At 64.4% G+C, this 115,343-nt stretch carries 112 protein-coding genes (1 of these 112 running past the window's edge); 53 read left to right on the top strand and 59 right to left on the bottom strand.

Features of this window, described 5'->3' with window-relative positions; genetic code table 11:
* The 5 genes in view from VN934_05305 to VN934_05285 are tightly spaced (at most 59 nt apart) and all read right to left on the bottom strand, a layout consistent with a single transcriptional unit that may run on beyond the window.
* Positions 1-1,483: the beginning of a TonB-dependent receptor gene (locus VN934_05305; GenBank protein HXM18210.1), read on the bottom strand. 2,033 nt of this gene lie to the left of the window's left edge; 1,483 of the gene's 3,516 nt are visible here — the first part of the coding sequence; the start codon lies at positions 1,481-1,483; its stop codon lies off the left edge, out of view.
* A 59-nt stretch (positions 1,484-1,542) separates the two neighbouring features.
* Positions 1,543-2,895 (bottom strand): bifunctional UDP-N-acetylglucosamine diphosphorylase/glucosamine-1-phosphate N-acetyltransferase GlmU, encoded by a 1,353-nt coding sequence (gene glmU / locus VN934_05300; GenBank protein HXM18209.1) that lies wholly within the window; start codon positions 2,893-2,895, stop codon positions 1,543-1,545.
* A complete protein-coding gene (gene gltX / locus VN934_05295; protein ID HXM18208.1) occupies positions 2,892-4,334 on the bottom strand; it encodes a glutamate--tRNA ligase in 1,443 nt (480 codons plus the stop codon). The genes glmU and gltX overlap by 4 nt, the downstream gene beginning before the upstream one ends.
* 17 nt (positions 4,335-4,351) lie before the next feature.
* A complete protein-coding gene (locus VN934_05290; protein HXM18207.1) occupies positions 4,352-4,762 on the bottom strand; it encodes a cobalamin B12-binding domain-containing protein in 411 nt (136 codons plus the stop codon).
* On the bottom strand, positions 4,763-6,457 hold the full coding sequence (locus VN934_05285) for a methylmalonyl-CoA mutase family protein (protein ID HXM18206.1): 1,695 nt from the start codon (positions 6,455-6,457) through the stop codon (positions 4,763-4,765). It lies immediately after the preceding gene.
* A gap of 315 nt (positions 6,458-6,772) precedes the next feature.
* Between VN934_05285 and infC the strand changes: the two genes are divergently transcribed.
* From infC to VN934_05250, 7 genes are all read left to right on the top strand, one after another.
* On the top strand, positions 6,773-7,378 hold the full coding sequence (gene infC, locus VN934_05280; GenBank protein ID HXM18205.1) for a translation initiation factor IF-3: 606 nt from the start codon (positions 6,773-6,775) through the stop codon (positions 7,376-7,378).
* Positions 7,371-7,574 carry a 50S ribosomal protein L35 gene (gene rpmI / locus VN934_05275; protein ID HXM18204.1) on the top strand — a complete coding sequence of 68 codons (204 nt, stop codon included), beginning with the start codon at positions 7,371-7,373 and terminating at the stop codon, positions 7,572-7,574. Before infC ends, rpmI begins: the two co-directional genes overlap by 8 nt.
* Before the next feature lie 62 nt (positions 7,575-7,636).
* Positions 7,637-8,008, top strand: a complete 372-nt coding sequence (rplT, locus tag VN934_05270; GenBank protein ID HXM18203.1) for a 50S ribosomal protein L20 — start codon at positions 7,637-7,639, stop codon at positions 8,006-8,008.
* 4 nt (positions 8,009-8,012) lie between these two features.
* A complete protein-coding gene (locus VN934_05265; protein ID HXM18202.1) occupies positions 8,013-8,834 on the top strand; it encodes an RNA methyltransferase in 822 nt (273 codons plus the stop codon).
* A gap of 287 nt (positions 8,835-9,121) precedes the next feature.
* On the top strand, positions 9,122-10,144 hold the full coding sequence (gene pheS, locus VN934_05260) for a phenylalanine--tRNA ligase subunit alpha (GenBank protein ID HXM18201.1): 1,023 nt from the start codon (positions 9,122-9,124) through the stop codon (positions 10,142-10,144).
* Positions 10,145-12,616, top strand: a complete 2,472-nt coding sequence (gene pheT / locus VN934_05255) for a phenylalanine--tRNA ligase subunit beta (GenBank protein HXM18200.1) — start codon at positions 10,145-10,147, stop codon at positions 12,614-12,616.
* Positions 12,613-13,143 carry a CvpA family protein gene (locus VN934_05250; protein ID HXM18199.1) on the top strand — a complete coding sequence of 177 codons (531 nt, stop codon included), beginning with the start codon at positions 12,613-12,615 and terminating at the stop codon, positions 13,141-13,143. The genes pheT and VN934_05250 overlap by 4 nt, the downstream gene beginning before the upstream one ends.
* Before the next feature lie 49 nt (positions 13,144-13,192).
* On the opposite strand, the gene VN934_05245 is transcribed toward VN934_05250, so the two are convergent.
* Entirely contained in the window at positions 13,193-14,503 is a 1,311-nt protein-coding gene (locus VN934_05245) for a hypothetical protein (GenBank protein HXM18198.1), read from the bottom strand.
* Positions 14,504-14,538: 35 nt separating this feature from the next.
* The gene (locus VN934_05240; GenBank protein HXM18197.1) at positions 14,539-15,699 is read right to left on the bottom strand and encodes an alanine--glyoxylate aminotransferase family protein; all 1,161 of its coding nucleotides are present in this window, start codon (positions 15,697-15,699) and stop codon (positions 14,539-14,541) included.
* A gap of 107 nt (positions 15,700-15,806) precedes the next feature.
* Here VN934_05240 and selD point away from each other — a divergent pair, with 107 nt between their 5' ends.
* The 10 genes from selD to VN934_05190 all read left to right on the top strand — a co-directional run bounded on the left by selD (position 15,807) and on the right by VN934_05190 (position 30,235).
* Positions 15,807-16,853, top strand: a complete 1,047-nt coding sequence (gene selD, locus VN934_05235; GenBank protein ID HXM18196.1) for a selenide, water dikinase SelD — start codon at positions 15,807-15,809, stop codon at positions 16,851-16,853.
* Positions 16,854-16,872: 19 nt separating this feature from the next.
* Entirely contained in the window at positions 16,873-19,008 is a 2,136-nt protein-coding gene (locus tag VN934_05230; GenBank protein ID HXM18195.1) for a prolyl oligopeptidase family serine peptidase, read from the top strand.
* An 87-nt stretch (positions 19,009-19,095) separates the two neighbouring features.
* Positions 19,096-21,126: a transketolase gene (gene tkt, locus VN934_05225; GenBank protein HXM18194.1), complete on the top strand. Its 2,031-nt coding sequence runs from the start codon at positions 19,096-19,098 to the stop codon at positions 21,124-21,126.
* A 22-nt stretch (positions 21,127-21,148) separates the two neighbouring features.
* Positions 21,149-23,965, top strand: a complete 2,817-nt coding sequence (locus VN934_05220) for a bifunctional transaldolase/phosoglucose isomerase (GenBank protein HXM18193.1) — start codon at positions 21,149-21,151, stop codon at positions 23,963-23,965.
* Positions 23,966-23,996: 31 nt separating this feature from the next.
* The gene (gene gnd / locus VN934_05215) at positions 23,997-24,920 is read left to right on the top strand and encodes a decarboxylating 6-phosphogluconate dehydrogenase (GenBank protein ID HXM18192.1); all 924 of its coding nucleotides are present in this window, start codon (positions 23,997-23,999) and stop codon (positions 24,918-24,920) included.
* Between the two features lie 8 nt (positions 24,921-24,928).
* Positions 24,929-26,068 (top strand): hypothetical protein, encoded by a 1,140-nt coding sequence (locus VN934_05210; GenBank protein HXM18191.1) that lies wholly within the window; start codon positions 24,929-24,931, stop codon positions 26,066-26,068.
* Positions 26,069-27,625 carry a glucose-6-phosphate dehydrogenase gene (gene zwf, locus VN934_05205; GenBank protein HXM18190.1) on the top strand — a complete coding sequence of 519 codons (1,557 nt, stop codon included), beginning with the start codon at positions 26,069-26,071 and terminating at the stop codon, positions 27,623-27,625. It begins immediately after the preceding gene.
* Complete coding sequence (locus VN934_05200) at positions 27,610-28,650, top strand: glucose-6-phosphate dehydrogenase assembly protein OpcA (GenBank protein HXM18189.1); 1,041 nt, start codon at positions 27,610-27,612, stop codon at positions 28,648-28,650. Before zwf ends, VN934_05200 begins: the two co-directional genes overlap by 16 nt.
* 2 nt (positions 28,651-28,652) lie before the next feature.
* Entirely contained in the window at positions 28,653-29,381 is a 729-nt protein-coding gene (pgl, locus tag VN934_05195) for a 6-phosphogluconolactonase (protein ID HXM18188.1), read from the top strand.
* Complete coding sequence (locus tag VN934_05190) at positions 29,378-30,235, top strand: SAM-dependent methyltransferase (GenBank protein HXM18187.1); 858 nt, start codon at positions 29,378-29,380, stop codon at positions 30,233-30,235. Before pgl ends, VN934_05190 begins: the two co-directional genes overlap by 4 nt.
* Here the strand turns inward: VN934_05190 and VN934_05185 are convergent.
* From VN934_05185 to VN934_05170, 4 genes are read right to left on the bottom strand one after another with little or no spacing between them, the layout of a single operon-like run.
* A complete protein-coding gene (locus tag VN934_05185; protein ID HXM18186.1) occupies positions 30,232-30,705 on the bottom strand; it encodes a hypothetical protein in 474 nt (157 codons plus the stop codon). The two genes, VN934_05190 and VN934_05185, sit on opposite strands and share 4 nt — an antisense overlap.
* Entirely contained in the window at positions 30,689-31,219 is a 531-nt protein-coding gene (locus tag VN934_05180) for a GNAT family N-acetyltransferase (GenBank protein HXM18185.1), read from the bottom strand. Before VN934_05180 ends, VN934_05185 begins: the two co-directional genes overlap by 17 nt.
* Positions 31,220-31,222: 3 nt before the next feature.
* Positions 31,223-33,655 carry an endopeptidase La gene (lon, locus tag VN934_05175; GenBank protein HXM18184.1) on the bottom strand — a complete coding sequence of 811 codons (2,433 nt, stop codon included), beginning with the start codon at positions 33,653-33,655 and terminating at the stop codon, positions 31,223-31,225.
* Complete coding sequence (locus VN934_05170) at positions 33,655-34,095, bottom strand: Hsp20/alpha crystallin family protein (GenBank protein ID HXM18183.1); 441 nt, start codon at positions 34,093-34,095, stop codon at positions 33,655-33,657. Before VN934_05170 ends, lon begins: the two co-directional genes overlap by 1 nt.
* 152 nt (positions 34,096-34,247) lie before the next feature.
* Between VN934_05170 and VN934_05165 the strand changes: the two genes are divergently transcribed.
* From VN934_05165 to VN934_05155, 3 genes are read left to right on the top strand one after another with little or no spacing between them, the layout of a single operon-like run.
* Positions 34,248-35,888, top strand: a complete 1,641-nt coding sequence (locus VN934_05165; GenBank protein HXM18182.1) for a hypothetical protein — start codon at positions 34,248-34,250, stop codon at positions 35,886-35,888.
* Between the two features lie 3 nt (positions 35,889-35,891).
* A complete protein-coding gene (locus VN934_05160; GenBank protein HXM18181.1) occupies positions 35,892-36,467 on the top strand; it encodes a DUF4126 domain-containing protein in 576 nt (191 codons plus the stop codon).
* Positions 36,468-36,477: 10 nt separating this feature from the next.
* Complete coding sequence (locus tag VN934_05155; GenBank protein ID HXM18180.1) at positions 36,478-36,918, top strand: MaoC family dehydratase; 441 nt, start codon at positions 36,478-36,480, stop codon at positions 36,916-36,918.
* Positions 36,919-36,926: 8 nt separating this feature from the next.
* Here the strand turns inward: VN934_05155 and VN934_05150 are convergent, their stop codons facing one another.
* The 11 genes from VN934_05150 to VN934_05100 all read right to left on the bottom strand — a co-directional run bounded on the left by VN934_05150 (position 36,927) and on the right by VN934_05100 (position 46,724).
* Entirely contained in the window at positions 36,927-37,406 is a 480-nt protein-coding gene (locus VN934_05150; protein HXM18179.1) for a GNAT family N-acetyltransferase, read from the bottom strand.
* A complete protein-coding gene (locus tag VN934_05145) occupies positions 37,403-38,326 on the bottom strand; it encodes an NUDIX hydrolase (GenBank protein ID HXM18178.1) in 924 nt (307 codons plus the stop codon). The genes VN934_05150 and VN934_05145 overlap by 4 nt, the downstream gene beginning before the upstream one ends.
* Positions 38,317-39,795, bottom strand: coding sequence for a CYTH and CHAD domain-containing protein (locus VN934_05140; protein ID HXM18177.1), 1,479 nt, complete (start codon positions 39,793-39,795; stop codon positions 38,317-38,319). Before VN934_05140 ends, VN934_05145 begins: the two co-directional genes overlap by 10 nt.
* The gene (gene ppk1 / locus VN934_05135) at positions 39,788-41,842 is read right to left on the bottom strand and encodes a polyphosphate kinase 1 (GenBank protein ID HXM18176.1); all 2,055 of its coding nucleotides are present in this window, start codon (positions 41,840-41,842) and stop codon (positions 39,788-39,790) included. The genes VN934_05140 and ppk1 overlap by 8 nt, the downstream gene beginning before the upstream one ends.
* A gap of 150 nt (positions 41,843-41,992) precedes the next feature.
* Positions 41,993-42,754 carry a hypothetical protein gene (locus VN934_05130; protein HXM18175.1) on the bottom strand — a complete coding sequence of 254 codons (762 nt, stop codon included), beginning with the start codon at positions 42,752-42,754 and terminating at the stop codon, positions 41,993-41,995.
* Between the two features lie 3 nt (positions 42,755-42,757).
* Positions 42,758-43,516 (bottom strand): hypothetical protein, encoded by a 759-nt coding sequence (locus VN934_05125; protein HXM18174.1) that lies wholly within the window; start codon positions 43,514-43,516, stop codon positions 42,758-42,760.
* The gene (locus VN934_05120) at positions 43,517-44,308 is read right to left on the bottom strand and encodes a hypothetical protein (GenBank protein HXM18173.1); all 792 of its coding nucleotides are present in this window, start codon (positions 44,306-44,308) and stop codon (positions 43,517-43,519) included.
* Between the two features lie 4 nt (positions 44,309-44,312).
* Positions 44,313-44,471 carry a hypothetical protein gene (locus VN934_05115; GenBank protein HXM18172.1) on the bottom strand — a complete coding sequence of 53 codons (159 nt, stop codon included), beginning with the start codon at positions 44,469-44,471 and terminating at the stop codon, positions 44,313-44,315.
* 2 nt (positions 44,472-44,473) lie between these two features.
* On the bottom strand, positions 44,474-45,391 hold the full coding sequence (locus tag VN934_05110; GenBank protein ID HXM18171.1) for an ABC transporter ATP-binding protein: 918 nt from the start codon (positions 45,389-45,391) through the stop codon (positions 44,474-44,476).
* The gene (locus tag VN934_05105; protein ID HXM18170.1) at positions 45,388-45,813 is read right to left on the bottom strand and encodes a GntR family transcriptional regulator; all 426 of its coding nucleotides are present in this window, start codon (positions 45,811-45,813) and stop codon (positions 45,388-45,390) included. Before VN934_05105 ends, VN934_05110 begins: the two co-directional genes overlap by 4 nt.
* Before the next feature lie 239 nt (positions 45,814-46,052).
* Complete coding sequence (locus tag VN934_05100; GenBank protein HXM18169.1) at positions 46,053-46,724, bottom strand: hypothetical protein; 672 nt, start codon at positions 46,722-46,724, stop codon at positions 46,053-46,055.
* Between the two features lie 100 nt (positions 46,725-46,824).
* On the opposite strand from VN934_05100, the gene VN934_05095 reads away from it, so the two are divergent.
* Together VN934_05095 and VN934_05090 are read left to right on the top strand one after the other, a co-directional pair.
* Positions 46,825-47,634: a creatininase family protein gene (locus tag VN934_05095; GenBank protein HXM18168.1), complete on the top strand. Its 810-nt coding sequence runs from the start codon at positions 46,825-46,827 to the stop codon at positions 47,632-47,634.
* Complete coding sequence (locus VN934_05090; protein HXM18167.1) at positions 47,634-49,268, top strand: peptide ABC transporter substrate-binding protein; 1,635 nt, start codon at positions 47,634-47,636, stop codon at positions 49,266-49,268. The genes VN934_05095 and VN934_05090 overlap by 1 nt, the downstream gene beginning before the upstream one ends.
* A 24-nt stretch (positions 49,269-49,292) precedes the next feature.
* Here the strand turns inward: VN934_05090 and VN934_05085 are convergent, their stop codons facing one another.
* The gene (locus tag VN934_05085; protein HXM18166.1) at positions 49,293-49,709 is read right to left on the bottom strand and encodes a hypothetical protein; all 417 of its coding nucleotides are present in this window, start codon (positions 49,707-49,709) and stop codon (positions 49,293-49,295) included.
* Positions 49,710-49,718: 9 nt separating this feature from the next.
* On the opposite strand from VN934_05085, the gene VN934_05080 reads away from it, so the two are divergent.
* Both VN934_05080 and VN934_05075 read left to right on the top strand, forming a co-directional pair.
* The gene (locus VN934_05080; protein HXM18165.1) at positions 49,719-50,645 is read left to right on the top strand and encodes an aldo/keto reductase; all 927 of its coding nucleotides are present in this window, start codon (positions 49,719-49,721) and stop codon (positions 50,643-50,645) included.
* A 110-nt stretch (positions 50,646-50,755) separates the two neighbouring features.
* A complete protein-coding gene (locus VN934_05075) occupies positions 50,756-51,997 on the top strand; it encodes a hypothetical protein (protein HXM18164.1) in 1,242 nt (413 codons plus the stop codon).
* A 114-nt stretch (positions 51,998-52,111) separates the two neighbouring features.
* Here VN934_05075 and groL read toward each other — a convergent pair whose 3' ends face one another.
* Both groL and groES read right to left on the bottom strand, forming a co-directional pair.
* On the bottom strand, positions 52,112-53,761 hold the full coding sequence (groL, locus tag VN934_05070) for a chaperonin GroEL (GenBank protein HXM18163.1): 1,650 nt from the start codon (positions 53,759-53,761) through the stop codon (positions 52,112-52,114).
* Between the two features lie 18 nt (positions 53,762-53,779).
* Positions 53,780-54,091, bottom strand: a complete 312-nt coding sequence (groES, locus tag VN934_05065) for a co-chaperone GroES (GenBank protein HXM18162.1) — start codon at positions 54,089-54,091, stop codon at positions 53,780-53,782.
* A 253-nt stretch (positions 54,092-54,344) separates the two neighbouring features.
* Between groES and alr the strand changes: the two genes are divergently transcribed.
* The 5 genes from alr to VN934_05040 are packed head-to-tail and all read left to right on the top strand — an operon-like array spanning position 54,345 to position 59,023.
* Entirely contained in the window at positions 54,345-55,451 is a 1,107-nt protein-coding gene (gene alr, locus VN934_05060) for an alanine racemase (protein HXM18161.1), read from the top strand.
* A 5-nt stretch (positions 55,452-55,456) separates the two neighbouring features.
* On the top strand, positions 55,457-56,617 hold the full coding sequence (locus VN934_05055; protein ID HXM18160.1) for a sodium:proton antiporter: 1,161 nt from the start codon (positions 55,457-55,459) through the stop codon (positions 56,615-56,617).
* 32 nt (positions 56,618-56,649) lie between these two features.
* On the top strand, positions 56,650-56,970 hold the full coding sequence (locus tag VN934_05050) for a metalloregulator ArsR/SmtB family transcription factor (GenBank protein HXM18159.1): 321 nt from the start codon (positions 56,650-56,652) through the stop codon (positions 56,968-56,970).
* Positions 56,967-57,401: an SRPBCC family protein gene (locus tag VN934_05045; GenBank protein ID HXM18158.1), complete on the top strand. Its 435-nt coding sequence runs from the start codon at positions 56,967-56,969 to the stop codon at positions 57,399-57,401. The genes VN934_05050 and VN934_05045 overlap by 4 nt, the downstream gene beginning before the upstream one ends.
* 59 nt (positions 57,402-57,460) lie before the next feature.
* Positions 57,461-59,023: a copper amine oxidase N-terminal domain-containing protein gene (locus VN934_05040; protein ID HXM18157.1), complete on the top strand. Its 1,563-nt coding sequence runs from the start codon at positions 57,461-57,463 to the stop codon at positions 59,021-59,023.
* Positions 59,024-59,066: 43 nt separating this feature from the next.
* Here VN934_05040 and VN934_05035 read toward each other — a convergent pair whose 3' ends face one another.
* The 17 genes from VN934_05035 to mraZ all read right to left on the bottom strand — a co-directional run bounded on the left by VN934_05035 (position 59,067) and on the right by mraZ (position 76,362).
* Positions 59,067-59,573: a hypothetical protein gene (locus tag VN934_05035; GenBank protein ID HXM18156.1), complete on the bottom strand. Its 507-nt coding sequence runs from the start codon at positions 59,571-59,573 to the stop codon at positions 59,067-59,069.
* Between the two features lie 79 nt (positions 59,574-59,652).
* Complete coding sequence (locus VN934_05030; protein ID HXM18155.1) at positions 59,653-60,396, bottom strand: zinc-ribbon domain-containing transport protein; 744 nt, start codon at positions 60,394-60,396, stop codon at positions 59,653-59,655.
* A gap of 12 nt (positions 60,397-60,408) precedes the next feature.
* Entirely contained in the window at positions 60,409-61,119 is a 711-nt protein-coding gene (locus tag VN934_05025) for an HAD-IA family hydrolase (GenBank protein ID HXM18154.1), read from the bottom strand.
* A complete protein-coding gene (locus VN934_05020; protein HXM18153.1) occupies positions 61,116-62,060 on the bottom strand; it encodes a D-alanine--D-alanine ligase in 945 nt (314 codons plus the stop codon). Before VN934_05020 ends, VN934_05025 begins: the two co-directional genes overlap by 4 nt.
* On the bottom strand, positions 62,057-63,085 hold the full coding sequence (murB, locus tag VN934_05015; protein ID HXM18152.1) for a UDP-N-acetylmuramate dehydrogenase: 1,029 nt from the start codon (positions 63,083-63,085) through the stop codon (positions 62,057-62,059). Before murB ends, VN934_05020 begins: the two co-directional genes overlap by 4 nt.
* On the bottom strand, positions 62,991-64,409 hold the full coding sequence (gene murC, locus VN934_05010) for a UDP-N-acetylmuramate--L-alanine ligase (protein HXM18151.1): 1,419 nt from the start codon (positions 64,407-64,409) through the stop codon (positions 62,991-62,993). Before murC ends, murB begins: the two co-directional genes overlap by 95 nt.
* A gap of 54 nt (positions 64,410-64,463) precedes the next feature.
* Positions 64,464-65,642 carry a UDP-N-acetylglucosamine--N-acetylmuramyl-(pentapeptide) pyrophosphoryl-undecaprenol N-acetylglucosamine transferase gene (locus VN934_05005; protein ID HXM18150.1) on the bottom strand — a complete coding sequence of 393 codons (1,179 nt, stop codon included), beginning with the start codon at positions 65,640-65,642 and terminating at the stop codon, positions 64,464-64,466.
* On the bottom strand, positions 65,554-66,774 hold the full coding sequence (ftsW, locus tag VN934_05000) for a putative lipid II flippase FtsW (protein ID HXM18149.1): 1,221 nt from the start codon (positions 66,772-66,774) through the stop codon (positions 65,554-65,556). Before ftsW ends, VN934_05005 begins: the two co-directional genes overlap by 89 nt.
* Positions 66,771-68,189, bottom strand: coding sequence for a UDP-N-acetylmuramoyl-L-alanine--D-glutamate ligase (murD, locus tag VN934_04995; protein ID HXM18148.1), 1,419 nt, complete (start codon positions 68,187-68,189; stop codon positions 66,771-66,773). Before murD ends, ftsW begins: the two co-directional genes overlap by 4 nt.
* Complete coding sequence (mraY, locus tag VN934_04990) at positions 68,190-69,164, bottom strand: phospho-N-acetylmuramoyl-pentapeptide-transferase (protein HXM18147.1); 975 nt, start codon at positions 69,162-69,164, stop codon at positions 68,190-68,192. It lies immediately after the preceding gene.
* Positions 69,158-69,886 carry a coenzyme F420-0:L-glutamate ligase gene (locus VN934_04985; GenBank protein ID HXM18146.1) on the bottom strand — a complete coding sequence of 243 codons (729 nt, stop codon included), beginning with the start codon at positions 69,884-69,886 and terminating at the stop codon, positions 69,158-69,160. Before VN934_04985 ends, mraY begins: the two co-directional genes overlap by 7 nt.
* Positions 69,883-71,271, bottom strand: coding sequence for a UDP-N-acetylmuramoyl-tripeptide--D-alanyl-D-alanine ligase (gene murF, locus VN934_04980; GenBank protein HXM18145.1), 1,389 nt, complete (start codon positions 71,269-71,271; stop codon positions 69,883-69,885). Before murF ends, VN934_04985 begins: the two co-directional genes overlap by 4 nt.
* Positions 71,268-72,749 (bottom strand): UDP-N-acetylmuramoyl-L-alanyl-D-glutamate--2,6-diaminopimelate ligase, encoded by a 1,482-nt coding sequence (locus VN934_04975; protein ID HXM18144.1) that lies wholly within the window; start codon positions 72,747-72,749, stop codon positions 71,268-71,270. The genes murF and VN934_04975 overlap by 4 nt, the downstream gene beginning before the upstream one ends.
* An 8-nt stretch (positions 72,750-72,757) precedes the next feature.
* A complete protein-coding gene (locus VN934_04970) occupies positions 72,758-74,557 on the bottom strand; it encodes a penicillin-binding protein 2 (protein HXM18143.1) in 1,800 nt (599 codons plus the stop codon).
* A 31-nt stretch (positions 74,558-74,588) separates the two neighbouring features.
* A complete protein-coding gene (locus tag VN934_04965; protein HXM18142.1) occupies positions 74,589-75,023 on the bottom strand; it encodes a hypothetical protein in 435 nt (144 codons plus the stop codon).
* Between the two features lie 3 nt (positions 75,024-75,026).
* Positions 75,027-75,917, bottom strand: a complete 891-nt coding sequence (gene rsmH, locus VN934_04960; GenBank protein ID HXM18141.1) for a 16S rRNA (cytosine(1402)-N(4))-methyltransferase RsmH — start codon at positions 75,915-75,917, stop codon at positions 75,027-75,029.
* A gap of 4 nt (positions 75,918-75,921) precedes the next feature.
* The gene (gene mraZ, locus VN934_04955; protein HXM18140.1) at positions 75,922-76,362 is read right to left on the bottom strand and encodes a division/cell wall cluster transcriptional repressor MraZ; all 441 of its coding nucleotides are present in this window, start codon (positions 76,360-76,362) and stop codon (positions 75,922-75,924) included.
* A 217-nt stretch (positions 76,363-76,579) separates the two neighbouring features.
* Here mraZ and VN934_04950 point away from each other — a divergent pair, with 217 nt between their 5' ends.
* Positions 76,580-77,623, top strand: a complete 1,044-nt coding sequence (locus tag VN934_04950; GenBank protein HXM18139.1) for a hypothetical protein — start codon at positions 76,580-76,582, stop codon at positions 77,621-77,623.
* A gap of 70 nt (positions 77,624-77,693) precedes the next feature.
* Here the strand turns inward: VN934_04950 and VN934_04945 are convergent, their stop codons facing one another.
* A complete protein-coding gene (locus tag VN934_04945) occupies positions 77,694-79,337 on the bottom strand; it encodes a redoxin domain-containing protein (protein HXM18138.1) in 1,644 nt (547 codons plus the stop codon).
* Between the two features lie 152 nt (positions 79,338-79,489).
* On the opposite strand from VN934_04945, the gene VN934_04940 reads away from it, so the two are divergent.
* The 4 genes from VN934_04940 (at position 79,490) to VN934_04925 (ending at position 84,080) form a co-directional block, all read left to right on the top strand.
* Positions 79,490-79,780 (top strand): zinc-ribbon domain containing protein, encoded by a 291-nt coding sequence (locus VN934_04940; protein HXM18137.1) that lies wholly within the window; start codon positions 79,490-79,492, stop codon positions 79,778-79,780.
* 139 nt (positions 79,781-79,919) lie between these two features.
* Positions 79,920-80,435: a lytic transglycosylase domain-containing protein gene (locus VN934_04935; protein HXM18136.1), complete on the top strand. Its 516-nt coding sequence runs from the start codon at positions 79,920-79,922 to the stop codon at positions 80,433-80,435.
* 53 nt (positions 80,436-80,488) lie between these two features.
* Positions 80,489-81,649 carry an LptF/LptG family permease gene (locus VN934_04930; GenBank protein HXM18135.1) on the top strand — a complete coding sequence of 387 codons (1,161 nt, stop codon included), beginning with the start codon at positions 80,489-80,491 and terminating at the stop codon, positions 81,647-81,649.
* A 10-nt stretch (positions 81,650-81,659) separates the two neighbouring features.
* Entirely contained in the window at positions 81,660-84,080 is a 2,421-nt protein-coding gene (locus tag VN934_04925) for an OstA-like protein (GenBank protein HXM18134.1), read from the top strand.
* Between the two features lie 11 nt (positions 84,081-84,091).
* Here VN934_04925 and VN934_04920 read toward each other — a convergent pair whose 3' ends face one another.
* Complete coding sequence (locus tag VN934_04920; GenBank protein ID HXM18133.1) at positions 84,092-84,865, bottom strand: hypothetical protein; 774 nt, start codon at positions 84,863-84,865, stop codon at positions 84,092-84,094.
* Here VN934_04920 and lnt point away from each other — a divergent pair.
* Together lnt and lptC are read left to right on the top strand one after the other, a co-directional pair.
* Positions 84,847-86,379 (top strand): apolipoprotein N-acyltransferase, encoded by a 1,533-nt coding sequence (lnt, locus tag VN934_04915; protein HXM18132.1) that lies wholly within the window; start codon positions 84,847-84,849, stop codon positions 86,377-86,379. The genes VN934_04920 and lnt overlap by 19 nt on opposite strands.
* A gap of 6 nt (positions 86,380-86,385) precedes the next feature.
* The gene (gene lptC / locus VN934_04910; GenBank protein ID HXM18131.1) at positions 86,386-86,976 is read left to right on the top strand and encodes an LPS export ABC transporter periplasmic protein LptC; all 591 of its coding nucleotides are present in this window, start codon (positions 86,386-86,388) and stop codon (positions 86,974-86,976) included.
* A 5-nt stretch (positions 86,977-86,981) separates the two neighbouring features.
* Here the strand turns inward: lptC and VN934_04905 are convergent, their stop codons facing one another.
* Entirely contained in the window at positions 86,982-87,242 is a 261-nt protein-coding gene (locus VN934_04905; GenBank protein HXM18130.1) for a hypothetical protein, read from the bottom strand.
* A 221-nt stretch (positions 87,243-87,463) separates the two neighbouring features.
* On the opposite strand from VN934_04905, the gene VN934_04900 reads away from it, so the two are divergent.
* From VN934_04900 to VN934_04885, 4 genes are all read left to right on the top strand, one after another.
* A complete protein-coding gene (locus tag VN934_04900; GenBank protein ID HXM18129.1) occupies positions 87,464-89,044 on the top strand; it encodes a D-aminoacylase in 1,581 nt (526 codons plus the stop codon).
* Positions 89,045-89,111: 67 nt separating this feature from the next.
* The gene (locus tag VN934_04895) at positions 89,112-89,684 is read left to right on the top strand and encodes a hypothetical protein (protein HXM18128.1); all 573 of its coding nucleotides are present in this window, start codon (positions 89,112-89,114) and stop codon (positions 89,682-89,684) included.
* Positions 89,681-90,466 carry a polysaccharide deacetylase family protein gene (locus VN934_04890; protein HXM18127.1) on the top strand — a complete coding sequence of 262 codons (786 nt, stop codon included), beginning with the start codon at positions 89,681-89,683 and terminating at the stop codon, positions 90,464-90,466. Before VN934_04895 ends, VN934_04890 begins: the two co-directional genes overlap by 4 nt.
* A gap of 10 nt (positions 90,467-90,476) precedes the next feature.
* Positions 90,477-91,316 carry a hypothetical protein gene (locus VN934_04885; protein ID HXM18126.1) on the top strand — a complete coding sequence of 280 codons (840 nt, stop codon included), beginning with the start codon at positions 90,477-90,479 and terminating at the stop codon, positions 91,314-91,316.
* A gap of 114 nt (positions 91,317-91,430) precedes the next feature.
* Here VN934_04885 and coaE read toward each other — a convergent pair whose 3' ends face one another.
* The 6 genes from coaE to VN934_04855 are packed head-to-tail and all read right to left on the bottom strand — an operon-like array spanning position 91,431 to position 98,503.
* Positions 91,431-92,027: a dephospho-CoA kinase gene (gene coaE / locus VN934_04880; protein ID HXM18125.1), complete on the bottom strand. Its 597-nt coding sequence runs from the start codon at positions 92,025-92,027 to the stop codon at positions 91,431-91,433.
* Positions 92,028-92,071: 44 nt separating this feature from the next.
* Positions 92,072-93,244, bottom strand: a complete 1,173-nt coding sequence (locus VN934_04875) for a S1 RNA-binding domain-containing protein (GenBank protein HXM18124.1) — start codon at positions 93,242-93,244, stop codon at positions 92,072-92,074.
* 52 nt (positions 93,245-93,296) lie between these two features.
* Complete coding sequence (gene mutM, locus VN934_04870) at positions 93,297-94,097, bottom strand: bifunctional DNA-formamidopyrimidine glycosylase/DNA-(apurinic or apyrimidinic site) lyase (GenBank protein ID HXM18123.1); 801 nt, start codon at positions 94,095-94,097, stop codon at positions 93,297-93,299.
* A 10-nt stretch (positions 94,098-94,107) separates the two neighbouring features.
* Positions 94,108-96,837 (bottom strand): DNA polymerase I, encoded by a 2,730-nt coding sequence (polA, locus tag VN934_04865; protein HXM18122.1) that lies wholly within the window; start codon positions 96,835-96,837, stop codon positions 94,108-94,110.
* A 22-nt stretch (positions 96,838-96,859) separates the two neighbouring features.
* Complete coding sequence (locus VN934_04860; GenBank protein HXM18121.1) at positions 96,860-97,288, bottom strand: hypothetical protein; 429 nt, start codon at positions 97,286-97,288, stop codon at positions 96,860-96,862.
* A 30-nt stretch (positions 97,289-97,318) separates the two neighbouring features.
* On the bottom strand, positions 97,319-98,503 hold the full coding sequence (locus VN934_04855) for an NAD(P)/FAD-dependent oxidoreductase (GenBank protein ID HXM18120.1): 1,185 nt from the start codon (positions 98,501-98,503) through the stop codon (positions 97,319-97,321).
* A gap of 181 nt (positions 98,504-98,684) precedes the next feature.
* Here VN934_04855 and VN934_04850 point away from each other — a divergent pair, with 181 nt between their 5' ends.
* Positions 98,685-99,071, top strand: a complete 387-nt coding sequence (locus VN934_04850; protein HXM18119.1) for a hypothetical protein — start codon at positions 98,685-98,687, stop codon at positions 99,069-99,071.
* A gap of 1 nt (position 99,072) precedes the next feature.
* Here the strand turns inward: VN934_04850 and VN934_04845 are convergent, their stop codons facing one another.
* The gene (locus VN934_04845) at positions 99,073-100,257 is read right to left on the bottom strand and encodes an MFS transporter (protein ID HXM18118.1); all 1,185 of its coding nucleotides are present in this window, start codon (positions 100,255-100,257) and stop codon (positions 99,073-99,075) included.
* A 49-nt stretch (positions 100,258-100,306) separates the two neighbouring features.
* Here VN934_04845 and VN934_04840 point away from each other — a divergent pair, with 49 nt between their 5' ends.
* Positions 100,307-101,038 (top strand): CPBP family intramembrane glutamic endopeptidase, encoded by a 732-nt coding sequence (locus VN934_04840; protein HXM18117.1) that lies wholly within the window; start codon positions 100,307-100,309, stop codon positions 101,036-101,038.
* On the opposite strand, the gene VN934_04835 is transcribed toward VN934_04840, so the two are convergent.
* Positions 100,965-101,762: a M14 family metallocarboxypeptidase gene (locus tag VN934_04835; GenBank protein HXM18116.1), complete on the bottom strand. Its 798-nt coding sequence runs from the start codon at positions 101,760-101,762 to the stop codon at positions 100,965-100,967. The two genes, VN934_04840 and VN934_04835, sit on opposite strands and share 74 nt — an antisense overlap.
* A 57-nt stretch (positions 101,763-101,819) precedes the next feature.
* Between VN934_04835 and VN934_04830 the strand changes: the two genes are divergently transcribed.
* Positions 101,820-102,062: a 4Fe-4S dicluster domain-containing protein gene (locus VN934_04830; protein HXM18115.1), complete on the top strand. Its 243-nt coding sequence runs from the start codon at positions 101,820-101,822 to the stop codon at positions 102,060-102,062.
* 70 nt (positions 102,063-102,132) lie between these two features.
* On the opposite strand, the gene VN934_04825 is transcribed toward VN934_04830, so the two are convergent.
* Both VN934_04825 and VN934_04820 read right to left on the bottom strand, forming a co-directional pair.
* The gene (locus VN934_04825; GenBank protein ID HXM18114.1) at positions 102,133-103,833 is read right to left on the bottom strand and encodes a cation acetate symporter; all 1,701 of its coding nucleotides are present in this window, start codon (positions 103,831-103,833) and stop codon (positions 102,133-102,135) included.
* Positions 103,830-104,186, bottom strand: a complete 357-nt coding sequence (locus tag VN934_04820) for a DUF485 domain-containing protein (protein HXM18113.1) — start codon at positions 104,184-104,186, stop codon at positions 103,830-103,832. Before VN934_04820 ends, VN934_04825 begins: the two co-directional genes overlap by 4 nt.
* A 210-nt stretch (positions 104,187-104,396) precedes the next feature.
* On the opposite strand from VN934_04820, the gene VN934_04815 reads away from it, so the two are divergent.
* The 9 genes from VN934_04815 to VN934_04775 all read left to right on the top strand — a co-directional run bounded on the left by VN934_04815 (position 104,397) and on the right by VN934_04775 (position 111,395).
* Positions 104,397-106,316: a bifunctional diguanylate cyclase/phosphodiesterase gene (locus VN934_04815; protein ID HXM18112.1), complete on the top strand. Its 1,920-nt coding sequence runs from the start codon at positions 104,397-104,399 to the stop codon at positions 106,314-106,316.
* Positions 106,317-106,360: 44 nt separating this feature from the next.
* Positions 106,361-106,786 (top strand): PilZ domain-containing protein, encoded by a 426-nt coding sequence (locus tag VN934_04810; GenBank protein ID HXM18111.1) that lies wholly within the window; start codon positions 106,361-106,363, stop codon positions 106,784-106,786.
* Positions 106,787-106,813: 27 nt separating this feature from the next.
* Positions 106,814-107,413, top strand: coding sequence for a phosphoribosyltransferase family protein (locus tag VN934_04805; GenBank protein ID HXM18110.1), 600 nt, complete (start codon positions 106,814-106,816; stop codon positions 107,411-107,413).
* Positions 107,410-108,060 (top strand): ABC transporter permease subunit, encoded by a 651-nt coding sequence (locus VN934_04800; GenBank protein ID HXM18109.1) that lies wholly within the window; start codon positions 107,410-107,412, stop codon positions 108,058-108,060. The genes VN934_04805 and VN934_04800 overlap by 4 nt, the downstream gene beginning before the upstream one ends.
* Positions 108,057-108,977, top strand: coding sequence for a glycine betaine ABC transporter substrate-binding protein (locus tag VN934_04795; protein ID HXM18108.1), 921 nt, complete (start codon positions 108,057-108,059; stop codon positions 108,975-108,977). The genes VN934_04800 and VN934_04795 overlap by 4 nt, the downstream gene beginning before the upstream one ends.
* Entirely contained in the window at positions 108,978-109,946 is a 969-nt protein-coding gene (locus tag VN934_04790; GenBank protein ID HXM18107.1) for an ABC transporter ATP-binding protein, read from the top strand.
* 1 nt (position 109,947) lies between these two features.
* Entirely contained in the window at positions 109,948-110,574 is a 627-nt protein-coding gene (locus tag VN934_04785; protein HXM18106.1) for an ABC transporter permease subunit, read from the top strand.
* A 96-nt stretch (positions 110,575-110,670) separates the two neighbouring features.
* Entirely contained in the window at positions 110,671-110,967 is a 297-nt protein-coding gene (locus VN934_04780) for a metalloregulator ArsR/SmtB family transcription factor (protein ID HXM18105.1), read from the top strand.
* Positions 110,964-111,395, top strand: a complete 432-nt coding sequence (locus tag VN934_04775) for an ArsI/CadI family heavy metal resistance metalloenzyme (protein HXM18104.1) — start codon at positions 110,964-110,966, stop codon at positions 111,393-111,395. Before VN934_04780 ends, VN934_04775 begins: the two co-directional genes overlap by 4 nt.
* Here VN934_04775 and egtD read toward each other — a convergent pair whose 3' ends face one another.
* Positions 111,396-112,328: an L-histidine N(alpha)-methyltransferase gene (gene egtD / locus VN934_04770; GenBank protein HXM18103.1), complete on the bottom strand. Its 933-nt coding sequence runs from the start codon at positions 112,326-112,328 to the stop codon at positions 111,396-111,398.
* 55 nt (positions 112,329-112,383) lie between these two features.
* The gene (locus VN934_04765; protein ID HXM18102.1) at positions 112,384-112,872 is read right to left on the bottom strand and encodes a nuclear transport factor 2 family protein; all 489 of its coding nucleotides are present in this window, start codon (positions 112,870-112,872) and stop codon (positions 112,384-112,386) included.
* Positions 112,873-112,952: 80 nt separating this feature from the next.
* Here VN934_04765 and VN934_04760 point away from each other — a divergent pair, with 80 nt between their 5' ends.
* Entirely contained in the window at positions 112,953-113,489 is a 537-nt protein-coding gene (locus tag VN934_04760) for an O-acetyl-ADP-ribose deacetylase (protein ID HXM18101.1), read from the top strand.
* Here VN934_04760 and VN934_04755 read toward each other — a convergent pair.
* Together VN934_04755 and VN934_04750 are read right to left on the bottom strand one after the other, a co-directional pair.
* Positions 113,407-114,285, bottom strand: a complete 879-nt coding sequence (locus tag VN934_04755) for a 2Fe-2S iron-sulfur cluster-binding protein (GenBank protein HXM18100.1) — start codon at positions 114,283-114,285, stop codon at positions 113,407-113,409. The genes VN934_04760 and VN934_04755 overlap by 83 nt on opposite strands.
* Positions 114,282-115,343, bottom strand: a 1,062-nt coding sequence (locus VN934_04750; GenBank protein ID HXM18099.1) for an NADH-ubiquinone oxidoreductase-F iron-sulfur binding region domain-containing protein, incomplete at its 5' end; no start/stop codon positions are given. The genes VN934_04755 and VN934_04750, both read right to left, overlap by 4 nt.

Raw genomic sequence — 115,343 nt, 5'->3', positions numbered from 1 at the left:
AGATGTACCAGCCCGAGTAGATGCCGAATCCGAAGATGCGGAAGTAAGCGTTGTTCGATATGTTATGCTGCCAGCCCAACTTGTAGATGTTGACGTCGTTGACGTTGCTGTCGCGGATCTCGAGCGGGAGCGACGTGCACTCCGGGTAGCACGAAGCCGACGCCGACGGAACGCCGTGCTGGCTGCTCGGGAACGCGTAGTAGGTCACGCCGGCGGCGCTGAACGGCGCGAACAGCTGGCCGGTGTACACAAAGCCGTCTTGCCAGGGGATCGGACTGCCGCCGTTCGTCGCGTACACAGCCGTCGGTCCGCCCAAGTCGTTGATCGAGCTGTTGTACGTGCCGCTCAGCAAGGCTCCCAGAACCAGCAACTGCAAATCGTCGGACTGGGAGCCGTTGCCGTGCCCGAGTCTCCAATGAAAGTTGGCGATCGTTTCGCGATCCTGCGTCTGCGCAAAGCCATACGATTGGCCGGGCGCGGCGCTCCATGTCGCTCCCCCGCTGCCATCCCAGATCCCCGAATTAGTGCCGCAGCAGTTCAGAGGATAGAAGTAACCTGCGGCACCCGCGCCATTGGTCTGGTTGATATAGCGGTAGCCGGTGCTGGTCGCCAGCGTCGCCACGTAATAGCTGAGCTTGTTGCTGGGCGTCGCTCCGCTGATCTCGATCGTGCCCTTGTTGTACAACGAGGGCCAACCGATGCCCAAGGTCACCGCGTTGGAACCCGGGTATGAACCGCGCTTGACGATCTGGTTCACGTAGCCCGAAATGCTCGAGGCATCGGACGTGGCAAGCGTGCCGCCCGTGTAGACCTGCAGCTCTTGTTGGCCGAGGTTGGACAGAAACGTCATGGGGGCGTTGTCATACGACCGGTTGACCGGAATGCCGTCGAACTCCCAACCGATCTGATCTTGGTCGCCGCCCCGGATGTAGGCCGTCTGATACCAGCCTTGCTGGGCCTGCGGCAAGTTGACGCCCGGCACCGAGACCATCGCGGCGTAGGCTTGGTTCAGGTTGCCCGGGCCGCCGAGCGGCGTCGCCGCCAGCGCTGCGGAGGAGTTGATGGAATAGACGTCGCTCGTCGTGCCGGGTTTGACGAGATCGCTGGTCGCGCGGACGACGACTGTTCCGATCGTGGTGAGCGCCTTGACCAGCGCGACCGAAATGCTTTGGGTTTGGTCGGCGAGCACCGTGACGCCGCTTTGCGTGGCCGTGGTGTAGCCCGGTTTCTCCACGCTGAGGACGTATGTGTCTGGCGCGAGCGAGACGAACACGTAGTTTCCGGTCGCGTTGGTCTGCGCGGTCCCCGACTGTGACGCGGAAACCGCGCTCACCTTCGCGTCCGCTATCGGCGCGCTGCTGGCGCTGTCGTAGATCCTGCCGCTGATCGAGCCGGTCGTGCCGGCGAGCGCCGGCCCAAACGCAAACGCGAGCAGGCCGCTCGCGAAAACCAATGCCGAAAGACTGCGACGGATGCCTTGCATTGAGGAGTCCCCCTGTCAGCTCGAGCGGCGATACGCTGGCGACGTATTCTTAAGACGTCTTAAGGGACCTTTTGGTCTTTTTTCGGCAGTGGTTTGGCCGGGTTGCCTGCGACCCGTTCGCCCGCGGGCACATCGCGGTTGACGACCGAGCCCGCGCCGGTCATCGCGCCCTCGCCGACCTCCACGGGCGCCACCAGCGAAGAATTCGATCCGATAAATGCACCGGACCCGATTTTGGTCTTGTGTTTGCGCCGGCCGTCGTAGTTGCAGGTGATCGTGCCGGCGCCGACGTTGACGCCTTCTCCCAGTTCCGCATCGCCGAGATACGTGAGATGGCCGGCTTTGGTGCCGCGCCCCATCTTCGTGTTCTTGAGTTCGACGAAATTGCCGATGTGCGCGCCCGCTTCCACCGCCGAGCCGCCGCGCAGGTGCGCGAAGGGTCCCACCGTCACACCGGCGCCGACCGTGCTCTCGCGAACGACGGAGTTGAGGACCTCGGCGCCATCGCCGATCTCGGAATTCACGATGGTCGTGCCCGGCCCCAGCACTGCGCCGCGCCCAACGCGCGTCGAACCGCGCAGGTACGTTTGCGGGAATATGGTGGTGTCGGGCTGGATGGCGACGTCGACATCGATATAGGTCGAGGCGGGGTCCACGATGGTGACGCCGGCGAGCATGTGCTCTCTAAGGATGCGCCCTTGCATCGCCTTGCGGGCAGCGGCTAGCTCGACGCGCGTGTTCACGCCCATGACGTCGAGCCTCGAGCCGCAAGCGATGGTGACGATCGTATCTCCGGCCGCGGCTGCCACGCCGATGCAGTCAGTCAGGTACAGTTCTCCCTGCACGTTGTTCGCCCGAAGCGACTTCAGATACGCGCGCAACCGTTTGGGTGCGAAGCAGTAGACGCCGGCGTTGACTTCATCGATGGCTCGGATTTCGGGAGAGGCGTCGGCGACCTCCACGATGCGCGCGACCTTCCCGCCCTGGCGCACGACGCGGCCGAAGTCAGAACGCGGCGAAACGCGGGCCGTGGCGAATGCGACGGCGGCGTCCTTTTTGTCGCGCGCTTGGATCACGGACCGTAGAAGGGCCGCCGGCAGCAGCGGCATGTCGGCGCTCACGATCAGCACCGGCGCTTCGCCTGTGACGGCTTTCATCGCGAGCTGCACCGCGTGACCGGTGCCGTTTTGCGGTTCTTGCACGACCGTGCGCACGCCCAACACTTCGACGGCTTCGGACAGCTCCGGACCCACGACAGCGATGATGTCGCGGGCACCCGCCGCTTGCGTGACAGCGAGCGCGTGCTCGAACATCGTCCGTCCGCACACGTCATGCAGCACCTTCGGCCGCGCGCTCTTCATGCGCGTTCCTTTGCCCGCAGCGAGGATCACGGCGATCGGGCGCGCGCTCACTGCTCTGCTCCCACCGCTTGGGCGCGACTCGCCAGGCGCGCGATGAGCGCCTCAACGCGCGCGAGGACGACGTCGCGGCCGAGGATGCGGCAGACGTCGAAGATGCCCGGACTTACCGGTTGACCGGTCACCGCCACGCGCAGCGGGTGGATGTAGACAGCGGCTTTGACGCCGTGCCGCTCGGCAAGCGAACGGATAGCATGCTCGACTGCGGCAGCGCTGAATTCCGGCGCATCCGCCAACGCTTCGCGCGCCTCGCGCAGTCGCTCGAGCGTTTCCGGCGCGGCGCAGTGCTTGGCCAGCGCCTCCGCGCTCGGTTCGATCGCCCCCGACGTGAAGAAATACGCGCCCTGTTCGATGATCTCGCCGATGGTCCGCGCGCGCTCTTGCAGCAACGCCGTCACCTGCTCGACGTGCGGCTTGTCGATCCGGTCCGGCGCCGGCGTGCGCGACTCCAGCATCCGCTGCACGCGCGCTGCGAGATCCGCAGGGGCCAGCGCCTTCATATACTCCTTGTTCATCCACGCCAGTTTGTCGCGATCGAAAATAGCGGGATGCTTGACCACGCCGTCAAGCGAGAACTCCGCGATCATCTCATGCCGCGTGAGGATCTCGCGATTGCCGCCTGGCGACCAGCCCAGCAGCGCCATGAAGTTCACGAGCGCCTCGGGGAGGTAGCCCGCCTCTTCGTATTCGTTGACGAACGTGGCGCCGTCGCGCTTGCTGAGTTTGCGGCGCTCCTCGTTCAGGATGATCGGGACGTGCGCGAACTGCGGCGGCGTCCAGCCGAAGGCTTCGTACATCAGGAGCTGCTTGGGCGTGTTGGCCAGGTGCTCGTCGCCGCGGATGACGTGGCTGATCTGCATGGCGTGATCGTCCACGACCGCCGCGAAGTTGTAGAGCGCGCCGCCGTCGTTCTTCACGATGACGAAATCGCCGATGCTTTCGGCCGGGAAGGTGACGTCGCCGCGGATCAGATCGCGGACGAGGACTTCGCGCTTTGGATCCACGCGCATGCGGAGCGCAGGCGACACGCCCGCGGATCGTTTGGCGGCGACTTCCGATGCGGTCAAGGCGGAACAGCGACACTCCGCCGCATTGGCATCGCAGAAACATTCGTAGGCGGCGCCTTTTGCCAACAATTCTCGCGCGGCAAGGCGGTGCTCGTCTGCGCGCTCGCGCTGACGATAGGGACCATACGGCCCGCCGACATCAGGGCCTTCGTCCCAATCGAGATTGAGCCAGCGAAGCGCGCGGAAGATCGCCTCGTAGAAGTCGTCGGAATAGCGCGCGGAGTCCGTGTCCTCTACGCGCAGCACGAACACGCCGCCGGTATGACGCGCCAGCAGCCAATTGAACAGAGCCGTGCGCGCGCCGCCGACGTGCAGATAACCGGTAGGACTGGGTGCGAAACGTACCCGGACGGGTTGCACCCCCACAGTGGATCGCTTTCCCGTTACGATGCGGCGACGCGCTTGCCGCATTCGCGGCGCACGAAGTCGACGATTTGCGCGATGGGCGTGCCTGGCGTGAACACCGCCGCAACGCCGGCATCCAAGAGCGGTTTGATGTCCTCGGCTGGAATCGTGCCGCCCCCGAAGAGCACGATGTCGTCAGCCTTGTTCTCTCTGAGCAGTTCCTTGATGCGCGGAAACAGCGTGAGATGCGCGCCGGAAAGAATCGACAGGCCGACGCCGTCAACGTCCTCCTGGATGGCCGCTTCGACGACCTGCTCCGGCGTCTGGTGCAATCCGGTGTAGATCACCTCAAAGCCGGCGTCGCGCAGCGCGCGAGCGATGACCTTCGCGCCGCGATCGTGCCCGTCGAGTCCGGCTTTGGCGACGAGAATGCGGATCGGTCGCGCCATTTAGATGAACGCCGGCTCCCGGTAACGGCCGAAGACGGGCTCGAGCGCCGCAGAGATCTCGCCGAGCGTGGCTTTGCTCTTGACGCAGTGCAGATAATGGGGCATGAGGTTCTCATCCGTCTCGGCTGCGCGCTTGAACGCTGCGAGCGCCGACTCGACCTTCGATCCGTCGCGCGCTGCACGGTACGCCTTGACGCGTTCGCATTGCTCGACTTCTATGGCGCGATCGATCTTCAAAAGCGAGATCGGGTACTCTTCCTCGGTCACGAACTCGTTCACGCCGACCACGATGCGCTCGCCGTTCTCGACCTCGCGCTGGTAGCGGTACGATGCGTCGGCGATCTCGCGCTGGAAGAAGCCGTTGTGTATGGCCGGGATGACGCCGCCTTGCGCGTCGATGCGGCGGAAATAATCCTCCGCAGCCGCCTCAATCTCGTTCGTCAGGCGTTCGACGAAATACGACCCGCCGAGCGGATCGATGACGTTGCCGGCGCCCGTTTCGTAGGCGATGACCTGCTGCGTGCGCAGCGCGAGCTGCACGTTCTTCTCCGTGGGCAACGCGAGCACTTCATCCAACGAATTCGTGTGCAGCGATTGCGTCCCGCCGAGCACCGCGGCAAGCGCTTGGAAAGCCGTGCGCATGATATTGTTCTCGGGCTGCTGCGCGGTGGCTGAGCAACCCGCCGTCTGCGTGTGAAAACGCATCATCCACGAACGCGGGTTCTTGGCGCCGAATCGCTCGCGCATGTGGCGCGCCCAAATGCGGCGCGCGGCGCGGAACTTGGCGATCTCTTCGAAGAAGTCGGAATGGGAGTTGAAGAAAAAGGAAAGGCGCGGGGCAAAGTCGTCGATGTCGAGACCGGCTTTGATGCCCGCCTCGACGTACGCGAAGCCGTCGGCGAGCGTGAAGGCGAGCTCCTGCGCGGCGGTCGAGCCCGCTTCGCGGATGTGATAGCCGGAGATCGAAATCGTGTTCCATTTCGGCACGTTCTTGGCGCAGTAGCCGATCATGTCGGTGATGATGCGCATCGAGGGCTCGGGCGGATAGATCCACTCCTTCTGCGCGATGTATTCCTTGAGCATATCGGCTTGCATGGTGCCGCCGAGTTTCTCTTGCGGCACGCCTTGGGCTTCCGCGGTCGCGATGTACATGGCCAGCGCCACCGGCGCGGTGCAGTTGATCGTCATCGAGGTCGTGATCTTGCCGAGGTCGATGCCCTCGAAGAGGTCTTGCATGTCTTGCAGCGTCGCGATGGCCACGCCGCACTTGCCCACTTCGCCGAGCGCCCGCGGATGATCGGAATCGTAGCCCATGAGCGCGGGCATGTCGAACGCGACCGAAAGTCCGGTCTGCCCTTGTGCGAGCAAGAACTTGTAGCGTTCGTTGGTCTGCTTGGCGGTGCCGAACCCGGCGAATTGGCGCATCGTCCACAAGCGCCCGCGATACATCGTTGAATGGATGCCGCGGGTGTAGGGATACTGCGCCGGGTATGACAGATCGCGCTCGTAGTCGATGCCCGCGAGGTCTTCGGGCAGATACATGGGCTTGAGCGGATGGTCGGAGATAGTCCGGTCGGTGGCGCCCGGCAGTTTGGCGGCGTTATCGAACTCGGCTTGCCAGCCCGCCTTGCCCACGGCGGCCTTCGCCGGCCCGTTCTTAGCCCTCTTGCCCTCGCCGTTGATCAGTTTAGCCACAGTCAGTCCTCTCTGACTTATCGTTTCGCCCTGCGGGCTTGGCACGCCTTCGGTCGGGTTTCGGGCGCGACAAGGATAGACCGTCCTTGACCGCGCGAAGGAACGCCTGATATAATCCGGGGGCACTAGCGACTACCCTTCGCACCGAACGGCGCCATGCGGCTGCCAGTCCGGTCGCAAGACGAAGGCTCTAAAAGACCGACCGAATCCGTTCGCAATTTGTCTTTGAGGGTAGCCCTGCATCAGCGGGCTTTTTTTGTTGGCGTCGCCCGCACGTCATGAGGAGGCCGGACACGACTACCGCGATTTCGTACCATTAGCAAAGCGCTACGCGTCAATGAGCAGATCCGCATTCCCCAAGTCCGCGTGATCGCGGACGACGGCACCCAACTCGGAATCATGGCGACCTTCGAAGCGCTGCGGCTCGCCCGCGAGCGCGGGGTCGACCTGATCGAAGTCTCGCCGACGGCCTCACCACCCGTTTGCAGGCTCGACGACTACGGCAGACTCCGGTACGAGCAGGACAAAAAAGATCGCGAGACGCGCAGGAAAGCGCACAAGATGGAACTGCGGGAAGTCAAGCTCCGTCCGAAGATCGAGGAGCACGACTACGCGACCAAATTCCACACCTGCGAGCGCTTGCTCCACGACGGCGACAAAGTGAAAGTGACGATCATGTTCCGAGGTCGAGAGATCTCGTACGCGCAGCAAGGACGTAAATTGCTGGATCAGATGGCGCAAGATACCGCGCCGATCGCGATCGTGGAGCGCGAACCGCGGCTGGAAGGCCGCAACATGTTCATGATCTTGTCGCCGAAACCCGAGGTGGTCGCGGCTCACGGCGCGGCCAAAGCGGCGAACATCGCTGCAGAAGCGGCGAAACACCATGCAACGAAGCCGATCGAGGTCAAAAATGCCTAAACTGAAAACGCATCGAGGAACCGCCAAGCGCGTGAAGGTCACGGGCACGGGTAAGTTCATGCGCGAGCGCCAGTTCTCCGGATGCAGCCACATCCTCACGAAGAAGTCGCCCAAGCGCATCCGCAAGTTCCGCAAACAGGTGGTGGCCGACAAGACCGACGTGCGCAAGCTGCGACTGAAACTTCCGTACGCGTAGGATTCCGGGGCTAAAGCCCCGGCACTACAAGATTATGTTGTCGTAGGTAAGGAAACAAAATTATGGGACGCGTGAAACGCGGTATGATGTCGCTCAACAAGCGACGCAAAGTGTTGAAAGCCGTCAAAGGCTTTCGGGGCGCCCGCGGCCGGAACTACAAGGCAGCCAACGAAGCGCTGCTGCATTCGCTCACGTACGCGTTTCGGGATCGCCGGCGACGCAAGCGCGATTTCCGTTCGCTGTGGATCGCGCGCATCAACGCCGCAGCGCGCCAAGAGGGGATCACCTACAGCCGCCTGATGAGCGCGCTGAAGAAAGAGGGTCTGTCCATCAATCGCAAAGTGCTGGCCGAACTCGCGCTCAACGACCAGCCGGCGTTTGCGCGTTTGCTGGAGGTCGCCAAGAAACACGCGCCGGCGCCGGTCGGGGCGTAAAACCGTGGCGAACGGATCGGTGGGTTTTCACAGCCCGCAGATCCGAGCTGCCCGACTGCTGCATCAAAAGAAGCACCGCACGCTAAAGCGGTGCTTTCTGATTGAAGGGCCGACGCTGATCGAGGCCGCCCTCGAGGCGGGTGCGCATCTCGAAGCGGTCTTCGTCGTGCCGGAGCGCCACCCAGCCGTCGATGCTGCAGCCTCCCGAGCGCGCGAGACAGGTGTGCCGGTGCACCCGGTCGAGCCGCGCAGCATCGACGCGTTAGCGCAGACGAAGACGCCGCAGGGCATCGTGGCCGTGGCGCGCTTCTTCGATCGGCCGCTGTCGGCGCTCGCCGAGCTGCTGCCCGAGAAGGGACCGGTGCTCGTGTTAGCGCTCCACGACCTCGACGACCCCGGCAACGCCGGCACGATGGTGCGCAGCGCGGAAGCCTTTGGTGCAGCGGCGGCGTGTTTCGGGCCGCACTCGGTCGAACCGTATAACGATAAGGTGGTCCGCGCCGCCATGGGGTCACTCTTCCGCCTCCCGATATTCCGGTACGAGCGCTGGGAAGAGATGCTGAGGGCGTCGGCCCAGAGCGGGCTTTGCCTCGTGGCAGCCCAAGCCGGTGCCCCGGACGTGCGTTCAATAACCCCAGGACCGCGCATCGCGCTGGTGGTCGGCAACGAACGAAGGGGACTTGAAGGCATACCTCCGGACGACATCGCCCAGCGGGTCGGCATACCGCAGTCGCCCCAGGTCGAATCCCTCAACGCAGCGATCGCGGGGTCGATTTTGCTCTATGAATTGGCTCGTTCGAGCGGCCTTCTGAAGGCCAAAAAATGAGAACAAATAACGACGAAAAGTCAAGCCCCCTCCCCGCCTTGTTCTCATCACACCCGTGTGCTATACTCAGGTTCGAACTAACGGAGTAATACAAGGAGGTCAGGCATCCCAGATGCTTTCTCCCGCGTTATTTTGGAAGCTTTTCATGGCGACCGGCTCCGTAAAAGCCTACATCGTGTACAGACTGATGGCGCCATCAGGATCAGCGAACTAGATAGCTCAAGGTAGGTTTTGAGTAGCCCGGGTGGCCGCAAGCGTTTGCGGCCATCTTGCATTTAGGAGCGGCGTTGAGCGACCAACTCCAGCAGCTCGAAAACGAGGTCATCGCGCGCGCGGCGGCCGTGACAAGCCTGGACGATCTCGAGGCGTTGCGCACCGAGGTGTTAGGCCGCAAGGGCGGCAGGCTCTCGCTGGTCATGGCGGGCCTGGCCAAGATGCCGCCCGCCGAGCGCGCGGCCTTCGGGCGTCTTGCAAACGATGCCAAGTCGCGCATCGAGAGCGCGCTCGCCGACGCGCGCTCTCGTCTCGAGAACGCGGCGGTCGAGGGAAGCTTAGCTCGCACCTACGATGTGACCCTCACCGCGGGCCCGCCGCGCACCGGCAGCGTGCACATCTTGCGCCGGACCCTAGACGACGTCGTCGCGTTTTTTCGCTCGCGCGGCTTTGCGATCGTCACCGGGCCCGAGGTCGAGACCGAATACTACAATTTCGAAGCGTTGAACATCCCCGCCGACCACCCGGCGCGCGAGGGCCTCGACACATTCTATCTCGACCCCGGCACGCTGCTGCGGGCACACACGTCACCGGTGCAGATGCGCACGATGGAGGCGTACCCGCCGCCGATAGCGATCCTCGCTCCCGGCAAGTGCTATCGGCGGGATTCGCTCGACGCGCGCCACTCGTTTCAGTTCCATCAGATCGAGGGGCTCCAGGTCGATCGCGGCATCACGTTCGGCCACCTCAAAGGCTTCGTCAGCGATTTGTGCCGGCATCTCTACGGCGAGAATCGGCGCACGCGCTTTCGGCCGTCATATTTCCCGTTCACCGAGCCCTCCGCGGAGGTCGATGTCTCGTGCGGAGTGTGCGACGGAAACGGCTGTCGCACGTGCGGCGGGTCGGGTTGGCTCGAGATGGGCGGCAGCGGCATGGTGCACCCCAACGTGCTGCGCATGGCGAAATACGATCCCGAGATCTTCACCGGCTGGGCCTTCGGCCTCGGCGTCGAACGCATCGCTATGGTGCGGCATGGCATCGACGACATCCGTCTGTTCGTGGAAAATGACCCCGCCTTCTTGGAGCAGTTCGCGTAGGTGCGCGCGCCGATCTCGTGGCTGAAAGATTTCGTCGCCGCTGACGTGCCGGCGCAGACCATCGCCGAGGTGCTCACGGCGCGGGGACTGACCGTCGATGATATCGTCCCCCAACCCACCCCGCAGCACATCGTCGTGGGCCGCATCGAGAAACTCGAGCGGCATCCGAACGCCGACCGCTTGCTCGTGGGAAGCGTCGACGTCGGGCGCGAGAAATTGCAGATCGTCACCGGCGCCGCGAACGTCGCAGCCGGGAATAAGGTGCCGATCGCGCTGGTCGGCGCTTCCGTCTTCGAGCACGGCTCGAGCGACGCCGCGGCCGGGCACGGGCGCATAAAAACGATCCTCAAAAGCGCCCTGCGCGGCGTCGAGTCCAACGGCATGATGTGCTCGGCGACGGAGCTGGCTTTGCCCGGCGAATTCGACGACGGCATCTTGATCATGGAGGACAGCGCTCCGGTCGGCGAAGATTTTTGGCGCGTGGCGCGATTCGGCGATGCGCTGCTGGACGTCGACGTGCCCGCAAATCGGCCTGACTGCCTGTCGATCATAGGGCTGGCGCGCGAGCTGGCCGCAGGGCTCAAAGTCGCATGGCGCGAGCCGGATTACCCGCCAGGCATAGGCGAGGCGCCATCTCCGCTCGGCGTCGAGATCGCGGATCCGAGCGTGTGCCGGCGTTTGCTCGGCCAGACGTTCACCGGTCTTCGCGGCGGGCGGTCGCCGATGTGGATGACGCTGCGCCTTCACGCTGCCGGCGTGCGTTCGCTGAACTACCTCGTCGACGTCTCCAATTTCGTGCAGATCGAGACCGCTCAACCGCTGCATTTCTACGACGCGAAGCTCGTGCGCGGCAAGGGCATCGTCGCGCGCGCGGCGCGTGCCGGCGAGAAGGTCGTCACATTGGACGGCGTCGAGCGCGAGCTGCTCGAAGGCACGCCCGTCATCGCCGACGGCGAGGGCGTCGTCGGGGTCGCCGGCATTTTCGGCGGTGTGCGCTCGGCCGTGACCGAGAAGACCACCGATCTGTTCCTCGAATCGCCGAATTTCGTCGGCGCTCGCATCCGCAGGGCGTCGCTGGCGCTCGGCTTGCGCACCGAGGGCGCAGCGCGGCATGAAAAAAATCTGCCGCTCGAGCTGCCGGAATTGGGGCGCCGCGCTGCCGCGCGCCTGCTGATGCAAGCCGGCGGACGGCCTTCCGCCGTCGTGGATGTCGGCGAAAAACCGGGCGCGCCCCGCACGATCAGCGCCCGGCCCGCGCGCGTCAACGCCCTGCTCGGAAGCGACTACACCGCGCAGCAGATGAGCGCGGCCATCGCGCCCATCGGATTGCGGAGCTCGGGTGGTGCTTCGCTGAAAGTGGAAATCCCCTGGTGGCGCATCGACCTCGCCGACGAGACCGACGTCGTCGAAGAGGTCGCGCGCGCGCTCGGCTATGACGGCATCAAGGAGCGCCCCTCCGTCGCCTCTCCGCAGACGATCGACGAGAGCCTCTTCGATCAGGAGAGCGCGTTGGCGCAGACGCTTGCCACGCTCGGCTATCACGAAGTCGTCACGCTGGCGCTGCAGGGGACTCGCGTCATCGCCGATTGGGAACGCTCGGGTTTGCCGTTCTGGCCCAAGCTGGTCGGCATCACCAATCCGCTTTCAGACGAGCAGCGCTTTGTGAGGCCCAGCCTTTTGCCCGGGGTGTTGACGATCGCGGCGCGCTGGTGGAAAAAGACGCCTGCACCGTTGCGCCTCTTCGAAACCGGCCACATCTTCCGCCCGCTCGATTCAGAAAAAGCCAAATGTAGTGCCGGGGCTTTAGCCCCGGGTACGGCCCCGGACGGCGCCTATTCGGAAAACGGCGTGTTTGAATGGCCCTCGCTGTGCGGCGTGGCAGCCTTCGCGGAGCTCGAGGCGGATGCTGCGATCGACCGGCACCTGCTCGCGGTCAAGGGCGAAGTCGAATCGGTCATCACAACGCTCGCGGGGACGCCCGGCGAGACAACGCAGCATCCGCGCTTCTATTTCCATCCCGGCGCTGCCGGCAACGTCACGCTCGAGGGGAAGGTCGTCGCCAAATTCGGGCGGCTTCACCCGCGCCTGGCGCGTGCCTACGAACTGCCCGAGGCATCGTACGCGTTCGTGCTCTACCTCGAGAACCTGCCGAAGACGCGACCGGTGCTGCCGCTCAAAGCGCTTCCGCGTTTTCCGGGGACCAAACGCGACCTTGCGGTGGTGGTCGCGGAAAACGTGAGCGCGGCCGACCTCATGCAAGCCGCGCGCGGCGCGGGCGTCGCGACGTTCGAGAGCGTCAGTTCTTTTGATGAGTACCGCGGCCCGCAGATCGGCGCCGGCAAGAAGAGCGTGGCCCTGACCGTGAGCTTGCGCAAGGCGGATGGAACCATCACCGATGCCGAGGCAGACGCAGGTCTCCGCGTCATCATCGAAGCGCTTCGCGAGAAGTTCGGAGCCCATTTGCGCGAGTGAGTTGGCCGGATGTCTTCGTCGCGCTCACGCTCGCCGTCACGTTTTGGGGCGGGTTCCGCTCGGGATTCGTCCGCGAGGCGAGCGTCTTGGCCGCGATCGCCCTTGGGTGGCTCGTGGCGGGAGCGCTTTCGGGCGTCGTGGCGGCGGTGTTCCCGTTTTGGCGAAGCCTGTCGGACGCCGCCATGCACCTCATCGCGTTTTGGCTGATCTTCTTGATCGTCTTCGCGGCCGTGCGCGCGCTGGGCTACATGCTCGAGCGCATCCCGCTTCCGCCCATCCTCGTGTTCTTCAGCCGTATCGGCGGAGGACTCGTCGGCTGCGCCAAGGCCCTGTTCGTGCTGTGGCTGATCCTCTTCATCGCGCTCTTCTTTCCTATAGATAAGGATGTGCACGCCGCGCTGCGAGCTTCGCCCAGCGCGAGAGCGATCGACAGCCTGAACCAGCCGGCGAACGCCTTCATCGAGCAGTCCACCCCGTCGCTCGTCCGTCCGATCGCGACCTTCGTGCTGAAGCACCACCGGATATAAAAAAAAGACCGGGGCTACAAGCCCCGGCCCTACATAACCCGTGCTACGATTAGTGTATGGGGATCCGCGGCCCGGCCGGGACTGAGAGCGGATGCCGAGCTACGGAGAACGTGGGGCTATACGTGATGGTGGTCAGCGGCGTCGAGTCGGTGGCTAGGATCTGGCTTGTGAACGTGATATTCACGGTCGTTCCCGACACGAACCCGATCGGTGGCCGAAACGTCAGAATACTTCCGCCGGCATCGAAGAGCTGGCTGTTACCGCTGAACTGAGCCATCGTCTGCGTCGGGCCTTGCTGGACACCGCTCACAAACGTCGTCACGAAAATCGTGCTCAAGTTGCCGAAATTGAACGTCGCCGCGCCTTGCACGGGCTTGGTGAACGTGCACGTGAAGTTCGGCGGATTGCTGGTGTCGTGCACGCACCCTACGGCGAATGAGCCCGCGGTCGAGGTCGGCGCGGGCGAGCAGCCGACGCCGCACGCTATCGTCGGCGCCTTGCTGTGATTGGATAGACCGAGAATCGCGGCCGCCGCCCCGAGGATCACGCCTACGACCGTGAACCCGCCGTTGCCGCCGCCGCTGCCAGGGACCGGTCCGGCCGCCGCACCGGCGGCATCCTGAGACACCGGGTCTTGGCTGATCAGCCTGTCGCCGATCGCCGGCTTGTAGCCGCCGCTCGTGTTGGAGATCACAACGATCGCGTCTTGATCGCTGATCTTTGAGATCTCGGCTTCTGCAGTTTTTTGGCCGTTGCGAACGACGTTGAAGCGTTGTCCGAGATGGAATCCCTCGATCAGCCCGAGATCGGCGTGCAAGCCGCCTTCCATAGACCAAATCGTGCCGACGCCGCTGCGCGGCGCCTCAAGGGTCGCGACGTCGGATGAGAACTTCGAAACCAACGAGCGGTAGTCGTTGGGGGTGAAGCTTTGCGTGAAGAACTGCGAGCGCATGGCCTGCACCGGGTGTACGCGATACAGCTGCAATCGGTACGAGATCTGACCGCTTTGATATTTGACGAGGTCGCCGATGATGACTTGGCCGGCTTGCGCGCCGGATGCGGCGCCGAGCGCGGAAAGCATGATGTCGCCGGTGAGCGCAGGCTTGACGGCCAGCGGACCGCCGCCGCGCATCTCGAAGCGGCCGCTTGAGGCCGCGCCGTCGTACAGCGCTTGGCTGAGGTTGTGTAGCACGTCCGCCGGCGCGTTCGCCGAATTCTCCAGCGTTGATACCGCCAGCGCTTGCGACGAGTCGCCGCGCGCGGGCATCGATTGCGGAAGCGCCACCATGCCAACGCAGGCAAGGGCGACGACTATGGCGAGACAGCGCGAAAGCGTCGAAAGACGAACGAATCGATTCACTGCGATTGAACCCCCAAGTTTTTCGTCCGAGGCGCCTACGCTCGCGCGGCAGCGCTTTCGATCAGGACCTCGGTTGCCGCGTTGATCCCGGCACCCGGCGAAACCCGGAGACCGAAGTCGCGCAAGACCATTTCGAGCGCGCCCAGCGCGGCGATGATGTCTCTTGGCCCGATGGCGCCCATGTTGCCAATGCGGATGACCTTGCCTTCCAGCTTGATCTGCCCGCCGCCGACGACCACTCCATACCGCTCGCGCAGCGCCTGCTGCAAAGCCTTGTGGTCGATGCCGGGTCCCGCGCTCACCGCCGTCACCGTATTCGAATAGGATCCGGGACGAGCGAAGAGCGAGAGTCCGAGCGCCGTGCAACCCGCTCGAATCGCCTGAGCGAAGAGAGCGTGGCGGGCAAAGGCGGCGTGCCGCCCTTCCTTGGTATAGTTATCGGACGCACGTTCGAGAGCCAATAGGACGTTGAAGGGGGGTGTCCAGGAGGTCTGCCCCTTGGCCAGGGCGGCCCGAGCATGCCTCAAATCGAAGTAAAAATGCGGCATGGCGGCGGTTTCGGCGGCATGCCAACCGCGCTCCGAAAGCGCGATCATCGCCGCTCCGGGGAGGCCGCCGAGAGCTTTTTGCGAGGCCGCGACCAGCGCGTCGATATGCCATTCGTCCATGCGCACGTCCAGCGCCCCGACGCTGCTCACCGCGTCCACGACGAGCAGGGCAGGATGATCGCCGCGCGCGCGCGCCAGCGCCTCGAGATCGCACGCCGCGCCGGTCGATGTCTCGTTATGCGTGACGAGAACGCCTTTGATCCGGCCTTCTCGGTCTCGCGAAAGCCGCTCGCGCAGCCGCTCGGGGTCGACGCCCGCGCCCCACTCCGTGTCGATCACCTCGACGTTCGCGCCGAAGGTCCGTGCGATCTTCAGCGCGCGGTCGCCGAACGCGCCCATCGGCATCGCCAGGATCGAGTCGCCGGGAGAAAAGAGGTTGACGATCGCCGCCTCGAGCCCGCCCGTGCCCGAGGAGCCGAGCAACAGCACCGGTTGCTTGGTCTGGAAGACGTCTTGGAGCTGCTCGTTGAGCTTGGCGTACAGTTTCGCGGCCGACGGGCCGCGATGGTTTTGCATCGGACGGGCGGCCGCCGCCATGACGTCGGGTGCGACAGTGACCGGACCGGGTATGAGCAGCAGTTCCTCCATCGTCGCTCCATTCGCCGCATTTTCGCGCGGTCCTTATACGAAGGGCGCGCTCAGCAACAGACTGAACTCGAAAGGTTGCGAGGCAGCGGAAGGAGGTGATGGTAAGGATGACGCGGAGCGACATCACGCGCTTGACGCACATGGTCTCCTGCGCCGGTTGAGCGTCCAAGGTTGACGCGAGCGTGCTCGCGCAAGTCCTGGGCGGACTCCCCCGCATAACCGATCCGAACGTGCTGGTCGGCAACGCATCGGCTGACGATGCCGGCGTGTATCGCTTGAGCTCCGACATCGCGCTTGTCTTGAGCGTTGACTTCTTCACGCCGATCGTGGACGATCCACGCACGTTCGGGCGCATCGCCGCAGCGAATTCGCTCTCCGACATCTACGCCATGGGCGCGCGCCCCGTGAGCGCGCTGGCCATCGCCGCGTTTCCTGAGGAAGGCCTGCCGCTGTCGGTCTTATCCGATATACTGGCCGGCGGGGTGGAGAAGGCGCGCGAGGCCGGCATCGACGTCATCGGCGGACACACGGTCAAAGATCCGGAGCCGAAATACGGATTGTCCGTGACGGGCATCGTGCATCCGGACCGCATCATCCGCAACTCGACGGCGCGGGCCGGCGATCTCCTCATCCTGACTAAGCCGCTGGGCACCGGGATCTTGACGACCGCGCGACGTCGCGATCTGATCGCCGACGAGGATCTCGCCGCTGCGGTGGCTTCGATGGAGACGCTCAATAGCGCCGCGTCGGAAGCGATGGCGCGGGGCCGCGTCCACGCGGCGACCGATATCAGCGGGTTCGGGCTCATCGGGCACTTGACTGAAATGACGCATGCCGGCAATGTCGGGGCGAAGATCGACGCTGCGGCCGTACCGCTTTTCGACGACGTCATCCAACTCGCGGCACGTGGCTGCGCTCCCGGCGGCACCGTAACGAACTTGGATCAGGCGCTTGCAGCAGGCGTTTTGTTCGCGGACAGCGTCTCGCCCGAGTTGAGCCTCGCGCTTTGCGATGCCCAAACGTCCGGCGGTCTCCTCATCTCGCTCGCCGAGGATTCGGCGGACCGTCTCTTGGAAGACCTTGCCAAACGCGGCGTTGCGGCTGCCGCCGTGATCGGCAGCATCACGCAACGATCCGGAATCGCGATTCGCTGAAAAAAATAGGAGAGTGCCCGTGATCCGCCAGATCCTGACGACTTTCTTGATGCTCGCCTGTCTCGCTATGCTCGGCGCCCAGCCGACGCCGGCGGCGGGCACCAAGCTCACCTATCCACCCGCAGCGCGCGGCGCCGTGACCGACACTTATTTCGGCACGGTGGTCGCCGACCCGTATCGCTGGATGGAAGACGTCGACTCGCCCCAGACCACCGCCTGGGTGAAGGCCGAAGGCGACCTCACACGCGCATACCTCGACGCCATTCCGCAGCGCCCGCAGATCCGCGATGCGTATCGCGCGCTGCGCAACTACGAGCGCTTGAGCGCGCCCTTCCACGAAGGCAAGCACTGGTTCTACTTCCGCAACAGCGGGCTGCAGAACCAAGACGTCTTATACATCCGAGATTCCGAAACGGGGCCGGCGCGCGTCTTCCTGGACCCGAACACGCTGGCGTCGGACGGCACGGTCGCGCTTTCGGGCCAGTCGTTCACGCGCGACGGGCGCTACATGGCGTACGCGACACAATCATCGGGTTCCGATTGGCAGACCTGGCACGTGCGCGATGTGCCGACCGGCCGCGATCTTCCCGACACGCTGCTGTGGACCAAATTCTCCGGCGCGGCGTGGGAGGGCGACAAAGGTTTTTACTATTCCGGTTACGACAAGCCGACGAGCGCCAACACCACGCTCGCGGCGCTCGGCGTCGAGAAGGTCTGGTTTCATCGCCTGAGCACGCCGCAATCGGCCGATCGGCTCGCATACGCGTCCACGGCGCATCCCGACGAGTTCGTCGGGGTGCAGCTGACGGAAGACGAACGGTACGTCTTCTTCTACCGCTCGAAGGGCAACGGCAACAGCCTCGCTTGGAAGCATCCGGGCGAATCCGATTCCGCGTTTCGAGAGGTTTACGCGCTCAACCCGGATGTGCAGTACAATCCGGTCGGCGACGACGGGACTCGCATCTACGTCCAAACCAACCTGAACGCGCCGCGCTTCCGCTTGACCTGGTTCGACGTCAAAGATCCCAAGCACGCGCTGCACGACATCGTTCCGCAGTCGGCCGACACCCTCCAGAACGTCTCACTGATCGGCAACACTTTCTATTTGGAATACCTTCATGACGCGCACTCCGTCGTGCACGTCGTCGATATCGCGGGCCGCTCGCACGGTGAGATCGCGTTGCCCGGCATCGGCAGCGGCGGATTGCCGGAGGCCAAGCGGAAAGACCGCATCGCTTATTACGGGTTCGCTTCGTTCACGTACCCGACGACGATCTATCGCTACGACACCGTGACCGGACAAAGCAAGGTGGCGCTCCGCCCGGCGGTCGCCTTTGACGGCTCGCGGTTCGTCACCGAATTGCTCTTCGCGACGTCGAAGGACGGCACAAAGGTCCCCGTGTTCGTCACGCATGCCAAGAACATGCCGCTCGACGGCTCGACGCCTACGATTCTTTACGGCTACGGCGGGTTCGACATCTCGCAGACGCCTTTTTTCTCGACGGGCTTTGCGCTGTGGATGAAGATGGGCGGCGCGTTGGCGCTGGCGGTGCTGCGAGGCGGCGGCGAGTACGGCGAGGCGTGGCACGATGCGGGCCGCCTCAATAACAAGCAGCACGTCTTCGACGACTTCATCGCGTCCGCGCAAATGCTGATCGACAAGAAGATCACCTCGACGCCCAAACTGGCGATCAACGGCGGCTCGAATGGCGGCCTGTTGGTCGGCGCGGTGCTCGTCCAGCGCCCGGATCTGTTCGGCGCGGCGATCCCCGAAGTCGGCGTGCTCGACATGCTGCGCTATCAGAAATGGACGGTCGGCAAGGCGTGGGTCCCCGAGTACGGCTCGAGCGAGGCGTCGGCGGACCAGTTCCGCTGGCTGTACGCATACTCGCCGGATCACAACGTGAAAGACGGAGTCCGCTATCCGCCCACGCTCGTGATGACTTCCGATCACGACGACCGCGTCTACCCCGCGCATTCGTTCAAGTTCGCAGCGCTGCTGCAGCATGCGCAGGCCGGCGACGCGCCCGTCTTGCTGCGCGTGGAGACGAAGGCCGGACACGGCGCAGGCCGCCCGACCGACAAGATCATCGAGGACGTGGCGGACCGCTACGCGTTTCTGGTGAAAAACCTGGGCTTCACACCCCAACTCTAGGACATGCGCCCGGGCGCGCCCAAGGGAGCGGCGAAACGCTGAACCACGGGCGATTTCGGATACGTATCGTTCGTAGAGAGAATGACATTGAAGCCGACCGCCACGCTCGATCGCAAGGCCCTCGACCAGCTTTGCATCAACACCATCCGAACGCTCGCCATGGATTCGGTGCAGAAGGCCAATTCCGGCCATCCGGGCACTGCGATGGCGCTCGCGCCGCTCGCATATGTCTTGTGGACGAAGCACCTGCGCTACAATCCGAAAAATCCGGCTTGGGTCAATCGCGACCGCTTCATCCTCTCCGCCGGGCACGCGTGCATCCTTCAATACGCCATGTTGTTCCTGACCGGCTACGACCTAAGCCTCGACGACCTCAAACAGTTCAGGCAGTGGGGCTCGAAGACGCCGGGACATCCGGAATATGGCCACACCCCGGGCGTGGAGGCCACGACCGGGCCGCTGGGTCAGGGGTGCGGCAACGCCGTGGGCTTCGCGATCGCAGAACGCGCTCTCGCGACGCGCTTCAACCGGCCTGAGCTCGACGTCGTGGAGCATCGGACGTACGTCATCTGCAGCGACGGCGATATGATGGAAGGCGTGGCCTCCGAAGCGTCGTCGCTCGCGGGTCACCTCAAGCTCGGCAAGCTAATCTTCATCTACGACGATAACCACATCACCATCGAAGGCAACACGTCGCTCGCCTTCGACACCGAAGACGTGTGCCGGCGGTACGACGCCTACGGTTGGCACACACAGTCGCTCGAAGACGCCAACGATCTCGAGGCCATCGATCGAGCGCTTGAAGCCGCGAAGGCGGATCCACGGCCCTCGTTCTTCCGCATCCGCTCGCACATCGGCTACGGCGCGCCACACAAGCAAGACACCGCCGAAGCGCATGGAGAGCCGCTCGGCGAGGACGAGAGCAAGTTGACGAAGCGCTTCTACGGCTGGCCCGAAGACGCGCATTTCCTCGTGCCCGACGAGGTGCTGTCGGAGATGCGCACGGCGATCGACCGCGGTGCGGCGTTCGAAAAGGAATGGAACGACTTGTGGGCCCGCTACGCCGGTGCGAACGCCGATCTGGCCGGCCAGTTCCAGCGCGAGCAAAAGGGGGCGCTGCCGGCCGGTTGGGCTGACGCGCTACCGAGCTTCGCGCCGAAAGACGGCGCAATGGCCACGCGTGATGCCTCGAGCAAAGCTCTGACGGCGCTGGTCAAGGCGGTTCCGTTCCTGCTCGGCGGTTCAGCCGATCTCGCCGTCTCGAACAAGACCAACATCAGCGCGGGCGATTTCGAAGCCGGCAACTATACCGGCCGGCAATTCCACTTCGGCATCCGCGAGCACGCTATGGGCGCCGTGCTCAACGGCATGACGCTGCACGGAGGGCTGCGCGCGTTCGGCGCCACGTTCCTCATCTTCAGCGATTACATGCGACCGCCGATCCGTTTGGCATGTCTCATGAAGATCGACCCGTTGTACGTCTGGACGCATGACAGCATCGGCTTGGGCGAGGATGGGCCGACCCACCAATCGATCGAGCAGTTGGCGAGCCTGCGCGCCATGCCGAACATGACCGTCATGCGGCCGGCTGATGCGAACGAAACATCGATATGCTATAGGATGGCGTTGCAGCACACTGACGGGCCGGTCGGCTTTGCGCTCACGCGCCAAAAGCTTCCCATCTTTGATCCGGAGGCCGTGCGCGGCGCCGAACGCGGCGGCTACGTGCTGGCGTGCGAACAAGGCGGAGCGCCGCAAGCCATTCTCATCGGAACCGGTTCCGAAGTGCACGTCTGCCTCAAGGCGCGCGACATCTTGCAGGCTGCTGGCGTCGCGACGCGCGTTGTGAGCCTGCCGTGTTGGGAGATCTTCGAGCGTCAGCCGCAATCGTATCGCGACGAAGTGCTGCCGCCAAGCGTGAAGGCGCGCGTGGCCGTAGAGGCGGCGGTGCCGTTCGGTTGGGAGCACTACGTCGGCCAACACGGACGCGTTGTCGGCATGACGCGCTTTGGCGCGTCGGCGCCCGCTGACGTGCTCTTCCAAAAGTTTGGTTTCACCGGCGAACACGTGGCTGACGTGGCGCGCGAGTTGCTCCGAAATGTAGTGCCGGGGCTTTAGCCCCGGAAAAGGATAAATCGAGATGGCGAATCCGCTCGCGCGGCTCATCGATTTCGGCCAGAGCTTCTGGCTGGACAATATCCGGCGGGGTTTCACCCGCTCGGGCGAACTCAAGCGGCTGATCGAAGAGGACGGCCTGCGCGGCGTCACCTCGAATCCGACGATCTTCGAAAAGGCCGTTGCCGAGAGCAGCGATTACGACCCCGCGATCAAAGAGCTGGTCAGCGCGGGCAAATCGGCGCAGGAGATGTTCGACGTGCTCACCACGGACGACATCCGCGAGGCCTGTGACGCTTTCCGCGAACTGTACGACGCCAGCAAAGGCGGCGACGGTTTCGTGTCGCTCGAGCTGCCGCCGTATCTCGCCAAGACGATCGAGGGCTCGATCAGCGAGGCGCTCCGGCTTTGGAAGATCGTCGACCGGCCCAACGTGATGATCAAGGTCCCGGCGACCGACGAAGGCATGCCGGTCATCCGCCGGCTCATCGCCGAGGGTCTCAACGTCAACATCACGCTGATGTTCGGCGAGGGCTATTACGAGCGGGTCATCGACGCCTACATGTCAGGCCTTGAAGACCGCCGCCACAAAGATCTTCCGCTGCACCAGATCGCCTCGGTGGCGTCGTGTTTCGTCAGTCGGGTCGATACCGAGGCCGATCGGCGCATCGAGGCGCTTGCGACGGCCGATCCTTCTAAGAAGTCACGCCTCGAGGCGCTCCTGGGCAAGACGGCCATCGCCAACTCGAAACGCTTGTATCAATTGTACCAGCGCTCGATCGCAAGCGACCGCTGGACGGCGTTGGCAAAGGCCGGTGCGACGCGCCAGCGCCCGCTGTGGGCCAGCACGTCCACCAAGAACCCGAAGTACAAGGACACGTACTACGTCGAGGCGCTCATCGGCCCGGACACGGTGGATACGATGCCGCCGGCGACCATCGATGCGTTTCGAGATCACGGCATCGTCACGCCGACCCTCGAGCAGGGCATGGACGCCGCGAACGCCGTCATCGCGGAACTTGAGTCGCTCGGCATCTCGCTCAAGGAGATCACGGACAAACTGCTCGCCGATGGCATCGCCTCGTTTGAAAAATCGTATAAAGAGCTGCTCGACGTCCTCTCAAAAAAAGCAGATGTGTTCCAGTGCGCGGCGATCGATCGGCATTCGATCGACGGCATCGACAAGGCGGCGCAGGCCGCCAGCCTTGCGCAACTCGACGCGCAGCGCTTCGTCGCGCGGGTCTGGCAACACGATCCCGATCTGTGGAAGAAGGGCGATGCGGAGCACGCCGCGATCATCCGCGACCGGCTCGGCTGGCTCTCCTCGCCCGACATGATGCACCATCGCACCGAGGAAATCGACGCGTTCGTCGAGGCCATCCGAAAAGATGGGTTGACGCACGTCGTCGTCATGGGCATGGGCGGCTCGAGCCTCTGCCCGATCGTGCTGCGCGAGACGTTCGGCACGCGCAGCGGCTACCCTGAAATACTGGTGCTCGACAGCACCGTGCCCGCCGCGATCGCCGAGGTCGAATCGAAGATCGACATCCGCAAGACCATGTTCATCGAGTCGAGCAAGTCGGGCGGCACGCTCGAGAGCCGATCGTTCTCCGAGTATTTTTTCGTCAAGGCGACGGCCGCCCTTGGCAGCGCCGCCGCCGCAGCCGGCCGCTTCGCGTGCATCACCGACCCTGGGACGTCGCTCGAAAAGTTGGCGCGGGATCGCGGCTTCCGCAAGATCTTCCTCAACCCCGAGGACATCGGCGGCCGTTACTCAGCGCTCTCGTTCTTCGGCCTTGTGCCTGCGGCGTGTGGCGGGGTCGACATCGGCGCGCTGCTCGAACGCGCGCGTCGCATGGCGCAGGCGTGCGCCGCGGGCGTGCCGGCGGCCGAACATCCTGGGGTTACGCTGGGCGCAGCGCTCGCCGATTTGGCCACAAAAAAAGGCCGCGACAAGGTGACCATCCTCGCCTCGCCCGGCATCTCGACGTTTGGTCTTTGGCTCGAGCAGCTCATCGCCGAGAGTTTGGGCAAGGAGGGCCGCGGCCTCATACCGGTATCGCAAGAGCCACTGGGGGATCCGGCGGCATACGGCGGCGACCGGGTGTTCGTCCACATGCGGCTCGGCGATGACGCTACGTTCGACGAACGGCTTGGCAGGCTCGCCCGCGCCGGACACCCGGTCGTGCGCATCAGTCTTCGCGACAAATTCGATCTCGGCGAGGAGTTCTTCCGCTGGGAGTTCGCGACGGCGACGGTGGGAGCGCTGATCGGCGTCGACGCTTTCGACCAGCCCAATGTCCAGGAGAGCAAAGACAACACCAGCCGCATTCTCGCGCAGGCAAAAGGCGGCGCGCTGCCGCAAGCGCCGGCGTCGCCGCCGCAGGATGGCGCCGCGCTGGCGGCGTTTCTGCGGGCGGCGAAGCCGGGCGATTACCTCGCGCTCATGGCCTTCGTGCAACAAACACCGCGCCGAGACGAGACCTTGCAGCGCGCCCGCGCCGCGCTGCGCGACGCCACACGCGCCGCGACAACGCTTGGTTACGGCCCGCGCTTCCTGCACTCGACCGGCCAGCTGCACAAGGGCGGGCCGAATACCGGTCTGTTCATCCAGCTCGTCGGCCGCGACGGCCCCGTGCTCCCGATCCCAGGCCAGGCGTTTGATTTCGGCACCCTCGTCGCGGCGCAATCGCTGGGAGATTTTCAGTCTTTGCAAGCGCACGGGCGACGCGTCATGCGGATCGATTTGGGCGACGCGGTGGACAAAGGCCTCGAAGCCTTGCTGGCGGCAGTCGATGCGTACTCCAACGGCGCCAGACTAAAGTCTGGCATGCCGCATTAACCTTAGCACTCGAAGAAGATAAGGCGATTTCATGCAGCTAGGAATGATCGGTCTCGGGCGCATGGGCGCGAACATGGTGCAACGTCTGCTCGAAGGCGGTCACACCGTCGCCGCGTTTGACCGCAATCCGGATGCCGTGAAAGAATCCGCGGCGCGAGGCGCCGTCGGCTGCGCTTCGCTCGGCGATCTGGTAAAGGCGTTGAAGCCGCCGCGCGCCGCGTGGGTGATGGTCCCATCCGGACCGCCGACGAATGACACGATCGCGCAGCTCGCCACGCTGCTCGAAAAGGGCGATGTCGTCATCGACGGCGGCAACTCGTACTGGAAGGACGGACAGCAGCAAGCTTTAGACCTTGCCGCCCGCGGCATCGATTTCATCGACGCCGGCGTTTCCGGCGGCATCTGGGGTTTGAAGGTCGGCTACTGCCTGATGGTGGGCGGCGATGCAGCCGTGTGCAAGCGCCTCGAACCGATCTTCTTGACGTTGGCGCCCAAAGACGGATACTTGCGCGTGGGCCCCGTCGGCGCCGGCCATTTCGTCAAGATGGTGCACAACGGCATCGAGTACGGGATGATGGAGGCGTACGGCGAAGGCTTCGAGATCATGCGCGCATCCGAGTTCGGCGACAAGCTTGACATGCGCGGCATCAGCCACTTGTGGAACCAAGGCAGCGTCATCCGCTCTTGGCTGCTCGAACTCGCCGAGCTCGCATTCGCCGGCGACCGCGATCTCGCGCAGATACGCGGTTATGTGGACGACACCGGCGAAGGCCGCTGGACCGTCAAAGACGCGATCGATTTCTCGGTGCCCGCTCCCGTGCTGACGCTTTCACTGCTCATGCGCTTTCGCTCGCGTCAAGACGATTCGTACGCCGCTAAGGTGGTCGCTGCGCTGCGCAACGAGTTCGGCGGCCATGCGCTCCATCCGGAGCCCGTCGATCATTCGCGAGCGTAGTTATTCGGATGGCTGAGTCAAGCGCCGATGTTTCGCCGCTGGTTATCGAGAGAGAATCTCCGAGATTCAATGTCCTTGTCGTTTTGGCGTTCGTGGCATGCGCTGGCTTTCTCCTTGCGTCGGCGTACTGGCTGTCCACAGCCAGTGATTGGAGCGCAATTGGTTTGGGCGTCCTGGCTGGTTTTCTCGCTTATTGGATAGTCGCCGTCCCTGTACACGAGCTGGGCCACGCTATGGTCGGCTGGTTGGTGCGATTTCGCCTTCTAGTCTTTCTGTTTGGACCGTTCTGCATATTTAAAGATGAGGGCGGATATCGGGTCATTACTCGAATGCCGCCCCTCGCGTCATTCCATGGTCTGACGTTTGCGGTACCAACAGGTTCACGTCTTGTCGGGTTGCGTTTTGCCTTGGTAATCTTGGGTGGCCCCGTTGGTTCTCTCGTCTTCAGTGCGCTATGCTTCGCGATTGCGCCACACCTCTCGCCCGGATCTGCCGGCTTGATACTCTCGGTGGTCGTTGGGAGCGTTTCGTTTTTTGTTGCAATCACCACTCTCGTGCCCGTTAAGACAGGGATGGCACGTTCCGACGGATTGCAACTGCTGGGAGCGCTCTTCCGAACGCACACATTTCGCCTTGCCGAGGCTACGCTGACATTGATGGGATCTTCACTTGATGGACTTCGCCCGCGTGAATGGGATGAGAGTTGTATCGCGCGGCTCAAATCGGTCCCCGACATGGAGCCGATCGGCGGAATGCTCCTGTATTACTATTACATGGACAAGGCCGACCTTGACGGCGCGGGCGCAGTGTTAGCCGCAATGGAGAAGGGCAAGCCTAAGACCGGCCAACAGCCGCTTCCGGGCCCATTGCTCGATGGCGCTTATTTCGCGGCGGGTTATGGATCGGTGGAGAGAGCGAGAGCGATGCTGGAGCAGGGGCTGGGCCGTGGCGCCCATAGACACACCGAACTAAGAGCGGAGGCAGCAGTCCTTTGCGCGGAAGGGAAATTTGCGGATGCTCTTTCCTGTGCGCGCGAGGGGATGCAACGGGGAGACGCCTGCTCCGATACAGGGTTCGCCGTACTGGAGCATGAGATGTTTCAAGAGCTAATCAATAAGGCGGAAAACGGCCTACGGGCTACCACATAGATGCAGACGACTGACATCTCCCGGGTCAACCCGTTTCGCGAAGGCTTGCGCGAAGACCGCGCCTCGCAGCCGTGCCAACTCGTCATCTTCGGCGCGGCGGGCGATCTCACGCGGCGCAAGCTGCTGCCGGCCATCTACAATCTCACGCAGGCCAATCTCGTGCCGCCGAATTTCTGCGTCGTCGGCTTCGCGCGCAATCCGATGGATGAGGCGGCGTTCCGGGAGACGCTCAAGGAGTCTGTGGCGCACTCCGACGAGGTTCGCGTGCGCGACGATGGCGTGGTGAACGCCCTCGCCGATCGCTCATACTACCTCTGTGGCGATTTTACCGATGCGCAGGCTTTCGCCGCGCTGAAGACCCTGCTCGCGGAAAACGACGAAAAGCACGGGACGGCAGGCAATCGCATCTTCTATATCGCCACGCCGGCGAGTCTTTTCGGTCTCATCGTCGGCCAATTGCACGCGGCCGGACTGGCGGGCCAGGCTGACGGGAAGCCGAGCGGATCGGTGCGCATCATCGTCGAGAAGCCGTTCGGGCGCGACCTCGCCTCCGCGAAGGCCCTCAACACCGAGATGCTTTCGTACGTCCGCGAAGATCAGATCTACCGCATCGACCACTACCTGGGTAAGGAGACCGTCCAGAACATCTCGGTGCTGCGTTTCGCCAACGGCATTTTCGAACCGATTTGGAATCGCCGCTACGTGGATCACGTGCAGATAACGATCGCGGAGAACATCGGCATCGAGGGCCGCGCCAACTTCTATGAGGAGACCGGCGTGGTGCGCGACGTCATCCAGAACCACGCGCTGCAGCTGCTCTCGCTCGTCGCCATGGAACCGCCCCAGACGTTCAATGCCACCGACTTTCGTGATGAGAAGGTGCGCGTCGTCGAAGCGGTTCGACCGCTGGATATCGACGACGGCGTGAGCGCGTGCGTGCGCGGGCAATACGGCAAGGGCTTTGTCGCGGGCGAAAAGGTGATGGGCTATCGCGAGGAGCCCGGGGTAGCGCCCGACTCCATCACGCCGACCTACGCCGCGTTCAAGTTGTACGTGGACAACTGGCGCTGGGCGGGCGTGCCGTTCTATATCCGCTCCGGCAAGCGTCTGACGAAGCGCGTCACCGATATCGCCATCCAGTTCAAGGAAGCGCCGCACCTCCCGTTCCGGAAGACGCAGCTCGAACCGCTGGAGGGCAACGTGCTCGCCCTGCGTATCCAGCCCGACGAGGGCATCACGCTCAAATTCGGCGCAAAGGTGCCTGGGCCGAGCATGCGCATCCGCTCGGTGGCCATGGAATTCTCGTACGGCGCGACGTTCGGAGCCGAAGATGCATCGCCGTACGAGCGGCTCATCCTCGATTGCATGAAGGGCGATCAAACCTTGTTCGACCGATCGGACGGCGTGGAGGCGGCGTGGGCGCTGCTCGATCCGGTCCTGACGAAATGGCAGTCCGACCGCAGTGTGAAGTTCCCCAACTACGCGGCTGGGTCGTGGGGTCCAGCGGAAGCGAATAAACTCATGGCGCGCGACGGCCGCTCATGGCGCCAGCCGTGACCGCCTTCTCCGGCGCGACCGAGGTCAAGATCGGCGATGTCGAGGCGGCGTTGGCCGCGCGCTGGCGCGCGCAGGCGTTGCAGACGGCGGATGCTGCATCCGCGCGCGCCCACGTGCTGAATCTTGTCGCGTGCGTCGAGGAAGCGGGCGCCGAGACGGTGGTTTCGCAAATCGTCGGCCAGCTTGCCGCCACGCATCCGCTTCGGGTCATCACCGTGATACGCGATGACACAGTCGCAGACGACGCGCTGCGCTCGTGGATCGACTCGGGGTGCGCCCACGAGAAGGTGTGCAGCGAGGAGATCTTCATCGCGGCCAGTCCCCAATCGGCGGAATGCGCTGCGTCTGCGGTCGAGAGCCTGTTGTCGTCCGACATGCCGGTGTACCTATGGTGGCGCGGTGGTCCGCCCTCGGGCAGCGTCCTCTTCTCCCGGCTGGCCCAAGTCGCCCATAAGATCATCGTGGATTCGATGCGCTTCGGCGACAACGCAGCCGCGCTCGATACGCTGCGCCGGATGGTCGAACGGCAGGGCGAGGCCAGCGCGATCGGCGACTTCAATTGGCAGCGCATCGCTCCGTGGCGCGCGACCATCGGCGCCTGTTTCGATGACCCGGCCGTGCTGGCGTTGCTGCCGGCATTCGATCGCTGTGCCATCGAATTCTCGGCGACCTCGACGGCCGCGGCGTCCCCGTCGGCTCGCGCGCTGCTGCTCTCGAGCTGGATGACGAGCCGCCAGCCTTCTTTGCGCGGTTGCGTGCGCATCGTGCCGGTGCCGGGCGAGGGCGATGGCGTGGGCCGGCTGGAGTCGGTGCGTTTCGGCGCGCTGCGCACGCAGGCGGCGCTCGAACTCGAGCGCATCGCCGAGCCGCTTGGCGTGACCGGCACCGCGCGCGACGCGGATGGCCGGCAGATGCGGCGTTTCTCGTTTCCGGCGGAGACGCTCAGCGAAGCCGAACTGCTCCATCGCTGCATCGACGTGCCCCTGCGCGAACCGATGCTCGAGGTCGCGCTTCGCGAAGAGTGAACGTGCTCGTGCTCGACGACCCACATGCTCTTGCGCATCGAGGCGCGGTCGAATTTCAGACGCTCGCGCGGACGGCGATCGAGCAGCGCGGCCGCTTCGCCGTGGCTTTGTCCGGCGGCTCGACGCCGAAAGCGATGCTCGGATTGCTGGCCTCGCAAGAGTTCGCCCGCAGCGTGGAGTGGCCGAGCGTACATTTCTTTTGGAGTGACGAGCGCTGTGTGCCGCCCGATGACCCGAACAGCAACTTCGCCATAGCCGAACAGGCGCTGCTGGGTCCGCTTCGTGCAGCCGACGCGAACGTCCATCGCATGCGCGGCGAATTAGAGCCGCACGCCGGCGCTGCTGACTACAAGCGGCAGTTGGAGGCTTTTTTCCCCGGAAGCGCCATCCGCTTGGACCTCATCTATCTGGGCCTTGGGTCGGACGGACACACGGCTTCGCTTTTCCCGGGCTCTGCCGCCCTCCACACGACCGACGTGCCGTGCGCCCCCAATCACGTGCCGCAGGAGGCGAAGGCCCCGTGGCGACTCACCCTCACGTATCCGGCGCTCAATGCAGCGCGAGCCGTCGTGTTCTTGGTGGAGGGCGCCGAGAAGGCCGACGTTCTCGCCAAAGTTGTCGATGGGCCGCGCGACGTCGAGCGGTTCCCGGCCCAAGGCGTGGCGCCGGTGGAAGGCACGCTGACCTGGCTGGTGGACCGGGCCGCGGCCGCGAAGCTCAAGCGAGCATGACTGAGCCCGTTTCCGTCGACGAGACCGCCAACTGGGTTGCGATGTACCGAGCGCTCGAATCCGAACGCCCGGACGCCCTCTTCAAAGATCCATTCGCGCGCAGGCTCGCCGGACCGCGCGGCGAGGAGATCATGCGCAAGCTGAAGAGTTCGCGCACCTACGCGTGGCCGATGGTCGTGCGCACGAAGGTGATGGATGAGATCATCGAACGGCTCGTCGCGCAGGGCGTAGATCTCGTGCTTAACCTTGCGGCCGGCCTGGACGCACGCCCTTACCGTCTCAACCTCCCGCCGGCCCTGCGCTGGGTCGAAGTCGACTTCCCGAAGACCATCGACTCCAAGACCGCAGCGCTTGCCGATGCCAAACCCGTCTGCCATCTCGAGCGCCGTGGCCTGGACCTCGCCGACGTCGCCGCAAGGCGCGCGTTCCTCTCGTCGCTCGGTGCGGAGGCGCGCAACGCGCTCGTGATCACCGAAGGGCTGCTCGTCTATCTTTCGGCTGAGGATGTCGGGCAACTCGCCGACGATCTGGCCGCCGTGCCCGGGTTTGCTTGGTGGCTGACCGATCTCGCGTCACCGTTCATCCTCAAGATGATGCAGCGATCGTGGGGCAAGAGCGTCGCGGCGGGCAGAGCTCCGTTCCGCTTCGCTCCCGAAGGCGGAGCCGATTTTTTCTCACCGCACGGCTGGCGATTCGTGGAGTACCACTCGCTGTGGGTCGAGGGTCACCGCCTGCATCGCGAGGGATCGATGGGCTGGCTATGGCGCCTGTTGTTCAGACGCATGTGGCGCGATGAACTGAACCGGCGCTCCGGTCCGATGTCCGGCGTTGTGCTGTTGAAGAGAGCGGGCTAGGCTTTCTTCAGCGCTTCGCGGATGATGTGGGTCATCCGTTGGATGTCACCCCTGCCGGTCACGCGCACGCTGGTGTAGAAAAGCGCCCAGATGACGAGACCGCCGATCGCGAAACCCAGCGCTTCGTCGAGCGAGCCGGCTGCCGCACCGTCGAGCAACGCGAGCCATGCGGCGAGCGCGAACAGTCCGAAAAAGATCCAAAAAACGACGCGCCAAGAGCCCATCGAGAAACTGCCGCGCAGCACGGCGTGGCCGCCGCCGTCCGAAAAAGCTCCTGAAAAACGCATGCCGCGAGAACGATACCAAGGGTTGTGGTGGTAAAACGTGACGCGGGCCGCTTCAACGCTGCCGACCAGGCCGTCGTGGAACATCGTCTCCGACAAGCGATGCTTCACGCAAGCGCCCAGACGCTGCACCGATTCGGCTATCTCGTAGTCGCTTGGGAACTCCGCGTCAAGACGCTCGAACAATTTTCAGTCTTTCGAAGCGGAGAACGCCCGGCGCGCTCGCACCCTCAGCCGGTTGAAAACCAAGCTTGCGAAGCACCGCTTTCGACGCCGCGAGCTCCGGCAGCGTTTCAGCGACGACGCGATTCACCGTGTCATGGCCCAAAGCCCACTCCACCAAAGCGCCCACCGCTTCGGTCGCATAGCCGCGCCGTTGGAATTCCGGCACGATCGAGTACCCGATCTCGACCGTGCCACCGTTGGGCTCGCCCTTGAAACCGCCGTTGCCGATCGCGCGGCGCGCGCCGGCCTCGTCGAGGATGAAATACCACATCACCCAACCCACGGCGGCCGGATGCAGGCTTAAGTATTCGGTGAACCAGCGCGCCGAAGCTTCGTCGTTGAGCGGCGGCGGCCAGTCAAGCGGAAGCGACGCGCGGAGCAAGATAGAAAGACGTGCGCGATCGCTCGTCTCGGCATCAGCCATCGCGAGCGTCGCCGCGATCAGGTGCAGGCGCGGCGTGTGGAGATCGAGCAAACGCTAGCGTGCGGCGGCGGGGAGCTGGCGGCCGTTGCGGCGCCCATTGGCCGTCGCGACCGGCGTGATCACCGCCGAGTGCAATGCCTCGGCGAACACCTGCGACAGTTCGTCCACGTACACGAAACGCACTAACTTGCGTACCTCCGGCGGCACGTCTTCCTGGACATCGGGTTCGTTGCGTCGCGGCAGCACCAAGGTCCGGATCCCGGCGCGCACCGCGGCGAGCACTTTTTCTTTCACCCCGCCGATGGGCAGCACTTGCCCGGTCAGGGTGATCTCGCCCGTCATGGCGACGTTCTTGTCGACCTTGTGGTCGGTGAGCGCCGACACCAGCGACGTGGCGATCGAGACGCCGGCGGATGGTCCGTCTTTGGGCACGGCGCCGGCAGGCACGTGCACGTGCACGTCGTGCTTGCCGAAGAACTCCTTGTTCAAACCAAGCTCATCGGAGCGGCTGCGCAAGAAGGACAGCGCCGCCTGCGCCGATTCCTTCATGACGTCGCCCAACTGCCCGGTCAGCGTCAACTTGCCGCTCCCCGGCATGACGCTCGATTCGATGAAGATGATGTCGCCGCCGACCGGCGTCCAGACGAGTCCGGTGGCCACGCCGCGCGCTGCCGTGCGCTTGGCGATCTCCGCGAAAAAGCGCTGCTTGCCCAAGTAACCCGAAAGGTTGTCCGCCGTGATGCGCGCGGCGAAGCGCGGCTTCTCGGCGACTTTGCGCGCCACTTTGCGGCAAATCGTCGCGATCTCGCGCTCGAGATTGCGCACGCCGGCTTCGCGCGTATAGCTGGCGGCGATGCTCGCGAGCGCGTCTTTGCTGATGGTGCATTGCTTGGCGGTCAAGCCGTTGGCCGCGAGCTGCTTGGGCACCAAGTACTTGCGCGCGATGGCCACTTTCTCGGGCTGCGTATAACCGGCGAGCGGGATGAGCTCCATGCGGTCGCGCAGCGCCGGGGCGACCGTGTCGAGCTGATTGGCGGTCGCGATGAACAGCACTTTGCTCAGGTCGAACGGCAGATCCAAGTAGTGATCGCGGAACGAATTGTTCTGCTCAGGATCGAGCACTTCCAAAAGCGCTGACGACGGATCGCCGCGCCAATCGGCGCCGACCTTGTCGATCTCATCGATCATGATGAGCGGATTGGCGGAACCGGCGTCGCGGATGGCACGGATGAACGTGCCCGGCATGGCGCCGATGTAGGTGCGGCGGTGGCCGCGGATCTCGGCCTCATCTCGCACGCCGCCGACCGATACGCGGAAGAACTTACGGCCCATCGCGCGCGCGATCGACTTGCCGAGCGAGGTCTTGCCCACGCCGGGCGGCCCGACGAAGCACAGGATCGGTCCCGAGAGCGTGTTCTTGAGTTTGCGCACCGCAAGGTACTCGATGATGCGGTCCTTGACTTTCTCGAGATCGTAATGGTCCTCGTCGAGGATCTTGCGCGCTTTGACGATGTCCAGGCTATCGGCCGTCGTGGTGCTCCACGGCAACGTAACGAGCCAATCCAGGTAGGTGCGGATCACCGAGTACTCAGGGCTCGCCGAGGGGATGCGCGCCAGCCGGTCCAGCTCGCGCATCGCCGCCTTGTTCGCCTCCTCCGGCATCTTGGCGGTTTCGATCTTCTCGCGCAGTTCGTTGACGTCGGCCTGGGTGGGATCGGTCTCGCCGAGTTCGTCCTGAATCGCCTTGAGCTGCTGGCGCAGGAAATACTCGCGCTGGTTCTTGTCCATCTCCTTTTGGATGTCGCTTTGGATCTTATGCCCCAGCTCGAGCACGTCGAGTTCGCGCGTGAGGAACGCGGTGAGCATGCGCAAGCGCGCCAGCGTGTCGCGCTCCTCCAGCACCGCCTGCTTGTCCGGAGTGTCCAGGCGCATGGTCGAGGCGATGAAATACGACAGCAGGTTCGGATCGCTGATGTTGTTGACTTCCAGTTCGAGCTCTTTGGGCGCTGATGGCAAGAACGAGAGCAGGCGCGTGTATTGCGACGCGAGATTGCGCGACAGCGCCGTCAGCTCATCGCTCTCGTTGGTCTGCTCCTCCAGCTGCTCGACCTTCCCGACCAGATACGGTTCGGCTTGGGTGAACTCGCCGATCGAGAACGGCACGGTGCCGGAGATGATGCAGCGCAGAGTGCCGTCCGGGATCTTGATCATCTTTTGGATGATCGCGACTGTGCCTACGTGGTAGACGTCATCCGGAGTCGGCGGCGAAGCGTCGCGATCCTTGAGCGCGACGACGCCGACCGGCGCACTCGCGCGCAGCGCGTCCTCGACCAGCTTGATGCCGTGGGGTTTGGTGACCGCAAGCGGCATGACGGTGTTGGGGAACAGCACCGATTCTTGCAGCGGCAGGATCGCGAGTTCGTGCGGGATGCTGCCGCTCTCGGGGGCGCTGGCGTTCGCGCGGGACTCGCGCTTCTCGTCGGCCATCAGGCGCGACCCCTCACGACCGCGCGGATCTCGGTGCGATCGGCGACGACGCCGCGGCGCTCTTGGGCCGCGGGCAATTTGATGGTCAGCGTGCCGTCGTGGTACTCGGCGCGCGCCTCGGCCACCGCAACGGTGAACGGCAATTGGATCCGCTTCAGGAAGCAGCCGTAATCTATCTCCTTCTGCAGCACCGCGTCGGCGCGCTTCAGATTCGTCTCGCGCACGCCCGCCAAATAGAGGCTAGCGCCCTCCACGACCAGCTTGATGTGATCCGGGTTGACGCTCGCGATCTCCACCCGCACGATGACAGTGCGGCCGCCTTCGGTCAGGAAGACGTCGGCGTTCGGGGCGAAGGAACCCCGCCGGGCGTGGCTGGTCAGCGGGAGGCTTAGCTCCTCGAATAGGCGGTCGAACTCGCTGAAAATGTCGTCTGGATGCATCGTCGGCGGTAGTAGCTCCAAGGGAAGTGGGAATTGGAGCGTTCTTCAGGGGCCAGCCCCCTACCCGCCGGAGGGTCGGAAAGGGCCCTAATGAATACTTGCAGACCGGCCCTTACAGTCCGATAATATCTAGTGTTGGAGTCACAAGTCTGATGGCCCGATCCATAACGATAGAATCGGCCAACCGTTCCGTCAGGTGGTACCTGACCCCGGGCGAACAAACGACGTACGACATCGCCGTCACAAACCCATGTGACGTGCCGATTCACTGCGTCTTGCAGTTGGAGGAACCCCCGAGCAGCGGAGCGATCCAGCCCTCGGCCTTTTCGTTGGACCCGGGCGAATCGCGCAATGTCGAGCTCACCTTCCGCGCGGATGCAAAGGCCTCGCGCGACCAATTGGCCATCGTCACGGCGCGCGATTCCGAAAACCACAAGATCGGCGAGTTCCAGATCACGCTCATCTCGGCGGGTGGCACGGATTGCGCGACCTCACTCGCCTGGAAGGCGTCGACGGACAGCGGTGCGACCACGGGAAAGAACAGCGCGCGTAACTTCGTCCTCGCACTATCGGTGAAGAGTCTAAGCCAAAGCGACGGTGACTTCATCGTTGAATTTTCCGAACATCCCTCCCTTAAGATCCCGAAGCTCGAAGCGTTGCATCTGTCGCCCGGCCAAAGCGCGAATGTCGACGTGCCGATCCGCTGGCGGCCCGGCGTCACGGATGCAGAAGGGCTCAACCATCCACGCAATATCGAAGTCGGCGTGGCCGTCTCGCAAGGGCGGCGCTCGAGCAGAGTTCCGTGGGATCTCATCGAGCGCAAGCTCGCCGGAATCTCCGACGAGGAGATAGCGGCTCCGGCCGTGCTCAAAGCGGAAGCCGCCAAAGCGGATCCGGTGACGCCTGCGCCCGCGCCGCGCGCGCCTGCGCCGCCATCGATTTCCGTTTTGCCCGCGGCTTCGGCCGTCGTGGTCCAACCCGCTGATGGGCTCGAAGAGAGCGTCGTTGGCCTGCCCCGCCGCGGTTTTCGCCCATTCGACTTGCCCGAAGAGCCGTCTCAGCCGCCGCCGGAGCGCAAAACCGCAGACGTCCTGGTCGCGCCGGCGCCGTTGCGCGAATCCGGTCCGCGCATCCCGACGCTGATCAACATCGGCATCGCTGCCGTCATCCTGGCGGTAGCGGTCGTCTTCTTCTTGCCGCGCCCAAATCAGAGCGGGGTCGCGACGACGGCCGCGGTGGTGACGTCGCAGCCGACGATCGCAGCGATGGTGGCGGCGACGAATGCTCCCAAGAAGCGCGCGCACGCTAAAGGACCAAAAGCCGGTGCGCCGCAGACTAAAGCGACAACCAGCGCGAGCGCCACTGCCGTTGCGACGGCGGCGGCGCAACCCGTGGCCACGCCACATCGCATCGCGTTGAGCAGCGCGCAGATCGCCGCCGCGCTCGAGGCAAAGCGCGCGACGCCCAAACCGAAGCCCTCGCCCACGCCGCGCAGGCAACGCCGCGCGGTCGATCGCAGCTCTACCGTCGCCATGGCGGGCATCTCGGCGCGCTATGGCCCCGCCGGCCGCAATGTCCGCGTCCTGTGGGCGGCATCCGCGCAAGCCTCTGCCAACATCCAATTGATCGACGATCGCGGAACGGTGATCAGTTCGGCCGGCATTTCAGGGCCCAGGCAGAACGCCTTGCTGTATGTCCCCCGCTCGTATCACGGTCCGATCTACGTGCAAGTCGTCTCGATGGGTTACTCGGGCGAGCGCGTGACGCAATCAACCTCCCTACCCCCGTTCTGAGCTGTGGACGGTGCCTCGCAGCTCGCCCTCGCCTATGCGCTGACGACGACTGCCGGCCTGCGCGGTTTCCTCACGCTGCTGGCCGCGGCGATCGCCACGCATGCCGGATGGATCCATCCGGCACCGGCATTTGCGTGGCTTGGTTCGGCTGGGGCGATCGGCGTGCTTGCGGTGTTCTCGCTGCTCGAGTTGCTGGGCGACAAGATCCCGGCGGTCGATCATGCCCTGCACTCGATCTACTTCGCGGTTCGGCCGCTGGCGGGCGCGATTCTCGTCGGCGACACCGTGCATACGGGAAGTCAAACCGAATTGTACCTGCTCATGGCCGCAGGCGCGCTCAACGCGCTCGTCGTGCACGGCTCGTCGGCAGCCGTCCGCGCCACTTCGACCGTTACGACGATGTCGCTCGCCAACGCTCCGCTGAGTTTCGTCGAAGATGCGCTGGCCATCGGCGGCATCGTCTTGGCGTTCTTGGCGCCCGTGCTGGCGGCTGTGCTGGCGGCCCTGCTGGTCGCGTTCCTGATCGTGCTGGCGCGCGCGACGTACATGCGCTTCCGCGCTCGTTCCAGTTCCGCCTGACGGCGATCGCATGGAAAAATACTTCGACGATTTCAGCGTCGGCGACCGAATGGATGCCGGCAGTCACACCATCTCGCTCCAAGAGATCAAGGAGTTCGCAGCGCGCTACGATCCGCAACCATTCCACCTCGACGAAGCAGCCGCCGCGCGCAGCCCCTTCAAGCGGCTGGTGGCGAGCGGCTGGCACACCGCCGCGATCGCCATGAAGCTGGCCGTGGAGAGCGGCGTGATGAAGGCCACCGGCATCCTCGGCGTCGGCGTTGATGAGCTTCGCTGGCCCAAGCCGGTCTATCCGGGCGACACGCTGCGCTTGGTGTTGGAAGTCGTTGAGAAAAAGCCCGCGACGCCCGGCTCGCACCGCGGCGTCATGAGGACGAGGTTATCTCTTTTCAACCAAGACGACGAGCTCGTCTTCACGGAGGTGCCGATCCTCTTGGTCGCGAGAAAATAGTGGTTACATCACCATAAGTGCTTGATGTAATGATACTCGACGGTGCGGCTCAGATCGTGCAATTCACGCCTCTCCGGCATGCGCGCGTAGCCGAGCCCTTCGTACAGCTTGTGGGCTTCCGCAAAGCGCGTGTCGGTCCACAACTCGACGTTTCGCTTGCCCCGCACCATCGCCGCTTCCTCGACCATATGGGTCAGCCGCGTTCCTAGGCCCGTTCGGCGCGCGCCGCTGGCGATGTAAAGATGTTTGAGTTCGAGCCCATCACCCTCGGTTGGCGCAAACCCGCCACAGCCGACGATGGCGCCGTCCTTCTCCACCACCCAAAACTGGCCGCCCCAGCGCTCGAACGTGGTCGCGATGGATCGAAGCTGCGGCATCTCGCCATCGACCTCCAGTACGCAGCCCGGGTACTCGGAGAAGACGCTCCCGATGAGCGAGATCAAGCTTGTCGCGTCGTCGTCGCGCGCATCGCGGATCGTCACGCTCATGGCGGCGGTAAGTAGCGGCCGTACAAGAAGTCCTCGCCGTCGGATTCGAGCACCCAGGTCGAACCTTTCTCCCACTTCAGTTCGCCCTCGACGGCCAGACCGTCCGCCACGAGGTTGGTCATGACGTCGCCGATGACGTCGCCGTGGCTGCACAAGACGGCCGGGTTGGTGAGCGACTTGAGGAATGCCATGACGTCGTCCGCGTCGGTTCCCTCCGCGAGCACGTCGGCATTTTCGACTTGCAGTTTGTGTTGTTTGGCCAGCGGTTCCACCGTCTCGCGGCAGCGCACGTGCGGACTCGAGAGCACGCGCTCGAATGAAAACGCGCCAAGCCGAAGGACGAGTTCTTCAGCCTGTTTGCGGCCGGCCTTGGAGAGCGGCCGCAATTCATCGGGCTCGGCCCATTCGCTTCGGTTCAGCGCCTTTGCATGCCGCACGAGGTAGATCAGGCGGCTCATCTGATTGCGCAACGCGGTCCGCCCTTGGCGCTCGGTCGATCCGCCGACATCGGCGTCGATCTCGTTGGAGAGCCCGCGCAGAAGAGCGCGATCGTGCGAGTAGCTCAGCAGTGAAGCGGCCTGACGAACGGTCGCCCAGCGCAGTTCGTCGACTTCGCGGCACTTCCGGAAATGGCCGTCCAACGCGCGCATCACCCAGTAATGGACGACCTTCGGGCGGCCGCGGTGGTCCTTGTACTTCGTCGTACCGAGCGCGCGTTCCAAGCGGCAGCGCATGCCGGTCTCTTCTTCGACCTCGCGCAGCGCGGTATGCTCTTCGCGCTCGCCCGCCTGCAGCTTGCCCTTGGGAAGGGTCCAATCGTCGTACGAGGGACGGTGGACAACGGCGACTTCGAGAGCGCCGTCGGGCCGGGACCTCACGATCACGCCGCCTGCGGCTCGAACGACTGGGTTTATAGCCACGCGCGCAGTTTCTTCCGGTCGAACGCGCGCCATGCCTCGCGCCAGCGGCTGTACGCTTCGGCCTGCGCCGTCAGCTCAAGCGCGCAAAGCTGACCGGCCGCAAACGATAGCTTGCCCGCCGGCACGTTTCGCTTCAGCCAATCCTGCGTCACCACCGCGTCGTGGTGCTGACCGAGCACCTCCTGCAACGCAGCAGCAGCCTTGGAAAAAGCGCGCGCCCGTTTTCCGATGACCGGGGCGAGCGCCTCTGCCGCGTAGCGGCAGCGTTTCGCCCGGATGCGCAGCTTGTGCAGCTGCCGATCGCTCGGACGGTCGCCGAATTGCTCGACGCGATTGCGCGCGTTGCGCCACAGACTGGCGACCAGCGGCGGAAGCGCCATGATCGCAGGCTCGGCGGCGATGGGCGCAAGCGACGGCATGCGCGCCGCGTCCACTAAGCGCTTGAGCAATTCGACGTAGCCCCGGCTTGAGATCGTCTCCGACACGTGGCGCATGGCGTCGTCGCGCTGCGCTTGGGCGACCGCTTGAATGCGCCGCGCTGCCGCCCGATCCGGCGGGTGAAGCGTCTGTGTGCGCGCGCGCAAGCGTTCTTTTCGAACGTCGGCGTCTCTCACCGCGCCGAAATCATCGGCGAGCTGGTCGAGGTCCTGCCTGAGCGCCGAAGCCCAGTCGATGTCCATGATGGGCAAGAAGGTACGAAGAGCGCTGCGCAGGCGTCGAACCGCGACGCGCGCTTGATGTACCTCCTCCGGATCAGCCCTGAGGCGAACGCCGGCGTCGTGACGCAGCAGCCTGATCACGCCGTCGGCCAGCGCTCGGCGCACCACTTCTCCGGCCGAAGCATCGGGCGCAAGCTCCTCGGCTACGATCTCCGGCGGTCGGAGCGCACGCGACCCCAATGCGCGCGCCACTTTCGGCGTCGGATCTGGGGAACCGGCGCCGGCGGCTTGCAGCCGCACGACGACTGCGTCGAGCAGATCTTCGGGGGCGGCATCGGTCAGCTCGATTTCGACTTCCCGGAAACGCGACACCGCGCGGCCCTCATCGATGACCGAGACTGCGTCGAGGCTGACTTGCGCCAGTTTCTCGCCGCGCGAGTCGATGAGATCCGCGAAGGTGCGCAGCGCGCGCAGCTGTGCGACCTTATGCACCGGCGTGTCGCGAAGGTAGGCGCTGAGCAATTCGATCGCACCGCGCGGCGGCTGCTCCGCGTCGCCCTCAAATGGGTGCTCGCCGCGGACGAGCAGGGCGTCGCTCGCTTCAGTCGGCAGCTTGACCGTCCAAGCCTGGCCCGCGCGATAGCGCAGGCTGCAGCCCCAGCGCGTCAGCCGATAGTCGCGCGTGTCGAAGTAGGTCGTGTTGAGACGTTCCTGGCCTGGCTTCGTCGACGCGACGGCCGGGTGGACGCCATCGAGATCCGGAAGTTTGAAACGGGGCGGGGCTTCGAGTTTTAGCTCGCGTTCAAGCACTGACGTCGATAGGCGTTTGCGTCGGCATGCGCGCCAAGGCGAGTTCTTGCAGGCGCCGATGTGTGTTGATGCCGATGACGGTGGGCACCTTGAGCCACGTGCCCTCGGCGCTCAACTCCCATGCCAGCACGTCGTCGGCGAGATTGACGTCGAGGATCTCTTGCAGGCGCGCCTGGAGCGCAGGCTCGCTGACCGGCACGATCGCCTCCACGCGCCGATCGAGGTTGCGCTGCATGATGTCGGCGGACCCGATGAAGTACTCCGCGCCGCGCGCGTCGCTGCCGAAGCGAAGGATGCGCGAATGCTCGAGATAGCGGCCCACGATCGAACGCACGCGGATGTTCTCGGATAGCTCCGGCACCTGCGGCACGAGGCAGCAGATGCCGCGCACGATGAGGTCGATCTGCGCCCCCGCCTGGGATGCCGCGTAGAGCGCGTTGATGATGGCCGGATCCACCAGGTTGTTGACCTTCAGCACGATGCGGCCGTCCGGCGCATCCGCTTCGCGCTTGATGAGGTCTTGGAGCGCTGGGCGCAGCGTGCCCGGTGCCACCAAGAGTTTGTTGTAACGGCTTTGCTTGCTATAGCCGGTGAGGAAGTTGAACAGTTCGGAGAGGTCGGCGCCGAGCTCCGTATCCGAGGAGAGGATGCCGACGTCTTCGTACAACCGCGCCGTCGTCGGATTGTAGTTGCCGGTGCCCACGTGGCTGTAGCGGCGGATCCCGCCGGCTTCCATGCGCACGACCAGCGTGATCTTGGCGTGCGTTTTGAGGCCTACGATCCCGTAGACCACGTGCACGCCGGCCTCCTCGAGCACGCGCGCGAAATTGATGTTGGTGGCTTCGTCGAAACGCGCCGTGACCTCGACCAGGGCCGCGACCTGCTTGCCGGCCTCCGCGGCGCGGATCAGCGATTTGATGATCGGGCTCTCCGCACCGGTGCGGTACAGCGTCTGCTTGATGGCCATCACGCGCGGATCGCGCGCGGCTTGATCGACGAATGCCTCGACCGACGTCAGGAACGAATCGTATGGATGGTGGACGAGGATGTCGCCTTGGCGCAGCGCGCGGAAGAGGTGCAGCGGCTGTTCGACGGGCGCCGCCAATTGCGCGGGGGTGAGCGGAAGCCATGGTTCGTATTTGAGCTGCGGCTTGTCGAGGTCGGCGATGCTCCACAGCCCTCCGAGATCCAGCGGGTCGTCCACCGTGTAGATGTCGGACTCATCGAGTTCCAGTTCGCGAGCGAGCAGGTTGCGGACGTCATCGGTCATCGTGCGCGCGATCTCGAGCCGCACCGCATCGGGCGAACGGCGCCGCAGCCGCAGGACCGACTCGACCGCCTCGAGCAGGTCTTCCGCTTCGTCCTCTTTCAGCGCGAAGTCGGCGTTGCGGGTCACGCGGAACACGTGGTGCGCGATGATCTGCATGCCTGGGAACAGCGAGCCGAGGTGCGCTGCGATGATCTGCTCGATCGGCACGAAGCGCTCGCCGTCCGGCAGCTTCACGAAACGCGGCAGCAGTGGCGGCACTTTCACGCGCGCGATGCGCGGCTGCGTTTGCGCCGGGTCGCCGACGACGACGGCGAGGTTCAGCGAGAGGTTGGAGATATACGGGAAGGGATGGCCAGGATCGACCGCCAGCGGAGTGAGCACCGGAAAGATGTGATCGTTGTACATCTTCGTGAGGTGCGAGCGATCGATGTCGTCGAGTTGCGTCCAGTCGGTGAAGCGGACGCCGGCGTGCTCGAGCGCAGGCTTGAGCTGATCCTTGAAGATCGCCGCGGCTCGGTTGACGAGGTCCTCGATGCGCGGTTTGATGACGTGAAGCTGTTCGGTGACGCTCAAGCCCTCGGACGACGTCGCGCTGACGCCCGCGCTGAGCTGCTCTTGGAGCCCGCCGATGCGCACCTGGAAGAACTCATCGAGATTGCGGCTGAAGATGGCGAGGAACCTGGCGCGCTCGAGCAGCGGCACGCCTGCGTCCTCGGATAGAGCAAGGACGCGGGCGTTGAAGTCCAGCCACGAGAGGTCGCGATTGAGGTACTTCATCGTCCTGGGAGGAAGCGGCAGAGACCGAGCCCCGGCTCGGTCTCCAGTTTCAAGTGTATCGGGCAAGCATGAAAGTTAGGTAAAGTGGCCCCTAGTTCCCGGGTCCGGCGGCGGCCGCCTCACATTAAGAAGCCTTAGGCTTCAAAAGCCTTAGGCCTCGACCCGGCGCCACTGCAGGGCCGCGGCGACCGGCCCGCCGAGTGCGAACAGGCCCAGCACGAGGAAGCTCAAACCGAAACTCGCGGCGGTTTGCAAGGCCGCGGCGTGAACGCCCGAATCGGCGATGTCGATCTGGACGATCGTCGAAGCCGCGATCGGGTTGAACAGATTGATGAACGCGAATACGCTGTGCATCACGGGCGGCAGCGGAACGGCGCCCAAGACCACGATGATGATCGCCACCGGCCACGCGAGGCCGATGACGAGTCGGGCGCCTTGACAGCGCAAACGGGCCGTGAGCGCCGTCAAGAGACCGAACCATGCCAGGGGCGCGGCGCAATAGCGGACGAGCTGCCAGGCTGAGTCGGTCCCCGCTGCCAAGCGTAACGGATGACCGGCGAGCAGCGATAGCGTCACATAAACCGCGATCACGACGATCGCGAAAACGGCCGCGATCCCAAGCATATCCACGAGCAAGGTCCCAAGAGCGTAGCGAAAACGCGAAATCGGTTTCGTGCACGCGAGCTCGAGGTGGCCGTCGTTCTCGCGCGCTAAACTCGAGCCGAAAATCGTGGCGGCGACCGCGCCCAGCGTGACGGCCCACGAGAGCAGCTGCTTCCAGGAATCGAGCACGAGATCGTTCGTCGTATTGGTCGCAAAGGCCACGAAGGCGTACGTCAGCCAGCCCGCCGGCACGAGCACTGCAAACCAGAACAAGGACCTGCGGACCATCAGCCACTCTTTGTAATACATCTTTTACGCTTCCACCCGTTTCCATTGCAGCGTCGCTGCGAGCACGCCAATGACCGTGAGCACGGCAAGTGCAAGCGCATCCACGAGAACCTTGATGCCGACCTCGGAGGCGACGCCCTGTGCGTTCATCTGATAGGTCGCGTAAGCGAAGGGGTTCACGACGTTCAGCGCCGCGAAGATGGAGTGCCAAACTGCGGGCAGCGGAACGAGCGACAAGACTCCCATGCCGAAGGCGATCGGCCAGATCAATCCTTGCGCGAGACCGCTACGACCCCGATAACCCGCCGTCAACGCTTGCAAGATCGCATACCATGCGAGCGGGAAGAGGCTGAAGCGGAGCGCGTTGGCGAGGAAGTCCGAGTCGAACTGCCACACGACGGCCCGCTTCGCGAGGAAAAGCGCTACGATCGCAGCGGCGCCCGCGGTGAGCAGAAACGCGAGAACGATCCCGGCGACGTCGATTAGCATCACCTGAAGAGCGTAGCCGGTGCGCGAGATCGGGCGCGTGCCGACCAACTCCATGTGGCCGTCGCCATCGCAGTTGAGGCTGGCGCCGAAGACCGTCGCGAGGATCGCCGCCAGCACACCGGCGATCGCGAAGATCGCCACGACCGGAATGGCGGCCGTATGCGCTTTTGTTGCGGCATCCGGGCTCATGCCCGCGCCTGCGTTGATGACCATGATGACGATCGCAGCGATCGCGATGACCAACGCATACACCATCACGCCGCTGCGAACGCGCAGGAGTTCTTTATAGTACATCTATGCCTCCAGCCGCTTCCACTGGACGAGCGCGCCGAACGAGCCCAAGGCGATCACGGTCGCAAGCCCGAGCACGCCCAGCAGAGCGGCCTGCTCCGCGCCCATGACCTGGAAGGTGCCCATTCCGGTGTTGGCCGTGTAGTGCGCGTAGTTGAACGGATTGATGAGGTTGACGAAGCCGATGATGCCGGTCCAGACGGGGCCCAGAGGCGCTTGCTTGACCCCGGTCAGCCCGAGCGCGATCGGCCAGATCAGTCCCTGCGCGATTCCCGCCTGCTCGCGCAGGCTTGCGGTCAAGCCCTGCAGCAGCGCGTACCAGGCGAGCGGAAACAGCGCGAAGCGGATGGCGTCGACGAGGTCGGCCTGGTGGCTGACGAGATTGACGGCGCTTCTGATATGGATGAGGTCGAGCGCGAGGAGGACGGCAAAGGTGAAGACTTGCACGGCGAAGATCGCGCCCGCGTCTACCAGCATCTTGGACGCGGCGTAGCGGAGCCGCGACACCGGTTTCGTCCACGCCAGTTCGAGATGACCACGATTCTCGCTCGCAAGGCTCCCGCCGAGTATCGTCGCGACGATGGCCGCTAACAGCGCGCTTCCCACCCATAGCCCCATCAGCGAGAGGCGTACCATGCCTTGGTGAACGGAGGTGTCCGTCTTGTCGCCGGCGACCATGACGGCATGGGGAGGGAGGATCAACGCTGCGATCGCCGCCGCCGTGGCGATGGCGAGCACGACAATGGCGTAGCGGACGATCACGTTTCGCGCGCGCAAGAGCTCGACGTACTGCATCGTCCTATTGCCCCCGCGGGTGAATCGCCGCGAGCTCGTCGCGGACGGCTCCGAGCAGGCCCTCGAAGAGGGACTGGATCAGCGCGACGGCCGCCAAGACGACCGAGAGCGTCGCGCACACCAGGTTGAGGACGCCGGCTCTCACGCTATCTGCGTTCTGCATGACTAGCTCCCGTTTCCGACGACAGCCGCTGTGTCTTCGCCGACGGCGGCGAGGAAGATGTCTTCGAGATTCTGGTTGAGCACGCGCACGCTTGCTGGGCGAGCGTTGTTGATCGCCGCGACGACCCCGTTGCCGCCGCCGCGCACGTACGCGCGCAGCAGGCGTCCTTGCCGGATCACGCGGCGCACGTGCGGATCGCCGTCAAGACCGCTGATGAGCGGAGCCGCGCCCTCGAAGGTCGCTTCGATGACGTGCTCGTCCGCGCGCAGCTGCTCCACGTCGCCCGTCAGCAGCAGCTTGCCTTTATGCATGATGGCCACGTGGTCGGCCGCGCGCTCGACTTGACCGATTTGGTGCGAGGAGAGCAACACCGTCGCTCCGCCCGCAGCGGCATCGATCATAAGATCCAGGACGTGGCGCTGGTGCACGGGATCGAGGCCGCTCGACGGCTCGTCGAGCACCAGGATATCCGGCCGGATCGAGAACGCGAGCGTCAGCGCGAGGGCGCTCTGCTGGCCCTTTGAGAGCTGCCTCACCTTCTTCTTCGGATCGAAAGCGAAGAGGTCCAACAGCGCTTGCGCCCGCGCCGCGTCATATCGGCGAAACGAACGTCGGGTCAGCTCGAGATGGTCGTAACCGGTCATCCAATCGTACAGCGCGCTTTTCTCCGGCATGTACGCAAGGCGTTCGAAGAGCGCCGGGTGGAGCAGCTCGCCGTCAAAGCGCACCTCACCCGCGTTTGGAAACGCAAGGCCGAGGAGGCACTTGAAGGTCGTCGTCTTGCCCGCGCCGTTGGTGCCGAGCAGACCGAAGATCGAGCCTTTCGATACCTCGAACGACACATCGTCGACGGCTGCCGTGGGGCCGTAGCGCTTGGTGAGGCCGGCTACGCTGATCATCGAGGTTTGCGTGGTCATCATGATTGCTTGCCCTCTTCAGAGTGGGTGGTGGTGTTCGGATACCAGCGCTTGAGTTCGCGCTGGAACAAATCTGATAATTCCGTTGCGGTAAGGCCCATGGATTTGGCTTCGCGCACCGCTTGCGCGATCTGCTTCTCCGCGACGTCGGCGACGGCGCGCTTGGCCGTCGTCACGCTGCCGTTGGCGGCGATGAACGACCCGCGACCCGGGCTTGTGTCGATGACTTCGTCGCGCTCGAGTTCTCGGTAAGCGCGTGCGACGGTGTTGGGATTGACGACGAGGTCGGCTGCGAGCTGCTTGACCGTGGGGAGCTGCTCGCCCGGCGTCAGGACGCCGAGCGCAACGGAACGCTTCACCTGCTCCACAAGTTGGAGGTAGATGGGCACTCCGCTGCGCGGGTCGACGGTGAAAATTGCGGGCATGGGGCTTAGATCCTAGGCCCCCAGCCCTGGAACAGACTCGAACCGAGTCGTACGTTGATGAACGGGTGCGAGACTTCGTCAATGGTGTCGGCGTTGGATATGCTCTTCGTGTTCTTGATCATGACTGGGTCCTCTCTTTCACTTGAGTGTTATACTAGTACACTAGTACAATAGGAGTATAGGATAAGAGACGCTTTCTGTCAAGCGCTGGTTTTGTCCCGTTCAGTGGGAGTCGACAGTTACTCTTTGACGGCGTCCAGGAGCACGATGGCGCGCTGTCCGGAGCCGTGCAGTTCCTTGACCCCCCACAGCGCCATACCCAGCGGGTTGCTTTTGTCGAGCATCTGGTCGACCGATATGCCGACCTGCTTTTTGACCTGGCTTTCGATGCCGCCGCGCAGCATCGCCGGCAGCGCCTTGTACTTGTCGATCATGTCGATCGCCGGTCCGACTTTTTCGTAGACTTTCTTCGGATCCATCACGAGGACGAAGACCTCGCGCTTCTTGTCTTGCGTTCCGAACGTGGCGCCTTCAACGCCCCAATCGTTCATGAGTCGGGTGTCCGACGAGCCGCTGTCACGCATGACCAGCCCTTGAGGCGGTGCCGCGCGCATCTTGCCCAGCCAGGCCTCGAGCTGCGCGAGCGTGGCGGTGGACCGCAACAGCACCTCGTTGCCTTTATACGGGGTGATCTGGCTGTCTTTGCCCGGATTGTTCTTCTTGAGCGTGCTGGCCATCTCGGCCTGATCGAAAGCAGCCACGCCGACGGGGACGCTGTTCGGATAGACCGGAAAGTCGACGGGGTTGCGCACGGCGCCCATGGGCGTCGTCGCTAGGTTGCCGGTCGTGTTCTTGGCGCAGCCGGCAGTCACGACCAACGCAAGGATCGCGAAGACAGCGAACTTCTTCATGCAGGGCAGCCCCCGAACGCCCGTGTGAGATGAGCCAAGTTTATACGAGCGCGCGATTTAGCCTGCGGGGCCGCCGCCCGCGATGCCGAACCCGCGGCGCATGAGTTCCGTGAAGTATCGCTACGGCGAAATGACTTGGCCTGAGATCAAAGAGGCGGCGGCAGCCGGGCGCGTCGCCGTCGTGCCGGTCGCGACGATCGAAGATCATGGGCTGCACCTGCCGGTCGACACCGATGTCTTGTTGTGCACCGCGGTATGCGAGCGAGCCGCTGCCTTCGCGCCCGAACGTATCGCCCTCGTGCCGCCGATCAACCACGGCTATAGCCCCCACCACATGGACTTCCCCGGAACTATCACGATCGGCGCTCACACGTTCATCGAGTACGGACTGGACGTGTGCCGCAGCCTGGCTCACCACGGTTTCAAGCGTATGCTGATCGTCAACGGTCATGGCAGCAATGCGCCGTTCGTGGACATCATCGCCCGCCTGGCGGTGGTGGAAGCCGGTGTCCTCGCGGCCGCCGTGAACTATTGGTCTGCGCCCGGCGTCCGGCAGGTCGCAGAAACGCTGCGCGAGTCGGACAAAGTCGGCGGCATGAACCATGCCTGCGAGTTCGAAACGTCGGCGTATCTCGCGCTTCGACCCGACCTCGTCGACATGAGCAAGGCCCGCCGCGAGCTCGCCCATCGGCCGACCAAGAACTACTGGACCGATCTCGTCGCCGGTGACGGTCCGCTCGTGATGATGGAACCATGGAGCGCGATCTCGGAGACGGGCGTCATGGGCGACCCGACCAAGGCGTCTGCGGAGAAAGGCGACCGTCTGCTGGCGGCTGCGGCCCGCGGCATCGTTGAACTCGTCGACGAGATGCGCGCCCGTCCGCTTGCGCAGCGCAAGGACCACCATTGATGCGCGCTATCGCGCTGGCCTTGTTGGCGCTGACCGCGGCTGGCTGCACGAAGATCTCTTCCGAGACGCCGGGCGCCGGCGCCGGCAACTCGTGGACCATCCACCGAGTCTTGCGCGTGGCTTCGCGACAAGAACCCGACAACCTCAACCCGCTGTTCGGCACGCAAGTGGTCGACGTCGATCTATCGATGTTGTGGGCAGGCTACCTGTTCTTGTGGGGTGACGGCAACGAGTTGGTGCCCGAGCTCGCCACCGAAGTGCCGACCCTCGCCAACGGCGGCGTCAGCGCGGACGGATTGACCATCACGTACCATCTGCGTCGCGGCGTGAAGTGGCAGGATGGGGCGCCGTTTGACGCCGACGACGTCATTTATACCTGGCACCAGATGCTCAACCCGGACAATTTCGTGGTGAGCCGTTTCGGTTACGATCTCATCGCCGGCATCGACAAGCGCGACGCGCACACGATCGTCGTCCATCTCAAAAAAAGATTCGCCCCGTTTGCGGACACCTTTTTCAGCAGCTCCTCGAATCATCCGGATAGCATCTTGCCCAAACATCTGCTGAGCCGTTTTCCAAGCCTCAATCGCGTCGCATACAACAACCTGCCCATCGGCACCGGTCCGTTCAAGATCGTGTCCTTCGAAAAAGGCTCGCACGTGACGCTGGTCGCGAACCCTGCGTATTGGCGCGGGGCGCCGAAGCTCGCGAAGATCGAGTATCGCATCGTCGGAAGCGACAACACCATTCTCACGTTGATGCGCACGCACGAAATCGACTTCTACTATCGGGCGTCCGAGGCCCAAAGTCCGAGCTTGCGCGCGATCCCAGACACGCGCGTGGTGCTCACGCCGTTCACGCAATTCGCCGACATCGGCATCAACGCGGGGCACCCGCCGCTTGACGACATCCGGGTGCGCCAAGCGCTCGCGTACGCCACCGACCGGCGCGAACTCATCGACAAGGTCAGTCACGGCATCAACATGCCCGGCGACACGGATCAGCCGCCGTTTTTCTGGGCGTATGACGAGCGCACGGTCAAGTACGGCTACGACCCGCGGCGCGCGGCCCAGCTCCTCGATGCCGCGGGTTGGCGCCTTGGCGCAGACGGCCTGCGCTACAAGGACGGTCAGCCGCTGCGCTTGACGATGGTGGGCTATTCGGGCGCCGCCACGGTCAACGCCGCGCAAGTGATCATCCAGCACGAGTGGCGCCAAGCCGGCATCGACGTCGGCATCAAGCAGTATTCTTCGGCGCTGCTCTACGCCACCAAGGCCAACGGGGGTATCGAGCAGACCGGCAGATTCGACGTCGCATACGAAGAGTGGGCGAATGGAGGCGATCCGGACGACTCGATCTTGGTGACGTGCGGCATGGCTCCGCCGGCCGGCTGGAACATCTATCATTTCTGCGACAACCAGCTCGATGCGGCGGAGAACGCGGCGCTCGCCGAATACGATCGGAGCAAACGCAAGGCAGCCTATGCGACGGTGCAGGAGATCATGCAGCGCAAGCTGCCATTTTTCATCATCTGGTACGTGCGGCGACAAGACGTCGTCAACACTGATTTCAAAAACTATCGGCCCGCCCACGCGGTCAGCCCGTTCTGGAACTCCTGGGAGTGGCAGATCTAACCGTAGGTTTGTAGTGCCGGGGCTTTAGCCCCGGATCTGCCCGCGCGGGCGCAAGGCGATGAGCGCCACTGCCAGCGCTAGCCGAATCGCTGTTCCCAGCCAGATGAGCGGCGCCAACCGCGCGCCGCCCAGATGGACGACCATGGCGCCGTAGACGCCCAGCAGCGCGATCAAGATCATCAGACCTGCGGTCGCATCGATGATCGCGACGTTGCGTTCCGGATCTCGCGCTGCAGCGAGAAGCAAGTAGCTGAACGCCAATGCCAGCGCTCCAAAGGACATCAGCAGGACCCTTTCGAGTAGGCTTGCGCCTCCTCCGAACAACGCCGCCATGATCTGGGTTCCCCACGATGGGGCGAACAGGAGCAACACGCCGCCGACGCCTGTGAGCGTGGCGATGACGGCGAGCAGGATCCGAAGGAACGCGTGCGATGAAGTCATGTTGCGCATATGACCCTCCGCGAGAGCACTTCATGGAGCCGGGATGGTATCACCTTCGGCGACACGAATGCGCGCGCTTCTATGCGCGCCCACGCGTTTGGTCCCCTCGAAGTTCTTGTTCCGGTCATCGGTCAGGGGACGTGGCAGATGCACGACCGCGGCGCCGGTGCCGCCCGAGCGACGGCGGCGCTGCGGCTGGGCATCGAACTCGGCATGACGCACATCGACACAGCGGAGATGTACGGCGACGGCCGCGCGGAAGAGATCGTCGCCGATGCGATCGAGGCCATCCCCCGTGAACGGCTCTTCATCGTCTCGAAGGTGCTGCCGCAAAACGCCACCTATCGCGGCACCCTGCGGGCATGCGAACAGTCGCTGCGCCGGCTTCGAAGCGACTACCTCGACGTCTATCTGTTGCACTGGCCCTCGAGTCATCCGATCGCCGAGACGATGCGCGCGATGGAAGAACTCGTGGACGCGGGCAAGATCCGCGCGCTCGGGGTGAGCAATTTCGACGTCGACGAAATGGAAGGCGCGCGTCAAGCTCTTCGCCGCCACCCGCTGGCATGCAATCAAGTGCTCTACCATCTGCGCGAACGCGCCGTCGAGCACGCGGTCTTGCCGTACTGCCGGGAACATCGCATCGCGCACGTGGCGTACAGTCCGCTCGGCCAAGGCGATTTTCCGAACGCTCGCTCCGCCCAAGGTCAAGTGTTGGAACGCGTGGCGGGCCGTCTGGGCGCCACCGCGCGCCAAGTCGCGCTCGCCTTCCTCACTCGATTGGACGGCATGTTCGCGATCCCGAAGGCGGAAGCGCCGGAGCATGTCCGCGAGAACGCCGGCGCCGGCGACGTGCGATTGGCGGCGACGGATGTCGCCGAGATCGACAAGGTTTTTCCGCTGCCGCGCGCCGACCGTCCGCTGCCGATGAACTAGATCCTCATAAAAAAGGGCTGGGTTTTATACTACACGCCGTAATGTGCTAAAATATGGCGATGGCAATGCTACGGCCTCATCAGTTAGTTGGCAGAAACTTGGGGCGGTTCGTGATATGGGTTCTCGGCGTCGCGGCCTTTACGGCCGTCGAACGGGTCGTCAATTCATTCTTGGACGATCAGGAAAAACGCGGCCATGATATCGGTTGGCTTGGGCACATGATCGTGTCTACGGCCCCGGTTTGGATCATCGCCGGCGCGGCTACTGTCGGCTTGCTATATGTGTTTTGGCCGTGGCTGGCCACTCTATTTCACAAAACGCCGCCGGCAGAAGCACAACCAACCCAACCCGCAGTCGCGCCTGCACCCGCAGCTGGGATTGCTGTTCGAGGCGGTTCCGATATTCGACTAGAGCGTAATGTGGTCACGGGTTACGGTACGGGCATTGATGTTGACAACTCACAAAGACTAATTGCAGCGGGCAACGTGGTGACTGCAGAGAAAAACGAGGAGCGCAAGTGGTTAACTGTCGATCCTAAAGAGTTAACCAAGTTATACAAGGATAACACCAGCGTACAAGCCGACAAAAAAGTAGAACCTCACAAAGGCCGATGGATGCACGTTTCAGGAAAGATTGACTCCGTAAGACAGGTGCATGAATTGTATGGTGGCGGTCGCGAGGTAATGTTTCGGGTGGATTGGACAGACACTAACCCTGTCGCCTACCTCATGTATTTCGACGAGAAGTGGGCGGATGGTCTTGATACTAAGCATCCCGGCGACCTGATCCACGTGTGCGGCAAAATAGACTCTGTGGCGACCACGCTGATTGTGCTAAGGCAGTGTGAGCTGGAACACCTGACCAGCCCTCGCGGCCCTATTGCCTCGCCGCATCCATCACCGGCCTCTCAGACGCTTCCGTCTGCGTCTATGGGTCAACAACCTGAGTTAAGGGACGGTGAACAAATAGACGACACGCAACCAACCAACCCAAAACCGACGCTCGCTCCTGAAGAGGGCGCGTGGTTGCCAGTCGATCCTGATGAACCTGTCAGGCTCTGCTCTGGTCTTACTACCCTTCAAGGCAGAGCCATGATAGCCAAATACGTCGGTAACTGGATGCGCGTGACAGGTATGGTGCGCGAAATAGAGCCGTACGTGGATCGTAAGGTATGGATCACGCTTCAAAACATTCCAGGCAAGCGTTACCATTACACCCTGATATTTGATGATACGGAGTACGATGCTTTATTCTCGAAAACAATAGGCGACGAGATCAAAGCCGTCGGAAGAATAGAGAACATCACCGAACACGGCTACTTCCTAAAGTGCTGCCGTTTGGAAAGGCGATAAATGGGGCGAGATAACCCCCAAGCGCGCTTGATCAGCCCAGAAACTCTCAACATAATGCCAAAAAAAAACGCCCCGACCGTGCGGCCGGGGCGATAGTTTATTTGTAGGCAAAGCCTACATCATGTCGTAGCCGCCCATGCCGCCCCCGCCGCCGCCCGGCATTCCGTTGCCCTTCTTGTCTTCGGGCTTATCGGTGATGAGCGTCTCGGTGGTGAGCAGCAGCGCTGCGATGGACGCGGCGTTTTCAAGCGCGGAGCGTGTGACCTTGAGCGGGTCCACGATGCCGAACTTGAACATGTCGCCATAAGCGCCGGTCAGCGCATCGAAGCCCTCGGCGGCGCCTAGCGTCTTGACCTTCTGGACGACGACCGAGCCTTCGAAGCCGGCGTTTTGCGCGATCTGACGCAGCGGCTCCTCGAGGGCGCGGCGGATGATGTTCGTGCCGACCACCTCATCGGATGGCTGGCCGTTGCCGCCCTTGGCCTCCTCGAGCACTTTTAACGCGTGGACGAGCGCGGCGCCGCCACCCGGCAGCATGCCTTCTTCCACGGCAGAGCGCGCCGTCGAGACGGCGTCTTCCATGCGGTGCTTCTTTTCCTTGAGCTCGGTCTCGGTGGCCGCGCCGACTTGGATGACCGCGACGCCGCCGGAGAGCTTGGCCAGCCGCTCCTGCAGTTTTTCGCGATCGAAGTCGGAATCGGTGTCTTCGATCTGGCGCTTGATCTGCTCGATACGGCCCTTGATCTCTTCCTTCTTGCCGGCGCCGTCGACAAGCGTGGTCTCCTCTTTAGTGATCTTGACCGTGCGCGCTTTGCCGAGCTCGTTGAGCGTGACCTTGTCGAGCTTGAGGCCGAGTTCGTCGGAGATCACGGTGCCGCCGGTGAGGATCGCGATGTCCTTGAGCATCTCTTTGCGGCGGTCGCCGAAACCCGGCGCCTTCACCGCAACGCACGTGAACGTGCCGCGCAGCTTGTTGACGACGAGCGTCGCAAGCGCTTCGCCTTCGACGTCTTCCGCGATGATCAAGAGCGGTTTTTGCACCTGCACGACTTTTTCGAGCAGCGGCAGGATGTCTGCGATCGCAGAGATCTTGCGCTCGGTGATGAGGATGTACGGCTCGGTGAGCGTCGCTTCCATGCGTTCCGGATCAGTGACCATGTACGGTGAGATGTAGCCCTTGTCGAACTGCATGCCTTCTTTGAGTTCGAGCTCGGTCTTGGTGGTGCGCGATTCCTCGACGGTGATCACGCCGTCTTTGGTGACTTTCTCCATCGCCTCGGCGATGATGTCGCCGATCGCGCGATCGTTGGCCGAGATGGAGGCGACGCGGGCGATGTCCTCTTTGGTCTCGACCGGATGCTTCATCTTCTTGAGCGCCTCGACGACCTTCTCGACCGCTTTCTCAATGCCGCGTTTGATCGCGAGCGGATCGGAGCCCGCCGCGACGTTGCGCAGGCCTTCACGGTAGATCGCTTGCGCGAGCACCGTCGCGGTGGTCGTGCCGTCGCCGACGATGTCGTTGGTCTTGGACGCGACTTCTTTGATGAGCTGTGCGCCCATGTTCTCGAAGTGGTTGGGTAGTTCGATCTCCTTCGCCACCGTCACGCCATCGTTGGTGATGGTGGGCGAGCCGAATTTCTTGTCAAGCACGACATTGCGGCCCTTGGGACCGAGCGTCACCTTGACGGCGTCGGCGAGTGCGTTCACACCGCGCTCGAGAGCGCGGCGCGCGCTTTCGTCGAAAAGTAATTCCTTTGCAGCCATGGTTTTGTTCGCGCTCCTTTAACGTTTCACGATTGCGAGAACGTCTTTCTCGCTGACGATCAGGTACTCGTTACCGTCGATCTTGATCTCGGACCCCGAGTACTTCGAATAGATGACTTTGTCGCCGACCTTGAGCTCCATCGGGATCACGTCTCCCTTGTCGGTTCTGCGGCCGGGACCCACGGCGATGATCACGCCCTCTTGCGGTTTTTCTTTGGCGGTGTCCGGCAGGATGACGCCGCCGGTGCTGGTCGACGCCTGCTCGATGGATTCGACGACCACGCGGTCGCCAAGCGGCTTGAGTTCGGTTTTGGACGCGGTTGCGGGCACGGGAACACACCCTCCTTATGACGTTGTGCGATATTCGCGCCTCACGCGCGACCTGAAGGTCGCGCTCCACGCCCCGAAGCGGGGCGACGATGCGAGGACGAGAATGGTGGCTTTAGCCCCTGCGCGCGACCCTGAAGGTCTTGCTCCACGGGGCTTATCGGCTAAATTAGCAGTCTTGGCACTTGAGTGCCAATTTGATTATACCGGGAGATTCCGAGCTTGACAAGATGTTCCTGCCGCCCGGGTCGCAGCGGTGGCTGAAGCCCGCTCCTGGCTGGAAATCGACCTCGGCGCGGTGGTCGCCAACGCCCAGGCGTTGGCGAGGCGGGCGGCGCCTGCGCGCCTTTGCGCGGTGGTCAAATCCAACGCCTACGGCCACGGCCTGGTGCACGTGGCCCGGGCCTTGGCCGGCTCGGATTTGGACGGACTTCGGTTCGGTGTCTTCGCCGCCGGCGAGGCGTTCGCGTTGCGCGAAGCCGGGATCGAGCATCCCATCTTCGTCGTCGGACCGGTTGCTGATGACGATTTGGCCGCGGCCGCGCAAGCCCGCCTCGAGTTGGCGATCCTCGACGAGGGCGACGTCGACCGCGTCGCTGCCCGGCGTATCGGCGCGCACGTCAAGATCGATACCGGCACGAACCGGTTCGGCGTGGCGCGCGCGCAGGCCGCGGGCACGTTGCGGCGCTGCGCAGAGCTGGGTGTCGGCGTGGTCGGTCTCTACTCGCACCTCGCGAACGCCGAAGATTTGGACAAAGAATTCACGCTCGCGCAGCTGGCGGCGTTGAAGAAAGTTGCGGCAGAATACCCCGGGACGAAAGCACCGGCATTGCATATCGCGGCGTCGGCGGCGGCGATGATGTGGCCTGAGACACGGCTCGACATGGTGCGCTGCGGCATCGCGCTCTACGGCGAGTGGCCGTCGCCAGAAGTCCGCGCCGCCATGGCCGGCGATGCGCCTGCCTTCGCGCTGCGCCCAGCGCTGCGCTGGTTCGCACCGATCGCGCAGATCCGCGACGTCGGCAAGGGCGACAGCGTCGGATATGGATGCGCCTTTGTCCCCGAGCGCGACAGCCGCATCGCCGTCCTGCCGCTTGGTTATGCCGATGGTCTGCCGCGCGCAGCGGGTAACGGGCGCATGCGCGTGCGCATCGGCGAGGCACGAGCGCCGATCGTCGGCCGCGTCTGTATGAATGCCTGCATGCTGGACGTCAGCGACGTCCGCTCAAGTCCGGCGCGCCAAACTGTCGCCGAACTCGATATCGAGGATCTCGCGCGCGCTGCCGGCACGATCAACTATGAGATCCTCGCGCGCCTACCGGGGCATCTCGAACGCCGCTATCAAGGGCGAATCGCTACCTGACGCGTATGCCGCTGCGCATTCCGTACACGGTCTGGCTCGTCGTCGTGGGTTTGATCATCGGCCTCTTGCCGCATCCTCAAGCCATCGAGTTGACGCCGCGGTTGGTGCTCTTCGTCTTTCTGCCGCCGCTGCTGTTCGCCGGCGGCTGGAGCATTGACACGGATGAACTCGCGAAGAACTGGGCGCTGGTGACGTTGCTCGCGACGCTGGGCGTCGTGCTCGGCATCGCGATCTCTTATGTGCTTCTTGTGTTCGGGGCGCACATGGGGAGCGAAACCGCGCTCATCTTCGGTGCCGTCGTTGCGGCCACCGACCCTGTCGCCGTCTTAGCGCTGTTCCGCGCGATGCGCATCAATGCTACCGTGCAGACGGTCGTCGAAGGGGAGAGCCTGTTCAACGACGGCACGGCGGCTGTCACCTTCACGGTGCTGCTCGCGACGCTCGCGCAGTCGCGCGCGAGTCTCGACGTGCCCGCAGCGCTCTGGTATTTCGCGCTGCTCACCGCGGGCGGCGTCGCCGTCGGAGTCGTCGTCGGCTACGCCGTGCGGCTGCTCTTCAGAGTTGTCGCAAGGCGACTGCCGCTCGTCGCGATATTGACCGCGATCGCGGCGTACGGCGCATATTTCATCGCGGACTATTTGGGCGTTTCAGGCATCATGGCGGTCGTTTTCGCCGCGATCGTGGCGGCCGGCTCGCGCAGCCTCAGCAGATTGTCCGACCAGGATCGCGCGTGGGTCGGTAGCTTCTGGGCGGTGGTCGCGTTCGTCGCGAACACCGGAGTGTTCGTGTTGATCGGCGTGTCCATCCACATGGCCGACATCGCGGCAATCTGGCCCGCAGCACTACTGGGAATCGCGGCCGTCATGCTGGGCCGCCCCCTTATCGTGCATCTGTTCGCGCCGGTCTCGGCGCTGCTCGGCCGACCGCTTAAGCCGTCATGGAAAAACGCGATCGCGCTGGCCGGCATGCGCGGCGCTTTGTCGATGGCGCTCGCGTTGAGTCTGCCGGTCGGATTCCCGGACCGCGCGCTGCTCGTCTCCATGGTCTTCGCGGTCGTGCTCTTCACGATCGTCGTGCAAGGCGCGTTGCTCGAGCCGCTGCTGCGCGGCATGGGCCTGATCGGCGAGCGACCCGCGCAGGCCGCCGGACTTGAGGGGCGGCCTTGACAGGCACATCCGTTAGTGGTATCTTACGGTAAGTGGATACTTACGGACAGATCTTCGACGCGCTGGGCGACCCGACTCGCCGCGCCATTCTCGAACGCTTGAAACGCGGACCGCGCGCGGTGGGCGAGTTGGCCGACCGTTTGCCGGTGAGCCGCCCGGCGGTGTCCCAACACTTGAAGATCCTCAAAGAGGCCGGACTCGTGACTGAGAGGCAGAACGGCACGCGCAGACTGTATCGGGTGAACACCGAGCGGCTGGCGGGCGTGCGCGCATATCTGGATGCCTTCTGGACCACGGCGCTGGCCAACCTCAAGGCCATCGCCGAGAGCGATCAAAGAAGGAGAAGTCAATGATCAAGGACGCCCCCGAGCTCGTGGTCGACAAGACCGTCCGCATCAACGCGCCGCGCGAGCACGTGTTCAAATTGCTGTCCGATCCCAAGGAGATGAAGCGCTGGGAACCCATCACCTCGTTCGAAGCGCGGGTCGGCGGCCGCTATCAATTCGAAAAGGGCGAGTGGATCGCGGTCGGCGAGATCATCGAATACGATCCGCCGCGCGCAATCGCGTACACCTGGGACTGGAAGAACAGCCCGCTCGGCTCGCGCACGGTCGTGCGGTATGAGCTGGAAGCCGACGGCAAGGCTACGGTAGTGCGGCTCACGCACACCGGGTTCATCGACGCCGAGCGTGCGAAGATGCACGGCGAAGGATGGGCGTACTACAACGATCGGCTCAAAGTCGCGGCCGAGGGCGGCGATCCGGGTCCGGACGTCATGGAGTAGGCGCTCCCAGGAAGAACAGGCAAGCGAGCCGGGAGCACAACGCCCCCGGCTCGTCGAATATGCGCGCCATGCGCAACAACGCCGCCCCGCTCGCCCTCACGCTCTCGCTTGTGGCCGCCCTGAGTCTGTGCGGACCGGCTCGTGCCGCATCGCCAAGCATCGTGCTGAATGGTCAGGCGCTGCAGACCGATGTTCCGCCGATCGTGATCGGAAGCCACGTTCTCGTTCCGTTGCGCGACATCGTCGACCGGCTCGGCGGTGCGGTCTCCTATGACGCTGCGTCCGGCTCCATCGCCGTACGCCAAGGCGGGCGCATCATCCAACTCGCGCTCGGCAGCGCAGTGGCCTACGTCAATGGCCGGCGCGTGGCGCTCGACGCCTCGCCGCGCGAGTTCGCCGGGCGCGTCATGGTGCCGCTGCGAGTTTTGACGGACGCGCTGGGCGCAACGGCCGACTACAATCCGGAGACCAGCGTGGTGGCGATCGTCACCGGGGTCAGGCCGGGCAGTTTTGTCGCGGCGGTCGGCGGCCCGCCGCGCCTCCCGAGCGGCTACGCGACGAACGTGACGAGCGCTCCGGCCTTGGCCAGCTCGGTGATCGATCAGCGGCCCGCTCCTGAGACGCTGGTCGGCACGCAGTACCCGCAGATCTACGGACGTTTTCAGGGCGGCTCAGCGGCGGTCAATCCGTCAACCGTGACGGTGACGTTCGACGGCGCCGACGTCACGGCTGAATCAACGGTTTCTTCCGCCTATTTCGCGTACACCCCGCGCTACGCGCTGGACTCGGGCCGGCATAGCGTCGCCGTGAGCGGGCAAAGCGATGACGGAACGCCGTTTTCGGATCAGTGGACCTTCCGCGTGGACGCGGGGAGCCTCTCCTATGTGTCGTCCATGCTCGACTACGCGCCCAACTATTCCTACGGCTACCGGCGCTACGGTTTCTGCCCGCCCGGCTTCTCGCTCTACACGCCCGGACCGCTGTTCCTCGTGGCCGGCAACGTGGTCGAGATCATTTTCTTCAGCCGCTTCTATCCGTATGGGTCGGGCTTTGTGACTATCGTCGGCCTGCCGGGCCAGTTCTACCTGACGCCGTGGCCGGGCTATCCGGGCTACTTCTGGACGACGGCTGTCGTGCCGTATGGCGTGTTGTCACAACGCGCGGTGGTTTCTGCGCATTTCATGGCGTCGAACGGGAAGACCGTCGTGGTGCATTCGACGGCGCCGCTGCGGATCGACGGCATGCGCCGCACGTTGCCGGATAACGTCCGCTACGCGGTGATGCCGTCGCTCATCAACCGGCCGCTGTCGCCGAGCAAGCTGGTCGTCTTCGATCGACTGGCCGTGCAGCCGCGGCGCGTCGTGCTGCCGGTCGGCGGAGCGCAATACGTCCGCTCGATCCAACCCGTGCGCGCGCCGGTGACCATCGATCCGGTTCATCCCGTCACGGTCGATCCAAACAAAGGCACTGTGATCGTGCCCGTCTCGGGGGGCGTCAACGGCAATCCGGTGCCCGTGACGGTTCAGCCGCCGCCGCCGCCCGCGCCCCCCAAGCCGGTCGAGCGCGCGCCACAGCCTGTAAGCGCGCACCCGCTCCCAAACCCGACGGCTGTGCCGCACTAAACCTCCGAGCTTCGCTCGGAACGCTACATTATGTCCGTTTAGATCACAGCCAGGCGGGTTTTTTGCCGGACGGGTTGTTGCAGTAGTACATGTACTCGGAACTCGGCACGTACCAGGCGTGGATGTCGTAATGCGGCGCTGCGTACCCTGGATGGCCGTGCGCCTCGTACCAGATGTCGACGTGATCGACTTGGTGCCCGGGTAGCGGCTTCAGCACGTTGGACCAGCTCGTGCCGTTTTCGAAAGCCGCCTTGGCGACCATGATCTCGGTGAAGGTCACCTTGCCCTTGTACCAGCCGTAGATCGGTCCGAACGGCCAATCCTTCGCGTTGGCGTAGTGGAAGCCCATCGTCGGAATGCACCCGAGGTACGGCACCGCGCCGGCTGGGATGCCGGTCGGATGGGATGGACCCGGCGCCATGATCTGTTTGAACATCGCCGGCGTCATGCCCGGCGGCAGTTTCTGCGGTGGCGCAGCTGCATTCGAGACGGCAGCGCTCGCGAACGAAAGCGCGACCAGCGCGGCGACAATCACCAAGAGACGGTTCATCAAGAAAACCTCCTAAGAAACAAACGTCGCCCTGTGAGGCGTGACGTAAGGTTCTCAAAAGATGCGGTAAGAACCTTGGTTACGTGTATGCGGAAGCGCTTGTGTGGTCGAGCAGCCAGATGCCGCCCGTGCCGGTGAGCGGCGAACTGCAGAACGGGCACGTGATCGCGCCGGGCGGCGCTGGAGCGCCGCAGCGAGGGCAGCTCACCGGTGCGCCCGCGGCCGCAGTTTTGGGCGTGGTCGAACCGGCCGGACGCACGAAGGTCGCGAACTCGGTGAACCACTGCGGCTGGGCGCTTCCGTCGCTCAGCGTGTTGCTGATCGTGTCGGTCGTGTTGCGGACCGCGGTGCCGGTGAAGCGCACGGTCAACTGTTGCCGCATACCGTCGACGGAGATCTTCATGATCGTCGGAGAATCCAGCTTCACGCCGCTGATGCTGCGCGCGAGCGCGCCGGAGCGCCAGTCATCCACCTTTTGCTTCAGGCAATCGACGAAGGCCGGTGTGCCGATCGAGGCCGCAGCATCGGGCTTCATCGCGCCCTCGGCCTGCATGGCTGCCTGAAACGCGGCCGTGGCTTGATTGAGGAAAGAAACCTCGTTGAAATCGGGATCGATCTTCTGGAGCGCGGCGATCTGATCGCGCGCTTTTTCCGCCATCGGCTTGGGCAACTCGGACATGGTCGCGTCCGGCGGCAGGGAGACGTCCACGCCCATCGACGCCTCCAGCGTCAGGTCGCCGGGCATGGACACGCCGAGAATGCGGCGCGTGTCCGCATTGACGTTAGAGCTCAGGAGCCAAGAAAGAAAGCCGATGAATCCCATCTCTAGTCCTAGTCAGGCGCCTTGTGCCGCTTCCCCATCTTCGGCGTGTTCCCGTGCGGCGCGCCAGCTCTCTAATATATCGGCAGCCTCCTGCGGCGTCGCAGCAAACGCGTCGGGACGCCAGTCGTCGAACGCCTTTCTGGCAACGGGACGCCACAGCGCGGCGATGGGTCGTACCCCCGCCGCTCGCGCCGCCTCGATGTCCAAGGGCGTGTCTCCCACGTAGGCGCACTCGGCCGCATCCGCCTCGAACGAGGCGAGCGCGTAGATGATAGGTTCGGCTTCAGGCTTGTGCCGCCGCGTGTCCTCGCGCGCAACGACGACCTCGAAGAATCGATCCAGGCGGCACAGCATGAGGCCGCGCAGCGCCGTCTCGCGCGCTTTTGAGGTCACGACTCCCAATCGCAGATCCATCTCGCGCAAGCGGCGCACGAGTTCGGCGACGCCCTGTATTTGGCGAACGCCGTCGTCGTGCAGGCGGAGATTGTAGTCGATGTAGATCTCGAGCGCGCGCCGGAGTTCGTCGCCGTGGAAGTAGCGCTCGAGCGTGTCGCGCAGCGGCAGCCCGAAGTCGGCCTGGATCTGTTCGCGACCCATGATGCGTCCGAGCGTCCGATACGTGTGCTCGTATGAGTTGAGGATGAGGTCGGTCGAATCGATGAGCGTGCCGTCGAGGTCGAAGAGCACGACGCGCAGCGGCCGGGCGGCACGCTCCTCCGTCACGCTGCGTGCACCCCGGCTCGGGCGCAAGCGGCGCGCACCAGCGAATCGACAAGCTCCTCGTATGAAATGCCTGCGGCAGCCGCCGCCTCCGGGAAGAGGCTCAGCGGGGTGAGCCCCGGCAACGTGTTGCATTCCAACACATATAGCGAATTGGTCACGGACATCACGATATCAACGCGAGAATAATCACGGCAGCCAAGAATGTGATGGAAACGCAGCGCGTAGTCCTGCATGCGCTGCGCCAACGCTGTCGGAAGCATCGCTGGCACGGTGTGCGTGCTCGCGCCCGGCGTGTACTTCGCATGGTAGGTGTAGAAATCGTCGTGCGGCGTGATCTCGACCACCGGCAACGCGCGTCGCTCGAGGATCGCGACGGTGAACTCGCGGCCTTCGACGTACTCCTCCACGAGGATCGGGGCCCCGAAGCTGCTCGCGCCGCGCACCGCGTCTTCCCACGATTCAGCGAAGTGCACGACGCTGACGCCGACCGCCGACCCCTGCGCGAGCGGTTTCACGACGCACGGCAATCCAGGCGGCTCCGGTGGTTCTTTGGCTTCGCCCGCATCGACGTCGAGGCGCACGCCTCGCGGCGTCGGCAGGTCGTGCATGCGCAGCAGCGCCTTCGACGTCCACTTGTCCATCGCGGCTGCGCATGCGCGAAGGCCTGAGCCCTGGTACGGCACTTTCAGCCAATCGAGGATCGCCTGGACGGTGCCGTCTTCGCCCGCGCCGCCATGCAGCGCGTTGAAAACGACGTCCGGGCGTTCGGCGCGCAGCCGATCCACGAACGAAGCATCGAAGTCGAGCGTCACGTGCGGGTAGCCTAAAGACTCGAGCGCGTTGACGACGCCCGCTCCGGTTTGCAGACTGATCTCTCGTTCAGCGGAATCGCCGCCCGCGATGACGGCGACCTTCGGTTTGCCCGCGCTCGTGGCGGTCAAAGTATGTGGACTTCCAGTTCCAGATCCACGCCGTGTTGCGCCGTCACCGCGGCGCGCACCCGATCGATCAGCGCGAGCACATCCTTGCAGGTCGCGCCGCCGCGGTTGACGATGAAATTTGCGTGTTTCTCGGACACCTGCGCGCCGCCGGTCCGCCAGCCCTTGCAGCCTGCGGTCTCGATGAGCCGCGCCGCGTGATCTCCCGGCGGGTTCTTGAACACGCTGCCGAAGTTCGGCAGCTCGAGCGGTTGGGTGGCGTTGCGGCGCGCGATGCGCCGGTTCAGTTCGGCGCGAACCTCGGACGGATCGGCGTGCTGCAGCACCAGTTCGGCGGCGCAGACGACCGCACGGCGGTCGAGCGTCGAGCGCCGATAGGTGAACTCCGGTTTGGTGAAAGTCTGCAACGTGTCGCCCGCGACCAACACCTCGACGCGGTCGATGACGTCGCCGATCTCGACGTCGGTGCCCGCGTTCATGCGCACCGCGCCGCCCACCGTGCCGGGGATGCCGACGAGCGCTTCTGCGCCCGCAAGGCCGGCTTTCGCTGCGTCGCGGCATAGCGCGACGATCGGCGTCGCTCCGCCCGCGCGCACCCGGGTCTTGTCGATGGTCACTTTCGTGAAGTCGCCCGCGAGCCGCACGACCACGCCCGGGAAGCCCTCGTCGCGGATCAACAGGTTGCTGCCGAACCCGAGCATCGACCACGCGATGCGATCGCGCTCGCAAAGAGCCAAGAGCGCGACAAGGTCGTCGATCCGCTTGATCTCGGCGAAACATGCAGCGGGTCCGCCGATGCGCATCGAGGTCTTCGGCGCCAACGGCGCATCGAAGGATGCGGCGCTCCCGAGCATGCGCGTCAATGCGGCTCGCTGATCCTTCGAGAGCGCGTTGCCGGGGACTGACGCTCCAGCGATCACCGGCAGGCTGACGTCAGACCGAGCCGACGCCCGCGTCGGCGGCAGAGAGGCCTGCGGCGAGTTCGTGCGCCACGCCGCCGATGTCTCCGGCGCCGAGCGTAAGCGCAAGATCGCCGGGACCGAGCGTATGCTGCAGATACGCCAGGACGTCCGCGGGTTTGGGCAGGTACGTCACGGACTTTTGATGATCGAACTCGCGCAGACATTCGAGGATCGACTCTGCGCGCACGCCGGGCAGCGCGATCTCGCCGGCCGCGTAGATATCGGTGATGACGACTTCGTCGGCCCCGAGCAGCGCGTGCGCGAAGTCGCGGAAGAGATATGCCGTGCGGCTATAGCGATGCGGTTGAAACGCCACGACGATCCGCCCGGGCCAATACGCGCGTGCCGCCGCGATCGTCTCCTGCACCGCGGTCGGATGGTGCGCGTAGTCGTCGACGATCTTGAGCGCGTCGCTGTCGTAGAGGATCTGGAAGCGGCGCGCGACGCCGCGGAAGCGCGCCAGAGCGCGCGCGATGACCTCGAAGGGCACGCCGAACTCGAGACCCACCGCGAGCGCGCACAAAGCGTTGAGCACGTTGATGCGGCCCGGCACGCGCAGGCTGATCTCTCCGAGCGGCGCGCCGTTGCGACGGACGCTGAATGTGGAGCCGAAATCTGCCAGCCGGACGTTCTCAGCTCGAACGCCCGCCGCCGGATCGAAGCCCGCCGTGATCACGCGCGGATCGCCCAGCAGTTTCGGCTGCTCGTAGAAGCGGCGGATGAGTTCGCGCACGGCGTTGCAGTCGGCAGATGCGATGACGCAGCCGCTAGCCGGCACGCGCCCGATGAACAGCGAGAAGGTTTCGATGAGGTGCTCGAGATCGCGGTAGTAGCCGAGATGGTCGTTTTCGATATTCGTGACGACCGCGCACGCCGGCGTGAGGCGCAAGAACGACGCGTCGCTTTCGTCGGCTTCGGCCACCACGACGTCGCCGGCACCGAGACGCGCGTTCGCGCCGAGATCGTTGACCTCGCCGCCGATGAGCACGGTCGACTCGAAGCCGCCGGCGTCGAGCACAAGCGCGATCATCGAAGTCGTGGTGGTCTTGCCGTGCGTGCCCGACACGGCGATGCCGCGCTTGTCCGCCATGATCTCAGCCAGCATTTCGGCGCGCTGCAGCACGGGGACGCGCGCGCGCTGAGCGGCGATCACTTCCGGATTGTCTTGCGGGATCGCGGAGGAGATGACGACGCAATCGGCGCCCTCGATGTTGTCCGAACCGTGGCCCAGGTGCACGCGCGCTCCGAGCAGACGCAACTTCTCGAGCGTGCCATTCGTCTTGAGATCGGAGCCGGAAACGCTCACGCCCATCGCGATCAGCACGCGCGCGATCGCGCTCATGCCGATGCCGCCGATCCCCACAAAATGGACGTGCCTGTAGCCTATCATCTATCTCAGAACGTTCTGTTAGTTGGGCCTGGTTTGCGTCCCTCTCCGGCGGCGCTACCTCGTGCCGATCTTGCCCTTGATGATGCGCTCGATCATGATATCGAGTGCGCGCGGATGCGCGAGTTGTGCGGCGCCTAAACGCATGACCACGTTCTTGTCGGGATCGAGCGCATTCACGAGCGCCCAGTAGAGCGAATCGGGGTCTAGCCCTGTGTCCTCGATCACCACCGCCGCGTTATGGCCGGCGAACAGGCGCGCATTCTTGCGCTGGTGGTCGTCCGCCGCGTGTGGGTAGGGGATGAGGATCGACGGAAGGCCGACGGCGGCTAGTTCGGCGAGCGTCGAAGCGCCGGCGCGGCACACCGCGACGTCGGCGGCTGCGTACGCGAGCGCCATGTCGTCGAGATACTTGACGAGGTGGTAACGGTTGCCGCTCGTCTCGACCTTTCGTTCGGCCTTCATCCATTCGTGATCGCGCTCGCCGCTGGCGTGCAGGACTTGCCACGTCCGGGGCAGCCGCCGGCGCGCGATCATGGCGCTGGTCGCCACGTTGATCGTGCGCGAACCCTGGCTGCCGCCGAAGATCAAAACCGTGGTCAGCTTGGGGTCGAGTCCGAGGCTGCGGCGCGCTTCAACTTGCGTCGGTCGAGCCGCGATCTCCGCGCGCACTGGGATGCCGGTCAGCACGAACTTCTTTGGAAAGAACTTGCCCGTCTCCGCGTATGCGCCCCACACCTCGTCCGCGACGTTGGCCATCAGCCGGTTCGCGCGGCCGGGCTCGACGTTCGGCTCGATCAAAGCGATCTTCGTGCCGCGCAGCACGCGCGCCGTGCGTAATGTCGCGGCCGCCATCACCGCGGGAACGCTCGTGTAGCCTCCGGTGGCGATCACGACGTCGGGCTTGAAGCGCTTCACGATCGGCAAGGCCTGGGCGGTGCCAACCGCGCTCGCCGCCAAGCCGCCGACAGCGCGGGTCAGCGACGTGCGCGACATCGGCCCGCTGCTGACGATTGCGAGCGGGATGTGCGTGCGCGCGATGACCTCGGCTTCCATGCCGCCGCGCGTGCCGATGAACAGCAGCTCGTGGCCGCCGTCGAGCAATGGCAACGCGACCGACGGATCGTCGGGGCTGCACACGCCGGGGTCAGCGGGCGCGGCGGAGAGCGCTTGCGCTAGTGACAGCGCGGGGTATAGATGACCGCCCGTGCCGCCGCCGGTGAGAAGAATTCGCACCGCGTCCTTCCCTTCGTTCCTCCTCGGCCAACGCAGCTTTCGTTCGACCGCGCGAGATGCTGGCCAGTAGCCCGATCCCGAAAAGGCTGAACACCATCGAGGTGCCGCCGTAACTGATGAACGGCAGCGGCACGCCGGTGACCGGCCACGACGCCGTCACCACGCCGATATTCACGAGCGCTTGGAGCGTGATGATGCTCGTGATGCCGATCGCGAGATAGAATCCGAACCGGTCTTCCGCCTTCATGGCGATGCTGATGCCGCGATACGCCAGGAAGAGGAACAACAGCAGCACGGCAGCCGCGCCCATGAAGCCGAGTTCCTCGCCGATGATCGAGTAGATGAAATCCGTGTATTGCTCCGGCAGATAGCCGAACTTCTGGCGGCTTTGGCCGAGGCCGACGCCGAAAAGACCACCGGAACCCAATCCGGAGAGCGATTGCAGGATGTGATAGCCGGCGCCGCGCGGGTCGTGCCACGGATTCCAAAATGCGGTGAAACGATCGCGGCGGTACGGCGTGGAGTAGATGAAAGCCAGCAGCGCCGGCACCGCGACTGCGACCTCCAAGCCGAGATGCCACCAGCGCGCGCCGCCCACGAAGAGCATCACGAAGGCGGTCATGACGAATAGACTCGCCGTGCCGAGGTCGGGCTCGATGACGACGAGCGCGAAACACACTCCCACCCAAAGCATGGCGGGGAAGCCGGCCTTGGACAGCGAGCGAGCGCCGTCTTCGCGTTCCGAGAACACTTTGGCGAGAAAGATGACCAACGCGAGTTTCGCGAATTCGGACGGCTCGAACGATATGGGACCGAACTCGAACCAGCGGCGAGCGCCGCCGGCTACTGCGCCGACGTGCGGCAACAGCACGGCGACCAGCATCAAGACGGCCAAGCCGAGCAGATACGGCGCCATCTTGCGCAACGCGCCGTAGTCGAGTTTCGCGCCAAACCATGCCGCCGCGATGCCGAGCGCGATCCATACGAGCTCTCGCTTGAGGTAGTGCGTGGCATCGTGGTACTTGTTGATCCCGACGACCGAAGACGCCGAGAACACCATGACTGCGCCGACCGCGACCAACAAGACCGTCACGATCAAGAGGAACGTGTCCGGCGCACGCCGTCCGATCACGACGCGCCGACCTTGCGGCCGCCGGCGAACTCGCGCACGGCGGCGGCGAAGCTCGTCCCGCGCTGCTCGGCGCTTTGGAACATGTCGAATGAAGCGCAGCCCGGTGAAAGCAGAACCACATCGCCCGGGCCGGCGGCAGCCGCTGCGGCATGCACCGCTGCCTGCATGGAAGCGACGTACTCGACCGGACCCTCGATCTGCCGGCCGATCTCGCGCGCGCTTTCGCCGATGAGGATGCAGCGCTTGGCGCGTTTGCCGATCGCCGAACCCATCTCACTGAAATCCGTGTTCTTGCTGCGTCCGCCGGCGATCAGGATGATCGGCGTGTCAAACGTTTCCAGCGCCTTCATGACGGCGGCCGGGTTGGTGGCTTTGCTATCGTCCACCCAGGTGACGCCGCCCGCGGTGGAGATCGTCTGCAGACGATGCTCCATCGGCTCAAAGGTTCGCAGCGCCGCCTCCGCCTCGACGGCATCCACGGCTGCATTGGCCAGACTTGCTGCGAGATATGCCGCCATCGCGTTGCCGGCGTTGTGGCGCCCGCGGATCAACAGTTGCGAAACGGCTACGACCGGTCGGAGCTCGTCGCTTCGCTCGACGATCATGTCGCCCACCAACGTCAGGTTGCAAGCCGGATTGCTGCCGAACGAATAGCAGGCTTTGAGGCACGGAACGCGATCCCAGGCCGACGCGACCAGCGGGTCGTCGGCGTTGGCGATGAAGAAGTCTTGTTCTGAACCTCGCTGCGCGTCGTAGGCCCGCTGGTTGGCGAAGATCCTGAACTTGGCTTCGGCGTATTCCTCCATGGACGGATAGCGATCGAGATGGTCCGGGGTGATGTTGAGCAGCACGCTGATGCGCGGCCGAAATGTCGTGATGCCCTCGAGCTGGAAGCTCGACACCTCCGCCACGACCCACTCGTCCGCTTTCGCTTTGGCGGTCTCGCCGATGAGCGGGTTGCCGATGTTGCCGCCGACGCGCACTTTCGCGCCGGCCGCGCGCAGCAGATGTCCGATGAGCGCAGCGGTCGTGGACTTGCCCTTCGTGCCGGTGACGGCGATGATCGGCGCCTTCGCGATCCGGTATGCGGCTTCGATCTCAGAGATGACGGTCGTGCCGGCTCGCTGCACGTCGAGCACGGCCGGATTGTTCTGCGGGATGCCGGGAGAAAGGATGGCGATCTGCGCGTCGCCGGCTGCGGTGGTGAGGGCGCTGCGATCGCTGAGCAACGGCACCTCGAGTTTGTCGAGCGCCGCGCGCTCGGGCGAACCCGCTTCGAAGCGTTTGTCGTCGAAAGCGACGACGCGGACGCCGCGCTTGCGCAGCACGGCGGCTGTGGCAAGCCCACTGCGGCCAACGCCGATCACCAGCGCGCGGTCGCCTCGTCCGAACTTCACTGCGATGTCTTTCTGCATCTAATGCGCAGCGCCTCGCGGCCAACTGGCGACGAGTGCGAACCAGATCGCGCACACGGCGACGAGCGATGCGGCGACGAACGTCAACGTCACGCGCGATTCGGACCAGCCCGAGAGTTCGAAGTGGTGATGCAACGGGCTCATCTTGAGTATGCGCTTGCCCGTCATCTTGAAGCTCGCGACTTGCGCCATGACCGAGAGCGTTTCCACGACGAAGACAACGCCGATCAGCGGGAGCAGGAGGAGCAGGCCGCTGTCGATGGCCAGCCCGCCGAGCAGCGCGCCCAGAGCCAGCGAGCCCGTATCGCCCATGAAAATGCGAGCGGGGTGGCGGTTATAGTAAAGGAAGCCGCCGCACGCGCCGAGCACAGAGGCGGCGAGCCCATTGCCGGACACGTAGGTCATGAGGAGCAGGGGCGGGATCGCCGAGCCTGCAGCGAGTCCGTCGAGCCCATCGGTGAGATTGACCGCATTGGCAGCGCCGACGATGGCGAGCACGGCCAGGATCGCCCACACCCATGTCGGCAGCAGGACCGGCCCGCCGAACCACATCTGCGCGCCGTGCAGCGGCATGCGCGTCGCCTCCCAGATGACGAAGCCGAGCGCCGCCACCGCGAGCAGCGAGAACTTGGCGCGCGCGCGCAGACCGAGCGCGCGGTGCTTGGACAGGATCAGGTAATCGTCGGCGAAGCCGATGCAGGCCGCAGCCAGGACCAAGCACAGAAGCGGCAGCGCTTCGACTGCGTTTTCAATCGGGAAGAGCGCACCGGCCAGCGCCGCGATCGCAAATGCGATGCCGCCCATGGTGGGTGTGCCCGCCTTGACGGCATGGGACGACGGCGCGTCCTCATAGATCTGCTGGCTCAAGCCGCGTTGGCGTTGCCACGCTATCACGCCAGGCACGACGATTGCCGCGAGGACGCCGCCCACCGCGACGTGCGCGGCAAGCCAGAGGAACGCCGCGGGGCTCAGCACTGAGCCGCCTGGGCGAAGAGCAACGGGCTCGCAACGTGCGAGCCGATGCTCGGGCGATACTTGAGCACGACGATCGGCGTCTGCTGATCGCCGTTGCCGTGCGGATTGGAGCGCAAGCACTCGCGCACCGCCTCGCGATCGAGACCCGTGCTCGCTCCGAGAACTTCGACTTTGCCGAGATCGTTGGCGTCGACGATCGCCGCGTGCGTGCCGCACGCAGCCGCGATTTCGCCGGCGACTTCCTCGGGTCTATCCGGCCCCAAGACGATGTGGCGTTCGTACGGCGGCATGGTGCCCGTGTAGCCGTCGATCTCGGCCACTGCGGGTCCGAGAATGCGGTAGAAGTCACCCTGCCGGCCGATGAGCCGGCCTGCGGCAGAGGCCGCGGCTGCGGCGAGCACGCGCAATGCTCCGGCGCTCTCGATGACGAGCTGCATCGATTCGGGCTGGTTGACCGTCGCGTACGAACCGGAGCGTTGCGCGAGCATGCGCGCAAGTCTGCCCGGCCTGATCGCCTCCGCCGGTATGGAACGTCCTTGCGCGATGGCCACTGCCGTTTCCGAAACGCAAACGACGTCGTCTGGCGCTGCGATGCCGCGTACCGCCGTCGCCACCACGGCCGGCAGGTCGTCGCCCGCCTTCACCAGCGGCGTACGTACCGGCAGCGCCACGATGTGCGGCGACAGACCGGGAGCGTCGACGATGAACGAGCGAAGCGTCATGTCGGCGCCTTCTCAGCCGCGAGCGCTTCGAGTATCTCCTCCATGCGCTGCACCCGCGAGCCTTTGAGCAGCACGCCGTCGCCGGATTGCAGCGAACGCCGCAGGATGCCGGCGATCTCCGCATTGCTTGAATACGTCGCGACCGCTGAAGGCGGCATGCCTGCGCGCCGCGCGCCGCTCGCAAGCGCTTCCGCGAATTCGCCTCCGCAATAGAGCGCATCGAGCAGGCAGCGTGCGGCTGCCGCGCCGGTCTCCTCGTGCTGGGCTGCGGCGTCGTCGCCGAGTTCCGCCATGCTGCCGAGCACGACGATGCGCCGGAGCGCGGGCAGCACCGCAAAAGCGCGCAACGCATGCGCCACCGAAGTCGGACTTGCGTTGTAGGCATCATAGACGACGAACGCGCCCGATGGCAGCGCGTGGGTTTCGAAGCGCCCAGCGGGCAGCCGCAGCGACCCAAAACCGGCGATGATCTGTTCGAAAGTCAGGCCGCAATGGATCGCCGCGGCGGCTGCGAGCAGCGCGTCACGGAGGTGCTGCTCGCCGACGAGGCGCCACTCGGCGAAGGCGTGAGAGGCGCCCAGCGACACCGCAACGCGGCCGTCGTGAGGCGAACCTGCCTCAAGCGTCAGGCCGGCGGCGTTCTCGTCGCCGCACAACCGCACCCACAATGCGGAGCTCGCGATACCTTTTTCAACGGCCAACCGCCGCGTCCACGCGTCGGCGGCGTTGCACACCGCGCGAGCGCTGCGTTCGAGCAGCGCGAATTTCGTACGCGCCAGCTGTTCGCGATCCTCGAAGAATTCGAGGTGCGCCTCGCCCACGTTGGTCAACACGCCGACGTCCGGCGCTGCGATGCCGGCAAGTTCTTCGATCTCGCCGGGATGGCGCGCGCCCATCTCCGCCACCGCCACATCAACGCCGTCGAGCGCATAGCACAATCTGGCCAGCCCTAGCTCGTTGTTCTCGTTCATCGGCGTGGCGCTCACGCGCCGGTGCTGTCCGATCAATTGCGCCGCCATCTCTTTGGTCGTCGTCTTGCCGTTGCTGCCGGTGATGCCCACGAGCTGGACGCCGGCGGCGAGTTTGCGCGCTCGCGCAGCGCCCGCGAGATATGCGCGCTTGGTGTCGTCGACCACGATCGCCGGCACGGTGGCGCTCTCGGCAGCCGCCGGCCGATCGACCACCACGGCGATCGCGCCGCGCGCTACGGCATCGGTTATGAAGTCGTGACCATCGAAATTTGGACCGCGCAGACAAACGAACGTCTCGCCCGGGCTCAACGTGCGGGAATCCGTGCTGGGGATGAAGGGCGTGTTCGGCACGCTGGCACCGATGAGATGACCGGATGCGGCCTTTATGAAGTCGGCGATCGTCAGGCGGCTCATACGCGCACTTTGCGGATGGCGCTCTCGGCCGCCGCCACGTCCGAGAACGGGAGGCGTTCCCCGTTGACGAGTTGATAGGCCTCGTGTCCTTTGCCGGCGATGACGACGACGTCACCCGGCTTGGCCAGCGCCACGGCGCGCTCGATCGCCTGGGCGCGATCGGGAACGACCTCGAAGTCGACGCCCGCCGTGCCCTGCATGCCGGCGAGCACGTCATTGATGATGCGCATCGGATCTTCGAAGCGCGGATTGTCGCTCGTCACCACCACGTGATCGGCCAATTCGCGCGCGATGCGCCCCATCACGGGGCGTTTGAGCGGATCGCGGTCGCCGCCGCAACCGAACACGCAGAGAACGCGGCGAGTCGCCACCGCGCGCGCCGCTTGCAGGACGTTGCGAAGTCCGTCGGGAGTGTGCGCGTAGTCCACGTAGACGCCGAAACCGGGCGCTGCGACGCTCGTCATGCGCCCCGGAACTTCGCGCACGGCTTCCAACCCCTCGGCGATCGCTTCGACGTCGAAATCGAGAGCGCACCCGACCGCGATCGCGGCCATCGCGTTGGCGACGTTGAACGGGCCCGGCAGATGGATCGAAAACGGCGCCGGCCGAAGGCTGCGTACCCAGAAGGTCGAGCCGGTCGCCGTCAGCGCGACGTCGCTCGCGCGCAGCATCGCCTCGTTGTTCTCGAGCGAGTATGTCATCCTTCGTTTCGCATCCGGCGCGAGGGATCTGCCGACCGCATCATCGAGATTGAGCACGCTGGTGCCGCCGGGCTTGATGCCGCTGCGTCCGGTCATCTCAAAAAGGCGCTTCTTCGTGCGCACGTATTGCTCGAAGCTGCCATGGAAATCGAGATGATCGTGCGTGACGTTGGTCAAAGCGGCGACGTCGAATGCGACATCATCAACGCGATGCAGCGAGAGCGCATGGCTCGACACCTCGAGCACCGCGCCGGCCGCGCCTGTGTCGCGAAAGCGCGCGAGCAGCGCTTGCAGTTCGTGCGCATAGGGAGTCGTGTGTTCGAGCGGGAGGCTGAATGCGCCAGCGAGACGAGCTCCGAGCGTGCCGATCAGACCGAACGGACGCTGCGCGGCAAGCGCGATCGCCTCGATGAAGTGCGTCGTGGTCGTCTTGCCGTTGGTGCCGGTGACGCCGACGCACGTCAACGTCGCGCTGGGGCGGCGCTGAAGCTCCGCTGCCATCGGAGAAAGCGCTGCGAGAACATCCGGGACGAGTGCGATCGGCGTGCGGCCGGGCAACTCGATTTCGCGTTCCGCTAGTACGGCGGCCGCGCCGGCGAGCACCGCGGCGCGCGCATGCGAGTGGCCGTCATCGCGCTCGCCGCGAACGCACGCGAAAAGGGCGCCGCGCTCGACCCGGCGCGAGTCGACCGTGATAGAAGAGATCAAGACGTCGGGATCGCCGCTCACCCGCGCATCGCCGACGTCGGCGAGCAGCCGCCGAAGCAGTGTCGGCATGCTTGTCATTACCGTCGGCCGCCTTGGTTCCCCTGCGCTTTGTCCCTCTTGGTCCGCTTTGCGTCGTTAGCGGGGCTCAGCGCGTCGTCGGCGCCGTCGGCCCGTTTGGGAAGCACGCCCTCGCGCCATAGCACGCGGCGCGCGAGTTCGCGGAACGCTGGAGCGGCGACGACGCCGCCATAATACGCTCCGCGCGGCCGCTCGACGTTGACCAGCACGACGTACTGCGGCTTGTCCGCAGGCACGATGCCGACGAAGCTGGCCACGTATTCCCCGGGCATGTATCCGCCGGCTTCGACGATTTGCGCGGTTCCGGTCTTGCCCGCGACAGCGTAGCCGGCGATCTGCGCGTTGCTCCCCGTGCCACGTTTCACCACGTCGCGCAGCATGGCGAGCAGTTTGGCGGCGGTTTGCGGGCGCATGACGCGGCGCACCGGATCCGGCGTGTATTGCTTGATCACACGGCCGCTGGGCGAGAGAATCTGTCGCACGATGAGCGGCCGCATCAGCAGGCCGCCGTTCGCGACGGCCGCGTAGGCGCGCGCGATCGCTATGGCCGTCACCGACACGCCCTGACCGAAGGCGACCGTGGCGCGACGCGAGCCGAACCATTCGTCGGACGAGACGCCGATGCCGGCGCTTTCGCCGGAGAGATCGATGCCGGTGACGTCGTCGAAACCGAAACGCTTGATGTAGTCGCCCATGGTCGTCTTGCCGATGTGCAGCGCCACCTCTGCAGCGCCGACGTTATGAGAGAATGCGATGATGTCCGCGAGCGGCTCGCGCGATCTGCCGGACGACACCAATCCGTCATCTGCGTTGTGGATGACGTAACCGCCGATGTCGAGGCGATCCACCGCCGGAAACGTGTCATCGAGCGACACCTTCGCCGAATCCAGCGCGGCCGTCGCGGTGACGATCTTGAAGGTCGAGCCGGGCTCGTACGGATCCGCGATCGCGCGATTGCGGTATGCGTCTTGCCCGAAGCTCTTCCAATGGTTCGGGTCGTAATCCGGCCAGTTCGCCAGCGCGAGAATCTCGCCGGTGGATACGCGCATGACGATGGCGACGGCGCTTGCGGCGTTATACTTGGTCGCGGTCTTGCTGAGCACGTCTTCAGCCGCGAGCTGTAATGCGCGATCGATCGTGAGCACGACCGTATCGCCGACGACCGGCTCGTCCACCATGTGCTGACCGAAGGGGATGATGCGATCCTGACTGTCGGTGTCGGCGACGATGCGGCCGGCTTTGCCGGCGAGCACGTCATTGAACGTGTGCTCGATCCCGGCGAGACCTTGATTGTCGTCGCCGGTAAAACCGATGACCGTCGAACCGATATGCCCCTGCGGATCGACATGCGCGCCGGTCGCTTCATCTTTCACGCCGACGCCCGGCAGGTCCAGCTTGCTGATCGTCTGCCCGACGGCTTTTGGGGCGTTACGCGCGAGATACACGAACGGCTCCGGCGAGGTGAGATCGGCGAGCACCGACTTCTCCGGCCGTTTCAGAAGCGGCGCGAGCACGGCCGCTTCGTTTCTGGCATCTTTGACGTCCGGCGGCTGCGCGAAGATCTGCACGGCGGGCACGGTGGCGGCGAACACGATGCCGAAGCGGTCGACGATGCTGCCGCGCCTGCCGCTGACGTCGAATTTCCCGCGCTGTTGGGTTCCCGCGTAGGCGGTCCATGCTTGCCCGCCGCGGATCTGGACGAACCACAGCCTGCTGCCCAGACCCAACGTGACGAGGATGAAACAAGCGAACAGAGCGACCGCGCGGGCCCGCAGGCGGGTCCGCTCCTTCTGTTTCACGATGCGCCCCCTATCCGCCGCTGCACGGCGGCTAGGGAACGAAGAGCAAGTGCTTGAGGTCCGCCAGCCGCGAGGCGAGCGTGGGCGGCGCCTTGTGCGGCGGCGCGGGCAGCGTGATCACCGAGATGCGCGCCGGCTCCTTCATGCCTAGTCGCGCCGCGGCGGATTCGAGTTGCGCGACCGATTGAAGCTGGGCGAGTCGCTGGCGAAGTTCGTCGTCGCTCTGCAACAGCTGCGCTTGCGTTGATTGGTCCGCGGCAAGACGATAGGTTTGTGCGGTGAGTTCGGCGGTGAGACCGACGTAGGACAGAATCGCGAAGAGAGGCAGCACGATGAGCAGCGCGAGGCGCGCGCTCGACCAGCGCTGCAGCCGGGCACGGCGCTTGCCCGATCCTTGGGCATGAGCTCTGTAGGCCTGAGGCTTTAGCCCCGGTCCCGCGTCATATTTAAATGCAACCGCCGCCATGGCTTATGCGCTCCTCTGAGCGGCGCGCAGCTTCGCGCTGCGGCTGCGCGGATTGGCGGCGATCTCGAGCGCACTCGGCGTCAGCGGCTTGCGCGTCAGCACCTCGACCAAGCCGGCCACGCGCCATGCTGCGAACTGACGCTTGACCACACGGTCCTCGCCGGAGTGGAAACTGATGACCGCGATGCGTCCGCCTGGGCGGACATAGCGGATCGCCGTGCTCAGCGTCTGCTCGAGGGATTCGAGTTCGCGATTGACCGCCATGCGCAGCGCCAGGAACGTGCGCGTGGCGGGATGGATCGCCGTGCGTCGCTTGCTCCTGGGCTGGGCGCTGAGGACTGCCGCGACGAGATCCGAGGTAGAGCGAAGCGGCGAACGTTCGCGACGGCGCACGATCTGGTGCGCGATGCGCCGCGCGTTGCGTTCGTCTCCGTACTCGAAGATGATGTCCGCGATTTCGCCTTCCTTTAGAGTAGCGAGCAGCGTCGCGGCGGTCGGCGCCTCGGATGAGGGGTCGAGGCGCATGTCAAGCGCGCCGGTCCCGGAGAATGCGAATCCGCGCTCGAGGTCGCTCAGTTGGAGGGATGAGAGCCCGAGGTCGTACATGATGCCGTCTACCTCGCTGCAGTCCAGGGCGTCAAGCGCATCCCCAAGCTGCGCGAAGTTTGCGTGAACCGGTGTAACGCGGCCGGCGGTGCTTGATTCGAGTTCCCGCGCACGCGCCGCAGCGGCCGGGTCGGCGTCGAGAGCGATAACGCGAGCGGTTGGGCAGCGTGCCAGGATGGCCGCCGTATGCCCGCCTGCGCCGAACGTCGCGTCGACGAAAATCGGCGAGCCGCGCCCGCGCGCCGCCGGCAGCAGCAGGGACATGCTCTCCTCCAGCAGTGCGGGCACATGGCTAGTAGAGTCCAAGCTCGGTCATGAGGTCGGACATGCCGTCGGGAGCGGCGCTCGCTTTGCGCCAACCGCCGGCCGGCCAGACCTCGACCCTCGTCAATGCGCCCACCAGCACTGCGTCTCGCTCCAAGCGCGCGAGATCCCGGAGCGCTTGCGGAACGAGCACTCGGCCCTGAGAATCGAGCGACACTTCTTCGGTGTTCGCGAACAGATGGCGGACAAAGGTGCGATATTGCGCGTCCTTTCGCGGCGCGGCCTCGAGCTTGGCGCAGAACTCTTGCCAGGTCGCCTCGGGGTACATCGCAAGACACGGCTCCGGCGGTGCGATCGTCAGAACGAAGTGGTCCCCCAGGCGCGCGCGGAAACGGGCGGGAATGGTTAGCCGTCCTTTCTCGTCCAGGGAATGTTCGAATTGTCCCGTGAATTTCGGGAGCGCGCTCATGACAAAGGCCTCTAACCCCACATGGAGCCACTTTGCCCCACTATAACCCACTTATCGGCACTTTGTAAAGCGAAATGAGGGACAGGCAGGGGTTAGCCCGGTTTGTAGTGCCGGGGCTTCAGCCCCGGTTTCTTTTAAGGGGGGTTAATCAGGGTAGGTCGCCCGCGCCGCAGAAGCACTGCGCGCACTCAAAGCGCTTCTCTTAAGGAGTTTTGCCTTGCGCCGTTTTACGATCGTGCTTGGAATCGCGGCCGCCGCCGCCATTACGCTTAGCGCCTGTCACAACTCGTCGACTGGTGGCGTTCCGCCGCAGCCGATCCCGCCGGCACACTTCGGCGCCGAATACGCGCTGACGAATCCGGCGGGCGGGCCGCAATTCATCATCGCGGGACCTGACGGCAATCTGTGGTTCAGTGAGCGAGGCGCTAACGCCATCGCCAAGATCACCTTGAGCGGCGCAATCGTGGAGTTCAGCGTGCCGACCGCGAACAGCGCTCCTGCGGGCCTGGCCGCGGGCGCTGACGGCGCTGTTTGGTTTTGCGAATTCAACACGAACAAGATCGGCCGCGTGACCCTGAACGGCACCTTCAGCGAAACCGTGGTGCCGACTGCGAATTCGGGTCCTACCGCGATCACGTCTGGACCCGACGGCAATCTGTGGTTCACCGAGCAGTTCCCTGGCAAGATCGGCAAGATCACCACAGCGGGTGTGATCACCAACGAGTACGTCCCCGCGACTGCGGCAAACGGCGCCGCCGTCATCGTGTCAGGCCCTGACGGGAACCTTTGGTTCACGGAGTTCGCTGCCGCCAAGATCGCGAAGATCACGACCGGCGGCACCATAACGGAATTCAGCGTCGGCTTGACTCCGGCTAGTCATCCCGGATTCATAACGGCGGGCGCTGACGGGGCCCTATGGTTCACGGAGCAAAGCGGCAACAAGGTCGGACGGATCCCAACGTCCGCAACCGCCGTAGCCCCGGGGTTCACCGAGTACGGAGTCCCCACGGCTGCAAGCCAGCCGGATGGGATCGTCGTAGGCATCGATGCGAACATGTGGTTCGTCGAGAATCTCGGGAACAAGATCGCGCGCATGCCGCTCAACGCAACACCGACGACTGGGCTGCCCGTCGCGCCCGAAATCACCGAGTTCGCCCTGCCGACGGCCGCCGCTCTTCCGTTCGGCGCATCCACCGGGCCTGATGGCAAGATCTGGTTCGTCGAAAACGGAGTCGGAAAAATCGCGAACTTCGTGCCGTAGGAAAACGGAAGCCGGGGCTAAAGCCCCGGCACTACACCCGAGCTTCGCTCGGGTCGCTACATTTCGAGAGTTAGGTGGCGGAGACGGTCACCTGCGCCTTCGCCGTCTTCGCGTCGACCAAGAGCTGCATCGTGTCATCGCCGGTAGGCGTCAAGCGCATATCCCATTCGCCTTTGGTCGAGCTCAGCGGCACTACCTGAAGTTCCACGCGTTGATTCGCGCCGGGACCCAGCGTGATGGTGCTCTTGTACGGATCGCACACTTTCTCGTAGCAGAACGAGAGCACCCAACGCTTCGGCACGCCGAGCGCGCTCAGATGCACCGTGCGTTCGCTTTGCGCGGCATTGCGCACGTTCACCCACAGCAGGGCCGGCTTCGACGACTTGCCCACCACTTGCGCAGCGCCTGAGACCGCCACATAGATCGGCGACGGTGAGAGCGCGGCGAATTGCTCGTCCGCCTGCTGCGCGACGATGGTCGCCGGCGCGCAAGCGGCTGAGTCGGCCAGCATCCATGTCGCGCCGCTCGAATCGCCGGCGGCGATCGAGAGCCGCGCCAGCTTCAGCCACATGCGCCCTAGTTCGTATGCGTTATGCTTCTTGTCGGGGTGCAGCGCGTAGTCCACCGCGGCGAGCGCCAGACCGGTATGCGATGCGCGCAAAGCCTCTTCGTAGCGCTTCAATCCGAGATAGCCGTTGGCGACGCCGAGCCAGCTCTCCGGATTCTTCGGATCGAAGCCGGCCTCGGTCACGTCGATGGACAAGACCGTGGCGTGATCGCCCGTTCGGCCAGCGACCGACGCGACGCCGTCATACGCATCGGTGTCTTTGGGCGCAAGTCGAACCGCAGCCCGATAGTACTTGAGCGCGCTGTCGAAGCGCTCGTCGTCAAGGGCGGACTGCCCGCGCAGCAGCGCTGCCTGCTCCAAATCGTGGGCCGTCGTCTTCGCCTTTGGTTGTGCAGCGGCGCGCGTCTCGTACGCCTTGGCGAGGGCGAGCCCCAGGCGATCGCGCACGTGCGATGCCCACGCATAGTCGATGTCCGTCGCCATGACGTCGTTGAGGATATCATCGAGCTTCTTGGACGCCGCCGTGCCCGCAGCGATGGCTTGCGCCGTTTGGCCGCGCGCAAGCGACGCAGAGACATCGGCCGTCGAGCTCGCCACAATGTCTTCGAACCGCTTTGCGGCTTTCGACTCGCGCGGCAGACGGCCGGCGAGCACGTCGTTGAGCGCGCTTGCGAGCAGCGAACCCGAAAGTTGGTTGACTTGGCTGAAAACGATGCGCCCATCCTTGTCGAGCACGTAGGTCGTCGGAATGCCGTTGACGTCGTACGTCTTTTCAACGCCGCCGTCCGCATCGAGGACGAGCGGGAACGTGACGCGGTTCGCGGCCGCCCACGTCGAGACGAGAGCACTGGGTTCGCGATCGTCGACGCCGACGAAGGTCACGCCGCGCGACGCAAAGCGCTTTTGCACGTTGATCAGATCCGGCGTTTCGGCTCGGCACGGCGGGCACCACGTGGCGAAGAAGTTGACCACGACGACATTGCCGCGAAGCGACGATAACGCCATGGTGTTTTGGCCCGTAGTAGGCAAAGAGAAGTCGGGCGCTTTTGTTCCGACGGACGGCGCGCTCGCGGCCCGAGCGGCCTGCCCGAAGGCGAGGCAGCCGGCGGCCAGCATGAGGGTGAGAAGAGAGGTCGCAATGCGCATGGTTCGTTGTTTTCCGCGCGGGCCCGCGGCGTGGCCTGCCTGGTTGCTTTTCTCATATGAACTATGCTAGAGTCTTGGCACGTAAGCGTCCACCACCATGGTCGCCGCGTTTTGTCGTTCCGGATGGTGGAACCTCGAGGTATATCGTGGCCTTGCAAGATCGAACCTTGGCCTGCCGCGATTGCGGCGCTGAATTCATCTTCACCGTCGGCGAACAGGAATTCTACGCGCAAAAGGGCTTCGAGCACGAGCCGGCGCGTTGCCCCGCTTGCCGCCAAGCGCGCAAGCGCGATCGCTCAAGCGGCGCTGAACGCGTCATGTTCGACGCGGTCTGCTCGCAGTGCGGCGCCGCCACTCAAGTGCCGTTCTCACCTCGCCCCGACAAACCGGTGTACTGTCCGGACTGCTACAAGACGGTCGTCGGCCGGCGCGTCCGAACGTAACAACTTCGCGCAACGCTCACTGGGGTTTCCAAGCTTCGCTCGGAACGCTGCAGCATGGGCAAAATGGAGTGGAGTGCGGGACGAAGAACAAGCCATCCGGGACCGCTTCAACGTATACATTTGGGAGATGCAAGTTTCTGTGAAGGCCGCCCCGACGCTCTGGCGCAGCGCCCGCGCCGTCCTCATCATCGCTGCTTCGGTGCTGGCCGGCTGCAGCGGCGGCGGCTTCCTCCCGTTCGGACAAGGCCCACACGAGATCTCCGCGGCGCGGCTCAACCGCATCGTGGCGCAGCAATCGATGGCACACCACGTGCCGGCGCCCCTGCTGCGCGCCGTCATCCATGTCGAGTCCGGCGAGGATCCCTCGGCGATCTCCACGGCCGGCGCCATGGGGCTCATGCAATTGATGCCGGGGACCGCGCGCGCGTACGGCGTCCTCAATCCTTTTGATCCCGCGCAGAACGTCGCCGGCGGTGCTTCGCATCTGAGCGCTCTTCTCAAAGAATACCACGGCAATGTCGCGCTCGCGTTGGCGGCGTACAACGCCGGTTCCGGCGCCGTCGCGCAATACAAGGGCATCCCGCCGTATGCGGAGACGAGTTCGTACGTGAGCAACGTGCTGTCGATATTCCGCAACTCAGGCAGTCGCAAGTAGGCACGAAAGTGCAACCCCTCGCCCGGTCGACGGCTCTCGAACAGACGACGAGCGTGAGACGAACAAAAGCCGGGCTCGACTGGCTGACAGCCGGACATCGCAAACGCAGCGGCCACTCGCCGGCGAAGGCCCGTTTCGGAGTCCAGATCCTGGATCGCTACGTGCTCGGCGAATTGGCCGGGCCATTCGCGTTCGCCATCGCGGCGTTCACCCTGTTCATGCTGATCAACACGCTTTTTTTGGCGGCGGACTACGTCATAAACAAGGGCATCCCGTTCGGCATGATCATGCGCTATCTGGTGCTCCAGCTGCCGACGGTCTTCTATCTGATCCTGCCGTTCGGCGTTTTGTTCGCCGTGCTCCTCGGCATCGGCCGGCTGGCCGGCGACAATGAGATCACCGCGCTGCGCACGAGCGGCGTCAGCCTGCAGCGCCTCGCGCTGCCCTGCTACGTGTTCGGCATCCTCATGACGATGGTGGCCTTCGCCATCAACGAAGACATCGCGCCGCGCTCGCAGCACAAGGCAGCGATGCTGTTCCGCGAGATCGTGTATCACTCCACGCAAGCGGTCATCCAACCGTATCAGTATTACCGCACGCAGGACGGCACCCATGTGATCTACGTGATGTCCGTGGAGTCGGGCACCGGCGACATGCACAACGTCCAGATCTGGACCATCGGCAACGGCTATTGGCCCGAGACGATCACCGCGCGGCTAGCGCGCCAGTCGCACGGCCAGATCATCATGGTGGACGGCTTTGACACGACGTTCAAGCCCGACGGCTCCCTGCAGCAGACCAAGCATTTCGGCAGTCTGGAATTCCCGCTCGGCACCGACCTGAGTCAGCTCTTCGCGCCGCAAAGCGCTTTCGAGACCAACTCGAAAGAATTGCGGACCGAGATCAAGCTGCTCAAGAACTCAGGCCAAGACGTCAGCCAGTTGGAGATGCAGCTGCAGCAGAAATATGCGATGCCCGTGGCCTGCATGGTGAGTCTGCTCATCGCGCTGCCGTTGGCGATCCGGTTCGGCAGACGCGGGCGCGGCGTGGCCGCGATGCTGGCCGTCCTGGTGCTCTTCGCGTACTACCTGATCATGGTCGCCACCAACGCGCTTGGCAAGAACGGCGCCATCTGGCCGCCGCTCGCGGCCTGGCTGCCGAACATCGCCATCGGCGGCACGGGTCTGTTCATGCTGCTCTTCGAGGAACGCTGAAGGTCTTCGATTGTCATTGTCGTGGGCACGCCGCTTGAGGCTCACCGCCGCGCTCTGCTGCGCGGCGGCGCTTGTTTGCGGCGCGTTTGCTCGGCCTCACGCCGCGACGGCGCAAGAAGCCTCGCCGCTTCCGACCGTTAGCGCCACGCCGGCAGCGTCCGCGACGCCCACCGCCGGCGCAACGTTGATGCCAACGGCGACGCTCATGCCCGTGCGCCAAACCCCATCGGCGAACCTCACGCCCACGCCGGAACCCGAGCTTTACCCGTTCAATCTGCGGTCCAACCAACAAATGCAGACCACGATCACGGTCGGGCCGACTCCGCTCACCTCAGCCACCCCAACCGAGTCGCCCTATCCGCCTGCGCCGGTCGGCACGCCCACGCTCGCGCCGCCGCCCGTGGGATCGGCCCGCGTCACCGCCGATCAGCTGTTCGGACAGACCAACGGCGACATCGACGCGGAGGGCCACGTCGACGTGCGCTACGGCGACGCCGACATTCTCGCGGATCGAGCGCACTATGACGCGCAGACCAAGATCATCCGCGCCGTCGGCAACGTGCGCTATGTCTCGGCGAGCGGCGACACCGCGACTGCCGACTCGCTTGAATACGATACCGCCCACGATCGCGTGACGATGGACCAGGTCCAGGGCCAGACCTCATCGGTGAGCTATCAAGGCGAGCAGATCCGCGGTTATGCGTACTACAAAGGCAGGCGCGTCACGATCGACCAGGACGGCCGTTCGGTTCTGCAAGACGGCTGGATCACGACGTGCGACCTTCACCACGTCGCCTACCACATCACCGGCAAAGAGATCGAGATACGGCCGAACGATCGCATCATCGCGCATAGCTCGCATCTCTACCTCGGCAAGCTGCTCGTCGCGGCGCTCGGCTACCTTGTCGTGCCGATCGCGCCGCAAGGAGAACGGCGCCCGAGCCTCATCGCTCCGCGCATCGGCTACAACAGCATCTATGGATTCTTCCTGAAGAATTACATCAACTATTACCGCAGCCCGTATTGGTACGGAACGTATCACGTGGATCTTTACCAAAAAGCGGGGCTCGGTCTCGGCGCCGACCTTTACTTCGCGCGGCGCGACGGGCGCGGCAGCGGCACGTTCACGTTCTACAACATCCATAGCACGGGCAATCAGGTCGCCACCACCGGCGTGAAGAACTCGTTCCAAGCCAACCTGAATCTGCAGCAGGCGCTGGGCAGGCACGTCACGGCCTCGATCAACGCCGCGTATCAGAGCCAGACCGCGCTTTCGTCGATCCCCTCCACGACGTCCGCGAACATCAACCTCGTGCACAACGGCGCGCGCAGCACGACCAGCTACGGCTTGACGCTGACGAGCACGGGCGTGAACCATGCGACCGGCGGTCTGTTCAGCCACACGATCGCGTTCTCGCCGGTGTTCTCGGAGAACGTCTCGTTCAACTTCCAGGATAGCGTGGCCCCGCCGACCTTCTCGCGCTCGTATTCTTTCCTATCGGATGCGCATTACACGGCGCGCGCCTTCGACGCGGATCTCGTGACCCAGACGCTGCACGGAGATACGAGCATCAACAACGCGGGCGCGATCACCACGACGCCCGTGCTCGGGTTCCAGAAAGTGCCTGAGCTGACCGTGCGCGGAAGGCCGTTCACGATCCCGAGCTTGCGGCTGCCGGTCAGCGTCACGCTGATCGACGGCGTCTACAACGACGCGTTCGACAACTTCGTGACGTCGCGCCAAGAGCTCAGCGCGCAGCTCGGCAGCGCGGTGTATCGCATCGGCAACAGCGCGACCGTGACGGCGACGGCCAACCTGCGGCAGGACTCGTACGGAACCGGAGACTTGCGCGGGGCGATCGGCGAGCAATATTCGCTGCAGAAGTTCTTCGGCCAGCACGCGGACGACACGCTGAGCTATTCATCCCAGAGCGTGCGCGGCTTCACGCCCTTGCAGTCCTTCGACTTGCTCACCGGCTTCGACCAGTTCAACGACGTGCTCAACGTCTACAACGGCAGCTACTATCGTTTCACGGCCTCGACCAATTACGATTTCCGCAACAAGTTCTTGGGATCGATCAACTATCAGCTCAACGTGACGCCCAGCCCGCTCGCCAGCCTGATCCTAGGCGATTCGTACGACCCGCACGGCTCCGGCTACGGCCCTTTGAACATAACGCTTTCCACGCCGCTTGGCCGCAACGACTACCTGCAATTCCTCGGCAACTACGATTTCAGGCTGCACGGATTGCAGGGCCAGAACTACTTCCTGACCCACACGGTCAACGATTGCTATCAGATCCGGATCGCCTACCGTCAGCCGCTGCACGAAGTGGATGTGTCGATCAACCTGCTCGCGTTCCCCAGTCAGGGCGTCAATTTCGGCCTGAACGGCCGCAGCTCGATCCTGCCGCAGAACTTCGGCCAATAGCGATCGGGGATCTACGGATTGACCGTGATCATGCCGCCGGTTATGAACAGATTCGGGTTTGACGGACCGGGCTTGCCGGGCGGCGTCGTCAACTGGTTCTGATAGATCTGCATGCCCGCGTTGAGCAAGACGACCAAGTCGAAGCCGGTCGTGCTGACTCCGCAACAGCCCAGCTGATCCTGCGGCGTGCGCCCCGTATCGGTGGTGATGTAGTTGACGTGCAGCCGGACCGCGGGCGGCGTCGTGACCGTAGGCGGGCTGGTCGACTGGGTGTTGGCGCGGATCGAGAAGATAGCGATCGGCAGGGTGATCGAGAACGTGTTGTTCGTGCCGCCGACGCTTTGCGTCGGATTGAAGATGAACTGGTTGGTCGTCAAGATGATCGGCACGAACGTGATGCCGCCGCCGGCGGTGACCGCCTTGTACGAGAGCGCGAAGCCGTTCGGCGACGTCGACGTATCGAAGCCGTAGACGAACTCTTGATCCCAGTGGGTGAAGGTGCCCGCCTGTGCCTCGGCCACGGTCGGCTCGCCCGGGGTTTCGTTAGAATTGACGTCGGTGTTGGGGTCGGTGTTCGAGTTCACGGCGATGATGTAGTCGCCCTGGCTCGGCACGATGGTACCCGATACGGTGAACTGGAACGTGATCGTCCCGGCGGTCACCGCTCCCGTGCTCGGTGTGACGGGACCACGACCGCACGATGTCGCCAAAACGGCGAGGGCGGCCAAGGCGGACGCTCCGCGCAGGAGCGCGAAGCCGAAGTTTTGTGACGCAAAAGATTTCATTCTACACAAAAGCGGCCTTGGCGATCGCGTGCCCGCTAGCGATCGTGCTGGCCTTTCCTAAAGCGAATCTTACGCTGCTCGCGTTTGCGGCTTTGGTCCCGTTGTTCTGGCTGTGGTCGAGGTCGTCCTGGAAGTCGGCTCTGTGGTGGGGTTGGTTGTCCGGTTTCATCATGTGCGGGCTGCTCTTCTCGTGGACGACGAATTCCCTCGGCGACGAGATCGGCAATTTCAAGTACCTGACGCTCGTGTTGTTCGCGGGCATTGAGGGTTTTTCGGTCGCGATCGTCGCCGCTCTCGTCGCCGTCATGGCGCGCGGTCGCTTCGGCGCGGCGATGGTGTTCGCAGCGCCCGCGGCGTGGCTGATCTGGGAAGCGCTGCGGACCATCGGCTCGGTGAGCATGCCGTTCGGGCAGCTGGGCGCGATCGCGCCGCACCTCGCCTGGCTGCTGCCGATGGCTGCGTATGCAGGCGTCTACGGATTGACCGCGATCATCGTATTGGCGAACGGGGCGCTTGCGGGGATCGTTTTCGGCGATGGCCGGGCGCGCTTGGCCGGCGGCGTCGTCCTCGCCGTGCTCGCCGTGTCGATCGTCGCGGGAGACGTTGCGCGCTCGCGCGTCGTCTTGCCCGCGGCCACGACCAAGGTGGCGATCGTCCAAGGCAATATTTCGCAGCGCGTCAAGTGGTCGCCGGCGATCTTCTCGCAAACGATCGAGGTGTACTCGCAGCTCACGCGTGCCGCCGCTCGCAGCGGAGCGCGCGTCGTGATATGGCCGGAGACGGCGATCACCGAGTTCCCGGTGGAGAAACCCGAGCTGCTTGCCGGCCTCGAACGGCTGGCGCGCGAGACGCGCACCTGGATCCTGGCCGGCACGCTCGACTCGCCGGCCCCGGGCGCGATGTACAACGTCGTGATCGATCTCACGCCGTTCGGCGGCCTCGGCGGCATCTATCAAAAGCACATCCTCGTGCCGTTCGCGGAGTTCTTGCCGCTCGATTGGCTGTTCCGCAAAATTCCGCTGCGCTGCGGGGACGTGAATTGCTTCGAGCGCGCCTCGACCTTCTCGCACGGCCCGGGACCGGGCGTGCTGCAGGCCGGCGATCTGAAGCTTGGGCTGCTGATCTGCTTCGAGTCCGCCTATTCGTCGTACGCTCGCGCCACCGCGCTGGCCGGCGCGACCACGCTGCTCATCGTCACCGACGACGCGTGGTTTGGAACCTCCGCCGGTCCGTACATGCATGCGGACATGGCCGTCATCGATGCGGTGCAGACCGGCCGTTGGGTCATACGCGGAGCCGACACCGGCATTTCGCAGATCATCGATCCTTCAGGCCGGATCAAGGGCGAGATCCCGCTCGATACGGTGGGCGTGCTCGTCGGATCCGTCGGGGAGCCCGTCGACACGCCGTATCTCCGATTCGGCGCCGGTTGGCTGCTGGGGCTGGCGCTCGTCGCTATCGTGTGCGGATTCATCGGACCGAAGGCAGACGCGGCGCGCGCGCCGTCGAAATAGCCGAGCATGGAGCTGACCGTTCGCGCGCTGTTCCGCTGGAAGACTTTGGCGATCGTCGCCGCTGTCGCGTTCTTCGCCGCCATCGGCTACTATCTCATCAGCGGACTGTTCATGCCGGACGTCACGGCGCACCAGCAACAGGACACGACCATCGTGGTGCACGATGTGAAAGGCCAGGCGGTCGGCGGCGGCCATTCTTCCTGGCGATTCGCGGCAGTGACGTCAGAGGCCAGCATTGACGGCGCGATCATCAGGTATCACGACGCGCGCGCGACGTACCTCTTGCGCAACAAGCCGGCGTACAAACTTGTCGCGGCAGAAGTGATCCTGGATTCGCGGACGCAGAACTACACGGCGACACACGGCGTGCATGTGTGGTCGGTCGGTGGTGGGGAGACGCAGACGTTTCGCACCCAGCAGCTGGTGTGGAACAACTCGACGCAGACGCTCATCTGCCCCTCGACCGTCAAGCTTGAGTATCATGGGGTTGCGCTCGTGACCAAGCGCTTGAACATCAATCTTTCGACTGGGGCGCTCACGCTCGGGACGTCGTCGGCCGATATCGGACCGAATGCACGCCCGCCCGACATGAAGTAGTCTCTTCAGACCGCTTTCTTGCGCGCTTCTTCGATCAGGCGTTTGACTTTTTGCCCGCCCTTGTGCCCGATCTGTTCGTAAAAGCCGGTGCCATACTTATCCTTGACGGCATTGCCGCCTTTTTGACCAATATTGCCATAGAAGCCGGCGCCGTGCCGCTCCTTGGTGGCCTCGCCGCCCTTACGGCCGATCTCCTCGTAAAACGTCGGCCCGTATTTTTTGCGAACGGCGTCGCCGCCTTTTTTCCCGGCTTCGCGGACGGTCATTTCACCGCCCCGGCTCGGCCGCGGACGTTTCTCAATGGGCATATGATGATCACAATCCTCGAGCTATCTGTGTGTTAGGCGCGGCCCCAAGCTAGCCGCCCTCTCGCTGGCCCGTCCCATCTATAGATGTATTCCCGAACCGGGCGGTCCTAAAAATCATCCGCTTGCTGAGCTTGTCCCAACAGGCGGGGCTCCTGCGTTCGGACGAATAGGGTCCGGAAATGCTGGACGTGGTCCTCGAAGGCGGCACGATCGTGGACGGCACCGGAAAGCCGGGGTTCGTCGCCGACGTCGCGATCGCGGGCGATCGCATCGCGTGCATCGGCTCGTGTCGCGGCCTCGACAGCGCGCTGCGGGTCGCGTGCGCCGGGCTTGTCGTCGCGCCGGGTTTCATCGATGCTCACGGGCACTCGGACGAGCGGCTGCTCGCCGTTCCGTTGGCCGAGAGCAAGATACGCCAAGGCATTACGACGGAGATCGGCGGTAATTGCGGCTCATCGCCGGCGCCTCTTTCGGCGCCGATGCACGACGCGCGCCGCGAGCGCTTCGGACGGCGCTACGGCATCGAGGTCGCGTGGAGCGACTTCGCAGGCTTTTTCTCGGCGCTCGAACGCAGCGGGTCGGCCCTCAACTTCGCGTGCTTGGTGGGGCTTGGCGTCGTGCGCGAGGCGATCGGAGCGGATGCTCCGGCGCCGCTCACGCCAGAACAACTCGAGGCTGCGACACGACTGGTTCGCGCCGCCTGCGACGAGGGAGCCGCCGGCGTCTCATCCGGCCTCATCTATCCTCCGGGCAGCTTTGCGGACACGGCCGAACTCATCGCGCTGGCAGGCGCGGCGGTGCAATCCAACGCGCCGCTGTACGCGACGCACCTGCGCAGCGAAGGTGACGAAATGCTCGAAGCGGTCGACGAGGCGCTCGAGGTCGGACGCCGCGCCGAAGTCGCGGTGCAGATATCGCACCACAAGGCGGCGGGCAAGCGGAACTGGGGCAAGGTCCACGATTCGCTCGCGCGGATCGAGCGCGCTCGCGGCAGCGGCGTGGACGTCGCGCTTGACCAGTATCCGTACAAAGCTTCGAGCACCACGCTTGCCGCCGTCCTTCCGGCCGACGTCAACGTGGGCGGTCCGGCTGCTGTGGCGGCGCGCTTGCTCGATCCGCCTTATGCCGCGCTAGTCGTCGCGCGTTTGGAACTGGAGTACGCAGGACGCTGGAGCGACATCTACGTGTCGGAGGCGGCAAGCGAGAAGAATCGCTCTCTGGAGGGGATGTCGCTTGATGACGTCGGGCGCCGGACCGGCCGCTCCGCGGCTGCCGCCGCCGTTGCGCTGCTGGCGGAAGAGGGACTCGAAGTTTCTGCTATCTTCTTCAGCATGTGCGAGGACGACGTCCGGACGGTCCTTTCGTATCGCCACACCTGCATCGGCACCGACGCCGCGGCCCGGCCCGCGACCGGGCCGCTCGCTCTGGGCCGCCCGCATCCTCGCGCGTTCGGAACGTACCCGCGCGTGTTCAAGCGCTATGTGCGAGACACGTCGCTGCTCGAATTGACCGAGGCCGTGCGCCGCGCGACGTCGCTGCCCGCAACGCGTTTCGCTCTTAAGCAGCGAGGCGAACTGCGCGAAGGTTGGTTCGCCGACGTGGTCGTCTTCGATTCCGAGCGCATAGCCGACACTGCGACCTACCTTGAACCGCAGAGCTTCTCCGAAGGCATCGAGCATGTTTTCGTGAACGGGGAGGCTGTGGTCAGCCGCGGCGCCGTCACCGGTGCTTTGGCGGGCCGAGTTCTTCGCAGGACTTGACGGGCGAAGCGCCCGCGTGATGTAGGACCGTATGCAACGCTTAGAAACGTTACGACGTTTTACATATATGAGGATCGGATTGGCGGCGCTGGCGGCGTGCGCCATCTGGAGCGCGACCGGCAGCCCCGCTTTGGCGGGGTTTGCCGTGCACGGACGCGCGCTTCCGCGCAAAGCGACGGTTGCGCAGCCGGCCTTGTTCGAGACGACGCATCCGTGGGTCGAGGGCGATTCCCCGCAGCTCGAAAATCTTCTCTTCCAAGCGACGTATCCGCTGCTGCCGACGCACAATATCCTCAAGGTATATGCCTACTCGAGCGAGGGCTTCACCTCGGCCGGCATCCGTTTTTCCGCTCGAGTGCCGCATTCGGCGGACGACTTGAGTCCTTCGAAGATCGAGCAAGAGGCGGTCAATCTCATCAGGACGACGTTCGACACTTTCCCCGATATCCAGCAGCTCGATGTTTGGGCCACCGTTCCCGTGCCGACGGCGAAACTCACGAGCGTGCAGAACACGATGTTCTCGGTATCGGCGGACCGCGCGACCTACGAAGCCATTCGGGATCGGAGCGGGTTTTCCGATGCGGCCTTCCTCGCGGCGTTTGGCCGCATATGGATCTCACCGGAAGTGGCGCGCGAATGATCCGCATCGCTGCGCTTTACGCTGTCATCGTCTTGAGCGCGTTCCCATCAGCGTTGGTGCGGCATGCGGCGGCACGAACGGCTGAGCCGTTCGTGCAAGAGCGCATGGAGTTGCGGGCGGAGACGGCCGATGGTCGCGTGTGGTGGGTTCCGACGCCGCGACGCGAGATCGCGCTCACCTTTGACGACGGTCCCTATCCTTTCTATACGCCGCTGCTCCTGCACGCGCTCGATTCGGAGCACGTCCCGGCGACGTTCTTTCTCGTCGGCCGATCCGTCCAGGCATATCCGGAACTCGCGCTGCGCATCCTCGCCTCCGGCGACGAGATCGGGAATCACACGCTCAACCATTACAAGCTCACCGGTTTGAACGACATGCAAATCGCCTCGCAGATCGCGGACTGCGGTTCGCTGCTCGAAAGTTATGCCAATAAGCCGATCACGCTTTTCCGGCCGCCGCACGGCCGCTACAACGCGCGCGTGCTCAACATCGCGCAGCGGCTCGGTTACCGCACGATATTGTGGAGCGACGCGCCTGACGACGCACCCGAAATCCTCGGCAAATCGCCGCTGCCGCCCGCGGAGATCGCCCGCCGCGTGCTGACGAGGGCGCAGCCGGGAGGCATCGTCTTGATGCATAGCGGCCAACTCAATACGGTTTTGGCGATACCGGAAATAGTGGACTCGCTCCGTGCCAAGGGCTATCGCTTCGTCACGGTTTCAGAGCTCTTGCGGGCCGACGGCGACGATGCAGCCGGAGGTGCCGCTCCGGCGACCCGCTAACTTTATTCCCATGGACCTGTCGGTAGCAGAACAGGGCGCGTTTTGTCTTACGCCGGTCGTTTCGCCCGAAGAGGCACGCGGCCGCGCAGCCGGGCACAAAGGGAGCGCCTTCGGAACGATCGCTCAGGTGTTTTCGCGGCCCAAACCTGAAGAGATCGAACTCGAGGAGCTTGGCCTGCGCTATGAGCCGATGTGGAACGCGTCGTGCCACGTCAAGGTCGCCTTTCAGCGCAAAGAGTCGTACAAATTGCCGGTCAAGTCGCCGCCGCACGTCCAGTCGGTCACCATCCACGATCAGCAGTATCAGATCGACGTCAAGGAGCAAGCCATCACGTTGCCGGCGATCGCGCATTGCATGCGCGAGTCGAGCAAAGAGATTTGGATCGACGCGGTCACCAACGAAGCGGTCAAGAATTTCGCGGTGTATGTCAAGGCCACCAAGTCGGCGATCACGGGCGACTTCGCACCCGAGAACGCCCAGGTGGTCGCGCCGACCGTGCGCGCATCAGCGGTGATCCGTGATCTGCTCGGCGACGACATCAAGCCGGTTGAGGCGGATTCGGTCCAAGAAGAAACCGTGGAGGTTAAGAACATCGATCTCTACCTGCGGCCGGTCTACGCGTATCGCTACAACTGGGCGGCGAAGAAGAAAACCGCAGAGATATCTCTCGACGGCATCTCCGGCGAGATCTCTGCGACCAAGAGCGCCGCGCAGGCAGCGCTCATGAAGCTGCTCAATAAGGATACGCTGTTCGATATCGGCGCTGAGACGATGAACTTGGTGCTGCCGGGCGGCGCCATTCCGATCAGAATCGTCGAGGCATTCACGCGCGGCAAAGGCCCCGCCTAACCGTTTTCGGTTTTCATCTAATGTAGTGCCGGGGCTTTAGCCCCGGCGTCTTTGTACTAGAGCGGACCTTTAGGTCCGCTCGGCCTTCCCTTGCCGCTTGTGAGTTTTCCGGGGCTAAAGCCCCGGCACTACAAGCAAGCGTTGCCATGCGGCGGCGACTTCGCGGTTGAGCGCTTTGACGTCGCCGTTGTTGCGCACCACGAGCGTGGCGCGGCGTTCGTATTCCGCGTCAGGCAACTGGGCCGACATCCGCGCATCGACGTCTTCGGGCGTGAGCCCGTCGCGCTCGGCGACGCGCGCCCGGCGGACCGCTGCGTCGGCCACCACGGCGACGACCGCATCGCAATTGCGCTCGAATCCGGATTCGAAGAGCAACGGCACGACGACCACGACCTTGGCGGACGGAGGGTAGCTCGCGATCTTCTTGAGCGTGCGCTTGAGGATGGCCGGATGCATGAGTTGGTTGAGGCGCGCGCGTTTGGCTTGGTCGGCAAAAACGATGCGGCCCAGAGCGTCGCGGAGCAGGCGCTCATCCGGACCGATCACACCGGGACCGAACTCCGCCTTGATCGCGTCCAGCACCGGGCTCGGGGGCTCGACGACTTCGCGCGCGATCGCATCCGTATCGATGACGGCGGCGCCGAGAGCGGCGAACATCGCCGCGACGGTTGATTTCCCCGCGCCGATGCCGCCAGTGAGACCGATGATCATGTCATTTCCGGGGCTAAAGCCCCGGCACTACACTGGCGCGTGTATTATGCGGGCTCGGCGGCGGGGGCTTCGTCGGCGGGCGCTTCCTCTGCGGGGGCTTCGATCTGCGCCGTCACGGTGGCGGCTTCCGGCGTCTGTTCGTCCTGCGGCGCTGCCTTGTTCACGCTCGCATTGATGCGGCGCGAGGCTGCGTTGATGGACAGCACCTTCACGTTGAGCGTTTCGCCGATGGCGGGCACTTTCGCCGGATCGAATTCCGACTTCGGCACCATGCCGGTCACGCCGGGAAGGATCTCCACCAGGAGATAGTTCGCGGTCGACTTGATGAGCGTGGCGGGGACGATGACGCCGTCCTGGAGCGAATCCGGCACGTTCTTCCATGGATCCTCAAGCGAGTGCTTGAGCGAGAGGCTGACCTTGCGCGCTTCCGAGTCGAACTTCATGATCTCGACTTGCACCTTGTCGCCGATCTGCACGACTTCGCTCGGATGCTTGATGCGCGCCCACGACAGCTCGCTGTTGTGGATCAGACCATCTACGCCGCCGAGATCGACGAACGCACCGAAATCGGCGAGACGCACCACCGTGCCCTCGCGGATCTGACCGGGCTGCAGCGTCGAGAGCAGCTCTTGCTTCTTCTGATTGAGCTCTTCCTCGAGCACGACGCGCTGCGACAGCACGACGCGCCGGCGCTTGTGATCGAGATCGATCACTTTCAAGCGCAGCGTCTTGCCGACCAGCTCTTCGAGGTTGCCGACGGGATGGCGCCGGATCTGCGACGCGGGCACGAAGCCGCGCATGCCCAGATCGACCAGCACGCCGCCCTTGACGACCTGCGTCACGGTGGCGGTGATGGCGTCGTTACGCTCGTGCGCTTCCAGAACTTTTTCCCAGGTCTTCAACGCGCGCGCGCGGCGCTCGGAAAGATACATCGCGCCGTCGCCGTCGCCGTCGATCCGGTGGACGAGCACTTCGAGCGTGCCTCCGACCGGAAGATCCGCGATGCGCATGCCGGGCGACAGTTCGCGCTGGCTCACGATGCCCTCGGACTTGCCGCCGATGTCCACGAGCAGCTCGTCGTGGGTCTTGGCGACGATGACGCCGGTGAGCACTTGGCCTTCATCGAGCGTCCGCAGGCTCTCTTCATAGAGCCGCTGCTCGAGCGCGAATTCGTCCTCCGCTTCCTTGGTGGGCGCGATCGCAGGTGTGTCAGTCATTAACAAACGATAACCTCAGGGTTCTCCCCATGTATTTGTCTAGAAGAATGGATTATTGCTGGCAGGTAGGGCAGTAGAACGTGCCCCGTTGCGCGAGAACAACTCGCCGTATCGGCGTTCGACAGCGCCGGCACGGCAGACCACCACGCCCGTAGACTGCCAATTGCTTCTGAAAGCCGCCCGGCATTCCTTCCGCATCGAGGTAGTCGTCCACGCTGGAACCCCGATGCTGTATGGCTTTGCGCATGACTTTGCGCAAGCTTGCAAGGAGTTGCGCGCGCTCCGATACGCTCAAACTCCGAGCTCGGCGGCGCGGCCGAATGCGGGCGGCGAACAGCGCCTCGCAGGCGTAGATGTTGCCGATGCCGGAGAGAAAACGCTGGTCCAGCAGCCACGTCTTGATCGGGGTGGCGCGCTTGCGGACCAGCCCGGCGAACACGCTCGCGCTCAAAGCCGGGTCAAACGGGTCGATGCCGATGCCCAACGCGCGGCTCGGGTCGCCTTCGATGACGCGCCATCTCCCGAACTTGCGCGCGTCCGAGAAAACCAGCACCCCACCGTCCTCGAACCGGAGGGTGAGGCGCGTGTGCGGATCTGCGGCCGGCGGATCCACGATCAACCTGCCCGTCATGCGCAGGTGGATGGCGACGCTGCGGCCGCTTCCCAGGCTGAGGATGACGAACTTTCCAAGCCGCCGGACGTCGCTGATGGTGTCGCCGACGAGCAGCTGTTCGGAAACGCCGCGTTGGTCGATGCTGCGCTGCCACGCGACCTCGATCGCGGCGATGCGGCGCCGCAACACTTTGTGGCGCAGCCCACGGGCGATGGTTTCGACTTCGGGAAGTTCGGGCATCGAAAAGAGGTCAGGCCGGCTCGACTTCGCCCCAATTGGCGCCGACTTTGCAGTCGACCACCAACGGAACGCTCACCTGGATCGCATCCGCCATGATCGATCGGACGATATCGCGCACTTCCGGCACGCTCGCGGGGGCGACGTCGAAGATCAGCTCGTCATGCACCTGCAGCACCATGCGCGCCGGCGTCTTGCACTCGTCGAAGCGGCGCGCGATCCGCACCATGGCGAGTTTGATGAGGTCCGCCGCGCTGCCTTGCAGCGGCGCGTTGATCGCCATGCGCTCCGCCGCGGCGCGCAAGCCGTGGTTGCTCGAGTGCAGATCGGGAAGCAGCCGGCGCCGCCCCAGCAGCGTCGTCACGTAACCCTGCTCGCGCGCGCGCTCGAGCGATTCGTCGATGTACGTCTTGACCCGCGGAAAGCGCGCGAAGTACGCGCTGATGAAATCCTTGGCTTCGGCGCGCGAAAAGCCGACGCTTTGCGCGAGCCCGGTCGGACCCTGACCGTAGAGAATGCCGAAGTTCACGGCTTTGGCGCGGCGGCGCATCTCCGCGTCGACGCCGGCCTCCGCCGGCACGTTGAAGACCGCGCGCGCCGCGAACTCGTGGATGTCCTCGCCCGCGGCGAACGCGGCGATCAGATTCGGGTCGCCCGAGAGATGAGCGAATAAGCGCAGCTCGATCTGCGAGTAGTCTGCGGCGAGCAGCACGTTGCCGGGCGTCGGCGCTAGAAATGCGCGCCGCACTTCGCGGCCGGCCGCGCTGCGGATCGGGATGTTCTGCAGATTTGGATCCGAACTCGAGAGACGGCCGGTGGCTGCCCCCAGTTGATGCAGCGTCGTGTGCAGCCGGCCCGTCGCGGGGTCCAAGAGCGCGGGCAGGGCGTCCACGTACGTCGATTTGAGTTTTGCGACCTCACGGTACTCCAGTACTCGCGCCGCGATTTCGTGCTCGAGCGCCAACGGAGCCAGCACTTCGATGCCCGTCGCGTAACCGGTCTTCGTCTTGTAGCCGCTCGGCAGCCCGAGCTTCTCGAAGAGCACCTCGCCCAGCGCCTTGGGCGAGTTGATGTTGAACTCAGCGCCCGCGAGCCGGTAGACGGCGGCGCTCGTTTCGGCGATGATGCGGTCCAGATTTGCGCGGATGCGCGATAGCTCGGCCAGGTCGAGCCTGAATCCGACTTGCTCGATTTCGGCGAGCACCTCGACGAGCGGCATTTCGACGTCGCGCATGAGCCCATCCATGCCCGCGTCTCGCAGGCGCTGTTCGAGGGCCGGATAAAGGCGCAGGATCGCATCGGCGGCGGATGCTTGCGCGCCTGTGACCTGTGGGCCGGCGTCGAACAGTCCTAGACTTTGCGTGGGCCGTTCGAAAGGCGCGTGGACGATGGCGCCGTCGAGCGCCGCGATGGTTTCGGCGATCGCCGGCTCGCTGCGCGTGAAATCCAACAACCCGGCTGCGAGTCCGGCGTCGAAGATCAGGTTGTTGAGGCGCAAGCCGTGGGAGCCGAGCCAGCCGGTCAGCGGCTTGCCGGCATGAGCGACCTTTCCGACGCGCGGGTCGCTCAACAGCGCCGCGAATGCTTCGCGCACCGCAGGTTCGTCGAGCGCGCTGCTCGCGGGAAACGCGACCGCGACACCTGGTTCCCACGCCAGCGCAAAGGCGATCGGCGAAGGATCGCGCCACGAAACCAGTTCGGGCAGGCTCGTCAACGCCACCGTGCCCGCGTTGCGCGCACGCCCGATCGCGTCGATCACGTCCTGCGGAGCTTGAAGGAAGCGGTAGTCGGTGGCGACCGTCGCCGTATTTTGTAGCAACGGACCTTGTGGCGACGGACCTTTAGGTCCGTTGTTCTCGCTCTTCTCGGACCGCTCGTCGTACTGCGACATCAGCGAACGGAAGCCAAGCTCGCGGAAGAGCGCGTTGAGCTTGTCGGCGTCGGGGCCGCGGAATTCGGCATCGGGCCATGTCAGGGCGATCGGTAGGTCGCGTTTTGCGATCGAGACGTCGCGGCAGCGGCGCGCCTGATCGGCATAGCGCACCAGCAGATCTGCAACCCGCTTCGGCGTGACCGCCTCGGTGTTCGCGAGCAGCGCGTCGAGCGAGCCGAACTGCGCGAGGAGCTTGGCGGCCGTTTTTTCCCCTATACCCGGCACCCCGGGCAGATTGTCCGATGGATCGCCCTTGAGACCGCGATAGTCGGGTAGCTGCGCCGGCTCGAGCCCGAAGCGTTCCTTGACCGCGGCGATGTCGTAACGCAGCATGTCGCTGATGCCGCGCCGGGGCATCACCACCGTGCAATGTTCGTCGACCAGCTGCAGCAAGTCGAGGTCGCCGGACACGATGACCGAGCGCAGCCGGTCGGCCGACGCGCGCGTCGCAAGCGTTGCGATGCAGTCGTCGGCCTCTTCGCCCGGGATCTCGACGATCGGAATGCGATAGGCTTCGAGCAGGCGCCTCACCAGCGGGAACTGCGAGGACAGATCGTCCGGCATTTCCGGACGATGCGCCTTGTATTCGGGGGCGATGGAAAGGCGTTCAGCGGGGATCCCCGCGTCGAAGCAGGCCGCGGCGTGCGTCGGGCGTTCCTGCATGATGATGCGCGCGAGCATGCGCTCGAAGCCGTAGGCGGCGTTGACGGCCGAGCCCGCTGGTGACGTCAACGGCGGCAACGCGAAGAACGCGCGATAGACCAGCGCGTAGACGTCGAGGAGCAGCAGGGTGCGGCCGCCTTCGTTCATGACTGGAGACGGCGCGTCCGCGTTATAGGCGGTAGACGAGGCGCGCCGACGTCATGACGACGGGAACGCGGAAGCCGATCGCGACGTCGATGCTTTTCCCGGACTCGAGGCTCGTATTGGGCATCGCCGGGACGTTGATGTCGCCCCCGGACAACGCATAGTACGTCGCTTGTGTGCTTTGGTCGATGAGCGCGAACTTGCTCGTCTGGATGACTTGCTCGTTGACGTCGTTGTTGGTATAGGTCGCGTGCACGACGATGATCTGACTGTCGATCCCGCTCCCGGCCTGGCTGGCGAAATGGTCGATCGTATGGATGGAAAACGCTTTGGGTTCCGCCGTGATGAAGTTGTTGTTGTTCGAATCGGACGTCACCGGGCATCCGGCTATGCCGACGGCGGCGAGGGCGACGCAGACAAACGCCGCGGCGCCGCGGGCGGGGTTCGTAGGCATGAAAGAACGTCTCCAACTGAAGTGCCGGGACTAATACCCCCGGGAGCTCAAACCATATGCTTCCGGCCCGCGGGCGCGGCGTCCTGTGATTTCGGGAAAGGAACCGCGGCCGAAGAAAATATGCTCGGCAAGAGGGCGCAACGGCCATGCGCGCAGCGCCGCGCAAGCGATGTCGAGCGCGAGGGGATCGCGTAGCGCGCTCAGCGCCTTGCGCATCCAGCGCCGCGCGAAGAAGCGCGCGCGAAAGCGCGCCCCATCATAATCTTGCAGGGGCTGGTCATCATCCGCTTGCATGCGAAACGCGATCGCGTTCGCCGCGTGCTCCGAGAGGCGCAAACACGCGTCGAGGCCGCCCGCCGTCAACGGCGACGGCGCGCCGGCGGCGTCGCCCACGAGCAAGCCTCGTCGATTCGCGATGCGAGCCAGCACGCCGCCAACCGGAATACGGCCCCCACGCCTCTCCACAAGGCGGGCATGCGCAAGGTCGACGAGACCCGTGATCGTCCGATGAAACGCGGCGAGCGCCGCTTGCGGATCGAAGCGCCGCGCGTCGCCGCCGACCCCGATGTGCGCCTGCACGCCATCGTGAACTACCCAGGCCAAATAGCCCGGCGCAAGCACAGGATCGAGGAAACAGTGCAGCGTCGGCGGCACCGCGACCGGCACGCCGTCGAAGACCTCCTCCAAACCCACGATCCACTCGCGGTTCGAGTCCAACCCGAGGTCGCGCGCCACGGCGGACATCGCGCCATCCGCGCCGACCACGTAGCGCGCCTTCAATATAAATGTAGCGTTCCGAGCGTCAGCTCGGAATTTCTGCAGGCGCACCGAACTCCGCGCACCTTCCGCGTCGATGCCGCAATAGCGCATGCGCGGCATCCATGTGACGCCCAAGCGCAGACATTCGTCGAGCATGCGTTCGTACAATCCGCGCATGTCGCCGACGCGAAACTCATCGTACCGGCTGCGCAGCGCTAACGGCTTGCGCGAGGGCGAGTACACGATGACGTCTCGGATCGGTGGGCCGAGGCAGACCAGCGGCAGTGCGAAGTCTTCAAGCGTGCGGCGGACGAAGATGCCGGTCGTGTGCACCGTGGACCATGGCGTCTGCTTCTTGTCGGCAAGCGCCACGCGCAGCCCACGGCGCGCGAGTGTCCTCGCGCACTGCAAGCCGGCGAGTCCGGCTCCGATGACGGCCACATCATAGCTCTCCATCAGCGCTCCCTAGATCAAGGCCTCTCACCCTATACTTTGCCGCGCAAAGTCATGGCTTCGTTTAACTTTGCCCTGCAAAGTACCTTGTGAGGCGCCGCCGCTTTTCGGGTGTTCGTGTCCAGGACCACTCGTGTGAGCGCCGCTCAGACGGGTATAATATCTCCAGAGGTGGGAGGCACCGATGGCGCGCAGCAATGCCGTTCGTCTGAGTTTCGCGATTGGCGGACTCGCCGCTTGGTGTTGTGCGGCAGCCACGCCGCTTGCTGCCGCCGCCGATGATGCTCAAGCGCTGACGACGCTCAATCAGCGCCTCGTGGACATAGCGGCCACGAACAACCCGAGCAACCGAGCGCAGCCGATTTCACCCGCTGCGGCGCCGCGCACCCCGCCCACCGCTCAAAAACCCGGTAAACCGTTCAAGCCGTTTCCCGGCCTTGTCGATCGCTTCAATCAAGTGGACCGGTTCATGCACTTGAGAAGCGCGGACGGCAACCTCGACGCGAACCTGTGGGGCGCGTTCGCCGGCGGCCGCGGCATGAGCGTCAAATATCACATCGTACTGCGCTAGGCTAAAGCCCAGGCGCTACATGCCCTGGGATGGCGCTTTCTCGTCCGCGCGGCTCGGTGACGCGCAGCGGCAGCGTTAACACGAATCCCGCGCCGGCTATTCCCACGAGCGACCACAATACGGTGGCAAGCCCGAACAGGTCCGCAACCCGGCCAAGGAGCGCCACGCCGAGCCCGCCGAGGCCTGTGGTGAAGCCGATCATGAGCGCGGAGGCGAGCGCCAGCCGATTGGGCATGAAGTCTTGTCCGAGCAGTAACGTGATCGTGAACGTACCGATGAGGCACGCTCCCGAAAGCGCGAGCGCGGCGATGCCGATCGGTCCGGGCATCAGGATGTAGACGGCCAACAGGGGCGCGACGAGCGCCAAACTCACCAGCATCGTGACGCGTTTTCCAAAGCGATCGGCGATCGGTGCGGCGACAAGCGTGCCTGCTGCGCCCGAGCCGAGCAACAGGGACAAGAGCAAGCCGTTTTCCCCGGGGGCGCGATGCAGCACGTTCACCGCGTAGAGCGGCACGAATGTCAAGAGCCCGCCGTAGACGACCGAGCGGGCGGCGACGATCGAGACGAGCAACGTCATCGCGCCTGGGCGCGACCGCCCAGGTTCTTGGGCCCGACGCTGGTCGTGCGCAGCGTTCGCGCGCGCGATGGCCGGCATCACCGCCGCGACGGCGGCCGCCGCCACGATTCCAGGGATGACCATGATCCACGTGCCGCGGATGCCCAGGGCGGCGACGATTGCGATGATGGTGATCGGCCCAAGCGCGAAGCCTATGTTGCCGCCGACCGAAAAAAGCGCCATGCCGGTCGCGCGGCGCTGCCCCACGACGTAGGACGCCGACTTGGACGCTTCAGGATGGTAGATCGCCGAACCGATGCCGGAAACCGCGACCGCGACAAGGAGCGCTCCGTACGTCGGCGCGAGGCCGACGAACGCGAATCCCGCTACGGCGAGCAGCACGCCCAGCGGCAGCAGATAACGGGCGGCCGCCTTGTCCGAAGCCAGACCGAACACGGGCTGAACGATCGATGACGTGATGTTCGAAGTGGCGATGATCGCCGCCACCAGCAAATACGAGAGATGAAATTCGGCTTGCAGCAGGGGCAAGATGGCGGGGATGGCCCCTCCCGTGACGTCGACGGCGAGGTGCCCGATGCTTAATATGACGAGCGGTATACGCTTCACTGAGTTGTAGAGAGGACTTTCTCCACGACGGCTGGGACGCATGTGCGCCGTGCCATTGTCATTGACGGATTTGTCGCACCTTTCCCGCCCGGCGCTGCTCCTGCTCGGCGCGCTTGCTTTGCTCTTGATCGCGCTCCCCATCAGCAGTGCGCTGCTCGGGAGGCGTATCCACTCGCTCGCGGCAACGCCGCGCGCCAAACACATCCGCTACGCGCGTTCGATGTTGACCGTGTGGCTTATCGCGCTCACGGCGGTCTACGCGTTGAAGCTTCACGGACAAACGCCGGCCGACGTCGGGCTCGTGCCTCCGCGCTTCCCGCTCGAGTGGCTCGCCGGACTCGTGGTGGTCGCTGGACTGGCGTTGAGTTCGATGCGCCGCGAAACCGTCGATGCGGCATACGCTCAAGCCATGCGGCGCGTGATTCCGCTCACGACCGCAGACTGGATCTGGTTTGTCCCCGTCGCAGCGACGGCCGGGCTCTGCGAAGAATTTTTGTACCGAGGGTACGCGCTGAACGTCGTCGCGCAGCTGACCGGCCAAGTCTTCTACGGCTTCGTGCTCTCGACCATCGCATTCGGTTTGGCGCATGCGTATCAGGGCATTCGAGGCATCGTCGGCACGGCGATCATCGGAGCGCTGTTCGCAGCCATCTACCTTCTTACCGGATCGCTGTGGCCGAGCATCATCGGCCACTTCGCGCAAGACATCATCGGCGCGTATCTGCTCGGTCGCCGGCTCCCGCCCGAGCCAGCGCCGTCACCGCCGTCGCCAGCGTCATGAGGTGCATGGCGACGCGCGAGGGCATCGGCATGGCCGCCGGTGTCTCGGGATTGAGCGTGTGGTCGCAATGGCGATCGAAGAGATAGATCGACAAAAACCCGACCGTTTCCGATACTTGTTCCTCGGCCGGCTCGACGCAGCCGCCGATAAGCCTGCGACCCTCGATCGAATCGGAATCTTGGATCGGCATCCCGAGGGCGGCGATGCGTGAGACGATCCGCGGCCCGAGGCGCGCGCGCTCTGCGCGCACGTGCTCGTATAAATAGAAGCCGCGCGCATCGCTGTCTTCGTGCAGGTCGAGAGCCAACGCGAAACGCTGCCCGGCCAAGCGTTGGCGGACCAACTCGGTTTCTATCGGCGCCGGTTCCTGGCCGAACGTGCGGTTGAGATCGAAGCCGACGTCGTTGCGCCGGCTGCCTGCGATGTAGCCGCTCGGGTTGAGGCAGGGAAAAACCGTCAGTCCGACTGCGCCATCGTTGCCGTCGCTTTGCTCGAGATGGCGGACGATCGCCTCGACCCCGGCCGGCTCGTCACCGTGGATGCCCGCCGACACGCAGACTTGCACCGCTCGTTCCGGTCCGCAGCGCACGACGAAGAACGGGAGCGCATAGCCGCCGCGCCGCAACACGTCGAGCACTTCCAGCGTGAAACCTTCGCGTCTTCCAATGGCGTCCAGCCGCCTGATGAGAGCCGTATACCGGCCGATGGATGGCGCCGATTCCACGCTGCGCGGTTCAACGTGGGGTAGGTTCGCTCCCGGCAGTGCCCGAATAGCAGCGAAGTGACCTACGTTATCGCCCAACCCTGCATCGGCGTGAAGGACAAGTCGTGCATCGACGTGTGCCCGGTCGACTGTATCCACGGCACCGACGAAGACCCGATGCTCTATATCGATCCCACCACGTGTATCGACTGCGGCGCGTGCGTCGCGGCCTGCCCGGTGACCGCCATCTACAATGAGACCGAAGTGCCGGAGCAGTGGAAAGAATACACGAAGATCAACGCCGACTATTTCAACAAGTAGATCCCAAAAAAAAGGCCGGGGCTAAAGCCCCGGCACTCATGTAGCCACGGATCTCTAGATCCGTGTTGTTTTATACCTCGGCGCCCAAGCCCGTATTGGCTCGCACTCTGAGCTCCGGATAGGTCGATTCCGCGGCCGTGTCGTGCGTCAGCAGCGCCGCCAAAACGGCGACGATGAAGCCGAGCGGCACCGACACGATCGCCGGATTATCGAGCGGGAAGAGCGCCTTGGCCTGGATGATATGTTTCACCGTAGCGCCTTCCGGATCGATGCCCATCACCGCCGGGCTGAGGACGATCAGCACCAGCGATGAGATGAGTCCGGTGAGCATGCCCGCGACCATGCCGGCCTTGTTGAAATGACGCCAGAACAACGTCAGGATCAGTGACGGCACGTTCGCGCTCGCGGCGACGGCGAACGCCAACCCGACGAGAAACGCGACGTTGAGGGATTTCAACGCCAGTGCAAGCACGATCGCGAGCGCACCCACCGCCGCAGCGGTGATGCGCGCCACCAACACTTGCTCCTTCTCGTCCTCCACGCCGTGTTTGACCACGTTGAACCAAACGTCGTGGGCAAAGGCCGAAGAGGCGGCTATGGTCAGCCCCGCTACGACTGCGAGAATGGTGGCGAATGCCACCGCCGCGATCAGCGCGAGGAAGAAGTCACCGCCGAGCTGCCCGGCCAGCAATGGACCCGCCAGGTTGTTGTTGGGTGTCTTGACGATGTAGCCTTTGGTAGTGAGCTGTTCTTGCAGTTTGGTCGCTTCATCCGCTTTGCCGGCCTGCTGCAGTGAGGCGATGTACGTCGTGGCCGCGGCCCCGGTGACGTGTACGCCGATATTGCCTTTGCCGACGAGCGTCGCGGCGCCAAAGCCCAAGAACGTGGTCATGAGGTAGAACGCGCCGATGAGCACGGTCGCCCACACCACCGACGTCCGCGCAGCCTGCGCATTCGGCACGGTGTAGAAGCGGACGAGGATATGCGGTAGCCCCGCCGTGCCGAAGATGAGCGCGATGCCAAGGGAGATGAGACCAAGCGCACCCCACTTGCCATTGTAAAGCAGCCCGGGCTGCGTGAAGTCCTTCGTGGCGACGACGTTGCCCGCAGCATCCTTCACGGTGCCGTGCACGTTCGCGATGGCCGCGAAGAACTCGGTCATCGAGAAATGGAAGTGCGCCAACACCATGAACGACAACACGATGGTCGAGCCCATGAGGAGGACGGCCTTCACGATTTGCACCCATGTGGTGGCAAGCATGCCGCCGAAGATGACGTACACGAGCATCAAAACGCCCACGACCACGATGGCGGTTTGGAAGCTGATCTGCGGTACGAGCAGACTCACCAGCGAGCCTGCACCGACCATCTGCGCGATCATGTAGAAGATGCTGACCGCGAGCGTCGAGAGCGCCGCGATCGCGCGGATGTGATTGTCTTGCAGCCGAAACGCCAGCACGTCCGCCATGGTGAACTTGCCGGTGTTGCGCAGCGGCTCCGCGACCAACAGCAGCACGGTCAAGTACGCCACGAGCCAACCCACCGAGTACATGAAACCGTCGTACCCGTAGAACGCGATGAGACCCGCGATGCCGAGGAAGGAAGCGGCAGACATGTAGTCGCCGGCGACCGCCCAGCCGTTCTGGAAGCCGGTGATCTGACGGTCGGCCGTCATGAACTCCGCCTTCGTGCGGTTGTGGCTCGAAGCCCAAAAGGTGATGCCGAGCGTGATCGCGATGAAGATGATGAAGAGGATGAGTGGGGTGCTCACGCGCGGCCTCCTTTGACTTTGGCGATGATCGCCGCAGCCTGCACATCCCATTTTTTCGCCTGCCCGACGTAAAGCCCGGTGACGACCCACGTCATGACGAATTGCGACAGCGCGAACAGATACGCGACGTTGATGTCGCCGATGACTTTCGTCTCCATCGCCGTCGGGAAATAGCCGACGAGGACGGGCAGCGAGAAGTAATAGACGATGAAGAAAATCGTCGCGGGGATGATGAACGCCATCTTCTGCTTATAGAGCGCTTGGAAATCAGGATCCCCTTCGAGTCTCTGCCATTCGCTCTCCGTGAGCTGATGCGCGGAGCCGGGCGATGGCCGTGCGATTGTGCCTTCCACTAGGTAGCCCTCCTCCAACAAATGCCCTCGAGCGACGGACCATCGGGCCGTGCTCGGGAGGCCGCCCCTTTTCCGCACGGCGGGCGCTCCGCTCCCCTGAACGGGACGAAGGCCGCCTAACGGCTAACGTCGCCGTTGAGGGGCACCGATGACCTCAGAGTAAGCCCTTGCCGGATGGACCTCGCGCGCCCTCGGGGATAGCAGCTGAAGTTGGATGACGTAACGGGTCGGCTCAAAGGCCGTTTTGCGCGCTTTTTAAGTCTTGTGACCGGCGACCGCGCCAAGCCGGTCGAAGCGCCGCAAGCAGCCCAACCTGGCCCCGCGCCGGAGACGGCCTCTTTGGCGCTCGCGCTCGAGCCGCCGGTGGTCGGAGATGACGAACTCGAAGCGGCCCTTAGCCAAGGGCGCATTCGCACGTTGTTCCAGCCCATCGTCTCGCTCGCCGACGGCAGCGTTTTCGGCTACGAGGCCTTGTCGCGTGGGCCGATCGGTACCCGGCTGGAAAGCGCCGAGGCCCTGTTCTCCGCCGCTCAAGCCACGGGCGCGACCAGGCGGCTGGAGCGGGTGTGCCGGCACCACACGATCGTGGGCACAGCCAATCTTCCCGCAGGCTGCTACCTGTTCTTGAACGTCAGCCCGCGCGTGCTCGACGAACACGACCCGGGATTGGCGCGCGAGATCGGAGAGAACAGCCGGCTTGCGCCGGAGCGCGTCGTCCTGGAGATCACGGAGAAGCAGGCGATCGCCGATTTCGACGTGCTCAAGCGGACGTTGCTGCATTTTTACCGCCAGGGTTTCAAGGTGGCGATCGACGACGCGGGCGCCGGGCACTCGAGCCTGCGCGCCGTCACCGAGGTGCGGCCGCATTTCATCAAACTCGACATCGCGCTCGTGCGCGACATCGACCGTGACCGGGCCAAGAACGCACTCGTTTCGGCGATCATCATCTTCGCGCGCCGCATCGACGCCAAGGTGCTCGCCGAGGGGATCGAGACGGTGGACGAACTCGCGACGCTCATCGAGATCGGTGTCGATCACGGCCAGGGCTTTCTGCTCGGCCGGCCGGCCGGAGGCTTCACCGAGCCGAAGGCCGAGATCGCGGCGTTCATCCGCGAGCGCTCGACTTCCACGCGCACCATGCCCATGCCGAAGCGCATGGCGATCAGCACGATCACGCGGCGTGCGCCCGCGCTCATGGCGACGGCCTACACGAGCGAGGTGCTTGAGATCTTCGATCGCAATAACGACCTGGACAGCGTGGTGCTCACCGAGTACGGCGCGCCGGTCGGACTCGTCAGCCGCACCAAACTCTACGAGCGTCTGGCGCATCAATTCGGCTATTCGGTTTACGCAAAGCGCCCGGTGCGCTTGGTCATGGACGACTCCTACCTGTCCGTGGACGCGAAAGACTCGATCGATGATGTCGCTCGCAAAGTCACGCACCGCCGGCGCACCGAGATGTACGACGAGATCGTCGTGCTCGAAAACGGCGTGTATTCAGGGGTCGTCTCCGTACGGGATTTGCTGCACACCATGACCGAATTTCAGGCCTCCGTGCAGCGTTTCACCAATCCGCTCACCGGGTTGCCCGGGCGTGTGCCGTTGCAGCAAGAGGTGGACCGACGCTGCGCGACCGCCACCCCGTACGGCCTGCTGCACGTGGATCTCAACAATTTTCGAGCGTACAACGAACGCCACGGGTTTACTCGGGGAGACGAGGTCATCGCGTTGCTCGCCGACGTGCTGGTCAGCACGGCCCGCGACGAGGATGGCCCGCAGGCCATGGTGGGTCACCTCGGCGGGGTGAACTTCTTGGTGCTCTGCAACGCGCATTCGGCTGAGGTGATCGGCCGAGCTGCGATGGAACGGTTCGATCGCAGGTCGGCGGCGCTCCACGTATCCAGGGAAACGCCGGCGCTGGGCGACGCGCGGTCGTCGTCGCCCCAGGTGACCCTATCGATCGCGGGGATAACCGCAACCCAACCGCCGCTGTCGACGTTCGCAAGCCTGGCCGCCCGGGCGACCCGCTACAAGCGGCTGGCCCGCAGCTCCGGCAGGAGCGCTTTCGTGCTCGATGGCAGGCTTGTCACGGGCCTTCTTGACACGTCGGTGAGCGCGCCGTATCATTGAAAGCAGTGACGGCCGTCACGCCGTCCCGCAGGGGTGCCACATATATGTCTCTGTTTGGCTCGTTGCTGTCCGCGTTTAAGCGTCCTTCCGGTTCGGCCGACAGGGCTAGGCCTAGGCTTGCCCCGCGCTTGCCGATGGACGAGCCGATCAAGCTCAGGCTCATCGGCGGGGCCTTGTTGCCGGCGGTGCTCGAGGACCTTTCAGCCGGCGGCGCTTGCATCCGCACTCACGCCAAGCTGCGCTTAGCAGACCAAGTGAGTGTTTCCATGCTCCTTGGGCCCAATCTCAGGTTCGAGCTCCTGGGACGCGTCGTCTACGCTCACCAGGGCGCGCGCGGTTTCCACGCGCGTTACGGCGTGCGCTTCATCTCGATCAGCGAGACCGAGCGTAACCGCGTCGGCACGTATGTCTCCGAACAGCGGCGCGGCCGCCAATACGGCGTCACGGCATTCTCAAAAGAAGCGGGATAGACGTTTCCCGATAGGCGATCGGCCGGGATCCTCCTCGCGACCAGACTAACCGGCGAGAAGGATCCCGTTGTTTTTGGCATTGCCCGCGGCGGTGTCGCGGTCGCCGCGCCGGTGGCTGCGTCCCTGCAGGCGCCCTTGGACGTGATCGTCATCCGCAAGATCGGTCATCCGCTCCAGCCCGAGTTGGCGCTCGGCGCCGCCTCTTCGCACGGCGACGTGGTGTTCACCGAATACGCTCGAGAGCTCGGAGAAGAGGAGCTGCGGGCGCGAGCCGCCGAGCAAGTCCAGCGCGCGCGCGAGCTGGAGTCTCGCGTGCGGGGCACGGCGCCGCTCCTCGACATCGAAGCCCGCAATGTCATCCTCGTCGACGACGGCATCGCTACCAGCGCGACGATGCTTTGCGCGGTCGCGGAGGCTCGCCGGCGAGGGGCCGCGCGGGTCGTGTGCGCCGTGCCGGTCGCGCCGGCAGACTACCTCGATCAGTTCCGGGCGAACTGCGACGAGTTCGTGGTGTTGATCGCGGCGCGCGACTGGCATTTCGCCGTCGGGCGCCACTACGCGGACTTTCGCGAAGTCACGGACGAAGAGGTGCGCGCCTTGCTTCAAGGGGAACGTGGTGCGGCGTGAATCCGGTCGCCGCAGCTTGGTCCTACGCGCTCGCTAATCAGCACGCTCTAGCCGCCGGAGCCGGCAGGCATCTCGGACTGAGCGCGGCGGCACTCGGAGTCGCGGCGCTGTTGTGCATCCCGCTCGGGGTATGGACCGCGCGACATCGCGCAGGCGCGACGATCATCGGTGTGGTGACGGCGCTGCGTTCGGTGCCGAGTCTGGCCGTGCTCGCGCTCATGCTGCCGCTGCTCGGTCTTGGTTTTGCGCCGGCGCTCGTGGCATTGGTGCTCCTTGCGATTCCGCCCATCCTCATCAACACCGACATCGGGTACCGTTCCGTTGACCGCGCCGCGATCGAGGCCGCGGTGGGCATGGGCATGCGTCCCGCGCAGGTGCTGCGTCGAGTTGAAACACCGCTCGCCGCGCCGGTGATCGTGACCGGCCTGCGCACCGCCGCCGTCGAGGTCATCGCGTCGGCGACCTTAGCCGCGTTCATCGGAGGCGGCGGGCTGGGCGATCTCATCGTCGGCGGTTTGGAAAACGATAACGGCGGTGAACTTCTCTTAGGCGCAGCCTGCGTGGCGCTCCTCGCGCTCGCGGCCGAGGCCCTTTTTTCCGGATTAGGGCGTTTGCTTTCTGCGCCATCCCTGCGAGAACAAACATGACGCTTTCGAAAATCTCACGCCGCGAGGCGCTCGCGACGATGGCCGGCTTGGCGCTGCTGCCGGCGTGCTCGAGCCGAACGGGTAACACCGGCGGACCTGCCGTGAAGATCGGATCGAAGAATTTCACCGAGGAGCTGATCCTGGGCGAGCTGTACGCGAGGCTGCTCGAGTCGGGCGGGATGCCCGTCGAGCGCAAGTTGAACTTGGGAAGCACGCAGATCGCCATGGGCGCACTGGCGCGCGGCGAGATCGATCTCTATCCCGAGTATACGGGCACCGCGCTGCTCGTCGTTTTGAAGCGCGCGCCGTTGCACGACCGTAAGGCGGTCTTCGATCTCGTGAAGAGCGAATACGAACGCCGCTTCAAACTCACGTGGCTCGACGCGGCGCCGATGAACGATACTCAGGCCTTGGCGACCACGCAAGCCGTCTCCGCGAAGTACGCGCTGCGCACGCTTACGGATTGCTCGCGCCTTGCGCCACAACTGCGCTTGGGCGCGGTCCACGAGTTCATCGAGCGGCCGGATGGTTTGCCGGGCCTGCAGCGCGCGTACGGCGGCTTTGCGTTCAAAAGCGTGCAGACGGTGGACATCGGATTGAAATATAAAGCGCTGCTCAACGGCGATGTCGACGTCGTGCTGGCGTTCGGCACCGACGGGCAGATCGACGCCGACCATCTGGTCGTCCTGGACGATGACAAACACTTCTTCCCGCCGTATCCGGTGGCGCCGGTGGTGCGTGAAGACGCACTGACGCGGTTTCCTAAGCTTGCGCCGACTCTGAACCGTCTGGCGCCGCTGCTCACCGACTCGGTCATGCGCCATTTGAATTGGCGCGTGGACGGCAACAAGGAAGAGCCGGCCGACGTCGCCGCCGACTTCCTGAACCGATCGAAAGCCCGGCTCGTCTCGACCTAGATGGCACAGTCCCAGCCGGCGATCGTTTTCGAACACGTCGTCAAGGAGTACGAGGACGGGACGCGCGCCGTGGACGACGTCTCGCTCGAGATTCCCCACGGCGCCTTCGCCGTCATCGTCGGCCCCTCGGGATGCGGCAAGACCACGCTGCTCAAGACGGTGAACCGGTTGTACGAGCCGACGTCGGGCCGCGTGCTGGTCGACGGACAGGACGCGCTGGCCGTCGATCCCGTGCTCCTGCGCCGAGGCATCGGCTACGTGATCCAACAGGTCGGCCTGTTTCCGCACATGACGGTCGCGGAGAATATCGGCGTGGTGCCTTCTCTTGTCGGATGGGATGCGCTGCGCACCGCTCAGCGCGTCGACGAGTTGCTGGCGCTCGTCCACTTGGAGCCGAACCAGTACCGCGCCCGCTATCCGGCGCAGCTCTCAGGTGGACAGCAGCAGCGCGTGGGTCTGGCGCGCGCGCTTGCGGTGGACCCAGCCATCCTGTTGATGGACGAGCCGTTCGGTGCGATCGACGCGATCGAGCGCGAGCGCTTGCAGGACGAACTATGCGCGCTCCAAGCACGCTTGCACAAGACGGTGCTCTTCGTGACGCATGACGTCGAAGAAGCCCTCAAGCTGGCGGACCTCTTGATCGTGATGCGCGCGGGCCGCATCGAACAGGCCGGCACGCCTCTCGAAGTTCTGACTGGACCGGCCAATGTGTTCGTCGGAGCGTTGGTCAACGCCGATGACGTGCTGCGGCGCTTCAGCCTCATGCCGGTGGAGCGCGCGATGGGCGCCGCCTCGGACGGCGCCTCCTCCGGCTATAAGATCCTCGCCGGTCGCACGCTGCGCGACGCGTTGGCGACGATGGTCAGCGCCGGCGTCGATTCGCTGCAAGTGGTCGATGCCGCAGGTGCGCCGCTGGGCACCATCACGCTTGCCGATTTGCGCCGCGCCGCGCGGCCGGCGACGAAGTAGCATGCACTATCTCGTTTCGCACTTCGACGTCGTGGCGCGCGCGCTCGGACAGCATCTCGTGCTTTCGTTCGCGGCGCTCGGGGTGGCTTTGATCATCGCCATCCCGCTCGGCGTTTTGGTCGCGCGGCGGCGCTGGCTGCGCCTGCCGGTGTACGGCGTGCTGGGCGTCATCTACACGATCCCGAGCTTGGCGCTGCTCGCGCTGCTCATCCCGCTCGAAGGGCTTGGTTTTCGGACCGCGCTGACCGCCTTGGCCGCCTACGCGCAAATGATCTTGGTCCGCAACATCGCAACCGGCCTCGACGGCGTGGATCGCGCCGTCATCGAAGCGGCGCGCGGCATGGGCATGAGCGCGTGGCAAGTCTTCTGGTCCGTGGAGCGGCCGCTGGCGATGCCCGTGGCGCTGGGCGGCGTGCGCGTGGCGATCATCTCCATCATCGGCATCGCGAATGTGGCGGCGTGGATCAATGCGGGTGGGCTGGGAACGCTCGTGCTCGGCGGGATCCAAAGCGACAATCCGGACAAAGCGGTCGCCGGGGCGCTCATGTCCGCTGCATTGGCGCTCGCCGCCGATTTCGCGCTGCGCCTCGCGGAGCGCCGCTACCGCCGCCACCTCGCGATCGCCTGACCTTTCATCGCCTTCCCTGACTATATTGACATCTGTCGATAAAACGGGTAATATCGAAATATGTCGATGCAACGAAGTTGCCCTCGGGCACCGCAGGTGCGCGAGAGCTTTGAAGAGCAGGCGGACCTGCTGCGTGCGGTCGCCGACCCGTATCGTCTCAAGATACTGGCGATGTTGTCGCGCGCCGAGTGTGAGGTCTGTGTCTGCGACTGTACGGACGCGCTTCCGTTGAATCAGCCGACCGTCTCGTATCATTTGCGATTGCTGCGTGAAGCCGGCTTGGTGGATTGCGAACGCCGGGGGACTTGGGTCTACTACCGGCTCACGCGCGGAGCGCGCAAGAGGCTGGAGGATGCGCTGGCATCGGCGTTTCGGATCGGAGTGGCAGCATGAAAACCCATCTCAACTTGGCGACGAAGGACATCCCCAAGAGCGTCGCGTTTTACGCGACGCTGCTCAATGCGACGCCGGCGAAGGTTCTGGATGATTACGCGCTCTTCGTGACCGAGAACCCTGGACTCGAGTTGGCTCTGGACCTGAGCAAGACCGTCGCACCGGGCCATGACGTGCACTACGGGATATTCGTCGAGTCGACGGATGAGGTCGATCGTGCGCTCGACCGTCTCTCAGCCGCGGGCCTCGCGACGTCGGTTGAGCGCGAGGAGACCTGCTGCTACGCGAATCAGACCAAGGTTTGGGCGACAGACCCGGAAGGCCGGCGCTGGGAGATCTATACGGTCCACGCCGACACGGAAGAACGGAACGACGATTCGACGTCGTGCTGCTCGGCAGGCGACGAAGATCCCTGTTGCGTCGGGTAGTTAGACGGCGCGCAGGAGATTGCTGCTGAAGTTGTCGGCGGAGTCGTTCCACGAGCGGCTGACTTCGAAGCCGGTGTCGCGGGCCAGGCGTTCGATCTGCTGCGGCACATACTTGTAGGATGATTCCGTATGGATCGTCTCGCCCTTCTCAAACGCAAAGCTCTCGCCGACGGCGTCGATCGCGATCTCTTGTTTCCGGTCGCTCGTCAAGTGCATCTCGACGCGGCTTTCGGCGTCATTGAACCAGGCGCGGTGCGACCAGGCCGCAAGATCGAAATGCCCGCCAAGTTCGCGATTGATGCGCAGCAGCAGATTCTTGTTGAACGCTGCGGTGACGCCGAGCGTATCGTTGTAAGCGCGTTCGACGATTTCGCGATCCTTGCGCAGGTCGACGCCGACCAGCAACGTGTCACCTGGTCGCAGCGCGTGGCGCACGGCGAGCATCGTCTTGCGCGCTTCGGGCGGCTCGAAGTTGCCGATGTTGGAGCCGAGGAACAACACGAGCCGTCGGGCCACGCCGTTCGGCGAGAGCTTGGTGAGCCCGTCGAAGTAGTCGGTCGTCAGCGCGTCGACCGTGATGTTCGGGTATTCATGATTGAGCGCGGCCACGGTCTCTTCGACCGCAGATGCGGAGATGTCGATCGGGCGGTAGCGCAACGTGGGTTGGCGGCGCAGCGCTGCGTCGAGGAGAAGCCGCGTTTTGACGGCCGTGCCGCTGCCGAGCTCGACGATCTCCATCGTGCCTCCGACGGCGTCGATGATCTCTTGGGCATGGCTTTGCAGAATCGCCGCTTCGGCACGGGTGAGATAATATTCGGGCAAACGGCAAATAACCTCGAACAGTGCGGAGCCGAGGTCATCGTACAGGTATTTGGTCGGAAGGGTCTTCGGCCGGGCTGTCAGCCCGGCTTTGACCTCGTCCGCAAAGCTCATCGCGGCTGGTTTACGCCCTCCCTGCATGGACCCCGCCGCTCCCGGGACGTGGTTTCTATCTGGTGGTTACAGGAGGCGGTTGGGGCATGATGCTCGCGATACGCCACCCATCGCCGGTGCGTATGGCGCTTGCCTGCAGGATCGACTGTGTGGTGATCGGATCGCCGTTTGCCTCACCGGTCTTGAATTCGACCGGAACGGTGAACTGGGCGCGTCCGGGGCTGATGATCTTGATGTCGAGGCCGGAATAGTCGGGCGAAAGACGCCACATGCCTTGGTACAGAGCATTGAAGCGGGTCACCGCTTCATCGTGTCCGCGGATGAGCGCGTCCGGTACTTGCATTTGGAAGTCGGGCGAGTTCCACAAAAGCGCACCGGTGACGTCGAGATTGTGTGCGTTTTGCGCATCCACGAATCGCGCGATCAGCGCGCGCACTTCTTGCCAACTTTTCGGCGGATCCGTGTCGGCTCGGGCGGTCAACATGCCGAGGCCCTGCGTGGCGATGCAGGCGACAACGGCGCAGAGCAATGTTAATCTTTTCATGCGTGTAGTATACCCGGTTGCGGCTTTGGTCAACCGCCGCGCGGGGCTTGAGCCGGCTCAAGCGAACACCTGTGCAAGAGATGAAGATCGGGAATGCCGGCATCGAGTTCGTGCGAGGCGACATCACGGACGTGACAGCCGATGCCATCGTGAACGCCGCTAATTCGCGGCTAGCCGGCGGCGGGGGTGTCGACGGCGCGATCCATCGCATCGGAGGACCATCGATCACGCAAGAATGCAGCGCGATCGGCGGATGCCCAACCGGCGGCGCGGTCGCGACCGGCGCTGGAGACCTGAAGGCCCGTTACGTCATCCACGCCGTCGCGCCGGTGTACTCGGGGCTTCCCAAAGATGCTCTGCTGCTCGCTTCAGCCTATGCAATGGCCTTGAGCATCGCCGAGGAACGAGGCTTGCAGTCGATCGCCTTCCCCTCGTTGGGAACAGGCGCGTACCGGTATCCGATCGACGAAGCGGCCGCGATCGCGCTGCGCACAGTGGCGGATCACCTGCGTTCCGGCAGCTCGATCGAGCGTGTCACGTTCGTTCTTTTTTCGGACGCGGATCTGGAGTCGTATCGCCGCGCGGCTGGACGAATCGCCAGCCAAAACGCCCCTTGATGCATAGGTGACCGCTCGTCACGTCGTTGTCGGTCGGTGACGTCACTTTGACGATCTCGCCGTCTTGCGCGTGCACGGTCAGGACGCAGCCCACGCCGCAGTAAGCGCAGACCGTGTCGGTTTTCTCCTGGCGCGCTTCATCCCACTGGCCGGCCTTTCGCATCTCGTGCTCGGTCGTGAACATCAACGCGCCGGTCGGGCAGACACCGATGCAGTTGCCGCAATACACGCACGCGGAGTCCGGCAACGGTCGCGCGTACTCGGTCGAGATATGCGCGTCGAAGCCGCGCCCTGCGACCGCGATCGCAAACGTGTTTTGCGCGTCCGTGCCGCACGCTTCGACGCACTTATAGCACAAGATGCACTTGGCGTAGTCGCGCACGTAGAGTTCGTTGTCCACGGTGACCGGCTGCGCGGTCGTGCGCACCCGTTCCCCATAGCGCTCTGGTTTTGCGGCGTAGCGTCGCACGTATCGCTGCATATCGCCCGCTAGCGAGACGTCGACCGACGAAGCCAGGAATTCCAGCACCATTTTACGGCTTGTGCGCACGCGCTCGCTGTCGGTGCGGACCTTCATCCCGTTCTCGGCCTTGCGCGAGCACGCCGGGACGAGCGTCCTCGACCCTTCGAGCTCGACGACGCACACGCGGCACGCGTTGACCGGCGTGAGACTCTCGAGGTAGCACAACGTCGGGGTGTCGATGCCGCTGGCGCGGCAGGCTTCAAGGATCGTCGATCCGTGCGGCACGGTGACTGGGGCGCCGTCGATTTCGAAGGTGACGTCGACGGCGCTCATCTGCGCGCGGTACCATCGAACAACGCGAACTTCGCGAGCGCCGACTCGACAGCGCTCGACGCCGTCTGGCCCAGACCGCAGATCGAAGCGTCGCGCATGACTTGCCCGATCTCCCCAAGCAGTCCCAATGCGCCGTCCCGAGCGGAGCTCGGAGTCCCGCCCGCAGCAAGCCGATGCAACAACTCTTCTTGCCGCACGGTCCCGACGCGGCACGGCACGCATTGCCCGCAGGACTCATCGCGGAAGAACTTGGCGATCCGCAGCACCGCTTTTCGCAGGTCAGCGCTTTCGTTGAAAACGACGACGACGCCCGAACCGAGCGTGGCGTGCGCCGCACGCGCGCCTTCGAAGCTCAAGGACATGTCGAGTTCGTCGGGCTTCAGGAACGTGCCGGCGGCGCCGCCCAAGAGCACGGCTTGCACGGAACGGCCGCGCACGCCGCCGGCCGATTCGATGAGGCGCCGCAGCGTGATCCCGAATTCCGCTTCATAGAGCCCGGGGCGCGCGACGTCGCCGGAAACGCAAAACAATCTCGTGCCCGAGGATTCAGGCGTGCCGAACGAGCGGAATGCTTGCGCCCCCTCAAGCACGATGTCGAGCGCGTTGACCAGCGTCTCGACGTTGTTCACGATGGTCGGCTTGCCGAAAAGGCCGCGCTGCACCGGGAAAGGCGGCTTGTTGCGCGGTTCGCCGCGATAGCCCTCAATCGAGTTGAACAATGCGGTCTCTTCACCGCAGATATACGCTCCGGCGCCCCGGCGAATTTCAATGTTGAATTGCAGGCCGCCGCCAAGAATGTTGTCGCCGAGGAACCCGTTTTCATTGGCCGACTCGATGGCGAGTCGCATCCGCTCGGCCGCCAGCGGGTATTCTCCGCGCAGGTAGATATAACCTTGCCGCGCTCCGGTCACGAAGCCGGCAATCGTCATGCCTTCAAGAACAGCGAAGGGATCGCCTTCCATGAGGATGCGGTCCTTGAAGGTGCCGGGCTCGGATTCGTCGGCATTGCAGACGACGTAGTGCGCGCGAGCAGAGTCCGTTTGCAACAGATGACGCTG

It is taken from the genome of Candidatus Tumulicola sp. (assembly GCA_035601835.1).
Taxonomy (GTDB): domain Bacteria; phylum Vulcanimicrobiota; class Vulcanimicrobiia; order Eremiobacterales; family Eremiobacteraceae; genus DATNNM01.
Note: the sequence above shows the minus strand (reverse complement) of the source record. Positions and strands in the feature narration are given on the sequence as shown.

Excerpts from the sequence above, each read along its gene's own strand:
- VN934_05290 (HXM18207.1), bottom strand. The coding sequence starts at position 4,762 with ATGGCGCGACCGATCCGCATTCTCGTCGCCAAAGCCGGACTCGACGGG.
- rpmI (HXM18204.1), top strand. The coding sequence starts at position 7,371 with ATGCCTAAACTGAAAACGCATCGAGGAACCGCCAAGCGCGTGAAGGTC.
- rplT (HXM18203.1), top strand. The coding sequence starts at position 7,637 with ATGGGACGCGTGAAACGCGGTATGATGTCGCTCAACAAGCGACGCAAA.
- VN934_05240 (HXM18197.1), bottom strand. The coding sequence starts at position 15,699 with ATGGAGGAACTGCTGCTCATACCCGGTCCGGTCACTGTCGCACCCGAC.
- VN934_05220 (HXM18193.1), top strand. The coding sequence starts at position 21,149 with ATGGCGAATCCGCTCGCGCGGCTCATCGATTTCGGCCAGAGCTTCTGG.
- gnd (HXM18192.1), top strand. The coding sequence starts at position 23,997 with ATGCAGCTAGGAATGATCGGTCTCGGGCGCATGGGCGCGAACATGGTG.
- VN934_05210 (HXM18191.1), top strand. The coding sequence starts at position 24,929 with ATGGCTGAGTCAAGCGCCGATGTTTCGCCGCTGGTTATCGAGAGAGAA.
- zwf (HXM18190.1), top strand. The coding sequence starts at position 26,069 with ATGCAGACGACTGACATCTCCCGGGTCAACCCGTTTCGCGAAGGCTTG.
- VN934_05200 (HXM18189.1), top strand. The coding sequence starts at position 27,610 with ATGGCGCCAGCCGTGACCGCCTTCTCCGGCGCGACCGAGGTCAAGATC.
- VN934_05190 (HXM18187.1), top strand. The coding sequence starts at position 29,378 with ATGACTGAGCCCGTTTCCGTCGACGAGACCGCCAACTGGGTTGCGATG.
- lon (HXM18184.1), bottom strand. The coding sequence starts at position 33,655 with ATGGCCGACGAGAAGCGCGAGTCCCGCGCGAACGCCAGCGCCCCCGAG.
- VN934_05170 (HXM18183.1), bottom strand. The coding sequence starts at position 34,095 with ATGCATCCAGACGACATTTTCAGCGAGTTCGACCGCCTATTCGAGGAG.
- VN934_05165 (HXM18182.1), top strand. The coding sequence starts at position 34,248 with ATGGCCCGATCCATAACGATAGAATCGGCCAACCGTTCCGTCAGGTGG.
- VN934_05155 (HXM18180.1), top strand. The coding sequence starts at position 36,478 with ATGGAAAAATACTTCGACGATTTCAGCGTCGGCGACCGAATGGATGCC.
- VN934_05150 (HXM18179.1), bottom strand. The coding sequence starts at position 37,406 with ATGAGCGTGACGATCCGCGATGCGCGCGACGACGACGCGACAAGCTTG.
- ppk1 (HXM18176.1), bottom strand. The coding sequence starts at position 41,842 with ATGAAGTACCTCAATCGCGACCTCTCGTGGCTGGACTTCAACGCCCGC.
- VN934_05130 (HXM18175.1), bottom strand. The coding sequence starts at position 42,754 with ATGTATTACAAAGAGTGGCTGATGGTCCGCAGGTCCTTGTTCTGGTTT.
- VN934_05125 (HXM18174.1), bottom strand. The coding sequence starts at position 43,516 with ATGTACTATAAAGAACTCCTGCGCGTTCGCAGCGGCGTGATGGTGTAT.
- VN934_05120 (HXM18173.1), bottom strand. The coding sequence starts at position 44,308 with ATGCAGTACGTCGAGCTCTTGCGCGCGCGAAACGTGATCGTCCGCTAC.
- VN934_05115 (HXM18172.1), bottom strand. The coding sequence starts at position 44,471 with ATGCAGAACGCAGATAGCGTGAGAGCCGGCGTCCTCAACCTGGTGTGC.
- VN934_05110 (HXM18171.1), bottom strand. The coding sequence starts at position 45,391 with ATGATGACCACGCAAACCTCGATGATCAGCGTAGCCGGCCTCACCAAG.
- VN934_05105 (HXM18170.1), bottom strand. The coding sequence starts at position 45,813 with ATGCCCGCAATTTTCACCGTCGACCCGCGCAGCGGAGTGCCCATCTAC.
- VN934_05100 (HXM18169.1), bottom strand. The coding sequence starts at position 46,724 with ATGAAGAAGTTCGCTGTCTTCGCGATCCTTGCGTTGGTCGTGACTGCC.
- VN934_05095 (HXM18168.1), top strand. The coding sequence starts at position 46,825 with ATGAGTTCCGTGAAGTATCGCTACGGCGAAATGACTTGGCCTGAGATC.
- VN934_05090 (HXM18167.1), top strand. The coding sequence starts at position 47,634 with ATGCGCGCTATCGCGCTGGCCTTGTTGGCGCTGACCGCGGCTGGCTGC.
- VN934_05085 (HXM18166.1), bottom strand. The coding sequence starts at position 49,709 with ATGACTTCATCGCACGCGTTCCTTCGGATCCTGCTCGCCGTCATCGCC.
- VN934_05080 (HXM18165.1), top strand. The coding sequence starts at position 49,719 with ATGACCCTCCGCGAGAGCACTTCATGGAGCCGGGATGGTATCACCTTC.
- groL (HXM18163.1), bottom strand. The coding sequence starts at position 53,761 with ATGGCTGCAAAGGAATTACTTTTCGACGAAAGCGCGCGCCGCGCTCTC.
- VN934_05055 (HXM18160.1), top strand. The coding sequence starts at position 55,457 with ATGCCGCTGCGCATTCCGTACACGGTCTGGCTCGTCGTCGTGGGTTTG.
- VN934_05045 (HXM18158.1), top strand. The coding sequence starts at position 56,967 with ATGATCAAGGACGCCCCCGAGCTCGTGGTCGACAAGACCGTCCGCATC.
- VN934_05040 (HXM18157.1), top strand. The coding sequence starts at position 57,461 with ATGCGCGCCATGCGCAACAACGCCGCCCCGCTCGCCCTCACGCTCTCG.
- VN934_05035 (HXM18156.1), bottom strand. The coding sequence starts at position 59,573 with ATGAACCGTCTCTTGGTGATTGTCGCCGCGCTGGTCGCGCTTTCGTTC.
- VN934_05030 (HXM18155.1), bottom strand. The coding sequence starts at position 60,396 with ATGGGATTCATCGGCTTTCTTTCTTGGCTCCTGAGCTCTAACGTCAAT.
- murC (HXM18151.1), bottom strand. The coding sequence starts at position 64,409 with ATGATAGGCTACAGGCACGTCCATTTTGTGGGGATCGGCGGCATCGGC.
- murD (HXM18148.1), bottom strand. The coding sequence starts at position 68,189 with ATGCAGAAAGACATCGCAGTGAAGTTCGGACGAGGCGACCGCGCGCTG.
- VN934_04985 (HXM18146.1), bottom strand. The coding sequence starts at position 69,886 with ATGACGCTTCGCTCGTTCATCGTCGACGCTCCCGGTCTGTCGCCGCAC.
- murF (HXM18145.1), bottom strand. The coding sequence starts at position 71,271 with ATGAGCCGCCTGACGATCGCCGACTTCATAAAGGCCGCATCCGGTCAT.
- VN934_04975 (HXM18144.1), bottom strand. The coding sequence starts at position 72,749 with ATGCCGACACTGCTTCGGCGGCTGCTCGCCGACGTCGGCGATGCGCGG.
- VN934_04965 (HXM18142.1), bottom strand. The coding sequence starts at position 75,023 with ATGGCGGCGGTTGCATTTAAATATGACGCGGGACCGGGGCTAAAGCCT.
- mraZ (HXM18140.1), bottom strand. The coding sequence starts at position 76,362 with ATGAGCGCGCTCCCGAAATTCACGGGACAATTCGAACATTCCCTGGAC.
- VN934_04945 (HXM18138.1), bottom strand. The coding sequence starts at position 79,337 with ATGCGCATTGCGACCTCTCTTCTCACCCTCATGCTGGCCGCCGGCTGC.
- VN934_04920 (HXM18133.1), bottom strand. The coding sequence starts at position 84,865 with ATGAAATCTTTTGCGTCACAAAACTTCGGCTTCGCGCTCCTGCGCGGA.
- lptC (HXM18131.1), top strand. The coding sequence starts at position 86,386 with ATGGAGCTGACCGTTCGCGCGCTGTTCCGCTGGAAGACTTTGGCGATC.
- VN934_04905 (HXM18130.1), bottom strand. The coding sequence starts at position 87,242 with ATGACCGTCCGCGAAGCCGGGAAAAAAGGCGGCGACGCCGTTCGCAAA.
- VN934_04900 (HXM18129.1), top strand. The coding sequence starts at position 87,464 with ATGCTGGACGTGGTCCTCGAAGGCGGCACGATCGTGGACGGCACCGGA.
- VN934_04895 (HXM18128.1), top strand. The coding sequence starts at position 89,112 with ATGAGGATCGGATTGGCGGCGCTGGCGGCGTGCGCCATCTGGAGCGCG.
- VN934_04890 (HXM18127.1), top strand. The coding sequence starts at position 89,681 with ATGATCCGCATCGCTGCGCTTTACGCTGTCATCGTCTTGAGCGCGTTC.
- VN934_04885 (HXM18126.1), top strand. The coding sequence starts at position 90,477 with ATGGACCTGTCGGTAGCAGAACAGGGCGCGTTTTGTCTTACGCCGGTC.
- coaE (HXM18125.1), bottom strand. The coding sequence starts at position 92,027 with ATGATCATCGGTCTCACTGGCGGCATCGGCGCGGGGAAATCAACCGTC.
- VN934_04875 (HXM18124.1), bottom strand. The coding sequence starts at position 93,244 with ATGACTGACACACCTGCGATCGCGCCCACCAAGGAAGCGGAGGACGAA.
- mutM (HXM18123.1), bottom strand. The coding sequence starts at position 94,097 with ATGCCCGAACTTCCCGAAGTCGAAACCATCGCCCGTGGGCTGCGCCAC.
- polA (HXM18122.1), bottom strand. The coding sequence starts at position 96,837 with ATGAACGAAGGCGGCCGCACCCTGCTGCTCCTCGACGTCTACGCGCTG.
- VN934_04860 (HXM18121.1), bottom strand. The coding sequence starts at position 97,288 with ATGCCTACGAACCCCGCCCGCGGCGCCGCGGCGTTTGTCTGCGTCGCC.
- VN934_04855 (HXM18120.1), bottom strand. The coding sequence starts at position 98,503 with ATGGAGAGCTATGATGTGGCCGTCATCGGAGCCGGACTCGCCGGCTTG.
- VN934_04850 (HXM18119.1), top strand. The coding sequence starts at position 98,685 with ATGGCGCGCAGCAATGCCGTTCGTCTGAGTTTCGCGATTGGCGGACTC.
- VN934_04810 (HXM18111.1), top strand. The coding sequence starts at position 106,361 with ATGTCTCTGTTTGGCTCGTTGCTGTCCGCGTTTAAGCGTCCTTCCGGT.
- VN934_04795 (HXM18108.1), top strand. The coding sequence starts at position 108,057 with ATGACGCTTTCGAAAATCTCACGCCGCGAGGCGCTCGCGACGATGGCC.
- VN934_04790 (HXM18107.1), top strand. The coding sequence starts at position 108,978 with ATGGCACAGTCCCAGCCGGCGATCGTTTTCGAACACGTCGTCAAGGAG.
- VN934_04785 (HXM18106.1), top strand. The coding sequence starts at position 109,948 with ATGCACTATCTCGTTTCGCACTTCGACGTCGTGGCGCGCGCGCTCGGA.
- VN934_04775 (HXM18104.1), top strand. The coding sequence starts at position 110,964 with ATGAAAACCCATCTCAACTTGGCGACGAAGGACATCCCCAAGAGCGTC.
- egtD (HXM18103.1), bottom strand. The coding sequence starts at position 112,328 with ATGAGCTTTGCGGACGAGGTCAAAGCCGGGCTGACAGCCCGGCCGAAG.
- VN934_04765 (HXM18102.1), bottom strand. The coding sequence starts at position 112,872 with ATGAAAAGATTAACATTGCTCTGCGCCGTTGTCGCCTGCATCGCCACG.
- VN934_04760 (HXM18101.1), top strand. The coding sequence starts at position 112,953 with ATGAAGATCGGGAATGCCGGCATCGAGTTCGTGCGAGGCGACATCACG.
- VN934_04755 (HXM18100.1), bottom strand. The coding sequence starts at position 114,285 with ATGAGCGCCGTCGACGTCACCTTCGAAATCGACGGCGCCCCAGTCACC.